This window comes from Paenibacillus apii (genome assembly GCF_011043685.1).
In the GTDB taxonomy this organism is placed as follows: Bacteria; Bacillota; Bacilli; order Paenibacillales; family Paenibacillaceae; genus Paenibacillus_AQ; species Paenibacillus_AQ sabinae.
The window spans coordinates 1-115,343 of sequence record NZ_JAAKGU010000011.1 but is presented as its reverse complement, the minus strand read 5'-3'; the positions used below and the strand labels follow the sequence as shown (position 1 = coordinate 115,343).

The window sequence follows — 115,343 nt, the reverse complement described above, 5'->3', positions numbered from 1 at the left end:
CGCCCCCCGTTCACTTGCCGCACGCCGCCGCTTGGCCGCTCGCCCCACTCCCTCGCCTTACGCGAAGCTCTGGCGGGCCTGGACTTGAAGCGGGCGCCCCCCGGCCGCAGCGCCATCCATTCCCCGTCTGCGAAGCCGCCGCCCCCTCCGCTCCGGTGCGCCCGCCGAAACATGCCGGAGCCGCCGGACTTGAACCCGCCTTTACGCGCGGGCGGCGTGAAGCTGATCCTCGGCAGGCGCAGCCGCCCGAAAGCCGGCAGCTGAAGCCGCCGGTTTCCCCATTTTTTGATTCTGCCCATTGCGATGGTCCCTCCCGCCGCTCTCGGCGGTCAAGCCGCCTTCAATAGTATCGTATTCGCCGCCCGCCCAAAAAAGAAGAACGCTTACCCGGCACGATAGCCGGACAAGCGCTCTATTTTTGCTATGTATAGGTGTCTATGGGCTGCAATCAAACCATCCGCTCCCGCTTATCCTCCTGAAGATGACCCCAATGCTTCCAGATAAATACGGCGACCAGCACGGCAACGAACAGACCGTAACCGGTCAGATAGAAGCTCCACTCCTCTCGCGGGACGATAAGGGAAGAACTGATGGTGCCGAAGAGCCAGATGTAAGACAGGTTGCCAAGCGACGTCCCCCAAATAAAAGCGGGAAAGGGCAGAGGCGACACCGCCGACATAATATTAATGATATTGTTGGGGATGATTGGGATGGTGCGGAGCAGCACCAGCGTCCAGATGCCGTAACGGTTCAAATAACGCTGCCATCTATCGTAACGTTTCAGCTTCCTGCCAAATTTCCGGTCAAACCAGTGAAACAAATACCTCCGGGACAGATAAAATACGAACACCCCTCCCAGGTTACAGACCAGCCAGCTTACCAGCATCCCGCCGATCACATCAAATACCGAGACATGCAGCACGATCAATATAACGAACGGGAAAAATCCGAACAAGCTCTGAAGAAGCGCAAGCGGGATCGTAACCAAGAGTATTGCGGGCCCGCTAAGGCCCAGCGCCTGCAGCAGCCAATCAATCCAGGCGTTTATCATGTCCGTCATGCGTCGGCCTCCTCTCTCTTGCTGTTTGCCCTGCATCCCTGCTTCTGAAGCATATTCAGATATTTCAAAGAAAACACCCCGTATGGGGTGTTTTGTATACGAAAATTTCACTATAATCTATCATTTAAGAACAAAAGAGTATAAAGTGCGACTAAATTTTCAGCCGAGTTCTCTCCATCATAGCATACTTATTAATCTACTGTAAAATAATAGCGTCGCTTGTAAGAAAATCAATCGTTTTCCCGGTCTGCCGCGTCTTACTGTTAAGAACATGAATTTAGATAACTTCTCCAAATACCAACACCAATAAGAGAGAGGGGGAGTGGTGAATGGTGGGAAATACAATGGACGAGGTCCGGTTGGCGGATTTTGCGCGGATGGATGAAGAAGCTTTTTTTGAACGCCTGTACGTCGAACACCGCAAAATGTACGCGATCGCCTTCAGCTACCTGGGAACGGAAACGGACGCGCTGGAGGTAGTGCAGGAAGCGTCTTGCCGGGCTTGGATGAATCGCAAAAAGCTTAAAGACGAGCAGGCTTTCACGCCCTGGCTGATCCGGATTACCATCAACTGCTGCATGGACGAACTCCGGCGCAAAAAGCGCATGTTTCCGGCAGAGAGACTGGCGGAGGAAGCGGCGCAGGAAATGAAAAGCAACGAACGGATCGACCTGGAGCGGGCGATGAACCGGATGAAGCCGAAATACCGGCATGCCGTGATCCTGAAATACTACCAGGACATGACAACCGCCCAAATTGCATTGGTGCTGAACAAACCCGAAGGCACGATCAAAACCTGGCTGCGCGAAGGATTGAAACAGCTTCGGAAGTATCTGTAGATATACGGGAGGCGAATGGTAATGATAGAAAAAGAAGAACGCATTCTGCGCCAGAATGCCCAAGATGTGAACCGGCACGCCGAAACATTCCAGGAAATGAAAATCTACAACGCCATGCGAAAAGGAATTACAGAGGGGAAAAAGCGCGAGAAGCGGCGCATCTATTCCACCGGTATGGGTGTGACCGCTGCCGCAGCGGCTGCCGTTCTGCTTACGTTCTCCTTCTTAAATGGAGCGCCGGTAACAGAAGTTTCTGAACATTCCGTGCAAACGGCCAGCACTAAAAATTGGGACGATTTCAAAGCGTACCGCTTGAGCTCCAGATTAGATCCTGCACTTACAAGCGCCCTGGAACAGAATCTCGTAAAGCCGGTTCGCCAGAGCGCGGAAAGCAAAGGCTACCGTGTCGATGTGGCCGGCGCTGTTACGGATGGCCGAAAAGTGTTTGTCCTGTACAGTGTCCAGAACAATACGGACAAAGAAATCGATCACGCGGATTTCTCGCTTCAATTTGGAGCCTTTAAGGACCCGTATCCTGGTAAAGGCACAGTATTAATGATGCTGGGTCCCGAGAGCCGAATCCCGCCGGGCCAATCCGTAGATTTTATATACTCCACCAACCTTCCCCCATCGGTTCATTCGAAGGAGGCGAACTACCATGTTGCTCTTACCGAGACCTCAGAGGAGGCGCTCGCTTCCAGCGGTTCCCGCAAAAGCAAGTACCGGACTGATCTGGATATTGCGTTCGAGCTTGACCCCGACATGTTAAAAGACCAGCAGCATACGTTAACGGCTGATCGCACCTTGACCGTGGACGGACAGAAAATCAACGTGCGTCAAGTGCTATATACCCCGCTGAGCACCTATGTGGATTTGGAGTATGACAAGAACAACGAGAAACGAATCTTCCAATTGATTAATCCTGTTCTGATCAGTAAAAAGGGGGACACTACCGAAAAATTATATTACCCCGGCATCATTACATCTGACAATTCCGTAGCCTACTCGGACGATTCCAAGGCCACGCTCGTTTTCAAGAACAGCCAGTACAGCCAGCCAGACTCCGTCTCATTGAAAACATTCGGCATTTCAGCTGTCGATAAGGATCAGATGAAAATAGTCGTCGATTTAAACAAGAAACAGATTATTGAAGCGCCGGGGAGTGATCTTGAACTTGTCGAACCCACCCCAGAGAACAATGCGGATACGGGAGAAATTCTGTTACGGCAAAAGATTGACAATGCCCAATATTTTAACACTATTACCTGGCTGGCCGACAGCTTCACCGATGCGCAGGGTAAAGTGCACAAAAAAGCGATTAATCCCACCTCATCAAGCAGCTACGGCGTCTCTAAGTCAATGGATGGTACAGCGGTGCACGAGATTCCTTATAACTTTGGAGAGGAAGCCAAGAATTATCCGCAGCCTCTAACCATACCGATTGAGAAGTTTATAAATCCGATTTGGGACACGCAGGCCGTAGAGCTGTACTCGAAGAATTAGGGGCTAAATCATAATCCGCACAAAAAAGAGAGGTGTCCCAGCAGCCAGTTCACGGCTTTGGGACCCCCTCCTATTTTACATCTTTCCCTCTTGTCATTCGGAATCCCGTCAGACAAGCTTACTCAGGTACCCTTAATCCATTCATTCACTTTGTCCGGGTTGGCTTCCACCCAAGCCTTGGCCGCTTCCTCCGGGCTCTGGCCGCCCTGAATGCCAACCATCACCTTCGCCATATCCTCCGGCGTCCATTGGAACTGGTCCATTACGCGGTAGACATCGGGCTGATCGTCTTTCAGGCCTTTGCTGACCATCGTATGGATCTGCTCGTCACCGCCATAGACGCCTTTGGGATCGTCCAGGTATTTCAGATCCATGTTGGCGAACATCCAGTGCGGCGTCCAGCCGGTCACGACAATCGGCTGATTGGCGTCATAGGCTTTCTGCAGCTCCTGCGCCATCGCCGCCGACGAGCTTTCCACCAGCGTGTAATCCTTCAGATTATAATCGGCGAGCGCTTTTTCCGTGGCCGACATAATACCGGCGCCCGGCTCGATGCCGATAATTTTATGATCCAGCGAATCGCCTGCGGCGCTGTCTTTAAGATCCTCAATGGAGTTAATCTTCATATAGGCCGGAACCGTCAATCCGATCTTCGTTCCGTTCAAATTGGCGCCGAGGTCTTCCATATCGTTGCCGTATTTCTCCATGTAGGAAGCATGGGTGCTCGGCAGCCAGGCGGCCACCATCGCGTCTGCGCTTCCGTCGGCGATGCCCGCGAACATCGGACCGGCGTCGACCTGCAGCATTTCAACCGTCTTGCCCAGCTTCGATTCCAGCACTTCCTTGACCACATAGGTGCTGGCGATTTCTGAATCCCAGGCCACGTAGGCCAGTTTTACCGTTTTGGAGCCGCCCGCCGAAGACGAACAGCCGGTCAGCATAACAGCTGCGGCCATGACGGTTAATAGGGCGATGGACAATAAGCTCTGTTTGTTTCTTTTCTTCATTAAATATAACTCCTCCTACTTATGCTTGATTTTCAGCGCATTTTGCGTCAGACGATCCAGCAGAATCGCCAGTACAACGATGGCGATCCCCGCCTCGAACCCGGCGCCGGTCTTGGCCTGCGATACGGCCCGGTATACATATGCGCCGACTCCCTGCGCGCCGATCATGGATGAGATGACGACCATCGACAGAGACAGCATGATCGTCTGGTTAATGCCGGCCATAATGGTCGGCAGCGCAAGCGGAAGCTGCAGCTTGAACAGCTTCTGCCTTGGGGTCGAGCCGAACGCGTCGGCGGCTTCGACCAGCTCCGGCGAGACCTGGCGGATGCCGAGGCTCGTCAGGCGGATCGTCGGCGGAATCGCGAAGATGATCGATGCGATGACGCCCGGAACGACGCCCAGCGAGAAAAAGGACACCGCCGGAAGCAGATAGACAAACGCCGGCATCGTCTGCATAAAGTCCAGAATCGGCGTCAACACATTCCGCGCGGCGGCGCTCTGCGCGCACAGAATGCCAATCGGCACGCCGATCAGCACCGCCAGCACGGAGGCCGTCAGCACAAGGGCGAGCGACTGCATCGAAGGGGCCCACAGCCCTAGGTTATCGATCAGCAAGAGTCCGATCAGCGCAAACAGCGCAAGACGCCACTTCCCGATCCAGTAGGCCAGCGCCGTAATCAGCAGGATAACAGCAATCGCGGGCAGAAAGGTCAGACCGGCATTGATACCTTCCACCATGCCGCCGATGACGGCATGAATGAAATCAAAGACGGGGCCGAAGTAGAGTGTAAGCCACTCTTCAATCTGCTCGATCAGGCGGCCGAGCGGCAATTTTGGAATATTCATATCAGATATTCCCTCCTTCCGGCACCGCGTTGCCCGCAAGCGCGGACAGCACGGCGCCTTTAATCACGATTCCTTTCAGCCGTTCCCGCTCGTCCACGACCGCCACCGGCAGCGGCGATTCCGCCATCAGCTCGAACAATTCGTTCAGCAGCGCATCCGGACTCACGCTGGGAATCTCGGTTCTCAGTACATCGGAAATCGTCTTTTGCTCTTTCAGCGCCCGCGCAGCGTCATCGGCGGTAATTACGCCCAGAAGCTTCATTTCTTTATCTGCCACGTACAGGCTGGACACGCCGCTGTCGCGCATCAGCTGCAGCGCGACGCGCGGACCGCGTTCGGGCCGGATCATCTCCGGCTGCTTCATGACATGCGCCGCGGTCAGCACCTTCGATAAGTCAACATCCTCCACGAACCGCTCCACGTATTTGTTGGCGGGCTGGATGAGAATTTCTTCCGGCGTGCCGATCTGCACAATGACGCCGTCCTTCATCAGGGCGATCCGGTCCCCGATCCGCAGCGCTTCGTCCAGATCATGCGTGATGAAGATGATTGTCTTCTTCACCCGTGACTGCAGCTCCAGAAGCTCCTGCTGCATATCCTTGCGGATCAGCGGATCAAGCGCGCTGAACGCCTCGTCCATCAGCAGGATGTCCGGGTCGTTCGCCAGGCCGCGCGCAAGTCCGACGCGCTGCTGCATCCCGCCGCTGAGCTGATCGGGGCGATGGTTCTCCCAGCCGCCGAGGCCGACCAGCTCCAGCGCCTGCTGCGCCAGCTCTCTGCGTTTCTTTTTATCAACACCCTGCACCTCAAGTCCGTACTCCGCGTTGCCGAGCACCGTCCGGTGCGGGAACAGGCCGAACTTTTGAAAGACCATACCGATATTTTTGCGGCGGAACTGACGTAGCTCCTCGGCATTCATCTTCACAATATCCTGTCCCCGGAACAGAATCTGTCCCGCCGTAGGATCGATCAGACGGTTAAGCAGCCGGACGAGCGTCGATTTACCGCTCCCCGACAAGCCCATAATGACGAAAATTTCGCCTTCTTTAATATGAAAATCGGCCTGATTCACTCCGACCGTCAGCTTGGCCTCGCGGGCAATCTTCTCTTTGGACCAGCCTTGCTGCAGCAGGGTGAGCCCTTTGCGGGCGTCCTGCCCGAAAATTTTGGTCAGCTGTTTGACCTCCAATATAGGCATATCGTCCTCCTTCTCCCGAATTTTCCGGGTCGACTCACTCGTTACAGTCTACCGGAAGACCGGAAGGAGAGGCAAACACTATATACCGTAATATTTTATCGTACAGTTTTTACTTTACGTACTTTACATAAAGAATACTCCGTTTTACTCCAAATTACGTTTCAAACCGTATCTTTACTTCGAATGGGGGAAGTGATTACAATAAGCTAGGAGAAGTTCTATATATAAGCTTCCTTCAGGAGGGACAGCATGAATGATTTAGAAGGACTCGCGCCCGAGCAAATTGAAAGAATCAGCAAGGTCCGGGAGCGCGTCATTGATTCGATCGGCAAAAATATGGACTTATACGGCATCACCCTGTCCATTGGCCATTTGTACGGAAATATGTATTTCAATCAGGGGCCGGTTACGCTGGACGAGCTGAGCAAGGCGATGGGCATGAGCAAGACGTCCATGAGCACGGGGGTCCGCACGCTGCTTGATCTGAAAATGATCGATAAAGTATGGGGCAAAGGAACGCGGAAGGATCTGTTCGAGGTGTCGTCCGACTGGTACCAGAATTTCAGCGACTATTTCTCGATTAAATGGAGAAAAGCGGTGGAAAGCAACATGAATGTCCTGTCGAAGGCGTTAACCGAGCTTCGGGCGATGAAAGAGGAATATGGCGGGCAAGAGGAGCTTAGCTCCCTGCTATATAAAGACGAGCGCAAAATCGAAGACGCCATCAAATATTACCGCTGGCTGCTGAAGCTGATCGAGGCGATGGAGACCGGCAAAATCTACGATTTGATTCCGAAGGAAGAATAGAATCCTTGTTGGACGAAGGCGATGGAGCTTGGCCGGGAGGCTGCCATCGTCTTTATTTTTGCGCGGGGGCAGCCTAATAACTTCGCTTGTTGCCTTTTTTCACATATTCCCAGTCCTGTTCGACATTCCGCCTCACCCTGTTCAAGAGCTTGTGCAGCGTCTGGATTTCCTCAGCGGACAAGCCCGCCAGGGCCGATTGGTCGGAATAGTCGGATTCTCTTTTTAAAAAAGGATACGCTTCCTCCCCTTTAGCGGTCGGATACAGCTTCTTGATCTTCCGGTTGTCCGGGTCGCTGCGCTTCTCGATAAACCCTTGAAGCTCCAGCTTGGCGATGGCGCGCGCTGCGGTCGTCCGGTCCACCTTGATCATCTCAGCCAGCTTCTCCTGAATCACCCCGGGCTGCTCGCAGATGCGAACCAGGTATAAATACTGCCCCTTCGTCAGCTCCAGCTCTTTGAATTCGATGTTGCTGATGGAGTCGAAGGCTCTGGCAATCATTCCGATCTCACGTAAAATCTCTCTCATGTCAACGCTCCTGTTTCGATAATTATTGTAAATACAACAAAATAAAATTATACTTATAGACATTATGACACCTTGGTTCCATTATGACCCGATCCGAGGCTGAAAGCCAGAAGCGGATGCGGCTATTGGGGAACTTCGGCAAGAAATCCAAGACTTTTATGAGGTGAGTGCTGATGAACTGGCATCTGAAAGCTTTTAACGAGCTGTCCAATCTGGAGCTCTATCATATACTGAAGGCAAGAACCAATATTTTCGTCGTTGAACAGAACTGCCCTTATTCCGAGGTGGACGGCAAGGACCCGGCCTGTCATCATCTGTATCTGGAGGATGAGGGCGAGATCGTCGCCTATCTCCGGATTCTGCCCCCGGGCGTGGCATATCCTGAAGCGTCGGTCGGCCGGTTCATCGTCGATCCAAAGCTCCGGGGAACGGGCCTTGGCCGAGAGCTGTTCGGCAGGGGGCTTGCTTTTGTCCGGGAGCATTTACGGGAAACCCGCGTGAAAATCCATGCGCAGGCTTACCTTCAGGACTTCTACGCTTCCTTCGGCTTCGAGCCGGTGTCGGACATCTTTCTGGAAGACGGGATTCAGCATATCGAAATGCTTCTGTCGCCAGAAGATTAAGCCACTCACGTCTTTCGTCTTTAGCCGGGCAACCGGCCCGAATCCCATTTTATGCATCCATTTCCCCAGGTAAGGAGTGTTGGCATTGGGACGCATTATTGTGCTGTACGGACCGTCCGCTTCCGGCAAAAGCGAGATTCAGCGGCAGCTTACAGGTCCGGGATTTCCCCGGATCATCACGGCGACGACCCGTCCGCCGAGGACGCATGAAATCAGTGGCGTGCATTACCTGTTTCTGGACAAAGAAAGCTTCCGGGAGAAAATGTCGCGCGGCGAGCTGATCGAATGGACCGAGTATAACGGTGAATGGTACGGCACGCTGCGCTCCAGCATCGAGGAAGCGATAGCCGGCCCGGACGATGCCAATATCATCCTGGATTTGGCCGGCGTGCTTGCGCTTAAAGAGCGCTACAAGGAGCATGTTGCCGCCATCTACATCGGTGCCGACCTCCCTTCTCTCGCCAGAAGGCTGGCCGAAAGAGGCGGAGACACTGCCGAAACGGCAAGCAGGCTGCAAAAGGCCCGGGAGCAGGAGCTCACCGAGGCCTATATGCAGCCTGCGGACGCCGTCATTTGGAACAGCGACGGCGCTGATTTCGGGGATACGCTGAAGCGGGTACGGGAAGCTATAGCTTCCTTTGACGGGCGGGGGACGCAATGACGGCCTTGCCTGCCCGCGCCGTTTTAAGCGCTTTGGTGAACATCTTAATCGCGGACAGGATCAGAATGAAGCCTAGCACCAGTTTCAGCAAGCTGGAGGACACGTAACTGATCAAGATGCCGCCGATAAACGAACCGATAATCGAGCCAATCCCCATGGGAACGACGAGTTCCTTCCATTCTTTTTTCTCCGCATAGGCCCCATTGGAACCATGTCTAATCATCCCGATCACCACGGTCGGCAGACTGATCAGTACGCTGGCGGTGCCCGCGATTTTGATATCCACCCCGAATACGAGCAGCAGCGTCGGAATAATCAGTTCCCCTCCGGCAACCCCAAGCAAACTGCTCACGATCCCAATCCCTGTTCCGAAAGCGATTCCAACGAGAACGGCAACTGGTAAAGACATTGGTATTCCGCTAGCAACCAACGGTGAAATGCCTTCCGCAATCAGCAGGATGCCGATGGAGACGAGCAGAATGAGGATGACTTTCTCGAGCGTCCGTTCGGACAACCGCTTGGAGTAGTTCGCCCCTGTGTAGGCACCAACCATCCCGCCGGCGATAAAAGAAACAATGACGGGCAGAATCGCCGTCAGCGCTGGAAGCGAAGCCTGGGGAAGACGCATGATCAGTGAGGAAATAAGGGTGACCAGGCTGACGGCCAAATTGAACGCCACGGCCTGACGCGTCGGATACTTGAACAGACCCACCAGCACAGGAAGACGGAATTCCGCTCCGCCGAGTCCGATCAATCCCCCAAGACAGCCAATGGGCGCTCCTGTGATTACGGCGAGCAACGATTTTTTGCCTTTTTCATTCATAAATCAGGGTCTCCCTCCCACAAAACCGTACAAAACACCACGAAACACAACAAAACCGGATTTAAAAAAAGTGTATCCTAGCCTATAATAATTGACAAGAGCAAGTTATGAACGAATATTGACGAGGTGATCTTCCCCATGCGAGACAGCACTCTTTCTTATTCACCCGAAGAGGTATCCAAAATCCTTAACATATCCAAAGGCACCGTGTACGACCTGATCAAACGGGGTGAGCTTCCGTCCTACCGGATCGGCAAAAAGCTGCGGGTCGCCCCCGCCGACCTCGAAGCCTACACCCGCCCGTCCTATGCAGCCGAGAAGCCTCAGCCTGCAACTCCGCCGGTATCCATGGAGAAGCTGATCATGAACAACCAGGGGCTCATTATCTGCGGCCAGGACATTGTTCTTGATGTACTTGCCACCCATATGGAAAAAAGAACCCCCGCCATCCGCTCCCTTCGTTCCTACGTCGGCAGTCTGGACGGGCTGCTGTCCCTCTACCGGGGCACCGCCAATCTCGCGGCCGCCCATTTATGGGACGCCGAGACCGACGAGTTCAACATTCCCTACGTCCGCCGGCTGCTGCCCGGACACCGGAGCGTCATCGTCAATCTGGTGTACCGCAATCAGGGATTCTATGTCGCTCCCGGCAACCCGAAGAATCTGCGTTCTTGGGAGAGCCTGCTTGCGCCGGGTATCGTCCTGGCCAACCGGGAAAAAGGCTCGGGAACCCGCATCATGCTGGATGAATGGCTGCGTACTGGCAGGATCGATCCCCATTCCATTCAGGGATACGGGCATGAAGAGCCGAGCCATATCGCCGTAGCCAGCGCCGTTGCGCGGGGCATTGCCGACGTGGGGATCGGTACGGAGAAAGCGGCGCAGCAGGTATCCGGCGTCGATTTCATTCCGCTTAAGAAGGAGCGGTACGATCTGGTCTTTTACAAGGAGGATATGGACAAACCGCAATTCCAGGTGCTTCTGGCCACGCTGCGGTCGCCCGAATTCAGGCATGAAGTAAGCGGGCTCGGCGGGTACGATATTTCAAGCTGCGGGGAGATTGTCGGAGAGGTGTGACCGGGAGGATCGGGGAATTTAAAAAGGACAAGCCCGGCGAAATGCCAACGGCTTGTCCTTTTTTATTCATCTATTCGCCAATCATCCTGGCGTAGCTCTTCTCATCAACCACCCGGCGGGCGGTAACATAACGGTCCTGGTAATATGAATCGGACAGCCTGCTTATTCTGACTCCCTTGCTGCTGGAGGAGTGGGCGAACTGGCCGTCGCCTATGTAAATTCCCGCATGGGATATCCCTCGGCCGAACGTATTGAAAAATACCAAATCTCCGGCGCGCAAATCATCTTTGGCCACAGATGTTCCCACCTTGGCTTGGGACTGCGAGGCGCGCGGCAGATCGCCGATGTTAAATTTTTTTAAGACATAGAGGATGAATCCGGAACAATCGAACCCTGAAGTAGTAGTCCCTCCATAAAGGTAAGGTGTCCCCACGACTTGGTTCACGACACTCTCAAGCTTAACTTCGCTTGCATATGTACTGGGAGCGGCGGAAGTAAATATAGCGGCGGCTGCGATTAGCGACAGAATGACTTTCTTCAGAACCTTGTTCTCCCTTCAATGCCTGCGGAGTTAGCTTTGAGCGGCAATTAGTTAATATTTTGTAACTATTGATACTTTATTATATGGAAAACAAGACTGTCAATCCTTGTGTAACCTCGTTTTTTATAAGAAAAACAAGCACGATTCTGCAACCATCCATTTCGTTAATAAGAACAAATTTGTAACTATATCTTCCTATATCCCAGGATGTGGAACTCACCCGCGAAATTGTGACGAAAATATGCTTATTTAAAATAACTATCATAAATTCCGGAAGTAATTGAGGTTAATCTTATTGACATAAAGAAAGCCCAGAAGTTATTATGTGCCTAATTGAGAATAATAATCATTGTCTTAGGGGGATGTTTGAAATGATGAAGCGTAAATTCTTTGCTCCACTGCTTACGGGAGTGCTAGCTGCCGGTCTGCTGGCCGGATGTGGAGCGGACAAGGCGAGTGAAGCCGGTTCGGCGAATACACAAGCGACGGCTAAGCCGAGCGCACAGGCTGCGGAGCAAGTGGTCAATATCTATACCGCCCGGAACTATGATGTGGACGCGCTGCTGTATAAGAAATTTACGGAAGAAACCGGCGTCAAAGTGAACGTGATTGAAGGCAAAGCGGAGGAACTGATTGAGCGCATGAAGCGTGAAGGCGAAAGCACACAGGCCGACCTGTTCCTCACGGTAGACGGCGGCGTGTTGAATAATGCCAAACAGGCCGGACTGCTCCAGCCGGCCACTTCGGAAACGATCGACCAAAACGTGCCGAAAGAACTTCGCGACCCTGAGAATCAATGGATAGGACTCTCCACACGCGCTCGCGTAATCGTCTACTCCAAGGATCGCGTAAAACCGGAGCAGCTCTCCACCTATGAGGATCTGACCAGCCCGGCCTGGAAAGGCAAAGTGCTTGTCCGTCCGTCCTCCAGCTTGTACAACCAGTCCCTGCTATCCTCCTTCATTGAATTGAACGGCGAAGCGAAAGCGGAAGAATGGTCCAAAGGATTGGTAGCCAATCTGGCCCGCACTCCGGAAGGAAATGACCGTGACCAGGCCAAGGCCATTGTCGCCGGTGTAGGCGATGTGGCGCTGATGAATACGTACTACGTGGGCCTGCTGATCAATTCGGATGATCCGGAAGAAGCGAAGGTCGGCAAAAGCATCGGCGTCTTCTTCCCGAACCAGGAAACAACAGGCACCCATGTGAATATCAGCGGCGCGGCTGTAACCAAGTACAGCAAGAACAAGGACAACGCCGTCAAGCTGATCGAATTCCTGACCGGCACCGAAGCGCAGACGATGGTTACCAATGAAAACTTCGAGTTCCCTGTTAATACCAAAGCTGAGCTGCCCGAGCTGCTCAAATCCTGGGGAACGTTCAAAACGCAGCAAATCGATTTCAACAAATTAGGCGTTCATAATGCCAAAGCGATTGAAATCATGAACAAAACAGGCTGGAAATAACATATGCATCTAAACACGGTTAAGGTACAGATACAAAGACGCCTTAGCGGTTGGCGGATCGTAAGCTTGGCGGGGGCGGCAGTTATTTTGCTGCCCATTCTTTTTGTACTGCTCTCGATCTTTAACCCGCCAAGTGACAATTGGGTTCAAATCAGGCAGTACCTCGTAAAGGATTATATCGCCCAGACGGTTCAGCTGACGCTGACGGTTGCCGTACTGACAGCATTGCTCGGGGTAACGCTGGCCTGGCTTACGGCGGTCTTTGATTTTCCAGGAAAACGGTTCTTTAGGTGGGCGCTGATTCTTCCTCTAGCTATTCCTCCATACATCGCCGCCTTTACATACAGCACGATGTTCAGCTACACCGGAATTGTCCAGACCACGCTGCGGAACCGGTTCGGAATTGTTCCCAATCAGGAGCTGATTACCGTCTCCTCCATGCGGGGCGCGGTCCTTGTATTTACTTTGTTTCTTTTTCCTTATGTATATCTGATTACCAAATCGTTTCTGGAAAGACAGAGCGCCTCTTATATCGAGAACGCCCGGCTGCTGGGAAGAAGCGGCCTGTCCATATTCCTGCGGGTCGCGCTTCCTTTATCCCGGCCGGCGATCGCAGGCAGTATAAGCCTGGTCATATTTGAGGTGCTGAGCGATTACGGGGTAACGAGTTATTTTGGCATACAGACCATTTCTACGGCGATCTTCCAGACCTGGTTTGGGATGTATGATGCCGATTCGGCGATGCGCCTTGCCGCCTGGCTCATGATGATTGTCATCGGCTTGTTCCTGGTCGAGATGCTGCTGCGCAAACGGCGCGCTTACAGCTCGACGACGAGTAAATCGAGACCGCTTGTGCCGAGGCGCTTAACGGGAGTTCGCGGGTGGGCGGCTGGCCTGTTCTGTATGATTGTATGGTGCGCAGCTTTTTTGTTCCCGCTTCTGCAATTAATCGTATGGGCGGGCTGGACCTTTGACAGCATGTGGAATGCGGGATTGTTTAAGTTGATCTACCAAACCCTGATTGTGGCTGTCGTCTCAACGTTGATCATCATGATTTTTTCGCTGATTGCCGCCGGGGCGAACCGGACGCGTTCCACCGCTTCCTTTGTGCTCTCCAAGGCGATAACCGCCGGATACTCGATGCCCGGGGCTATTATCGCCATCGGTGTGCTGGTCGTTTTTTTGAAGCTGGATAAAGTCTGGGCGGCCTTTCATCATCAACTCACGCTTGGGGGAATCCCCCTCGTGCTCAGCCTGACTCTCGCGATGCTGATCGCGGGGTATGTGATCCGGTTTATGGCTACGGGGTACAACGCCGTGGAAGTCGGGTTTGAGAAAATCGGCCGGAAATATACGGAAGCGTCCCGCATGCTGGGTCACGGAATGACCGCAACCTTTTTCAAGGTGGATCTGCCCTTAATTAAGGGAGCGGTGATGAGCGGATGCCTCCTGACTTTTGTAGAAATCTGCAAGGAGCTGCCGCTGGCTTTAATCCTCAGGCCTTTCAATTTCGAGACTTTAGCTACAAAAGCTTACCGGTATGCGAGCGATGAACAGATTTTCGAGGCGGCCATTCCCTCTTTGCTTATCATTGGCATCAGCTTGATCTCGGTTTACGTTATGCATTATTTAGACAGGAGGTGGGAGCAATGAGTATCGTAGACATCCGGAATCTATCCTTCTCTTATGAGCGGGGCAAGTCCGCAGTGATCGACCGGTTCTCGTGTTCCATTGAAAAAGGGGATATTGTCGGGATCGTAGGCGCAAGCGGCAACGGAAAAAGCACGCTGCTTCGGCTGATCGCGGGTCTGGAGATTCCTGCGGGCGGGGAGATTCGGATCAACGGGGCTCCCGTTGTGAATGAGGGCTGCTACATCCAGCCGGAGCGGCGGGGCGTCGGGATGGTGTTTCAGGATTACGCCCTGTTCCCTCATATGACCGTCCGCAAAAATATCGAGTTCGCCCTGCACCGTCTCCCCCGCAAAGAACGGGCCAAACGGCTGGAAGAAATGCTTGAGCTTGTCCAACTCGGCGAATTCAAGGATCGGTACCCGCATGAGCTGAGCGGCGGACAGCAGCAGAGAGTGGCGCTCGCCCGGGCGCTCGCCCAGAAGCCGGCGGTTTTGCTGATGGATGAGCCCTTCAGCAACCTCGATGCGGGACTGAAGGACGCGATCCGTTCGGAGCTCCGGACGATTCTGAAGAAAGCGCAGATGACCTGCCTCTTCGTCACCCATGACCATCAGGATGTGGAGGCGATCAGCGACCGGTCGATTCATCTGGGTCCGGGGTCTGCTCCGGGCGTACGGGTGCTGACCTGCAAAGCTTAGGGAATCGGCCTATTCCTTCCTGTCTCTTTAAATGAAAGACAGAAAGGCCCCGCCGCTGTATTGCGGCGGGGCCACGGGGCCTCCATTCATTTCTAATTTCGGAAATATTCATGCGGAAAGTGGGCTAAAAAACAAGTGCTACCTTATTTGTTATAAATCCTATAAAGGAACACTGCAGCTTCAGCTCTTGTTGTATTTCCTGCAGGATTAATTCTACTTTTGGATCCAACAATTAAACCTTCCTTAACCAGAGCCGCAATGCTATTTGCTGCATACCCTGAAATCACTGATTTATCGCTGTATTTGTCCAGATCAGAGGAAGAACCTGTTGCACTTATTTTCTTCACCATTCTTAGGGCTCTTTCTGTAAGTACCATCATATCCTGCCTTGATATTGCAGCTTTAGGGTTAAACAAATTATTCCTTGATCCCGTAGCTATACCAAGCTTTTTAGCAATACCTACTGCATTATAGTAATAGTCTCCCTTATTAACATCCCCAAAGTTGCCGTTCACGTCTGCTGAAAGTCCAAGTGTCTTGACAAGCAGCATCATAAAATCAGCCCTTGTAATGTTAGCTGCCGGTGAGTAGATTTCTGCCCCTGTACCTGAGATGATGCCTTTTGATGCTAGCACTTCGATCTGCTTTTTCGCCCATCTATAATTTCCTATATCGCGGAAGGTGTTATATACCGATACAACTGCATATTTGCTGAAATGGGTGGTGCTGAATACGACCATGCCTGTTGCCGGATCATATTTCGCACTCGGCACAGGGATTAAGCTTCCTGACCCGTCGATGTTGAATACGGTAATATGCTCCGGATCATTCAATTCCTGCGCAGTCGGAGTATACTCCACTGCAATGGTAACCGGGGCGTTATTATTGCTCCAGACAGTTGATTTCCCATCAACTACCAGTTCTAGGTCAATAACAGGCTTATCGCCTATGTATGTTCTGGCTGCTTCTGTAAGCGTTGAAACATCTGCTTTGGAAACACTTAACGTTACGTTCTTTGCATTCGCTCCTTTTACTTTATCTAGCATGTTACCCGGTAAGGTGACTGTCGCAAACTCTGTTTTCAGTTTTACCTTCTTTTCAGAAGTATTTTGTGTTAACACGCTGGCTGGAAGAGTAATCCAATAGGCTTTTATCCCTTCTACCTTTGGAATGACCACAAGGACTGTCTTTGATCCATCTAAGCTGCTCTGAACCTTTGAGAATTCGGCAGTGATTGATTCCAAATCTACTGCTGCAGTCGCTATTCCTGAGTCTTTATCGAGAATCTGTATTTCAGCCGTAATTGTTCCAGCCTTCCCCGAATCGGCACCGACAGTGATCGTATAGGTCATTTTTGTTTTCCGATTCTGGGCAGTCACAACAAGGGTATCCCCTGTGGCAACAGGGTCATGCACATTGCCTGTGTCCCAGGTTTGATGGCTTTCTCCTTTGACAAGATGACTAAGGAATGACTCTTTTGATGTGTTCACAGGTACATTTTTTATGGTTCCGCTTGTCGTACTTGTAGTACTGACGGTATATTTATCCGATGTGATTTTTGCTATTGAACTTAGACCCACTTGTTGGATGATGAAGGAGTATCTCCCATCCATCCCCAATATCGGTTGTCCGTTTTCATTAGTTGACTGTCCGGAACCGCCAAACAACCCGGCAATTAAATTCACATAAACAGGCATGTTGGAAGAAATATCGAAGTCCGGCGTCTTGGGCAGTTCATAATAGATCCACATGGCTGCCGGATCAACAGTATCCATTCTGTTGTCACCGCTGTAGTTGATGACATATTTGTTGGAGCATAGATTATAGGGATTCGCTGAATCGAGCCCTCCGTTCGTGATTTGATTCTCCACCTTCAACCATTCTGGACCATCCGCAGGTGTATATGTGGTAGAGCTTCCGCCGCTGTAGCCGGTAGCATACTTGCTTGTACGGAAGAGATTTGTAAAGAAGGTGCTCATGTTCTTGGCACTGGCCCACTGCGTTGGACCCGTACGGGTATCAACCACGATCTTGATCAGCTTTTTCCCTGTGCCGTTTGGCCCCATTGTTCCGCCATCGCGGATGTCCTCTTCGGTCAGTTCATTTCCTTCTACCTTTTTAACATAATAGGTGGAACTATAGGGATATAACGATGAAGTATTTTTATCATAACTATTTATGCGGCTATTAAAGGAAAATACGCCCGCTTCGTTTGCGCGGCTCGCATCGACATATTCCCAAATCTCCGGATGCAACTTCACCTCCTGAATTGTGAAATAGCTGTCGACTCTAACGACATCATTTACACCTTTGACCACGCCTGCAGGAAGCTCGGCAGACAGCAGGATATCGCAGTTCGCAATCTGGAAGCCCCCATTCACTACAGGTACCGAATTCGTAAAGGTGGAAAAATAGCCGTTTGCCGCATCCTTTGTGCACCGGATTACCAGATTCCCGTTACTGTCGACACTGACGGTTGCTCCAGCTTTCAGAGCGTCTATGATGCCCTTTTTCACGCCGGGATACTGTTTCTTCAATGCGTCGGTGACTGAGGCAATACTGCTTGCTCCCTTGGGATCCAATCCTACAAAGCGGTCATATGCCGTAATGCCATTGGTTTTATCAACATATGGAAAGTATGCGCTGCTGTATGCATTCAATACACTCGTAATAAACGTATCATATGAAACCACATCATATTCGTTTTTCGATTTGTTGAACTTCACACCGTTGAATATCAAACCGTCGATAATAGCATCTTTATATGCTGAGACATTGTCTGCAAAGCTGTATCCACTGCTTAACGTAATAGTGATCGTCAGCCCATCCCCGTTAATATCCCATTCCGTTACCGTGTTTGTTCCTGAAAAACTGGCCGTTACAAGTGATCTGATACTCTGAACTACCGTCACATCCTTATAGTCCTGAGCTTTGACCACAATTGTATAGTCATTGGTACTGGTGAAGAGGCTGCCGTTCACACTGATTTTCCCTTCACTGATTGTATACCTGTCAGCCGTCAGAATGGTTCCGTTCACACTGATGCTTGTAATCGCTGCCCTGTAGGCGGCATCATCGGCAAACGTTAAATCTATTGTCTTTCCGACATAATTGTCAGTATCATCTGCAGTAAAATCAGGCGCTTTCTTCTTTACCGCTATGGTATTAACCGTTATGGTATAATTTGCTTTTGTTGTGCCATCCTGTGCAGTTACAACAAGGGTATCCCCTGTTACGACTGGGTCATGCACATTTGCCGTGTCCCACGTTTGATCGCTTTCCCTCTTGGTCAGATTCCCGAGAAATGTCGCTTTCGAGGTATTATACGGCACATTGGTGATCGTTCCCGCCGCCGTATTGACGGTGTAGTTGCTTGAAGAGATTGTCGTTACCGTGCTGGGTACGGTATTAACCGTTATGGTGTAAGCAGCTTTTGTTGTGCCGTCCTGGGCAGTTACAACCAAGGTATCCCCTGTGGTTACAGGATCATGCAGATTGTCTGTATCCCATGTTTGATGGCTTTCCCCCTTGGTCAGATTCCCAAGAAATGCCGCTTTCGAGGTATTATACGGCACATTGGTGATCGTTCCCGCCGCCGTATTGACGGTGTAGTTGCTTGAAGAAATTGTTGATACCGTTGATTTTGGGCCGTCTGCTTTAATGGTAAAGGAGAATCTTCCATCCATCCCTAATATCGGCTGTCCGTTTTCGTTAGTAGACTGTCCGGAACCTCCGAAAAAACCGGCTATTAAATTCACATAAACAGGCATGTTGGAAGAAATATCAAAGTCTGACGTCTTGGGTAGTTCATAATAGATCCACATGGCTGCCGGATTTATTTGATCGGCTCTGTGGTCACCGCTGTAGTTGATGACGTATTTGTTGGTGCCCACATAATAGGGATTCGCTGGATCCAGCCCTCCGCTTGTGATCTGATCCTCCACCTTCAACCATTCCGGGTCATCCTGAGGCGTATAGGTGGTAGAGCTTCCGCCGCTGTAGCCGGTAGCATCCTTATTGGTGCGGAAAATATTAGTAAAGAAGGTGCTCATATTCTTGGCGCTGGCCCACTGGGTGGGACCCGTACGGGTATCAACCACAATCTTGATCAGCTTGTTCCCTGTACCGTTCGGTCCCATTGTTCCGCCATCGCGGATGTCCTCTTCAGTAAGTTCATTTCCTTCTACTTTTTTTATATAATAGGTGGTACTGTAGGGATAAGGGGATGAAGTATTACTATCATAACCATCTATGCGGCTATTGAATGAGTATACGCCCGCTTCGTTCGCGCGGCTCGCATCAACATATTCCCAAATCTCGGGATGCAATTTCATCTCCTCTATTGTGAAATAGCCATCCACTTTAACAGCATCATTTACACCATTAACCACCCCTGCAGGAAGATCCGCAGACAGCAGAATATCGCAGTTCGCAATCTGGATGCCCCCATTCACTACAGGTACCGAATTCGTAAAGGTGGAGAAATAGCCGTTTGCCGCATCCTTTGTGCACCGGATTACCAGATTCCCGTTGCTGTCGACACTGACAGTTGCTCCAGCCTTTAGAGCGTTAATGATGCCCTTTTTCACACCGGGATATTGTTCCTTCAATTCATCGGTGACTGAGGCAGTACTCCTTGCTCCCTTGGGGTCCAGTCCTACAAAGCGGTCATAGACTGTGACATTGTCTACCGATACACCGTCTTGTACATTAAGAAACGGGAAATAAGAGCTTCCATACGCATTTAAAGCGCTAGTTATAAATGTATCAAAGGGAATTACATCGTATTGGTTCGTCGTTTTGTTAAACAACTCTCCGTAAAATGTCAGCCCGTCAATAATGGCATCCTTATAGTCCGAAACATTGTCTGCAAAGCTGGAGCCACCGCCTAACGCAATAGTGATCGTCAGCCCATCCCCGTTAACATCCCATTCTGTTACCGTTTTTGTTCCTGAAAAACTCGCAGTCGCAGTATAGGTTGCTTCATAAACAGAAGTGTTGACGCTGGCATAGGTTGCGGCCGCTTCGCTGCTTGAACTTGAAGTGTCTGCAAGCACCGGCATTGTACCAAATATGCTTGTCAAGATGAGTAAGAAACTAAGCAGCAACGTGAAGTGGGAATACCCCCTCATTCTTCTTTTCTCTGTAGATCTTTGCATCTACTTCACTCCATTTCATTATTAAAATAAAGGCAGCGGTTTCTGCCCAGTTTTTTTCAAAGTTATATAAAAACAGCGATATCTACTGCTTTAGGCAGCATAGCCTGCCGTCTGGATTTTCAATTTAAAAAAAAGAATATTTTGCAGAAGAGCCCATGGACTCTTCTGCAAAATATTGATTTACCTTATTAGAATTTAATAGAACGCGGTCTCTCAAAAATCTCGATCGAGGTTTTCTTATATAGCCAATTGCTGTTTGTTATAGCCCCAGCTTGTCCATGAATGTTTTGAGCATAACCGTACCTTCAGCACGGGTAGCATGACCCAGCGCTCCAAAGCTTCCATCCGGGTATCCATTGATAATACCCAGGGTGTATACGCTCTGAACTGCATCATTGGCCCACGCGCTAATGCTGCCTTTATCGATGAAGGCCAAATCTGTAAGTGTACCTATCTTGCCTCCTGCATAGCTGTATGCTCTATTGATCATTACTGCCATTTCCTGGCGGGTAATAGAATCACCTGGATGGAAGTTGCCGTCAGAGCCCTGGATGATTCCGGCTTTTGCTGCCTTCCTCACATCGTTTGCGTACCATTCACCGCCCGTTATATCTTTAAATGTACCTTCATCTGCAGCATCAGACAGCTTCAGTACTCTCGACAGCAAAGCAGCAAATTCTGCACGGGTGATATTGTTCTGTGGAGCAAAGGTATCTGCGTCTGTTCCGTTTATGACATGTCTTGCCACCATGACTTCGATATCAGCCTTAGCCCAGTGGGACACAATATCTCCGAAAGTCTTCTGGGATTCAGCCACCATGTATTTTGAGAAGTGGTTTGTATTGAATACCAGTTTACCGTCAACGATTCTTCCTCCCATGTAATCCCATTGCCCGGTTGTTTCATTGAGGTAATAAACCCCTAATTTCCCCAGCTCTGTCACCCCGGCTGGAATTGGAAGGGTTATTGAAATTGATTTAGTAAAGTTATGAACTGCCGTTTCACCAGCCCATGCATCGAATGAGTAGACCGCTTTGCTTTCAACATGTTCAGGAGCTGATGCAACTGTCTGACTTGACACCTGGGTTGTGCTGAAGGTCATATTCTGTCCCTGTATCAATACTTCAGTCGGAATAACTATTTTCAGCCCACTATCCTGAATGACTATTGGTTTATTCGCAGCTATAACAAGGTTTATTACTTCAGCTGGCAGCTGTACTGCTTTACTTTGGCCTGATCCTGCTGTTACTTGTGAAAGGTTGATAACCAATTCACTTTGTGCAGCGTCTTTCAGCTGATCAGCTACTTTTTTTGCATCTACTTGTAAGGTTGCCGTGCTTCCAGACTGGATAACCTGCCCTAAGTCCGTAGTAGATGTCTGCTGAGTGGTGGTAGGTGCCTGCGGGCCGCCGCCGCTTGTTGCCGCAGCATTTACAGTAACCTGACAGGTATCTTTGAAGCTTCCGTCTTCCGTTGTAACCGTTATGGTTGCTGTCCCTGCTCCTACTGCTGTAACAACTCCCTTAGCTACTGTTGCTACAGTTGAGTCACTGGTTGTCCAAATTACATTTTTGTTTGTTGCATCCACTGGAGCTACTGTAGCTGTTAATGTTCCAGATGCTCCTGCGGTCAACGTTATCGCATGCTGGTCAAGTCCTACCCCTGTGACTGCTACTGCTGCTGGACTTACAGTTACTTCACAAGAATCCTTGAAGCTTCCGTCTGCTGTTCTAACCGTTATAGTCGCTTTCCCTGCTCCTACTGCTGTAACAACTCCGTAAGTCACTGTGGCTACTGTTGAATCACTGGTTGTCCAGATTACATTTTTGTTTGTTGCATCCGCTGGAGCTACTGTAGCTGTTAAAGCTCCGATTGCTCCTGGGGTCAATGTTATCGCATGCTGGTCAAGTCCTACTCCTGTGACTGCTAGTGCTGCTGGATTTACAGTTACTTCGCAAGTATCTGTGAAGTTTCCGTCTGCTGTTCTAACCGTTATGGTCGCTTTCCCTGCTCCTACTGCTGTAACAACTCCGTAAGTCACTGTGGCTACAGTTGAGTCACTGGTTGTCCAAATTACATTTTTATTTGTTGCATCCGTTGGAGCTACAGTCGCTGCTAATGTTCCGGTTGCTCCTGGGGTCAATGTTATCGCATGCTGGTCAAGTCCTACTCCTGTGACTGCTAGTGCTGCTGGATTTACAGTTACTTCGCAAGTATCTGTGAAGTTTCCGTCTGCTGTTCTAACCGTTATGGTCGCTTTCCCTGCTCCTACTGCTGTAACAACTCCGTAAGTCACTGTGGCTACAGTTGAGTCACTGGTTGTCCAAATTACATTTTTATTTGTTGCATCCGTTGGAGCTACAGTCGCTGTTAATGTTCCGGTTGCTCCTGGGGTCAATGTTATCGCATGCTGATCAAGCTCTACTCCTGTGGCCGCTACTGCTGCCGGATTTACGGTTACTTCGCAAGTATCTGTGAAGCTTCCGTCTGCTGTTCTAACCGTTATGTTAGCTGTACCTGCTCCTACTGCTGTAACAACTCCGTAAGTCACTGTTGCTACAGTTGAATCGCTGGTTGTCCAGATTACATTTTTGTTTGTTGCATCTGCTGGAGCTACTGTAGCTGCTAATGTTCCGGTTGCTCCTGGGGTCAATGTTATCGCATGCTGATCAAGCTCTACTCCTGTAACTGGTTGTAAACGGATGGTATAGTCAGCCGTCATCACGTCACTATCTTCCCCATTTGCTGAAGCATATGCCTTTATGGTCGTATCAGAGTTAATGACGATGGGGTGATTATATAAACCAAATGTCACTGTTGCCGGATCAATTCCTGCTGGGTAAACAGCATAGTAAACCGATGCTCCAACTGTCGCAGTGCTTAGCGTAACCGTTGTGCCAGGTGCTACCGCTCCTGCTGCAGGATTAGCTGTAGGCATTACCGGATGAAGGATATCAGGGTAGCTGTAACCGTTGAATACATTGACGCCACTTTTATTTTCCCAGGCAGGACCCAGATTTGACGCATCTAGAGTCCCTGCTGTAAAGGAGAAGCAATTGCCAAGATCAATGTCAGGAGGAAGAGTGCCTTCGCCAATGATAGAACCGCTCATGCCGGACAAATACCAGGTGTTGGTAATATTGAGGGTGCTGAGGGTTGGGATGGAGAAGGTATTGTAGTTGATGTTGGCGACCAAGGCACCGGTGATGCCGCCTGCGTTAACCAGAGAAGCAGCCACATAGCTGTTAATAATATTTACGTTAAAACCGGTGTAGATGTGCCCGATTAATCCGCCCACCGGATTGCCGGAGGTGTTGCTGGTGAAAGTCCCCAGTGCAGCGGAGTTAATAATCGTCATTGTATGGCCGGTGGTGTACCACTGGCCGGCGCCCATCTGGCCGACCAGGCCGCCGACGGAATTACTCGCTCCGCCACTTAGGGTCAAGCTCATGTCGGCAATGCAGTTTTGTATGGTCAAGCTGCCCAAAGCCCGTCCGACAATACCGCCTATAAAACGATTGGAGTTCACGCTGCCGGATACTTTAAGATCTTTGATGGTGATATCTGCAACCAGATTAAACAGGCCCCCCTTAGGCCCTACAGGTTGTGCGTTAGTGAGCGAAATTCCAGAGATCGTATGACCATTCCCGTCAAAGGTACCCGTCATGCCAATAAAGTTCTGAGGCTTTCCAATACCTTGCCAGTTGGATACACCAGACATATCAATGTCAGCATCAACTTCGACATAATAATCGCCCATAGACATATTTAAATTGTCGCCTGCGGGTCGTGAGTTGATCGTATTTGCAAGATCCACAAGATCTTGGGCTGTAGAGATATGTACCGTGGTTTGTGCTGCTTGCGCCGGCGCGACACTAATAAGGCTGATCACCATCGCCAGTACAAGGAATAGGCTAAACTTGCGGGTAAAAGCTTTAAACTTTGATTTCATTTTGTTCTCCCCCCATATTCCTACGATAAATCTTGAAAACCGCCTAAAGTGCAGTATTTTAGGCGATTTTCATAGCATTGTTTTCTGGTATTACTGCCAGCTTAAAGCAGGGTAGCTGTAGCTGTTGAACACGTTGACGCCACTTTTTGTCTGCCAGGCCGATCCCCCGTTATTCAGAGCTGACGCAGTCAGAGCCCCTGCACTAAATGATGTGCAACCGCTAGTATTCGTGCTACCTGTGTCTGTGCCAATGATATTACTGCTCATACCGGACAAATAATAGCAATTGGTTAGAGTCAGGCTAGTGGAAGCATTGTTGGCAACCAGGGCACCGGTAGTACCTCCCGAGTTGTTAAGAGAAGCAGCCACATAACTGTTGCTTACTGTTACGTTAAAACCGGAGTAAATGTGGCCGACCAATCCGCCCACCGGATTGCTAGAGGTGTTGCTGGTGAAAGTCCCCAGCGCAGCAGAGTTTGTAATAGAAATTGTGTTGCCGCCGGTCGTCTGGCCGGAGCCGAACTGGCCGACCAGGCCGCCGATGGAATTACTCGCACCATTGCTTAGGGTCAAGGTCATATCGGCAATGCAGTTTTGTATGGTCATGCTGCCTAATGCTCGTCCAACAATACCGCCAATAAAACGATTGGAGGACACGCTGCCGGATACTTTCAGATCCTTGATGGTGATATCCTGGACCAGATTAAACAGGCCACCCTTTGGGCCTACATACTGTGTGTTAGTGAGCGAAATTCCAGAGATCGTATGACCGTTTCCGTCAAAGGTACCTGTAATGCCGATCCAGCTCTGGGGCACTCCGATACCTTGCCAGTTGGTTATACCGGACATATCAATGTCGGCATCAATTTCGACATAATAATCGCCCAAAGACGGTGTGGTGCTTGTGCCGGCGGATTGTGAGTTGATCGTGTTTGCCAGATCGACAAGACCTTGGGCGGTGGTGATATGAACGGTGGTTTGTGCCATTGCCGGCACGACACTTATAAGGCTGATCACCATAGCCAGTGCAAGGAATAGGCTTACTTTGCGCGTAAAAGCTTTAATCTGTGATTTCATTTTTTTCTTCTCCTCTCATTTCTACCCTTTTAGTTTTTGCTCGCTTCTTTCATCTTGTATTTGCCTGCCCCAATCATAGATCATCTCCCCCTAGCAAATACCGTTGTTATGATATATGTTTGCTGAATAACAGCGAAACTCACAATAATAGCTTTTATTGGGTATAGATTCTGTACAGGATGACCGCAGCTTCCGCCCGGGTAGTGCTGCCAAGAGGATTAATAAGGCCATTCGCCCCCGTTACCAAGCCTTCGCCGATCATTACGGACACACTATTTGCCGCATATCCTGACACCTGCGCCTTATCCTTGAATTGTTCCAGAATCTCTGGTGATGCCGACCCTTTGATCTTATTTGCAGCCCTTAATGCGCGTTCGGTCAGAACCATCATGTCCTGTCTGGATATCTCAGCTTTTGGATAAAATCTGTTGTCACCGGAGCCTGTCGCAATTCCTGATTGTTTGGCGATGCCAACCGCCTCATAGTAATAGGCCCCCTGCTTTACATCCTCAAAGTTCTCTTTTATATCCGCCTTCAAGTCCAGTGTTTTTACAAGCAGCATCATGAAGTCGGCTCTGGTAATATTGGCGCCTGGAGAATAGGTTGTTGCCCCTGTACCTGAAATGATTCCTTTGGATACAAGTGCTTCAATCTGCTTTTTGGCCCACCCGTAGTTTGCAAGATCATCAAAGGTTTTGGCACTTGTGTTATCCGCCTTTATGGTAAAGAGGTATCTCCCATCCATCCCCAATATGGGCTGACCGTTTGTTGTGGTTGACTGGCCGGAACCGCCGATAAATCCGGCAATCAAGTTTACGTAAATTGGCATATCGGATGTAATTTGGAAGTCCGGCGTTTGGGGCAGCTCAAAAAATATCCACATCTTTGCCGGATTTACCGTATCCATTCTGCTGTCGCCGCTGTAGTTGACTACATACTTGTTCGTGCTTACATTATATGGACTTGCGCTATCTAAGCCGCCGTTTGTGATTTGATCCTCTACCTTCAGCCATTCCGGATCGTCGGCCGGTGTATAGGTGGTATTGCTCTTGCCTCCATACCCGGTTGCATCCTTATGGGTGCGGAAGAAGTTGGTAAAGAAGGTGCTCATATTCTTGGTGCTTGCCCACTGTGTAGGGCCCACACGGGTATCCACCACAACCTTGACCAGCTTCCTGCCGGTTCCATTCGGTCCCATTGCTCCTCCTTCGCGGATATCTTCCGCGGTCAGGACATTCCCTTCTACCTGCTTCAAGTAATAGGTAGTGTCATAAGGATACTGAGAGGTCGTATTCCGATCATAACTATTAATACGGCTGTTAAAGGGAAATACACCGTCTTCGCCCGCACGGCTCTTATCTACATATTCCCATATTTCGGTATGTACTTTTACCTCCTGGATCGTGAAAAAGCCGTTGACCTTAACAACCTCATTGACATTCTTAACTACACCCTTCGGGAGTTCTGCAGACAGCAGGATATCGCAGTTCGCGATTTGGATACCTCCATTTACTACAGGCACCGAATTGGTAAAGGTTGAGAAATAGCCGATGGCGGCTTCTTTGGTGCATCGGATCACCAAATTCCCGTCCTTGTTGACACTGACAGTTGCGCCTGCTTTCAAAGCATTCAAGATCCCCTTCTTCACACCAGGATAAGCAGCTTTCAATGCATCGGAGACAGCTGACGTACTTCTTGCTCCCGCCGGATCCAGTCCTACAAAACGGTCATAAACCGTAATACAGTTGGAAATATCAATATACGGGAAATACCCTGAATTACCGTATACATCCAATGCATTGGCTACAAACATTTCATAGGGAACCACATTGTATTGGTTCGTCTTTTTGTCGAATAACAAACCGTTAAAGGTCAGTCCGTCGATGATTGCGTTCTTATAGTCCGTAATATTGTCTGAAAAGCGATAGCCATTACGGAGTGCAATGGTTATTGTCAAACCATCAGCGTTTACATCCCATTCCGTCACCGTATTGGTTCCTGTAAAGCTGGCCGTCACCGTATTTTCTGCCGCATCCTCTGCATACACCGCAGGAGTCAGAACGGTAAACAGCATAATCATTAACAACACGAAAGACAGACATGTATTTTTTTTCTCGATCCTAACCATCGCTATTCTCCTATAAAATTCAATTTAAGGCGTTTCAGAAATCATATACATCTTTCCTGTTACAGGATCCTTATACAATATACCCATTTTCTGGTATTTATCATCTTTATTCATCATCTGATCCAGATTTTTCTGCACGGACTCTAGATTATTAACTTCCTTGCCCAGATCAACGTTCACATCCACCAGCCCTGAAGATGTATTACCATTCAGAAATACAGACAGCATAAGGCTGCAGGCTAATACCAACATGGCATCAATGATGTTGACCATTCCTTCCAAAGGACTGCTGTTATCTTTGCTTCTTTTATGCCGCAATCCGCTGCCGCCTCTCAGACTACTCATGACCCTATCATTCCTCCTTCAAAATACATTCCATTAAACTTTCCATAGAAACCAAATAACTGTCATACCATCCCCTTCTGATTTTGCTGATTACCAGGCATACTGCCGCACTAACCAAGCCGCCTATCGTCATGTCAAATGCTACCAACAGAGCATTGGCAAGAGTCATGGTATCTCCCTGTCCTAAGGCAATAATACCGGGACCGAGTGGTATTAATGTACCCATCAATCCAAACATGGGGGCGATTTTAGAGATCGTATCCGTCCATCCCAGAATTCTTTCATACCGTTCTTCCTCAGACACAATCAACCGTTTCGCAATTGCCCTCTTCTCTACTGATGTCAGGCTGCTATATTGGATCAACTCTAACAAAATTGCTTTTTGCCGCTTCAATAATTTACTCTCTTTAATAATTAGTGATAATTCTTCTTTGTCTTTGCCATGAAATGATGACAGCAATAATGGAATATCCTCTTTTAACTCCCTGCGTTCCGTTAATGCTTCCGAAATAATGCTGCCGATCGCCCATACTGCCGCCAGACTTAGGAAAGTCACAATGACAATAGTAGGCAGCATCAGCCCCTGAGTAAATGTGTGAAATATATGTTGAGTCTCATTTTGTATGTTCATATTAACCTCTCTCCCCTTTATATTTTTTATATCTACTTCCGGCCCCCGCCAATACCAACCATCCTATTGCAATGAAAAGTACTGCAGTATTATGATCCTCTTCCATTGGAATTTGAGCCTCCGTCATGCCGTTCACTTCATAAATGTGTACACCCTTCGCATTGGAGGATTCCGGTAAGGATTCCTGTGAAACTTCGGATGGTCCTGCTGCTTCTGTTGCTGCTGTTGATTCTATCGCTTCTGGTTCTTTTGTTTCTTCTGTTTCTTCTGTTTCTTTTGTTGCTTTTGTTGCTTCTGTTGCTTCTGTTGCTTCTGTTGCTTCTGTTGCTTCTGTTGCTTCTGTTGCTTCTGATGATAATTTCTTATCCGGTATTTGTGTTTGCTGTGAAGCTGTTCCCTTACTTTTTGCCCCAATCAATGAAGCATTTTGAACGCCGGTCCCCTTTTCATCAGGCGGGCTTCCCAGCAACTGGATTTCAACCGAGTCAATCCATTTAACATGCCTGGATACCGTTTCAGATCTCGTATTGGTTTGACCGAATATAAGCTTGAACCTGTTATATCCATTCACCTTGTAAAAGTCAGGCGCTGTAGCTCCCTGCTGCTGCAAATCCCGGAAGGCGATGATCGTGTCAACCTGAAGCGCATCTACCGCAGCTCCTGCAGTTGGACCAGAGCCATTCCACCGGAGCGGAAGGTTAGGATAGAAATACCGCGGTGTATCCAGAAGAAACCCCCTTGAAAATGAGAGACGCTTCTTCTCTCTGTTTTCTGTAAAAGTAAAAGTGATCTTTTCTACAGAATTTCTATCGATACCCGCAGCTGCCAAAAGGTCTTTGAGCCTTACACCCACGGCGGTCTCCATCACTACCTTTCCAGACGAATCAACTGCTGTGTATGCTTGCGTAACTCTCGGCAGCGACTTTATTTCCTCGAGTGAAAATAATTTTCTTGGCGCATACTCAAGCCCGAAGTAACCAACGTTGAAAGCTAGAGTCGTAGGAAGCTCATCCAGTTTATCCCCAGTTTCTTCAGAAACAGCCGGTCCAAAAACATCATTATCATCAATGGTCTTTGTCTTTGCCTGCTCTGTTTCATTGATTTTAGGTGCTACAACAATTTCCATCCGGTTGATGCCGTATCCATACATCGGACTAACGACGTCGGAGATTTTCATCTGTCCGTAGCATATCTTTATTCCTTCCTTATTGCCGATCGTATCCCAACCCTGCAAATTCTTATCCGTCCGCTCTGCGTACCTTAAGGCCAGCATCGGCAATACTTCCTGATATTCCTTACTTTTGTCTATCATTCCCCCTTCTCCATCATCCAGATTACCGCTGACCAACTCAGGAAAACTGTAACGTTTACGATCAAAAAGGAATGTTTTGGTAAAACTGCTATCAAGACCGTCGGCGTAGAAAAAACGGAGATTTTTGACATCATTAAAATCCACTCCCGCAGACTCAATCAGCTTTATGATGGGAATTCCCTCAGCCAATGTGGTCTCCGGCTCACCCTTTTCATTTATGGAAGTATAATACTGCCGTTCCTTCTCAAATTGTTCGAGCTGTTGAAAGCTGTATGGAATCTCACGTTTAATGTCATCAGTCCCAACTCTTATGCTGATTTTAAAGTCCGGCTCCTTTTTTTGCCCGTATGTACTGTCCTCTTTCAGTATGACAATGATCTTTTGAATATTCTCTTTCAGCATGGCACTGCTGATTTCGTCCGGATTCTGCTGACCGTAGCATAAACGCAAGCCTGATGTGCTATCCAGCGCATCCCCATTCTCCTTCTGCTCATCCAATACCGTTGACCGCAATGCCAGCATGGGCGGAACTTCGATTCCAGCAGGCGGGTTATATGTTTGCTCCGTCACTGTTCCGGATTCTGCTATCGATGTATCCGGTTCTGTTTTTAATTGATCCGTATAACGATACCGCTTTGTTTCCAGCAGTTCTTTTGCAGTAAATGCAGCAGGAGCCCCTTCTTTCCAATAAAGATATATATCCTGAACTTCCTCTAAGTTAATTCCCAGAGCTTTCAGATAATCTGAAAGTGTAATCCCCTCCCCCAATATCGTTTTGCGTTCCCCATTCTCGGTCATTGTGCTGTACTGGTTGCGGACCTTATTCAAATTCTCATTCTGCTCAGGCAACGCAGCTTTTTCCAGCACTTTGCGCTCTCCAACCTGTACCAGAAGCATCGCCCCTCCTGCCTCCGCGCCGCTAACAATCCCGGGATAAGGGTTCATAGCAAACAGCACCATTACTATTAAAAAAACAGGGATGCATCTATTGCAGCCGATCTTGCGGTAGTGTTTTTTTAAGTTCATACTATTTTTCCTTTTCTCCTGAGCTTTTGTTTCGAATCCCGTTGCCGGAAAGAATAAGTTCGTAAGTATGATCATCGATTTTCAAACCGAGGATATGGTTATAGAAATCCAGCACTTCTTTCTTTAAATCGACATCTTTGTACTGTTCCGGGTAAATCGTAGTTCCTAGCCATAATATGGCAAAAAATGTTTCCAGGCTGCCTCTCTGTCCCCATCTTGTTGCGCCTACGGGAATGTTATAAACCCTATCCTCCCTGACAGCCCTCAGTCCCTGCCATTTTGAATCCTCCATCAAATAGACCACCGTATCTGCCTCATTGCAGATTATGATATCCGGATCCCACTGATAGATCTGTTCCATGCTGGCAAAGTAGTCGTTCTCATAAAACTTAAGCTGACCTCCAGCGGATATGTCGATGGCTCCCACGGACGAAATCCAGTCATTTCCCAGTGTTTTAGCCCCATCCGTACGCACGATCTCATTAATTGCATGGTAAACGCGGAATCTGTCCTTCTCGGGTATTTGCTTTTGAATCTCCTTAGCCTGAGCAATAACTTGCCTATAATATTGATTGATGGCTGCCGCTTTTTCTGCCGCGCTTGACCCAATGGACTCTCCTATCATATGTAAAGCATTAATCTGCTCCTCCATACTGTCATATCCAACGACCAGATAGGGTACGCCAAGCTTATCCAGCTTCGCCCTCTCTCCCTCTGTTAAATACATGGCTTCCTTAATAAAAATCAAATCCGGCTGTAAGGCCATCAGAGTCTCTGCATTGATTGCAGCGCCCGCCATCGGAACTCCAACTTTCTGCATATTGGGGTAAATTCTTTGTAAAAGGAGATCTGTCTTGACTCCGTTAGGAGCTGCTATCATTTTATCGCCAGCCCCTATCATCACCATGGCTTCTCCTGCAAAAGAGTCCAGCGCAGCTATTCGTTGCGGAGAAGCTGGAACTTCTACTTTTCGCCCTATGCAATCCGTGGTTAGTTTGTATCCCTCTCGCGCTGCAACACTTCCATTCGGTTTCTCAGTCAACCTCGAAGTATTACCGTAACAGGCTGTAAGTGAAGAAATGATTGCAATAACAAGCATGATGCAAATCAATCGCCAGATTTTTGATCTTTTGCTAGTATTCATAGGCAAAACTCCTTTTTCATTCACACTTTCACAAGCTGCCACGTGGTATGATCTGACGCATGATTCCTTGTTCATCTTGATACACAGCCCTTTTAGCCTCTATCCGGTATACTTTTCTGATCGTTTCCTCTGTAAGCACTTCGTCGGGTGTTCCTTTTTGAAGAATAGTCTGATTCCCCATAACAGACACTTGAACAGATAGCCCCTTGTTTTCAAAATAAAACGCTTGGTTAGGCGAGTGTGTAGCCATCAAAATACCCACATTTTTTTGTTGCACCAGTTTGGCGACCGTCTCCATAAATAACAGTTCGTTACGGAAGTCCAAGTGTGCTGTAGGTTCGTCCATTATGATAGCTGGAGTTTCCTGCACCAATGCCCGTGCAAGAATAACAAGCTGGAGCTCTCCTCCACTGAGCTTTGTATAAGGCCTCTCGGCCAGATGCAGCATCCCCACAGTCTCTAAAGCCTCAAAAGCTAATTCCCGATCTTTTTTATTCGGACCGGCAATCCCATTCCCATATGTTGTCCGTCCCATCAGTACAATCTGTTCCACTGTATAAGGAAAGGAACGCGTATGCAGCTGTGGAACATATGCGATTTGCCTTGCCAAATCTGCAATTTTGTATAATAAAAACGGTCTGCCCCCTAAAAAGATTTCGCCGCGGCTTAATCTTAAAAATCCCAAGATACAATCAAGCAATGTACTCTTTCCGCATCCATTCGGCCCCATCAGACAACAAATCTCTCCTTTAGAAACCGAAAGATTCACATTATTAAAGATTTCTTTCTCCTCATAAGCAAATGATGCATTTCGAATATCTATAAGAGTCATTACCGCCATCCCCCACCCTTGGTTTTCTTAATAAGGTAGATAAAAAACGGTGCTCCGACCAAAGAGGTTAGAATGCCTAGCGGGATTTCCGATTCTATGATTATCCTGCTGAGCGTATCAATCAGGATCATAAAGGCAGCACCCAGTGAAATGGACAACGGAATCAGTTTGCGGTTGTCGTTTCCGGCTACCATACGGCCAATATGGGGAATTACCAGGCCAACCCAGCCTACTACGCCGGCCATACAGACCGCTCCTGCAGTGGCAAGTGTTGCCCCCACAATAATAATGGCCTTCGTTTGTATAACATCGACGCCCATGGTTTGCGCCTCTTTGTCACCCATGGAAAGCACGTTAACCTTCCAACTGAACCCGATCAGAATCAGAATCCCCATCCCAATAGGGATCAGCGCCCAAAAATCCTTATAAGCTACGGAAGATAAACTTCCCATCAGCCAATACACAATCGCCGGAAGCTGGCGATCAGTATCTGCCACAAATTTCAACAAGGAGATTAGCGCATTGAAAATGCTGGATATGATCGTTCCGCCCAGAACCAGCATAATGGTAGGTACGGTTTTGTAAATACGCGCAACCCAGTAACTTGCAGCTACCGCAATCAATCCAAAAACAAAAGCAAATGGATAGGTCGCCCAACTGGCTTTAAAAAGAATGATTGCAAGTGCTGCTCCAAAACCCGCACCAGAGCTAACTCCCAAGAGACCGGAGTTAACCAGGGGATTATGAAAAACCCCTTGAAATGCAGCTCCACTTACAGCAAGCCCAGCGCCTACAAAGGCAGCAGCAATAATTCTGGGTAACCGCAGCTGCAGAACAACAGTAGCACTCTCTATCCCCACATTCGTTCCGCCCTGGGTAAACAACTGGGCAAACGTCAATAAAACCTCTTTGGGATGAACTTGATACCGCCCCAAGAACAGACTGACCACAGACAGCAGAAATGGTATTATTCCAATAAGAATCAGATGTCTAGTTTTCATAATGACTGTTCCTTGCCATAATGATCCTTTATTTCCGTAAAAGTCAGACCTGGCAGCTTTGGAGAACCGCCCCATTTTATCCTGACAACTGTCGAAAGAATAAACGCCAAGATTAGTATTGCAGCTACTAAAATCCAAGATATTCGGGAAGCAATTCCTGTACCCTTTGCCTGTGTCTGCGTCTGTGTCTGCATCTGTGTCTGTGCCTGCGGTTTTATCTCAGCCTCCTTTTGCACTTCTTCTTCTTCTTCTGCTGCTTCCTCCTTTACACTTTCCTGTGCACTCTGTATCTGCGTCTGAGTCTGCAGTTTTATCTCCGTCTCCTTTTGCGCTTCTTCTTCTGTTTGAGCCGACATTTGAGAAACATCTGTCTGCTGGACTAACGCCTCTGACTCGATCTGCTTATCATCCGGAAAATCTTCAGATTGGATTGAATGATCAGAATTATCCGTGCTATGTGCATTCTCGATAGCCTGCTCCTCTCCAGAAGCCTTATTTTCAATGTCTATCAGCAAAGGCACTGAATAATTTTTACTTCCAGTAACAAAGCTAAATTGTTGTTCCTTTTCTGTGGCCATACCGTTTTTGGCCTGTACTCCTTCTTGTACACTAACGTAATACTTCGTATTTTCTTCAAGCGAATTTATCGGAGATAAATATATGTATTGGCGTTTGTCAAATTCGATTTGAACATCTGCCGCAAATGCTCGGATTGGAACATCCGTCCCATCCTCTTTTCTTAAAGAAAACAATGTTTTATTGCGCTTCTGGACTTCAAAATGTGCCACATTATGGCTGAACTTGCACTGGATTATTGGATTTATACTGATATTGGTCTCACCATCACGGGGATATGACCAATCCATATAAAGCGGAACAGCAGGACCACCTCCCCCTCCACTTCCATCACCAACCTCAGCGAATGTGGTAAGAGGCCAATACATAATCGCAGCCGTCAACAAAATAATAAATATAGCTATTACCCGCCACCAGCTTTTACGTATTACCACAAATTCACTCCTTTCCTCATGGAAGTCCAAGCAAAGTATTGATCATTTTGCATGCTTCTGCTCTGGTTACATTGGCCTGAGGCGCCAACGTTTTATCAGAATAACCATGAATAATCCCATTTTTAATTGCTATTTCCATACTATCCCTTGCCCAGTCTGACACAGCAGCCGCGTCTATGAAGTCATGCAACGTTGTTGCACTGCTGCCCTGATACACTGCTGATGTGACGGTGCTGCCCTGATACACTTCTGTTGTGACGCTGCTGCCGCTGCTTTCCTTACTGTCGTCTTCGGAGGGATTCTTGTCTTTCAAATTCAGCCCCGATGCCCGGATCAGCATTACCACAAGCTGCTCACGTGTGACCTTTTCGTTCGGAGCAAATCTATCTGCATCAAAACCTTTAACAATACCGCTTGCAGCAGCAGTTGATATGTAATTCTCAGCCCAGTGGTTCTTGGTGTCATTAAATGAGATTGTAGTATTACTCTCCAAGTCAAAAACTCTCACTAAGATAGCAGCGATTTCAGCTCTTGAATTATTTTCATTCGGATGAAATGTCCCATCAGCAAATCCATTAATTATCCCCAAATCAGCCAACGCATTTATTTCATCCCTTGCCCATGAGTTAGCAATATCTGTAAAGTAGGTGAAGTTATTTTCAGCAACCTCTTGATCCGCATCATCATCCGATCCCGGCTTTACCGTTTTAAAATATAAGTTGATCGGGCTTGACATTGTGCTTCCGTTTTTCGCTGATAATTCCTTTACAACAACAATCTTGTACTCCGTACCCTCCTTTAGCGGCAGAATAGGCTTAATCACAAAATCATTGACCGTTCCCCCCGCTTTCACCTCAATAGGAATTGATTGTGTGCCCTCTTCAAATAGGAAAAACAACTCGGAATTATACGTCACCATTTCCGGTCCGGAAACATTAAAGGAAAAGGTCAGCGTTATAGATGTGTCCACAGGAACTCCCTTTTGTGAATTCTTTATGGACGACTCTGTCATATACAAAGGAGGAATCGTGACATTATTAATAGGAAGCGGTACTGTCGGACCCCACTTTATTACCTGAGGATCAGTAGATAGATTAAATAAAATCTCATACGGCGATCCAAGGCTGTTGCCCATGTTGGCGTATAAATCCTCATCTATGTACAGAATATAGTCGGTTTTTGGATCCAATCCTTCCGCATATACATAGAAGTATTTTGATTCTTCGGTATGCTTAAGTGCTTGAGGATGAGGCGTCACTTTAACAGGAATTTCCTTACCGCTCTTTGCTTCTTTCATATGAAACTTTGTCAGGTTTTTAGCATTATAACCGGTCATATCATAGCGGTCTTCCTGTGTCTCATCAATAAAGCTTACATTATTTGAAAATTTCAAGTGAATTTCAAAGCTGCTGCTTTGTCCGCTTGCAATCTCAACCTCATCCAATTTTGGATACATCTTCAGCGGCCTTGTATTATAGGCTGCAAAAGCCGGAACAGTTGCCTGGAATATGAAAATAAACATCATCCAAAAGCAAATCACCCACCGCATCAAATGTTTATAGTTGTCATTTTTCATAAAGTCCCCTTTTCCTTCCCGTCATCCATAACCAATCAATCAATTTACTTATATAATAATATATCTATCTATATCAAAATCACTAAATAAACAACCATTTAAGCATGATTCGTTATATTTAACTATATTTCGTTATATTACAACATTATACGTCACTAACTCCGAATAACAATCAGAGTTTAACGTGTAAATTCAACAATTTTATTACAGAGTGACCTTTGATGTAAAAATAATGTATCATTAAGTGACATAACAATCCCATGGGTTAAGACACAGAGCGTGATAAATAAGTTAGGTGGGGGCAATGAGTATCGTAGACATCCGTAATCCATCCTTCTCTTATGAACGGGGCAAGTCCGCAGTGATCGACCGGTTCTCGTGTTCCATTGAAAAAGGGGATATTGTCGGGATCGTAGGCGCAAGCGGCAACGGAAAAAGCACGCTGCTGCGGCTGATTGCGGGTCTGGAGATTCCTTCGGGCGGGGAGATTCGAATCAACGGGGCCCCCGTTGTGAATGAGGGCTGCTACATCCAGCCGGACCGGCGGACAGCAGCAGAGAGTTGAGCTTGCCCGGGCGCTGGCCCAGAAGCCGGCCGTTCTGCTGATGGATGTGCCTTTCAGCAACCTCGATGCGGGGCTGAAAGACGCGATCCGTTCGGAGCTGCGGACGATTCTAAAGAAAGTGCACATGACCTGCCTGTTCGTCACCCACGACTATCAGGATGTGGAGGCGATCAGCGACCGATCGATTCATCTGGGACCGGGGTTTGCTCCAGGCGTACGGGTTCTGACCTGCAAAGCTTAGGGAAGCGGCCAATTCCTATCTGCCTCATTTAACCGTAAGACGAAAAAATAGCTAATGTTTGTCAAGAAACCGGTCTTGGATATTTTTAAATTTGCTGGTACATTGGAGAGAATGGAGTAATGGAGACAGCATTTCCGCCGGATTCCTACTCCGATTACTTGGCCCCGGAAGACGGCTATCAATTATTAGGATCAATCAAGGAGGTGCTCCGATATGTCTAGGCAAAATGATATTGACCATTATGGGATGGATGTGAAAGACTTGGATGCCAGCCCCTTTGAAATGGTCGAGATGCTCCGGCTGCGGAGCAAGATCCATTCGTATTTCCGAGAATTTACCGACGAAGAGAAGCTGGAGGTTAATCGATATGATTTGATCCTCCTGTCTAACGCCAAGGAATTCTACGATAAACTGAAAATCATTCATGACTTTCAGAATAGCAATAAGCCAGAAGACGAGTGGTGGTGGCATTTGCATAACGTGGTAAGGGCCTTCTATAGAAGGAGTTTCTCCATTAGCTTTGCAGACCCCCACGGGGATCTGATGGTCAACATGGTATAAATTAGATAGAAGCCAAATTCCACGTCGGGTGGGGTTGGCTTTTTTTACTTATATGGCTTTCGACCAATCCTTTTAATACGAAATGCCCCTCCGCTACAGCGGAGGGGCAAACTGTTATTATCGTTATCGGTTCCATTCATCCGCTCAATCTGCGGCAATCGATTCGAAAAAGTGCTTGCTCCGGCGTATGACTTCCACTTCCCCCAGCTTGTCCTTTTCGTCCAGCGACGGATAGTGCGGGTCAATGGTCATTACGGCCTGCGGATCATGCTTGGCGATGGCCGACATGACTGGTTTGTGATCGTAATCGTCCTGTCCGGGAATGGCAAAATTCCCGAACTCGCCAAACGGATTTCCCTCTTTTGCCGAATCCGGCTTACGGTATGCCCCTTTGATATGGGTCTGCCATACGTATTCTTTGACATGCTCGTAGGCTTCTACCGTTGGGTACTCTCCGGCGCGCCAGCCGTTAAGTATATCCCAGTTAATTTTCAGCCTGGGATGGTCCGCGTAGCGAATTAACAGGCCCAGCTCCTTGGCGTTGCTCGACATCGTAGGGGGCTCGTTTTCCACCAGCAGCATTTCCCCCCGCCGCTCCGCATGTTCGGCATGCCGGCGCATAATGGACGCATTATAGCGGTACTCCGCTTCTTTTAGTTCATCCGTCCACTCGTCAAACCCTTCCGGGCGATGCAGAGAATAGATGCGGACATGCGGCGCATCAAAGATATCGGCCAAATCAAACAGCCGATCCAGCACCTCTGTCATCTGCTGATGATGTCCTTCATCGTGACTGTCATACTTCGGAGGCCCGGAAAAGGCGCAGGAATTAACCGCCCATGAACTGACACTGCTTACATGCAGACCGTGCTGATCGATCTGTGTTTTCAGCTCTTTCGCCTTCTCCAGCGAGATGGTGTCAATCGTGTCGCCATCCAGCTTCGCACGCAAATCAATGGAGGAAAAGCCGAGCTCCGCCGCGGCCATTAGAGCATGCGAAAAGGAATCGAACCCCAGCATATCGGTAAACACGCTAAATTTCATCAAATGTTCCTCATCCCTTCTTGGTAATAGTCTTAGCCGATGGTGATCCATTTGCCGGAACGCTGCTTGAAAGCGTCGAAAATCTTGGTAAGATGAAGCGAATCTCTCAGCGTGGAGCGTTCTATTTTTTTGCCTTCCAATACGGCATTGGCAAAGTAATTGACGCTTTGAACCATTCCTTGCAGGAAGAGATTTTTGTTATACACTTGGCCGAGCGAAAACTCAGGCTCCCATAGTACAGGCCCGTCAGCCGGATCGTCTCCGATATACACCGGCGCCTTGCCGTATTCGCCGCTTCCTTTTGACCCCTTATAATAAATCAGGCGCATACCGTTATCTATCACCACATTCTGATTGCTGCCGATCACTTCGAAGCGCTCCAGCGGACTGGTTGGCGCCTGCGTCGAGGCCAGCTGAAGATTGCCGATTCCGCCGGATTTGAACTGCAATAAGGCCTGTACGTTTCCGCTTGGCTGATGCTCTATGAAGCACATCTCTTTGACTTCGCCCATGAGGTAGTGAATGCCCGACATCGGATGGCAGATATCCTGGAACCAATGCAAGCCCGTTCGGGTAGCTATATCCTCTTGGTAGGGACTGAGCGTGAGCGGATAACGGCCGTTAATTGAAACCGGTTCGCCAAACCCCTCCAGACCAATGATTTGCTTCGCTTTTTCAAACGTCGGATAGAAGTAGCGCTTGTTGGCTACCAGTACGAATTGTCCGGACCGCTCCTCCACTTCCAGCATCCGTTCCACTTCATCAGCGGTATAAGCTGCAGGCTTTTCCATCCAGACCGGCAATCCGGCCTCTAACAGATCCGGAACAATCCGGGGATACATCGGACGACCCTCTTTATCGAAATTAAGCACGACGAAGACGGCATCCAATTTCTCCTGCTTGATCATTTCCTTGTAATCCGTGTATATGTTCTCCGCCCCGAAACGCTTGCGATAGATTTCGGCACGTTCCGCATTCAAGTCGCAGACGGCTACCAGGTCAACCGGGGCATAGTCAAACGTAGGATACACGTTGCGAAAGGCATGGGCGCCGCAACCGATAAAGCCGGCCTTGATTTCGCGGTCGTACTCATAGTTGAATTTAATTGGGTTCATTACGGTCAGGCCTCCTGTTCAATGTTGTATATGAGGTTGATAAAGTGTAGGGATTATTCGCCGATGGTCTGACGGTCACCCGCCGAGTAAGCAATGATCATACGGCACGGCTCCCAGCTCGTCACTGTCGCGTTATGGGGCACACCTCGCGGAATACGCAGCAGCATGCCCGGCTTCAGGTGAAATACCTCGTCCCCGAGCGAATGGTCGCATTCACCCGAAAGCACGAAGATCACTTCCTCGCAGTTGGGATGGATATGTCTTGGATTGGATTCTCCCGCGTTGATATATACCATGCCGAAGGTCATTTCCGCCTCGGGGTCGATCTCTTGTCCGTACAGCCACTGGATGCCTCCCCAATTCTGCGGAAAAGGAAACTGTTCTTTGTTCAAATCGGTTATCGTTGCCATGTCCATTCGCTCCTTCGGTTGGTTATTTGTTCGACCCGGCCGACATGCCTTCCACAAACTGCCGCTGAAAAATCAGGTAAACCACAATACTCGGGATCATGCTGATCAGCGTGCCGCCGAAAATAAGTCCGTAGTTCGAGCCGTTGTTCCCCTGGAAAGAAAGCAGCCCAAGCGGAATCGTATACTTGTCCTCGGAAATCAGAAGGACCAACGGCAGCAAAAAGTCGTTCCATATATTCATAAAGGTGAATACCATTAATGCCACAATGCCGGGCTTGGCCATCGGCAGCATGATGTACAGGAAAGCTCTCCACTCTCCCGCTCCATCCACATAGGCGGATTCACGCAGCTCTTTCGGCACGTCCTTGAACGTGTTGCGCATCAGAAATACCGAGAAGGGAAGCGCCATTCCGACCGAGACAAGGGTGATGCCCGTCAGTGTATTGACAAGGCCCAAGGATTTCAATTGGAAGAAGACCGGAATGATAATGGCCTGAACCGGCAGCGACCATCCAAAAATGAACAAATATAATAGAAGCTTATTTCCCGGGAATGATATCTGCGCGAACGCATACCCTGCCGGACACGCAGTCAGGAATACAATGAGCATTCCGATGCCGGTGATAAACGCGCTGTTGATAAAATAGGTTTTGAAATTCCCCAGCTCCCACGCTTCTCTCAGGTTGTCAAATTTCCAGGTAGATGGAAGTGAAAACGGATGATTGGCAATTTCGAAAGTGGTCTTGAAGCTTCCCAGAACCACCCAAAGGATCGGCATGATGATAACCATAAGCGAAATCGTCAAGAACATCAGCAATAATACCTGTGATTTCCCTCCGGCAATCAGCTGTCTCATACGCTATTCCCGCCTTTCCCGCCATTGATTGAACAAAATGGTCAGCGTGATGACAATAACGGCCAATAGAACGCCGCCTGCTGTTGCGTAGCTCACTTTGTTCATGCCAAAAGCTGATTTGTAGATGTACGTGGAGACCACTTCACTTTTATAGAACGGTCCGCCTTGGGTCATGATCCAGATGAGGGCAAAACCTTTAAAGGCGTAGATGATAACCATGCTTATAACTACATTCATGGTGTACCGCAGGCTTGGAATGGTAATGCTGAGAAACTTGCGGACCGGTCCTGCCCCGTCGATCTCGGCCGCTTCGTATAAGGAAGGGTCAATGTTCTGCAACCCTGCCAGGTACAAGATCAGGAAAGACCCGTAAAACGCCCAGGTTCCGACGATCACCAAAGCAGGCAGCACCGTCCATTGCTCTCCCAGCCAGTTATGCGCCAGAGCTCCGAGGCCCGCTTTCTGTAACGTGACGTTGATCGGACCCATCAGGGGATCGTAAATCTTGGCCCAGAGCACCCCCACCACCGCCAATGAAATGACGGAAGGAAGGTAGAACCCGGCACGAAAGAACAATCTGCCTTTTTTTACTTTACTGATCAGGACCGCAAGCACGAGTGTAGGAATAACCACCAGGGTAAGGCTGATGACAACCCATACAAGGTTATGGAACAAAGATTGCATGAATACATCGTCTTTCAATAAGTTCATATAGTTGTCCAAGCCGATAAAAGACATGGTCGGGGAAGCACCGTCCCAATCGAATAAGCTAAGCCGGACCGCGTCGATCATCGGATAGAGCATAAATAGTCCGTATAAAAGCAAGGAGGGAGCCAAGAAGGAGAGCACCACCGCAAAACGTTTCGCTTTCCGGCTCCAGTGTCTGACTTGCAAATGGGATCTTATATTAACAGCACTTTGAACAGGCAGCGGATTCATTGTATTCTTCACTTCCTATCTAGTTAATTGGTAACCGGCCTCCTGATCCTTTTTGACGCCTTCAGCGATTTTTCCCATCGCTTCCTGCGGCTTCACCAACCCTCCGACAAGTCCGACCAGGTTTTGATAGTAGGCCTCTTTAGCTTCACTTCCGATAAATACGCTCGGGTTATAGCCTGATCTCGCTTTGATAGACTGAATCGCACCTGCCAGCAGCGCACCCGCCGGCTTGACGTTCAATGCCGCTTGGGAAGTAGGAATCAGATTGTAAGACGGATCACTCAATACGACGTTGGCATAATCTTCGGAGACAATGAAATTCATCCAGTTCTCAGCCTGCTCGGGGTGAACGGCTTTTGTCGGAACGACCCAGGTGTAGCCGAGACCGCCTGTCGGTTCTGTCTTCTCCCCGCTGATAAAGGATGGCATCGAGAAGGTTCCAATGCTGTCTTCCACCTGCTTGTCCACGATCGTGGAAATGAGGTGGGTTGGCGAGATCATCATAGCCACCTTTTTATCCAGGAAGCTTAACTGAAGGTCGGCGAGATTAAGAGACATGGACTCTTTTCCGATGTATCCCTGCTTGGCCCAGTCCGCCAGCATTTCCCCCGCTTTGACAAACTCCGGATCGGTCCATTGTTTCTCTCCATACAGCAGGGCTTCCACGGCATCTCTGCCTGCAACGGACTCCAAAATATTGGAGAACAGGCCGCCAACCGTGAACGAAGTACGGGCTGCCGTATTCAGCGGGGTGACTCCGTTATCCTTCAGCTTCTTCATTGCTGCTACAAACTCGTCGCCCGTTTGGGGAACCGGAATGGCATATTTTTCAAAAATATCTTTATTGTAATAGACCTCAATCGCATCGACGGTATGGGGCAATTCATAGATTGTATCGTTGACTGCCGCCATTTGATAAGCAAACGGCTGAAGCTTGTCTTTCCAGCTGTTCTTCGCATACCAGTCATCGAGCGGCTTAATCAGTCCCACATCCGACAAAATACTGACACGGCCCGGTCCTGCATTCATGAGGATAGCGTCAGGAGGGGTAACACCCGATTGCAGAGTTGTTGTCAATTTTCCTGACTCTGTGTTAACATCACCATTAGACAAAGTCACTTCAACACCAGGGTTTAATTCTTTGAATTTGTTCACTACACTTTCCCATTGATGCTTTTCCGTATCGTTGTAAAAGTTAGGAATCAGCAAGCTTAATTGCTTATTATCCGCGGCTGCAGCTGCGGCCGGCTCTTTATTCTCCGTCGGGGCATTGGAGCTTGAGCCCGTGGGTGAAGAACACCCGGCTACCAAGAGTAACGAAACGGAGGCAGTCGCCAATAATTTTTTAAGATTGCTAATTAGCATGAAATTCACTCCCTGATGTTAGTTTTGTTGACGGCCGTCGTCTTATCTAAATTTTAAAATAATCTGGATGATATACAATGGTTCAAATCGTGGAAAAAGGGGGCGAAAAAGTGGAATCCTTGAAAGGAAGACCGGCAGCAGTGCCCTTCATCCACTCGATTTTCTTTAAACTTTTAATCAGCTTTCTGCTGTTGTCGATCGTTCCTTTGACGTTGGCGGGGCTTCTGACCTACAGCAATGTCTCCGATTTATTGACCCGGAAATTGAATAAGGATGCCTCCTCAGTGTTAGAGCAGCATTCCAAGGTACTGACCTTCTATCTCAACGACTTGATACGAATGGGTGAGATTTCAAATACAAGCCCCGCGGTCTCCGACTTTCTAAAAAACAAGGATTACGATAACTATCTGCGTTCCTTTCTCCCGCTGGATCAAGTGTTTACCGGCATTCATGTCATCCGGCCTGAAAACGCGGGGATTACTCTGGTAAACGAGCAGGGCTATGTCTATACCTATGGTTATTCATTGAATCGGGAGCACAGCGGCTTCTACAACTATCATTGGATTCCGCAGCTGCCTCCGTTATCCATGGAGCACAGGCTGACCCCTCTGCACGATCGGCCATACAGTAACCAAGAACCGCAAGAGCAGGTGTTTTCTTATGTGCAGCAGGTGTTCAGCAGGGATTTGAAAGCCAAAGGCCTGCTGATTATCGATTTTAAGCGTGATGTGCTGGCAAGCTTGTTTCAAAGCTCCTCCCTTTCGGATAGCGTACCTGGAGAAACGGAAATCGGCCTGCTGATCACCAACCGCAGCGGTCAATTGTTATATCCCCAAGATACCGGGCGGTTCCGTCCGGAAGAGCTCAAGAACTTGAATCAGGCGGAACGGATCACCGATCTTAGCGGCAATGTGTATCGGCTGGTTACCCGGACAAACAATGAAACGGGCTTGATATTAACGGGCTACTTTCAGGAAGACAAGCTGTATGAGCCCATCCACCGTATCCGCAATTCGGTCTATTGGATCATTTTGCCGAGCATCGCCTTTTGCCTGCTGGTCTCTTTTTACTTATCCCACCGCATATCCGGCCCGATCCGCTATTTGCAGTACTTGATGGGAAAGGTGGGCCGAGGGGAGTTTTATTCTCTGTTCAAGCTGAAGCGAAAGGACGAGATCGGCCAGCTGGGGCTCGGGTTTAACCATATGGTGGGGAAGATCAAGGAGCTGATTCAGCTCGTTTATGAAGAACAAAGCAAGAAGCGTGACGCCGAGGTGACCGCGCTGCAGTCCCAGATCAACCCGCATTTCCTGTACAACACACTGGAGTCTATCAACAGTCTGGCGCGTAAGCGGAAAGAGCCGCAAATCAGTAAAATGATCGTTCTCTTAGGCAAGCTGCTGAGAGCGTCGATCAGCACGTTCGATACGATGATTCCGATCTGGAGAGAGCTGGAATACGCGGCCTGCTACCTGGAACTGCATCAAATCCGCCTGAAAAAGCCTATTCAGTATTCCATCGATATCGACGAAGAGATCCGAAGCTTATTTACGGTGAAATGGATTATTCAGCCGATCGTGGAGAACGCGGTTCTGCACGGGTTAGACCCCATAGCGAGTGAAGAGGTCAGCGGACGCATTGAGATCAAAGGCTGGCTGGAGCAGGACGCCGTCTACCTGCAAGTAAGAGATTACGGTGTAGGTCTGGACAAAACAGCGCTGAAGGAGCTGCGCCACAACCTGGAGTATCACTCCGAGAAGCTCACCAAGTATGGGAAAAAAGTGGGCATACTTAACGTTCAGTCGCGAATCCGTCTCCACTTTGGAGAGGCGTACGGGCTGTCCGTGGACAGCGCTCCCCAGCAGGGCATGAATGTGACCATTAAACTGCCTAGGAGGTTCGCCAATGAGAACAAGTAAACTGTTGATCGTGGACGATGAGTGGATGATCTCTGACAGCTTGCGCTCGATGGAGGAGTGGAAAGAGCGGAACATAGAGGTGGTCGGCACGGCGGCCAGCGGACGAGAAGCCTTGCAGTGGGTGGAGCAGGAAGACCTGGATATGATCCTGACAGATATCCATATGCCGGACATGAGCGGCCTGGAGCTGCTGCAGCGTCTTTATGAAACCAAGCCGGGAATCAACGTCATTCTCATCAGCGGGTACGAGGAGTTTACCTATGCGTGTACCGCCCTGCGGTATCAGGCAAAAGGATATGTAACCAAGCCGATTGATACCGATGAGCTGTTCTCCATTGTGGACAGCCTTCTGGACGCGGAAACCAAAAATGGAGAAGAATCTGGCGATGCCGAGTCTCCCAAAACGTATCACGAGGCCATTGTGGAACGGGCGATCACCTATATGAAAACAAACCTGGACAAGCCTCTTTCTTTAAAAAGAACGGCAGAGGAGGTTCATCTTACCCCCCATTATTTCGGACAAGTATTTAAAACGGTGACCGGAGAGACGTTTGTCAATTATCTCACAGGGCTCCGTATGGAAAAGGCGTGCCTGCTGCTGAAAAACCCCGAGCTGAAGCAATATGAAATATGCGAAAGCATAGGGTATCCGGACACCAAATATTTTGCAAAAGTGTTTACCAAATGCTTTGGCATGTCTCCGCGCGAATACCGGAGAGATTATATAAACAAGAGCCGTCAGGCCAAAGACTTAACCCAAATTTAAACAAAACCTGCCCGCTGAATTAACCTTGATTCGTTATGATATTGTCAAACCAGATGAATTGAGGAGATTATGCAATGCGTATGTTGGAAATGACCCTGGCAGCGCTGGATTTATTGGTGTTGATCTATTTTTTTGTTATTGGCAAGTCAACCTCTTCCCGCAAAACAACGAATATGCTGATTGGCGCCGGATTGCTCACGTTTCCGGTGCTGCAGCTGCTTCTGGAAGGCTACCGGTGGCAGCTGATCCCCCTTTATTTCGTGACTCTCATCCTGCTGGCAAGCATTCTGCTTAGACTATTCAGACCGGTTCCGATATTTAAAAAAAGGCGCATTCTCCGGTATATAAGCGGCCTCGCGCTAAGCGGACTGGTTATACTCTCTGCCGTTCTGGCCGCAGCCCTGCCGGTTATGGATTTACCCAAACCGGACGGAGCGGACGCGGTCGGAACGGTTACCTTTGATTGGACCGACGGAAACCGCGAAGAGACGCTCACCGCCGATCCGGGAGACAAGCGCGAGCTCATCGTGCAAATATGGTACCCGGCGGAAAAATCATCCGGAGAGCCGCAGTTTCTTTTTCCCCAAGACCCGCAAATTTTTCACAATTACATATCAGCTTTTGCCGAGGGGCTTCATCTGCCTGCATTTGCCCTGGATTACTGGAAGTATGCGCGCAGCCATTCCTTTCAAGATGCACCCGTCCTCCCCTCCCCCAAACCTTATCCCTTGGTCATAATAAGCCATGGCCTGGGCACCAGCCGAATGCTTCATGCCTCGCAAGCCGAAAATCTGGCAAGCCACGGGTACATCGTAGCCGCTATCGACCATACGTACAGCACGGCGGCGACAGCATTTTCGGACGGCCGGATCACAGGGTTCACAACAGAACTCTCTGCCGAGGATATCTATGATAAGGCCCGCGTTATCGGAGAGATTTGGACTCAGGATGTGGAGTTTGTCCTGAATCAATTGGATTCGCTGAATGCGGGACGGATCGAAAGTGATTTTACAGGAAAAATCGATATGAACAACACTGGCATCATGGGCCATTCGTTCGGCGGAGCAACCGCATATAACGCAGCTTATACGATCGGCAAAATCAAAGCCGGGATTAATATGGACGGGACACTGATTGATTTGGACCGGGACCAATTGAACAAGCCGTTTATGTTCTTGCAGTCCGATGATTCCGCAAACATGGCTGAAGCCTTGGACGATCCTGCGGTTCCGGAGGAGATAAGAGGACGGATCTCCAAAGAGTTGAAGATTGCCCGCCATGTTATTGAACGCGGAGGCCAAAGCATCCATATCAAGGGAACGGCCCATTTTAATTTTACGGATCTGCAATTCTATTCGCCTTTGATCAAATATTTGGGTATGACCGGCAGCATCGACGGGTACAGAGGGGCTTATCTTGTGAACCGGTACGTTCTGGATTTCTTCGATAAATATTTAAAGGGAGGCGCGGGCGAGCTCATCAACCGACCTCATGCGGATGATCCGGAGATTGATTTTCAGAAGCTATAAGGTTTCCGCATTTCTAACGCTCTATATCGTGTATGAAAGCTGCTAGCTCTTCAGAGCCGGCGGCTTTTTTCTTTGGATACATTTGCCATACTAATAGACTAGTTTTATAATAAGCAATGTTTTAATATACAAATTTGATATGAAAGGATTTTCACTATGACCTCATTCGTACGATCCATCACCTCACCCAAAAAGTTTATTTGCGGACATGGCTTGCTGGCTCATTTGAATGAGCACATTCAAAGCTTCGGCGACAACGCCTATGTCATTTGCGACGAGTTCATCCTGGAGCGCGCAAAGAACGAAGCCGGCGACTCCATCGCTACGGCCGGAAACAAGGCGACGTTCGAAAAGTTCAACTATGAATGCACCAAGGAAGAAATTGAGCGCCACCGTGATCTGGCCCGTAAAGCCGGAGCCAACATTATCGTAGGCATCGGCGGAGGCAAAACACTCGATACGGCAAAAGCGACCGCCTATTACGAGAAATTGCCGGTTGTCATTTTCCCAACTCTCGCATCGACAGACGCTCCTTGTACAGCCCTGTCCGTCATTTACAAGAAAGACGGCTCCTTTGACGAATATCTCTTCCTGCCGAGCAATCCGGATATTGTGCTTGCCGATACAGGGATTCTGGCGGCCGCACCGGCCCGGTTCTTTGCCGCGGGCATCGGCGATGCGCTCGCAACCTATTTTGAAGCCCGGGCCTGCTATGCGGCCAACGGCGATAACCTGGTGCTGATGAAGCCTTCCACAACAGGCCTTGGCATCGCCAAAATGTGCTATGAAGCGCTGCTTCAGCATGCGGTCAAGGCGCAGCGCGCCGTCGAGCAAAAGGTTTACACCCGCGCAGTAGAAGAAACGATCGAAGCGACGATTTATTTGAGCGGTATCGGCGCCGAATCCGGCGGACTGGCAGCCGCGCATGCCATCCATAACGGGATGACGGCGGTGCCTTCCCTACATAGAGCCCAGCACGGGGAGAAAGTAACCTTTGGTCTGCTGGCCCAGCTCGTGCTCGAAAATGCGCCGCTCGATGAGCTCGAAACGGTGATCAAGCTGGTTAAGGATGTAGGCCTGCCTTTGACGCTCGAAGACCTGGGATGCACGGAATTCATCGAGTCCGAATGGCGTCAGGTAGCGGAAGCCGCCTGCGCAGCGGGGGACACGATGGGCAATATGCCGTTCCCGGTTGAACCGGACGATGTGTATAACGCGATTGTCACAGCGAATGCGATTGCCAAGACATATAAATAAGGACCGGGATAACGACATATTTAAAAAAACAGCAAGCCGGTCAGTCAAGAGTTTATCCTTGACTGACCGGCTTGTATTTTGGTCTACTATATATTTTTGCAGAACTTTCCCCATATTTAAGCGTCTATACACATGTGAATATATTCCATTTTTAGAAGGGGGAGAGATAATGAAAGCTCTTACCATCCCGTGTCTATTGTTGATTAGTATGTTAACTTCTGCTTCTTTGACCGGAGCAAGTCCTGCTGGCAAAGCTTTTGTGGCTACTTCTAAACAGCATTATAGTACAGCTACAAAATCTGTCCTTAACCTTTCCGCGGACGATAAGCTTACTACAACTACATACAACTCTATTTATATCCCTATCAAAGATATATTCGCTAAACAAGTGGATTCGCTGACTTGGGATAACACCAAAAAATTAGCAACGATTACAAACGAGGGAAAGCAATTACTAATTAACCTCTCTGGTAAATCAATTGCTGCAAGTGATAACCAGGTAATACTGCCATCTGAGTGGGTTAGAATCGTAAACGGAAGGGTTAGTCTTAACGCTTATGTACTTGCTTTTATTTTTGATCGATATGCTGATAGATATAATGATACAGAACAGGTTTCCGCTGAAAGAGCACAATGGGAAAGTAAATTATCCTTCCTCAATATTGATTGGACCGACGGACTTGCAGACAAAGAGCACTATATACATGTAAACGTCGTATTTAAGTAACACATCACTCGAATTTTCAAGTAAACACAATATAGAATCAAAATAGCCATACAGGGCTCGTATCGGGAAAGTACCCTAGTACGAGCCTTGCCTTTTAGAGAATGCCTGTTTTGAAGAGATTATACTCTTATAGAAGCGTATCTAATTGACGTGTAACAGTATCAACGAAATGCTTTATCGAAACTCAAATTAATATATCTATCATATTCATTTTTAACAGCATCAAATGCTTCTATTGCTTTAAGCCGATTATCGTAAAACAATTCCAGTTCGTTCAAATCGCGTGTCTCATTATATTTTAATAAATGACTGACAGCAATATTATAATTCTCTGCACATGTAAGTGATTGTAAAAATCCTTCCGGTTTATCACCAATTATCGCCAACTCATCAATATATTTATATGATGCTCTCGTAGAAGTTTGAACCTCGTTTATTAACTCCTTTAATTTTGAATCATCTACTTTTTTATTAAGAAGAACATTACCCAAGATATTTAATGATTCCTTGTCCAATTCATTTATTGAATCCATGAACCCCCTTCTGTATAGGTCCAATAAATATAAATTATTTATGTATTTTTTTCGGTTATCTGACAGGTACCAAGAATTGTCCTGCTTATATACAGAGATATTAGCTTGTTTTAAAAGATAAACAGGAACATATAGTCTATTATTGATAATTAATGGTTTCCCTGATGTTTGATTTAATTCTTCTTTGCCCCAATAAACTTTAAAATTACTGTCCGCCCAAGCAACAGAACCAATCAACAAAAAAGTTATCACAATACAAAACATTGTTTTTCCCTTCAATTTAAAACCTCCAGTTGAAGTATTAGTAATTTGTTATTCCATTCCATATTACCAAGGAATGGTATCTTTTTGTTTATAAAATGAAAAAAGAGCGATCCCCAAGTCATCTAGGATGACTTAGGGATAACCCCTACTGTGACTAATGTCTATTTATGGCATTCGAGCGCGCTTACCGATTACCACGCCGACCGCAGCTTCCAGATATCCAGCGACGCGATATTCGCGCTGCCGCCGTTTGCGAAGACCTCCAGCGCAATGCTGGCGGGCTCCGGATAGATATTATTCGTCATGGCCGTACGGTAGTTATCCGTATACAGCTCTACTACACTGGTGTCGACAAAAATATGCAGTCTAAGCGGCTCTTCGCCCGTTCTTTCCAGAGCTGCCGTTCGGATGCCCTCGCTCCAGCCATCGGAGCGGGTCCGGTCAAAGCGCAGGACTCCGGTCTTCGTATTGTAGACGAGCAGCGTCTGCTGTGAGCCGTCACCTGCGCCCCGCAGCACGAATCCGATTTCTTCGGCGGTGCAGCCGGACATCTCGAACTCCGCCTTGATCTCCAGGCAATCGCTGCCCACATATTTGGGGATGATCGGAGCGCCCGGCGCAACCTCGGTCGGCCCGATATGGAAATGCTCCCGCCGCAGCACCTCCAGTTCCTTGACCGGCTTAAATATCAGCCGGCTGTCGGTGTCCAGCTCCACGGTGCGCGGCGACGACATGGCGCCGCACCAGTGATTAGCGGCGGTCGGCCCGAAGTCCTTGAACCACGGCATCCAGTCCCAGGCATTCAGCCAGGCGATGATAATCCGTCTGCCCTGGCCGTCCAGAAAGGACTGCGGAGCGTAGTATTCAAAGCCGTGATCCACATCGCCCATCGTGTCCCAGGTGAACCGGCCGGTTTCATAGTCCATGTCCCCAACCAGATAGATGGTTTTGCGCTCTCCCATGCCCATCGGCGAGAACAGCAGCACGTAGCGTCCATCCAGAGGGAAGAAATCCGGGCACTCCCACATCGTCCCCATCGTTCCGTCGCTTTCGGCCAGCACGCCGACGTAGTTCCACGCGCGAAGATCCGGCGATTTGTAAAGCAGCGCTTTGCCAATCCCGTCCTTGCTCGAGCCGACGACCATATACCACGTTCCGTTATGCTTCCACACTTTCGGGTCACGGAAATCGGCGGAGCCGTCCTCCGGCGGACCGGGAATGACCGGGTTACCTTCGTACTTCTCGAAGGTGATTCCGTCCTGGCTGGTAGCCAGGCACTGGGACTGGATCAGCGTGCCGTCTTTGATGACCGTCCCCGTATAGAGAACGGACAGAATGCCGTTGTCGTCGACCGCGCTGCCCGAAAAGACGCCGCCTCGATCATGCAGATCATAAGGCTCGCTTGGGGCAAGAGCGATCGGCAGATGCTCCCAGTGCACGAGATCCTTGCTTTTGGCGTGGCCCCAGTGCATGGCGCCCCACTCAGCGGCGTAAGGATAATGCTGATAGAACAGATGATATTCGCCTTTGTAAAAAATCAGGCCGTTCGGATCGTTAATCCAATAGGCCGGCGCCATAAAATGATATTTCAGCCGGCCCGGGTCCTTGCCGACGGTATCCTTGATCCTGGAAATGGACTGTTCCGCCTTTAACAACGTATCCCGGTGCAGCAACGCTCCTTGAGTTGGCAGTTCCACTAGTATCCCTCCACCCTCTCTTATTTGGACAAGAACGAATCGCGTACGCTTTTACTTTGCAGGATATTGCCTTCGGAATGCCAGGACACCCGGTCCGTTTTCATTTGAACCTGCTCTTCGCGCCCTTTGGCATAGCCCTCCATCCGTTCTGCGGCCAATCTGAAGGATTCCGCCATTTCTTCGTTCAGAACGGCTGGCTTAAGCGGCCCGGGGCTCGGGAATTGCGGCATCCGCTGAATCCGCTCCTCCACCGGCAGAATGCCAAATGGCTTGGATGGCAGGGTCTGATACCAGTAAGCGGTCGACGACCAGTCGTCGGACAGGTGATTGGCATGGCCGTGCTCAATCGTCACCTTGAGGCTCTCCGAGAAATGAACCGGGTCGGTGATATGGAACCGGTAGGAGACCTGATAGCCCGGGACATCGCTCTCATGCACAATGGAGCCGTGGAACGGGAACGCATTCTTTTGCATCCCCCAGGCATGGTTGAAATAATCCTCGGCCCCTGTGCCGACGATGCTCGGCAGCTTCTCTCCGTCGATGAAGATCATATCGTCCCCCTCGCCCCACCAGCTGCCCTGGAAATGGGTAACGGAGAGGTTGCAGCCGATATAGTGGCCTTTGCCTTCGGCCTCCAGAATGACGTAGTTGCCCTCGCCATCCAGATTGGCGACCCGGTTGACCTCCGGCGTGTTCACCTGAAGATCCGGCCCCCAGCCGTCGCATGTATTTTCGCGCCGCCACTGTGCATGGAAATAAGCGGTCTCCTCGCCAAGCGGCTGCTTATACAGCTCGTAGTCGATGTGGAAATACAAGCCGAACGGCACATCGTTCTCGTTAATGATCTCGATCTTGGCCCGCTTGTTGAACGGCATCGGCAGATAGCAGTTGACCGAAGCCACGCCGCCGAATTTGAACTGCTCCTCCGGCTTCACCGAGACGGTAAACGGTAGGGACGCGAAGTTGCCGGGCATGGAGTGGCCGATGCAGAAGAAGTCGCCGTACGGCACAAGCACGCTGGGATGAGACTCATCGTCCCAGGTCATTCGAATCAGCACCTTGCGGTACCAGGCCGGATCGGCCGATTCCCAGGTCACGCCGAGCGCGTTGTGAATTTCGTTGACCGGCGCGATTTTTCCGCCCCACTCGGGGTTCATTACACTCGGTCCGTGCACGCGGCGGCAGAACGAGGTCATCCAGATATGATTGATGCTGCCCGGTCCTTCCATATCGCCAAGCACGACGGTGCCGCCGGCCGGAATCATCCAGTAGTCCTGATTTCGCCCGTCCTGATCCCAGCTGGATACGCGCGCCGTGCGGACCTCTTTCACCTGGGTCAAGTTTCCAAGCAGGTTCAACGATTGAGTATGCATGGTCAGATCTCCTTTGCGTGAAATAATTTTTTCTATATAAAATAGTTGTTGCCGCTTAAGTCTTACACTCTTAACCCTTTACAGCCCCGGCCGTCATGCCTTCGATAATGAATCTTTGAAAGACGGCGAAGAACACCAGCTGCGGAATAATAAGTAGCGTGCTTGCCGCGATAATGCCGCCGTAATCAATGTTGAAGCGGCCTTTGAACTGGGAAATGCCAAGCGAGATCGTGGTCATCGTTTCATCACTGATCAAGGTTACCGCGAACGGGAACTCATTCCAGATATACAGCATGTTGAAAATAAACACTGTGGCGACCACCGGCATAATAATCGGGAATACGACCGATCTGCCCAGCGTGAGGAGACCGCAGCCGTCGATAATTGCCGCTTCCTCCACCTCCCTCGGAAATCCGCGGAGAAAGCCGGTAAAGAGCAGCGTATTGAAGGAAATCGAGGTCGCGATATAGGGAATGACCAGCGAAGCGTACGTGTTGAGCAGCCCGAAGGACAAGGTCAGCCGGTATACCGGGAACAGCAGGATGAACGCCGGTATGGCTAATCCGGCCAGTAGGAACGCGGTCAAGGAATTCCTCAAGCGTTCGGAGCGGAATACCATCCGCGTCAAGGCATAGGAGCTCATGAACGTAATCAGCACTTCAATCACGATCGTGATGACGGCGATGATGAACGTATTTTTATACAGCAGCCCCATATTCAGCGTCGTAAACGCCCGCTCGTAATTGTCAAAGCTCAGCGTCTTGGGCAGACTGAACGGATTGTTCAGAATGTCGCTGTTTGTTTTGAATGACAACAGAAGCATCCATAGAAAAGGCAGCAGAACGATAAGGGTGACGAGATAGGCGAGCAGGTTCATGCCGGCACTTCCGTTCATGCGGCCCTTCTTCATGACTTTCGCCTCTTTCACAGCGGAGCCTGTTGCGGTACCCGATACATAACTCATTGAACTCTCCCCCTATTCCTCAATGCTCTTTCTGCTCAGGGTCATATAGATCAGGGAAAAGATCAGAGTCAGCAGAAAGGTAACCGTAGCGATGGCCATGCCGTAACCGTATTCGCCCGAGGTAAAAGTGATATTGTACATGTAGGTAACCATGACCTCGGATAAATGATTGGGGCCTCCATTCGTCAGCAGCAGCACGGTTTCAAAAATTTTGAACACACCCGTAATAATAAGAACGACATTAATCTTGACCGTCTCGTTCATCATCGGAATGGTGATCCGGAACATCTGCTGAATCTTGTTCGCCCCGTCCATGGAGCTCGATTCGTAGACGTCCCTTGGAATCATCTTGAGTCCGGCCAGAAAGATCGTCGCCAGAAAGCCGATCATCTGCCAGGTAAACACAATGCCGATCGAATACGGAGTCAAGGTCTTCCCGCCAATCCAGGACAGAGCGAATTGCCCGAGACCCAGCTTGGTCAAAATAACGTTGATCAACCCCATTTGCGGGTCGAGAATGAACACCCAGATCAGGCCCACCAGAATCGGAGCGACAATGCTTGGCGCAAAATTCAGCGCTTTGACGGCGTTGCCCGCTTTCACCTTGACATTGAGCATCAGGGCGAGCAGGAAAGCTCCGGGTAGAAGGAGTAGCAGCGAGACGACCAGAACAATCAGTGTGTTCTTTAGCGATATCCAGAACAGGGAATCGTGCCAGAGCCTGCTGAAATTATCCAGACCGATAAATTTCGCCGTGCCGATACCCGTATATTCGGTCAAGCTGTAGTAGAAGGAAATGAGCACGGGCATGATGATGTAGCCCAAATAGATAATCATTGTGGGAATCAGCATGAAAAAAATGGTTCTTCGTTTACTAAGCCAGATCATTTCTTTCTCCCCCATCCGACAGAGGTTGCTCCGCTTCTTGTAGCCGGCTTGCCGTTATACTCTGAAATGGCTTCGGACCTTACGGAACTTGCCGAGACAATCAGCAGAAGAATCAGCGCGCCCAGAGCAAAGCTTCCAATCATGACATCAACCGCCTTTCCGAAGGTTTGGTATCGGCTGCCGCTTAGACGCCGGAGCGCTTGGCGGCAGCCTGTGCCTCCCTGTTACTTCGTAACTTTCTGGTCAATCAGATCGAGCGCTTGTTCCGGCTTGTAAATGCCGTTGATGACGCCGTAAATGCTGTCGTTAAGCTGGTTGGCCACCGCCTCGCTCACGACCAGATCGGGCTGCGCCTTCGCCCGCTCCCAGCCCGGCTCATTCAGCTTGCTGATTACTTCCGCGTATACCGGATATTTCGCCTTGTCCACGGTTCCCGTATACTTCACGACCGGCGGCGCCTCGTTCTCGGCCATTACCGCCGCTCCTTCCTGGCTGTAGAAAAAGGCGAAGAACTTCTGAACCGCGTCATACTTGGCCGGGTCGTCCTTGACTTTCGTGCTTGCGACCAGCGGAGCCGCGGCGACAGCCATGGCAATCTTCTGGTTGCCGACTCCGTCGGAGAAGGTCGGACCCCAGGAGAAGCCGGCCGTTTTGCCGATTGGGCTGCTTTCAATCTTCTTCGTCTCCCACACGCCGGCATCCAGCATGGCGGCCTTGCCGCCGGTGAACATTTCGACCGCCTGGAAGTAAGACAGCGTCGAGACATTTTCCGGGAAAGCCCCGTTCACCCGAAGCTCGTCAATCTTGTTGAACAGCTTCAAAAAGTCGGGATTGTTGAACTTCTCTTTGCCGCTCTCAATGTCGCCAATTTTGTCAAAGAATCCATACCGGGTCAGCATGCCGAGGAAAGCCCATGTGCTGAACGTATCCTTCGAGCCCTTCGCAATGGTAACGACGTTGTTCGCTTTGAATACTTTTGTTGCCGCCAGCAGCTCCTCATATGTTTCTGGTACTTTGACTTTGTATTGATCGAATAACGCCTTGTTGTACCATAACCCGGTCACAAGCGCCTGATACGGCAGCCCGAACTGCTTGCCCCCATCCTGGTAATCGCTTACCATTTGAGAATCAATGCTTGATGCAATATCAGGATTGCCCTTCAGGAAATCGGTCAAATCCAGCAGCAGTCCCGCCTGATTCATTTCCTTAGCCGGGGCCGGCAGCATCCAGAATATATCCGGAAGGTTGCCCGACTGGGACATCATTTTCATTTTCTTGACATGCTCCTGGGTTTCCGCACCCGTAAGGTCGATCTTGATATCGGGGTATTTCTCCTGGAACTTTTGAATAATGCCGTACATATAAGGCTCTTGTTCCTTAACGTTGGCTACGTGCATGGCGATCGATATCGTGACCGGACCCGCCTCGGATGAAGCGTTTTCATTTTTGGGAGTGCTATTGCTTCCGCAGGCTGCCAAACCGAGAATCAACAAACATGCCATCAGAACAATCAGAAATCTTTTCTTCATAGCTCGTATGTCCCCCTCTGTATCGAATTCTTCAAGATGGCAAATATTGCTTCTGCCTTTGAAGTACATCTTTATCGTAACCCCTTTTTTATGCCGCGTATTTAGCATAGCTTATTTTTTATTTATCATTTCTTGCTTTTGTGATACGCTTTCATTTAAAGAGGGGGAGGGCTTGATTATCATGATCCTGCATCAGATTTCGCCTTACATCCGCGTCGCCATGGACAATATCGTGGAAGGTCGTTCCTGGGTGATTAAAGAGAGACAGTTGTTTGATTATGAGCTGCTGTACATTATGGAAGGCAAGGTGAATGTGACGATCGAGGATACGGTGTATGAAGGCGTTCGCGGCGATATTTTTCTGTTCCGTCCAAAGCAGCGGCATAAAATCACCAAGGTCGGCAAGCAGCGCCTGCGCCAGCCTCATATCCATTTTGACTTCTTCTATACGGAGGATAGCGAGAAGGTAAAGGTGTCGTTTCGGCCGATCGAAGAGATTGAACCCGAGGAATTGGCCTATTTCCGGCCGGATATTATCGATGAGATGCCCGTCCCCCTATCCAGCCACCTGCGGCTCAAGAACCCGGTGCTGATTGAAAAAATGCTGCTGGACATCATCTACGAATACGAAACAAAAATGCCCTACTACGAGTTCAAGGTCAAAGGGTTGTTCATTCAGCTCTGGATTCAGCTGCTCCGTGAAAATTATTGGAGCCTCAACTCCCATGTCGAGACCAATATGCATTCCCTGATGCACATTAAACAATATTTGATGCATAATACGAACCGCAAAGTCAGTCTCGATGAAATCGCCAAAATGTCCGGAATCAGCAAGCACTATCTGGTCCGCCTGTTTCAGCAGGCCTTCGGCATGAGTCCCATCCAGTACCACCAGCTCATGCGCGCCCACGCCGCGAGGCATATGATTCAGTTCACCGCCGACCCGCTGACCGTCATCGCCGAGAACATGGGTTTTTCCAGCATTCACGCGTTCAGCCGCTTTTTCAAAACCGTCGAAGGCAAGAGTCCGTCGTATTACCGGCCCAAAGGTTGAGGCGCGCGGGGCAGGTCTACCTCCTGCTTTGGCCAATCAATGAGGATTGCCGCAAAAAAAAGGGACCGGCTAAAGTATCCAGCCAATCCCCTGCCTGTTAAAAGCCGGCCTATCGCTCTCATTTGAACAGGCTATGTCCATTCGTTGCTATAACTTCCTTGTACCAGTGAAACGACTTCTTGCGGTATCTCTCAAGCGTTCCCGAGCCGTCGTCATGACGGTCCACATAGATGAAGCCGTAGCGTTTCTTCAGTTCCGCGCTTGACGCACTGACGAGATCGATGCAGCCCCAGCTCGTATACCCTAGGACCTCCACGCCGTCGGCAATGGCTTCAGCGACCTGAACGAGATGATCCCGCAAATATTGAATACGGTAGCCGTCCTCCACCGTCTTGCCGCCATTCTCGTCCGTCACGAGCCGGTCGACGGCGCCAAGCCCGTTCTCGACGACAAACAGCGGCTTCTGGTACCGGTCGTTGAACGCGTTCATGATGTAGCGCAGACCCTTGGGGTCAATCTGCCAGCCCCAATCGCTGGCTTCCAGATAAGGATTCGGGACCCCGCCCAGCAGGTTGCCTTCCCCCCGGATCTGTTTGTCCGGGTCGGCCGTTTCGCAGATGCTCATATAATAGCTGAACGAAATGAAATCCACGGTATGCTTCAGAATCGCTTCGTCTCCCGGCTCGAAATGAATATGGATGCCGTTCTCTTTGAAGAAACGCTTCATATAACCCGGGTAATAGCCTCTGGCGTGGACGTCGGCAAAGAACGTGTTTTTGTGATCGCTCTCCATGGTCTTGATCACATCGTCCGGATGGGGAGTGAGCGGATAGATCGGCATGCTGAGCACCATGCACCCGATTTGGAAGTCCGGATTGATCTCGTGTCCGATCTTAACGGCCAGGGCGCTGGCCACGAATTCATGGTGAATTGCCTGGTACAGCTCCTGCTTGCCCAGCTTCTCTTTCGGGGTGTTGATTCCGCCGCTCATAAACGGGAATTCCAGAATGGAATTGATCTCATTAAAGGTCAGCCAATATTTCACCTTGTCCTTGTAACGGGTAAAAATCGTTCTCGCATAACGCGCATAAAAATCAACCAGCTTGCGGTTCACCCATCCGTCGTATGCTCTTGCGAGGTGCAGCGGGGTCTCATAATGGGAGATGGTGACCAGCGGCTCGATGCCGTATTTATGACACTCGTCGAACAGGTCGTCGTAGAACTGCAGGCCTTGTTCGTTCGGCTCCAGCTCGTCCCCTTTCGGGAAAATCCGGGACCAGGCGATGGACGTCCGGAACACCTTGAAGCCCATTTCGGCAAACAGTTTGATATCCTCTTTATACCGGTGATAAAAATCGATCCCGATCAGCTTCATATTATCTTCGGTAGGGACTTCCGTGGGAGGCGTCTTGACTCCATGCGGCATGACGTCCTGAGTGGACCACCCTTTGCCGTCTTCCTGATATGCCCCCTCCAGTTGGTTCGCGGCAACCGCGCCGCCCCATAAAAAGCCTTCCGGAAATTGCAAGCTCATGTTTTTTCCCGCCTTTTCTGTTGTGATAAGATAGAAATACTGCTCTATTTCCGCATCCTAAACCTTGGAACGCGTTACATGTCAAGCACTTTCTTGCGAAGGAGAACAAGTCCTATGTCCACACTTGACGAGATTGCCAAGCTGTCAGGTTATTCCAAAGCCACAGTGTCCCGGGTCCTGAACCACTCCCCCCACGTCAGCCCGGAAACCCGGGAGAAAATTCTCGCCATCATGAAGGAGAAGGACTATGTGCCCAACCGGAACGCCGTTTCTTTATCCAAGGGCCAAACCCAGCAAATCGGCATGATCACCATGGATCTCAGCGAGCTTATCCTGCAATTTATGAAAGGCTTCGTCGAAACTTCCGTCCGGTACGGGTTTCAAACCATTATTTATACCACCGGAGGAGATCGGCACAAAGAGCTTCAGGCCTTCGATGATCTCAAAAGAAAAAGAGTCGACGCCCTGCTCATTCTGACCTCCGTGAACGATACGAACGTCATTGCTTCGTACTGCAAATACGGGCCGATCGTCTCGTGGCAGCGCATGGACCATCCGGAAATACCGTCGGTCGCCATGAATCAATATGACGGTTATGCCCTCGCCCTGGAGCATTTGATCGAGCGGGGCTATTCGCGTATCGCCAATGCTTTCGGCCGCCCAGGCAGCATCAATACCAGGAGCCGACGGCTGGCCTATGAACATATCATGTCTAAGCACAGTCTCCCCGCTGCCGAGAAATGGTATTACTCCTCCATTTACAGCATTCGCGACGGCGAGCGGGTGGTGCAGTCCCTGATGGAGGGAACGGATCGGCCCGATGCGATTCTGTGCGCCAATGATTTGGTCGCGGCGGGCGTTCTTAGCCAGGCGCGCAGGCAGCAGCTGGACGTGCCCCGGGATCTGGCCATCGTCGGTTTCGATGATTCGGAGCTGTCACGGACTCTCGGAATAACCACCGTCCGAAATCCGATCGCGGGCCAGGCGGAGAACGCTTTTCTGCTGCTGGCTCCGGCGCTGCTCGGGCGAAATCCGCAGCTCCAGCCGCTCTCGTTCAGCCTGGTGGAACGGGAGACTACATAGTCATTTGTACCTATCCATTACATTCTTAACAGGTTAAAAAGAACCATTCCTTGTTTGATGACTAACAATTTCTCTGCACTGGTCCGATACTACTATTGAACTGCTGGAAGGTTTATATAGGCTGTATCGGCTATCATTTTCCACATATTTCAGACCTTTTTTCCCACTATTCTCTTCCCTCCCGCCTATGCAGCCGCAGCCGCAGCTGTTTTCCACAATGATCTGCCGCCTGACGCGCAGGTCCTGAGTTTCACATCTTTTGCATCATTCCAGCTTCACCCATTGTGACAAAGGCAAACTTGTCGAAAGGCAAGGACGCAAAGCCATAGGGCCTTCTTCGTTCCCCGTCATGCGGAGGACGAAGGTGGCAGCCGTGCTGCCGGAAAAAGAATGTCCTTGGTTCGCTATGCCCATTATGGAGCGCGGCAGCCTGGCATTCCGGGGGAAGAGCTTTTTGAACGATTGCTGCCGTTTGAACGAATTGCCGCGTTTGTTAAAAGTTATTCCTCCTCCGCCCAATCCGGGCACTGGTCTGCTTACCCGAGCAAACCGGCGGCGTAAAGGGATATTTTGAACCGGAGGAGAATTCACCATGATGAACCAATGCCAATCAAAGTGTCAACCTGTCCCCGAATTACCCGAAAAAACCCCAAGAAAGGCTTCACGTTTCCGCTCCCGCATCCTCGCCAAAGGCATCACTGCGCTGCTTGCGCTGGGGCTTGCCATCGGCAGCCCGTCCAATCCCGCCGGCATCGTCTTCGCCGATCAGCAGACGGGCGGCTCCAATCCTGTGTCTGTTTCACAAGACGTGTACGGTGATTCCGCAGCCGCCACAGAGCCGGAGTCGGTGCCTGCCGGAACGCTCTGGACCATCGGCGTCCATAACGGAAGCTCCGCCGAATTCTCCGATTTCAAAGCCATGACCGCTTCTTACTCCGTCTATTCGCCGGATGCCGAGTCCGGCAATTGGAAGTCGTTCCCGAAAGGGATGAAGGCCAGCGTCAACAAAACGCTCAGCCTCAATTACTCACTTCCAACTCTGCCTGCATACGGCCTGGAATTCGACGTTCATATTCTGAACGCCTATATTTCCGTTCCTCAAATGGCCGTCTATTCAAACGGCAGGCTGGCGGGACTCATGCAGATTGCCGGTACGGCCGGCAGCGGCGGCGCCTTCGCTTACCGCGACCTCTACCGTCTGTATATACCGAATGAGCTGCTGAAGGCCGGAGACAACACGCTGAAGCTAGAGGTATACGCAGGGTCCTATTCCAGCACTTCGGGAGACGGGTACCTGTGGTACGAGTGGGACGAGCTGTCGATGACCGCGCTCTCCGCCCCGGCCTCCGAGCCAATCCACGGCCGGTATGTTCATCTGGGCACCGCCATCACCAATACATTCGTGTTCAACGATGATGTAACCCGGCTTCTGCCTGATTTAACAGAATGGCTCGGCGTTGCCTACAGCGGAAATATGATGCGGACTGGCTTCTGGTCCGACACAAGGAAACTGTGGCAAAGCGGCATCGTCTCTTACCTTCAGACCCTGAAGGATCTGAACCTCCAGCCAGTGACAGGGATCTTCGGCACGGACTTTATGAACAGCGCCGACATGACCGCCGGTCACGTACCGGACAGCATGAAGGCGTATTACCGCCAGTTCATGGCCGATTACGGCTCGTATTTCTCTTATATTGAAATGGACAATGAGCCCGGCGTGTTCAATCATAACCAAGCCTCGCTTGTAGAGCTGGCCCAGTTCCTGAAGTCGGAGCAGGCCAACACCCCTTGGGTCAAGATGGTTGCCCCCGGCTGGGCCTACTGGCCGACCAAGGGTACACCGTACGGCTGGGAAAGGGACCCCGCGCAGCGGCGGCCGATCGAAGCGCTGTCGGACCTGACGAACGGCCACAGCTACGGGCTGTCCGGACTTGCGCAGGGACGCGGCGGCGCCTTGAACGAGAACCTGCTTACCTATGGCGGCGGCACGGAAGAAGGGCTGCCGAAGGAAATGGTCATGACCGAATCGGGAGCGAACGATCTTCATGCCGACCAGAGCAAATTCGGCGCATCGGCGTATAAATTCGCCGCCGCCTTCGACCGGGAAATGCGGGGGAACATCGGCTATGCGGACCATATCATGCAGCATACCGCATTCGATTCGTCGTCCCCGAACTATGCGCTGTTCGCCCGTCCGGCGAATTGGAGCACACAACGGGCGGCGGACACGGCGGCCTGGGCGGCCAACTCGGCGGAGGGCGGCGAGACACGGCTGCGCACCTTCCGCCGCCTGGCGGCGGCGTATGCGACTCACGGCGCGCCGCTGCCCTACACCTTCCTGAGCGGCGACGAATCCGCCGGCCGCAAGATCTATGTCCGCGCCGTCGATACGCGCGCGCTCGGAGCATCCCCGATCGGCGCTTCATCCGACAAGCGGATCATCAGCGTCGTGAACTTCGAGCCGGCCGGCACCCCGGCGCGCCATGTGAGCGTCCGGGTCACCCTGCCGGAGAGCGGCGCGTACCGGGTGGAGCAGTACCGGGACAGCAGCACGCTCGGCGCCGCCTATTCGGTGGACGACCGAAGCGTGTCGCCCTACCTGGACCTTGACCTTACCGTAGCCGCCGGTGAAGCGGTCCAGCTCTATTTGACGCCGAAGGAAGACCAGGCGCCGGAGAAACCGGTCATGGCCGGCGCGGCAATGACGTCATGGAATTCCGCTTCGATCGACTGGAACGAAGCGGCCGACAACCGGGCGACGACCGGCTACCGCCTGTACCGCGACGAAGAGGAAATCGCGGCGCTGCCGTCCTCGGTGACGCGGTTCACGGATACGTCGATCGGCTACGACCGCACCTACGCGTATACGGTTCGGGCGGTCGACGATTCCGGCAACGTCTCCGCTCCGAGCGACCCGGTGCAGCTCATCGTGCCGGATATGCCGGTTACCCCCGGCGGTCCGCTGTATGAGGCCGAGAAGGCGCAGCTTGGCGGCATCGCCAAAACGGCGCTGGACCCCGCCGCCTCCGCCGGCAGCTATGTCCGCGACATGCACGGCAACGGATCGAGCATCAGCATCATCAATATCATGCCGGGAGCCGGCAGCTATTCGCTCCACGTCGGTTACGCCACCTCGGCGGATGCCACGCTCAATCTGTATGTCAACGGCAAGATGATCAAGAAGCTGACCTTCGTTTCAACCGGCAAGAACTCGGGCGCCGGAGCCTACAAGAGCATCATGGCCGATGTCACGCTGGAGGACGGGCCGAACACGATCATGCTGCGGCATGACGGCAGCAATACGGGAGGCGTAAATATCGACCTCGCAGAGCTCACTCCCAAGCAGTCGTTAACGGTGGATTCCGGCTGGCATGATTACGCCTTTAACGATGCGGGCGTCTATTATTCTCCGGGCATTGTGACCAATGACAACGGAAGCTGGAACGAAACCGAAACGACGGCGGAGGTCGCATCCTTCAGCTTCACGGGAACCGGCGTCCGCTGGCTCGCGAATGTGCAGAGCAATTTAGGCAGAGCCGATGTCTATATCGACAACGTGCTGCAGGATACGATTGATCTGACCTCCGCCGATCTCGAAGGGTATAATAAAGTCGTATTTGAGAAAAACAACCTTCCGGACGGCGACCATACCTTGCGGATCGTCACCCTGGAAGGCAAAGTAACCTTTAACCGCTACAGCGTCAACGGCCTGCAGCAGACCCTGCGGCTGGCGAACTAAACGCTCCAAGACAAGCGTTAAGCACCCTAAACCGCAATCTCTTTTTCTGCAGGTAGCCAAGCACTTATCTCGTCAGTTGATCGTCAACCAGCCCCGGTCCGATATTTTATCGGCCGGGGCTTTTCATGGGGGGATCAGGAATGATGAGAACTGAAGTCATTGCAAAAATGCCCCCGTCTAACTTACAATTTTCAGCAGGTGTTAGCGGTGCCTGGAGAAGACCATAAATTCTGTTCAGAAAAAACAGACAAGGAGTTCAAACATGAGAAAAAAGCTTTTGATTACCGGGGCTTTAATTGCTGTCTTTGTAGGAGCGTATGCCATCGGGGGCGGGGGCAAAACAAAAGAGACCGCCAACCAGACGGTCCCGAACATCAAACAATTGGTTAACGATTACAGCGCGGGGAAGCTGGAAGCCAAATCCGCATCGATTACTTCGAGCAAGCTTACCGTAACTGCCGAGAACAATAACAAAACGACCTACAGCCTGCCTGATGACGAGTTTTTCGTGTCCATTGCTCCCTATGTGAACAAGACGCATCCCTGCGCCACGCATAGCCTGACCGGCTGCCAGGGAGAAATGGAGAAGGAGAAATTCAATGTAACGATAACGGATGCGGACGGCAAAGTCGTCATTAAAGATGTATTTGAAACGTTTGACAATGGATTTATCGATTTTTGGCTCCCGCGGGACCAAAAGTTCCATGTTCAAATTGAGCAAGGCGGCAAAAGCAGCGAATCCGAAATCTCTACTTTTGAAGGCGATAACACCTGTATTTCCACCATGAAATTGACTTGATGATAGGAACGTTCATGTATTGAAAAAGGCCGTGTCCCTGCAGGTTACTGCATGGAACACGGCCTTTGCCGTTTATCGCTTATTATTTCGTGGCTCTGTCGTAGCCGTCCTGTTTGATCTTCAGCCATTCATCCAGGCCGAGGCGTTTCAGCTCTTTCTGATAATCGCCCCACTGCTCATTCACTTTGCCGTTCTGGTACCATTCGGTACGCATTCTGAGGACATAGGCGAACAGGTCGGCTTCAATCGTAGTCAGGCGGTCCAGCTCTTCAATCGAGTTGAATACGCTTGGCATTACGTTTTCCTCTTTCATGTGCGGAGCCATGATGTTCTTGATGATATCCATTCTGCCTTTGGCGTCATCCGGTACGGTCGTGTACTTGCCATAGTAGGAGTTAAGGACAGCCAGCGGTCCGCCGACGCTCGTTTTCTCACGAAGCTCAACCGGAGCCGCGCCTTCGAGCGGCAGATGCTTCAGCATGCCTTTAGCTTCATCAAATTCAAAGATATTCTGCTGCGTGGTGTCTCCATAAGTTCCCCAGTTGTCCTGTACGGACTGAACCGGCTCATACATCTGATCGACCCATTTTGCAGTCGCCTCCAGATTTTTATTCGCGCTTGTAACAACCATTTTACCGCGGGCAAGGCCAATACCGTTTGTACGGGTTACGTTAATTTGACCATCGGGTCCTGCGAGCGGCGGCAATACTTGGTAAGATTCGTTTGCGCCGGAAATGTTGGCTTTATCCCAGGAGAAGTAGAGACCGTATCTTTGGGCCTTCCCTTTGGCCAGGTAAGTGCTCCAGTCCTGTGTATACGCTTCCACATCAATCAGGCCTTCTTTATACAGCTCATTGATATAGGAAACCGCGTTCTTGTAGCCTTCCTCTGCCGGCGAAAAGATTACTTTACCGTCATTGCTTACAACCGCATGGTCAGGGTTCTCGCCTTCACCGAATGCGGCAAAGAGGTATGTCAGATCTTCCGCACCCGGCTTGTTAATAAAGGACAAAGGAATTTCATCCGCTTGACCGTTGCCGTTCGGGTCTTGGGTCTTGAACGCGATCAGCACTTTCTTCAGTTCTTCCGTTGTTGTCGGCATTTTCAGCCCAAGCTTCTTGAGCCAATCGACATTGATCCAAGGCATGCTGTCTACAGCCTGAATACGTTCTTTTCCTTCACCCAGCTCTTCAATCCATGGAAATCCATAAATCTTTCCGTCCGGAGCCGTAATCATGGCCTTGTATTCAGGGGCTTCTTCCAGCACCTTTTTTAAGTTCGGCATATTTTTGTCAATCAGATCATTCAGCGGAATGATGGTGCCGTCTTTGGCAAGCTTCAGCAGCTCATAATCGCTGTAGTCCGCATTGAAAATCGCATCAGGAAGATCGCCGCTTGCTACCGCCAGGTTTCTTTTTTCCACGAAGACGTCTTTGGTGAAGTTCTTCCAGTTAATATGAACATTCGTTTTTTCTTCGAGACGTTTATTGATCAGCTTTTCATTGGGATCGGCCGGTGCCAGCGGAGAGCTTTGTGTAATGACATTCAAGGTTACTTTACCGTTTGGATCCTGTTCTTTGCTTGCCGAATTTCCTCCCCCTCCACTGCTGCATGCCGTAAGGAGAACGAGGGAAGCGATTACAGAAGCGGAAGCTGCTTTTGCTAATACTCTTGATCTTTTCAGCCTTTTCATAGGATATGACCTCCAGATTAGTATGGATATAAATATTTCATCTATGTGCAGCTCGTTTCCTATTTAAGGGAACCGACCATGACACCTTTTTCAAAATACTTTTGGAAGAACGGATACATCACAAGGAGCGGCAAACTCGACACAACAATCGCGGCATACTTGATGATTTCAGACAATTTTTTCATTTCCGCCATGGCGAGCTGATCACTGATCATGCTTGGATCGACCTGATTCTGAATCAGGATGGAACGCAGCACGAGCTGCAGCGGATGAAGGCTCGGATTATCTAAATAGATCATGGCATCAAAGTAGGAATTCCACTGGCCGACAAAGGCATAAAGCGCAAGTACGAAAATAATCGGTTTGGAGAGCGGCAGTACAATGCTCATGAATATCTTCATCTCGGACGCCCCGTCCACATTGGCAGCTTCCCTCAGTTCTTTGGGCACTCCTTTAAAGAAGGTTCTGGACAAAATAATGTTCCATACGTTGACCGCTCCGGGAATGATCACGGCCCAAACGGTGTTAAGCAGGCCCAGATTCTTGACCAGCAGGTAAGTTGGAACAAGTCCGCCGCCAAAGAACATCGTAATGAGGAACAAGGTCATAAAGAAGCCTCTTCCCTTTAGCCTCTCATCCGACAAGGCGTATCCTGCACAAATCGAAACCATAACAGTGAGTATAGCAAATGCGGAAGCGTAAAATATAGCGTTGCCAAATCCTCGAATCATGGCTGGATTCGTAAGAATCTTCTTGTATCCCTCTATTGTCCAGTCGGAGATGTGGAATGATAATCCTTGGTTGAGCAGCACCGACGGGTCCATGAATGATGCGATCACCACATAAATCAGCGGCAGAAGCACCATCAATACGGCAAGAATCAAAAAGGTGGTGTTCAGCATGAGAATAAATCGGTCCAGCCGGGAATGTTTGATGAACATGACTTGCGACTCCTTTCTTAGTAAAGACCTTCATCCTCATTCAGTTTCTTCACAACGAAGTTAACCGTAACGAGCAGGACAACGTTGATGACCGAGTTAAACAATCCAACCGCGGACGAGTAAGCATAGTCGCCTTTTTGCAAACCGATTTTGTAAACGTAAGTCGGAATGATCTCGGCTGTCGGCAAGTTCGTCGCCGTCTGCATCAGGTAAGCCTTCTCAAAACCAATCGACATAATGTTGCCCGCCGCAAGGATAAAGACAATGGCCATAATCGGGCGGATGGTTGGAAGATCGATATGGCGGATTCGTTGAAGAAGATTGGCGCCATCCAGGTTGGCCGCATTATGCAGCTCGGGATCGACGTTGGCAAGAGCGGCCACATAGATAATCGATGCCCAGCCGGCCCCTGTCCAAATATCCGAAAGAATATAGATCCAGCGGAAGTACTCCGGTTTGGACATGAACATAATCGGCTCATTGGTAATTAAGCTGAACAGCTGGTTGATCGGTCCTGTAGGGGACAGGAAGATAAACAGCATCCCAACCACGACAACAACGGAAATGAAGTTAGGGGCGTACAGCATTAATTGGATGTTCTTCTTAACGCCGGCCCTGCGCACCTGATTCAGCATCAAGGCAAGCAGGATAGGAACGGGGAAGCCCAAAAGCAAGCCGAAAAGACTCAATTTAAGCGTATTCATAAGTATATCTGTGAAATTGGGAGAAGACAGGAACTTCTCAAAGTTATAAAAACCTACCCAATCACTTCCCAAAATCCCTCTGATCGGACTGAAATCCTTAAAGGCGATAATTGCACCATACATAGGGCCGTATTTAAAAATTAGGGTCAGGATCAAAGCCGGAGCGAGCAATAAATAAAGAAAGTAGTGCTTCTTCACATTTTCAAATACGGAGCTCTTTTGTCTAATTACCGGTTTTCTGTAATCCACTTCGACTGAGTTTTGCAACGCCTTTACCTCCATTCTTGTAAAGTTTTATATTTGATGCAGCAAGAGTAATTAAAGGGCTTTCATATCCACTTATTTCTTTCTGCATTTACAATTTACCAAATTACACACCTAACGTCAATACGTTTTGTAAAAATAAATTGTTCATTTGACAATTAAAATGTTTATAAAAAAGCATAATCATATCAGTCTAATTACAAAGTATGCAATATTAATAAGGATTAATTCATCGATTCACCTAATTAAATCCAATATGAATAACAACAATGACAAATTTATGCACACTAAATGTAAATCAAATTGTGCATTAATATAACAATAAAAATACCTGCCGCACTCCACATGGCTTAGCCTTCTTACGGCTTTTACGCTTGCGGTTTGCAGCAGGTTATTGTTAATCCGGATTCTTTGGTTCCGAGCCATTGTTATATTCATTATTCAAATACGGACGGATCGCCGATTCCAATTCGTTTTCATTGTCCAATGACAAGCTTGCATTTCTAATCAATTTCCAAGTTTCCGTATGCGATACCGTCTCCAACGGCGCTACGGTCTTTAATTCACCCAGCGTCTCCAATTCCAGAAAAAGATGATTCGTATAGCATTCAAACGAAACTCCATAATCCGGATAAACCGCATGAATGTTGTGCAGGTAGGTTTTGATAAATAAATGGCCCTTGTTGAAATAGGCGGCCCAGCCCTCTTCATTATTGGTTCCGAATTTAAAAGGCTTCGCTGTTTCATCCTGCTGCAGCAGGATATAACGCTCCCCCCAATAGACACGGTGGTCGTTCATTTGACTTTCGGGCCATAAAGCGAGCACACGATTTGGAAGTACGAGCGTCTCTCGTTTCGCCTGGGGAATAATCGCTTTACCGCCCTCAGCCATGACCGACAAGGCCCAGGGAGCAAAGGTGACCGGCCAGGCCCCGGTATTGGTAATACGATGATGAATCGTAACCTCGCCGCTTTCGGGATTCATCTGCACCTCAATCTCTTTTTGCACATGGGTCCAGGTTTCCGTATCAGGGGTCAGCACAATGCCATTTCCGGCCGTCCGCCACCGCACGGGTCCATTATCCGGGTATATCGTTCGGGGGACAGACTCCGGGCTCGTCCACAGCCGGTGTCCTCCGTAAATATGCCATTCGCCTCCGCCGACAACCGAGAAATCCCCGCCTGTTTCTTTAAACTGCCGCTCGGTATCTTCAAAGAATACATTATCGCCGCCAGTAAAGCCAAAGCGGATAATTCTCGGTCCGAACTCTACCGTTGCGACGAGGCTTATCGTGCCGTTTGTAACTTCCACACATTTTCCATAGTTCCCATAAATAATGGGCCGCACGTATAGCTCTGCCATTATGAACCCCTCGCAAGTTATTCCTCAGTAATAGCCTTCGAATTCCGCTGTGCAAACAGTCTGCTGCCCGCGATCGCGATCAAGCCTAACGAAAATAAGACGATCAACGTATAGACCGCATTAATCTGCGGCGAATAGCCGTGACGGATCATGGACCAGATGAGCATAGGCAGGGTATTGTCCGTTCCGATCAGAAAGAAGGAAACAATAACTTCGTCGAACGAAATCGTCAGCCCGAGCAGCGCTCCGGCCAGCACCGCGCTTCTGATATTCGGGAGTGTAATGAGCAGAAAGGTCCGCATCGGCGAGGCGCCCAGATCCATAGATGCAAACTCCAGATTCCGATCAAATCTTTTCAAACGGTCCATAACCAGAAACATTACAACTGGTGTAATAAACGTGATATGCCCGATAATGACAGTCATCAGAGAAGCATCCACCTGCAGAAACTTGAACAGCAGGTTGAGCGATGTCCCAATAATAATTCCCGGCAAAATGTAAGGAAGAAGAATCAAAAATTGCAGGAATGTTCCCCCGCGTATCCGGTACCGCTGAAACAAGTAGGCCGCCAGTGTACCAAATACAATTGCGCACAACGTGGCAGGCAGGCTAACCAATAAACTGTTTTTCGCGGCAACCCAGAGCTCCGTATTCGAGAACAACCCCCTGTACCAATCAAATGTCAGCTTCTTGATCGGGAGCACCTGGACTTTCGATTCATTGAAGGAGAACAGGATCGTCACCAGAATCGGAAGATACAAGAAGGTGTATACGATGAACGCAAATAGCAGCGCCCCCACATATTTCAAATACTTCATGAACAGCCTCCTTACTCCTCAAAGATAGCCTGTACGTTCCCGATTTTGCGCGCTGCCGCAATGACCGCCAATAGGAACAGCAGCATAATCATCGAAAGCGCAGCGCCGAGAGGCCAGTTATAACTGTTGCCGAATTGCGTTTGAATCATGTTTCCATACATAATACCCGATGTGCCTCCGACCAGCGAGGGTGTCATGTAGTCTCCGAACGAGGTGATGAAGGCGAACATAAACCCCGTCACGACACCCGGCATACTGAGTGGAAAGACAACTGTCCAGAACGCCCTTGATCCGCCTGCTCCCAAATCTGCCGCAGCCTGCAGCAGATTACCGGGAATTTTCTCGATGGCACTATAGATCGGGATAAAAGTGAACGGTATCGCGATGCACAGCATCGTGATGACGACCGCGGAGCTGTTGAATAACAACGACGAGGAAGGCTGTTTTAAAATCCCCGTCAATACCAAGAGCGAGTTAATGAACCCGGATTCTCCCAAAATCGACCTCCAGGAATAGATCCGCACTAAATAACCTACCCACAAAGGAGCCAACACCCCAAGAAACAGGATCGTCTTCAAGGTTCCTCTCTGGTGATTGACGAACAATGCCAACGGATAGCTTATAAGCGCCGACAGCACCGCGACAATCAAAGCCAGCTTGATCGTTTTCCAAAGCAATGACAAGTATATTGGGTCTTGGAAAATTTTCGAGTAATTTTGAATACTAAAGCTGTGAACAATCTGGAAATTATCAATACTCCAGAAGCTGAACAGCAGCATCGCAGAAACAGGCAGGACGATGAACAAGAGTACCCACATGGAAATCATAATCAGCATCAGGTTTTTCCCGTACATCTTAGCTCCCCCACTCTTTGACGATAACCGCATCCTCCGGACGGAAGAACAGATCCACGCTCTCTCCCTCAGAGAATTTCACGTTCCCGTCATCCTTCTGCTGCTTCAATAGAATATGTGTTCCTCCGGCCTCTCTGAACGTCAGCTCTCTATCTGCGCCATAATAGGTTTCTTCCACGAAGACCGCGCTGAGACGGTTAACATACCGTTCATCGTCTTTGGAGGTCCGGAGCTTCTCCGGACGGACCGAAATGTAAACATGCGGCTCTCCCGAGAGATTCGAAGCCTCATTTGTCATCGCTTGAAGCCCGGCGTCACTCACAAAGCGGGTTGGCCCTTCCATTCTTCCTTTAATCAGATTGGATTTTCCGATAAAACCGGCAACGAAGCTCGTTTGGGGCATTTCGTAAATCTCCTCTGGCGAACCCACTTGATGCAGCACGCCGTTCTTCATAACGGCAATACGGTCCGACAGGCTCAGTGCTTCCCCCTGATCGTGCGTGATGTACACGAAAGTGATGTCCACTTCCCTTTGCAGATGCTTCAGCACCCGCTGCATTTCTTGCCTTAGATGAAAATCGAGCGCGGAAAGCGGCTCATCCAGCAGCAGAACTTCCGGTTTGGAAATGAGTGCCCGGGCTAACGCGACACGCTGCTTCTGTCCGCCGCTGAGCTGATTCGGAGAACGATCAAGAAATGGGTCCATGCTTACCATCTTCAAGCTTTCGATCACTCTGGAACGAATCTCATTCTTCGGCACCTTCCTGAGTTTTAGAGGATAGGCCACGTTATCATAGACTGTCATATGGGGAAAAAGGGCATAGTTTTGAAACACGGTGTTCACATTTCGCTTGTAGGGAGGAATATGGTTAGCCGAGGTTCCGGATAGATATACCGCCCCCTCGGTCGCATGATCAAATCCCGCTATCATTTTCAGCGTTGTCGTTTTACCGCAACCACTCGGTCCCACAACGGAAAAAAATTCCCCTCTTCTGATCGACAAGTTTAAATCTTTGATTGCCTCGTAATTGCCAAATCGTTTCGATACCTGGCGCAGCTCCACTACAGCCTGTTCTTGATTGATCATGAGGTCTCTCCTTTCCAAAGCAAGGCTGCGGCCGCTAAGCCGCACCCTTTCATGCAGATGAATCGGTTATTGGGCCGCTTTGACTTCATTCCACAGCTTCACGCGCTTTTCAAAGCTTTCGGGGAAAGCTACGTACACAAGATTGTTGAAGTAATTCGGATCATCCATATGCGAAACCTTTTTCTCCTCGTCGGTCAGCTTGTTTGCCGAATCGGCATTCACCCCGCCGTAGCTCGTCTTCTTGATCAGCTGCGCCTGAACTTCCGACGAAATCAGATAATCGATATATACGTGGACCAGTTCGGGATCTTTGGCATCCTTGCCGATGACCGCATTGTCAATCCACACCAAAGCCCCTTCTTTCGGAATCACTTCTACGACATTCTTTCCTTCTTTTTGAAGATCCGTGATCATTGTTGGTCCCATAGAGAAGCCGATCCAGCCTTCGTCGCTTGCCATCAGATTTTTTCCGTCTTCAAAGCCGGCGTAATAGGTACGAACCAGCGGTTTCTGTTCGAGCAATTTGCTCTTCACTTGTTCCATCTGCTCGTCCGTCAGGTTATACGGATCTTCGAAGCCAAGAAGCATCGCTGTCATTGCCGTTTGATTAGCCGCATCGTCCAGGGTAACGATCTTTCCGCTGTACTTCGGATCCCACAATGCGTTCCAAGAGTCAATCGGTTCTTTGATTTTATCCGTGTTGACCATCATAGGCAGCGAACCCCAGGCAAACGGAACCGCATAGGTCTTTCCGTCCTTTACTACGTGCTTATCATTGAGCGACTTCATATTTGCGATTAGCTGATTTGTATTCGTGAGCTTCGCCAAGTCAATCGGTTGAATCAAATTCATTTTGTAGTAACGGTTTACGGACCCGCCATCCATGAAAATCAGGTCGTATTTTACAGAACCGGACGCTGCTTTGGCGAACATTTCATCAACGCTGCCGGCATAAGTGACTTTAACGGTTACGCCGTATTTTTGTTCAAAAGGCTTCACCCATTCATCTTCCTGATATCCTTCCCAGGACAGCACATTAATCGTTTCACCTTTGAACTTCGCCAGATCCTCGCCGCCATTTGCGGGAGCAGCAGAGCTTGCCGTTCGGGCGCCTGAATTTGTGGAGCTTGCGTTGCCGCCACATCCGCTGAGCCCAACCAGAATGACTACAGACATCAGAACAATCAGTACATGTTTCAGTTTCATGTTCTTCCTCCCTTAATTAATCTGCCCAAGAAATGATTGTCTTTAGACCGGTAAGGTTGCCGGCAAGCAGAATCTCTTTCGCCTCTTCCGGAGATACCACCCGTTCGACCAATGGATTCAACTCGATTTGATTACGTGCCACGCATTCGATCGCTCTGGACCAGACAGCAGGGGAATTGGTCCGACCGAAAATACGGATGCCTTTAAAAATGATTTCTCTGTGCGGAAAATGATCGGTATGACTATCATTAAAACCGTACAAGATAATCCTTCCGCCTGTGCTGGCATATCGAACCGCATCTTTCACGGTATCCGACAAACCAACGGCGTCGATGACCAATTGAAAGCCGCCTCTGTCACGTATGCTCGGATGCTCTTTGAGCGCGGCGGCCTGTCCATCGAATGGGATCAGGTCGTCTGCTCCGAATCTTTGAAGTAATTCCGCGCGCTCCGGAAGTTTGTAAACGACGCAGATGCGTCCGGCTCCCATCATTTTGGCGATTTGCGTATAATACAAGGCGGCGGGACCGTCTCCGTAAATGAGCACATGCTCCCCGGGCAGGAGGCCTGCATTATCCACAGCTCCAAAGGGACAAGCCATAGGTTCGAAAATCGCAGCCGAAACATCGCTCATTTCAGCCGGAATTTTGTGTGCGCTTTTTGCCGGAACCCTGACATAATCGGCCCATCCGCCGTTTTCGTTGATCCCAAGCTCACAATAATTCGCGCAAAATTCCGGCTGTGAAGCTTTGCAGAAAAAACATTCGCCGCAGGGCACTCCCGGATCAATTACGACCCTGTCTCCCTCTTTCAATTCTTTGACATTACCGCCCGTCTCAATTACTTTCCCGGTTATTTCATGGCCTAATATATAAGGCGGGGAATAGGGGAACTTGCCCTTTATGATTTCAACATCCGTGGCGCAGACACCGGTATAGCTTACACGAACCAGTACCTCGGTGGGATGAATCTCGGGAATCGGGACCTCTCTTAGAGCCAGAATCCCGTCCCCTTCCCATATAAGTGCTCTCATCATGCCCGCCATTATATCTCCTCCATTGGCATTCTGGCTTTCAATTGACGCTTTTACGGAAATAAGCCCCTGGTTCTATCGGTCACAGCGGTATTTCTCCAGCGCCTCTTCATTCAACTCAACGCCCAAACCGGGCTTGTCGGAAATTTCGGCATACCCGTCCTTGACGGTAACGTCGCTGAGCAGCATTTCCTGACGGATTGGCGTCTCGGCTACACAGTATTCCAGCAATGCGCCGTTCGGTATGGCCGTGACCAAATGCAGGGAGGCGGCCACAACGATTCCGCTGCTCCAGGCATGGGGCACACAGGTAATATGATGCGCTTGGGCAAGCTGGGCAATTCTCTTCGCTTCGCTGAGTCCTCCGCAGCGGGTCACATCCGGCTGGACAATGTCGACTCCGCCTTGCTCGATCAGTTCTTTGAAGCCGTAGCGCGTCGTTTCATTCTCTCCTCCGGCAATGCGGATGGAGGTTGATTCCGCCAATTTGCGGTATCCTTCGTAATCGTCGGCAAAGAGCGGTTCTTCGATCCAGTAAGGAGTGAAAGGCTCAAGCTCTTTGGCGAGCGCCATACGCGAGGCGGCGTCGATCGGGTGGTCGTCGGAGGGAATAAAGCCGAGGTCGAACAGCAAATCAATGTTCGGGCCCGCTGCTTCACGGCAAGCTTTCACCAACTCTACAATCTCCCGGTTACCCTGTTCAAATCCGCCCCAACCCAATTTGATCGCCGTATAGCCGTGCTCGACCCACTTCTTCGTTTCGTCATAGGCCTCCTGAGGGGTATAGGGCATCAAAGTGCTTGCATACGCCCGAACCTTGCCGCGCTGCGCGCCGCCAAGCAGCTTGTACACCGGCAGATTGAGTGCCTTGCCCATAATATCCCACAGCGCAATATCAATCCCGCTGATGGCATGGATGACAACTCCCCTTCTTCCATAGAAGGTGCTTCCCACATACAGCTTCTCCCAGATACGTTCGATTTCGAAAGGATTCTCTCCAATGAGCATTTCCCCAAGCCCTCGGCAAATGCGGTGGGAGGAAGGAGTATCAATAATCGACTTGACGACCCACGGAGCCGAATCCACTTCGCCAATCCCGGTAATTCCTTCATCCGTATGCACCTTAATAATGATTCCATCCTGGGCGCTGTCATTGATTAATTCAATCGTGCTGCTTTGTCTTACTGGGATTGCTTCAACCTTCGTGATCTTCACGTCATATCTCCTCCTGCTGGGTGTGATGTTTCATGACAATAATATAAAATGTCGATTGTAGATTGTCAACAATTTGTTTTGGTGTATAATATGCTTATCAACGTTCACAGGGTAATGAATCTCGTTGACAATATTTTATTGAAGCAAGTACATTGTTTATTGTAAACAATAACCAGATCGGAGATTCTTTATGACAAGTCCAAACGATTTTGAGAACTTTCAATTTAAAAAAAATGATACCGTTTCTTTGCGTCAGTTTGTTTACCAGGAAATTCGCGAAGCCATCATCAAGGGGCATCTCGAGCCGGGGGCCCGATTGCGCGAGGTGGAGATCTCCAAGCAGATGAACGTCAGCCGTGGTCCGATTCGCGAGGCAATCCGAATTTTGGAGCAAGAAGGCTTGGTCATTTCCCATCCTTACCGGGAAACGGTCGTTGTTGACCTTTCCGAAGAGGAAGTCATTCATTTGCTCGTGCCTACCCGGCGCAATTTTGAATTGTTCGCTGCTCAGAAGGCTGTCAGCGTGCTGACAGACGACGATTTTGCCTATTTGGACAACATTATTCTGAATATGCAGGAAGCGAGCGACCAGGATGATCTGGACCGTCTCTCGGATCTGGATCTGAAATTTCACGAACGGATTGTAGAACAATGTGTTTCACCCGCCATGTTCCGCATCTGGAACAGCATCTCGGGCAAGCTCCACGCACGTTTTCTCATTCAGGGCTACAGCCATTCCTCCTTACAGACCGTAGTGGAAGAACACCGCGAAATGCTTCAACTGATTCGCAGTGGAGATAAAGAACGCATCGAACAGCATTTGCAGACACACATCAAGTAGCATAAGGAGGCATGAATTAAGATGCAGGATGGCAAAAAAATATGGGTTGGTTCCGAAATCTTACATGTTCGGGCGGTAGCTTTCGACAAAGACGGCACCTTGTTCGATTCCGTGAAATTCTGGTCCTACATTGATGAATTGAGAAAGAGCGAATTTACACGTCTTGCAGGTCCCGAAGACGGGGATGAGTGGAGTGCCATGATGGGGTTTACGCAGCCGGATCACGTTGACTACACTGGGGTGCTGGCAGTAGCCACGACGCTGGAGGAAATCATTCTGACTGCGGGGCTCCTTTATCGTCTGAAGGGATGGTCCTGGTTCGAATGCAAGCAAAAGGCGCAGCAAATTTTCGCGAACGCCGACCGGCAGCTTCAATTGGAGCATGCTTTCCACTCGACGGATAACGTGCCTGATATATTTCATAATTTGCATTCCCAAGGGATATCCGTCGGGATCATGACATCGGATGCTTACGAACGCACATCACGGCTCATGCAGATGCTGAAAGTCGATCATGTGCTGGATTTTGTGATAACCCCTGAGCAAGTAAGCAAAGGAAAACCGGACCCGGAAATGGTGCATAAAGCTTGTGCGATGCTGAAGATTTCACCCGGGGAGCTGGCCATTGTCGGTGATTCCGTGGCGGATGTCCAAATGGCGAAAGCTGCCGGCAGTATCGGAATCGGGCTCATTACGTACGAAGGCTCGGAAAAGGATTTGTCTCCGCATGCGGATTTTTTAATCCATTCTCTATCGGAGATCCAAGTAAAATAAAAAATAAGCGCCTGAACCTGTATAAGGTAGAGGGCGCTTATTTGTTCTTTAAGAATACCGATGTCCCCGAAGACTTCCTTCCAGTCGTATGCAGAAATACCGGACTTTATTGTACCTTAAAATCATCGACGTTCAGATGGCCCCAACCGCCGGTAGCGGTATCGACCAGCTTGATATATACGACTTCGCCCAGATAGCCGGAAGCGTCCAGCGTCATTCTCCGGTAGGTCTCGTCATCCTCAAAACCGACGTTCGTCGTTTTCAGCAGGACTTGATCATCCGACGCTCTTACAAGAGCGACATATAGGTTCTCATAGTCATTTCCACCTCCCATAAGGAAGCTGATCTCTCCGCTTCCCGACAGCTTGAAATTGCCCGATTTCAGGACGCCGGTCGCGGCGTCGCCGCCCGCTTCCCCATTGTATCCCCAAAGATGATAAGTGCCGCTGTGGTTGAAAGGAAGAACGCCAAAGAAGTTTTTCTCCTGCGAGACATTCTTGTCGCTGAACGCATTGCCGCTCACTACCGTCCATCCGGTCAGATCGCCGGTTTCAAAATCCGGATTGATCAAATCTGTGGCGGTCGTATCAACCGGCTTCGGAGGAGCGGGCTCAAAATCCGTTTTGTTCTTATAAATGATGTTATCAAAGGCGGTTGTGGAGCCCGATACACCCAAACCGAAGTATCCGCCCGTGAACGAAGAATCGCTGACCGTGATAATCCTTGCTTTATCTAGGTAAACCTGGATCGAATCTTTCTCCGTTACTACTTTCAGATTGTAAGTCTTGTTGGCTGTCAGGTTGAGCCCGTCTTCCGCACCATAAACGGCAAGGGACACCGATTGGCCTCCGGTCGATTTGATTAATTTTACCGTGTTCGTCCGGACATCCAATCTTGCCATATACGCGTTCTCGCCCAACCGGTCGGAACGGAATATCAAATCTCCGGAGCCGACCGGATTCGGGACATAATCCTGATTCGGGTCATTCGGGTGAGAGTCGGTATCGAGAATCCGGATATCGGCTTCATACGAAGAGTCGCCGCCCGTGTTGACCGAAATGGTAATGGCGTCCATACCGGCCGTTTCCCCCTGTTTGCCATAGAGGGTATCCGCCCACATGCCGTTTATCGTGGTCCATCCGCTCAGGTTCGTTTTGACCGGGGATTTGCCCCAAATCGATTTCAGCGGGAAAATCTCCAGCGATTTCAGCTTCACGTCCCCGCCGACACTGTACATTTCAAGCCCCGTGCTGCGCGGGTCGGGGAAGACCTGATCGGTAATGGCAGCGGTACCGTTATTGCCGAATACTTCAATCGCGGAACGATCCACGAAGAGATGCATCTTGACCGTATCGTTCTCCGGCCGCAGCGGCGCCTCATGTTTGCCTTTTACATGGATGCCGTAATTGAAGTTGCCGGATTTCGAGCGGTCTACGAACAGGTTTTGCTTGGCAGTATCATACCCGACCACGACCTGTTCAGGAGTGCCTCCGTGCTTGATCGTGCCCTTGTGCACTTTAAAGCCGAATTCGGAAGCGGTCGAATGAGATATATCAAACTCGGCCAGGATTTCATATACATCCGAGGTCTTGGTAATGGCATTCGCGCTTCCGGCCGAAATCACCTGGTTTTCCATCGTAATTTTGCCGCTGTGGTCGCGGATTTTTTCCAGGCTGACCGGTGTTTGCTTGAGCCGAAGACCGTCTTCGGTCCGGGTCAGCTCCATCTCTCTCGGAAGCGTCAAAGAGCTTCTCCACGTCGTGGTCGGCGTTTTTTTGGCGTACTGCCAATTGCTCATCCAAGCGAGCCAGTACCGCTCCCCGTTCTTCCCTTCTATGTTGTTGTACGGGATACCGGCATAGAAGTCTGCGCCATAGTCCACCCACAGCACCTGATCCGCCGGATTGTCGTTTACAAACCGCTTGCCGTCGAAATCCCCGATGAAATACTGCATGCCGGCCCCGCCGCCGATCGAGCCGTTTTGCAGACTGACCAGCAGCACCCACTTTTTGTTATTGGGATTGCCATCTACCGGGAGGGTAAACAATGCCGGACACTCCCAAACGCCTGCCACCCTGCCGTTCGTCGAAGGAACCCACTCTCCGACAATTCCTTTCCACTCGGTAATCTTACCGCTCTCGTACTGCTCCGGTTCCTTCGGTTCACGGGCTTTATTATCGACTGCCTCGGGAATTGTTCCCGTGTTGTAGACATTGACGTCGTCAACATTGATATGCCCCCAGCCGCCGGTTGCATTATCGACGACCTTGATGTACAGAACCTCGCCCAAATAGTCCGAAGCGTCCCAGACGAATCGGCGATATTTTTCATCGTCCGCCCAGTATTTGTTCTCTTGCCGGATCAGCTCCTTATCGTCGGAAGCTCTCACCAAAGCAACATACCGGGTAGCAATATCATTACCCCCTCCGATCATCAGGTTGATTTCACCCGAACCGCCCAGCTTGAAATAGCTGGAATGGAGCTCGCCCGTCAAAGCGTCATAAGGAGGAACCGCCGCTCCCCATAAATGGCTGTTGCCCTGCTGCCCGAAAGGTCCGCCCAATATTCAGTCGCTTCGGAGACATGCGCGTCCGTAAAAGCATCTCCTCTTACACTTTTCCAGCCCGTCAAATCGCCAGTCTCAAAATCATGGTTCTCAATCTCGGAAGCCTCCGTGACAATATACTTTGTCTTCAGCACGCCCTGGAATTGGACTGAAGCCTTCGAAGCGTGCAGACCGAGCAAGCCTGTGGAGTAGGCCGCATCCTCCGCGTCAATAACCGGCGTACCATTCAGAAATACTTTAATCGCGCTGCCGGCTGCGCTTGTTTTCAGATGGTATGTTTTTCCTGATTCGACGACCGCCTCTTTCTCCGCGATAACCTTGCTTGCGCCGTTTACCGTTTTGATCAGCCGGACCTTGTCGTTCGCATCATCAAGCACGGCTTCATAGCCGTTTTTCCCGTCCGCGTCCGCCCGGAATACAAGCGAGCCAAAGCCGGAGGCGCCGTCATATTGGGAAATGCTCAAGTCGGTCTCATAGCTGAAATCGGAAGCGGTCTCTCCGCTCAGGGTATAGGCATCGTCCGTGGAGCTTCCGAGCTTTCCGGAATTGTTGTTCGCCCATGTCCCCGAAACGGGTGTCCAACCGGAAATATTGGTCACAAAATTTGCGGTGTTGGTAAACTTTACGTTCCGGAAGACCGCGGACGAGTTCCAGGACGACAGTCCGAAGTAGCCGCTTCCGAAAGATGAATCCTGCTGATCGATAACCAGCTTATCGTCCACATAGATTTTCACCCGATCGTCAATCGTCTCGACTTTTACATGATACGTCGTGGAAGCACGGAGATCGGCTGGCTTGGAGACAATTTCCGTAATTGAATCGTTTCCAATTTTTCCGAGCGTTAATTCATCGGTTTCCGTATTCAGCATAGCGACATAGCCGCTCTTCATCTCCGGGTCCGCACGGAATACCAGTCCTCCCTCGCCGATCAGCGTGTTGTTCTCAATGGGCATCACGTCGGCTTCGTACACAAACGACTGCCCACGCTGGGTCGATACGGCAAAGGAGTAGCCCCCTGCTTGCCCGGTTCCCTGGATGCCCCCGTCCGGGCCGAATTCGCTCTGGTAGGTCCAGTCTTTCAAGTTGGGCGACGTATAGAACATAATTCTGTCTTTGGCTGCGAGAGTCATTACCCACTGGTTAGATTCTTCATGCCAGAAGACGTTCGGATCGCGCCAGTCGGCAACGGGAGGATTCGGCATGACTGGGTTACCTTCATATTTTATCCATGTCCGGCCTCTGTCCGTGCTGTAGGCTAGACTTTGAACCTGCCTTGGTCCATTAGCGTGAGTGAAGATGGCGACCATCGCATTTTTGCCGAACCCGGCGGTATTGTTATAATCGATGACTGCACTTCCCGAGAAAATGACACCGTTTTCATCAGGCGCCAGGGCAAACGGAAGCTGCTCCCAATGAATGAGGTCCTTGCTGACAGCGTGTCCCCAATGCATGGGCCCTTGGGTCTTCTGGTAAGGGTCATATTGGAAAAACTGATGATACTCTCCCTCGAAATAAATCATTCCGTTCGGGTCATTCATCCAGTTCGCTTGAGGTGAGAAGTGAAACTGATTTCGGTGAACTTCGTTGTAATAGTTTGAGTCGGCGGCCTGGCCGGAAGCGTTACCGGTCAAGCCAGCCGGAAATGCCAAGGCGAGCGCCAGTGTTAAAGTGGCTAGCGTTTTTCCCTTTTTACTCAAAATGGAACCAACACCTTTCCCTGCGAAAGTGGACTTTTACTTTGACACGTTAATCATCCTATTCACTGCCGAAATCTTTCATTCGTTGTTTGTCTGTTGGGCTATGCCCCCTCCCCCATATATGTATTCGCTTGCAAAATAGTGGGTTAAAGTCCCATAACATGGACTCCCCAACCTATTTTAAAAAAGAATGGAAGCACTTTCAATATGCTATTTGTACTTTATTTTTCACATTGGAGGGGCTGAACGCAACAAGGAACGGCTGCCTTGTTCTTACAAAATAAGCCATAGAATATATTGACAGAATATAAACGTAAAATATATACTTTGATCATTGTATATAAAACCTAGCTATTTAGTATGAAATATTTCTGTGACTACTGCCATTACAGATCACCGGGCGTCAAATGGGATAAGAGAGGATGGATAGCGAATGGGCAAGATCAATTTGAGGATGGCTGAAGTTCAGAATCGCGAGCGGCGGCTCGGCACTATCATCGCCTGGAACGGAACAGCGTCGGATCTGCACACACAATCAGGCTATCAGCAAAGAGGAAGCGGATGTAAAAGCAATAAGGATGGATGCCGGCTGTGCGAAGCCAAAGGACCTTTCACTCAAGGCTCGGTGTGCAGTGAGCAAATGGTTGAATGTCAGGCGGGTAATGTCAGAGATGCGGTGCTGATCCAGCATTCACCGATCGGCTGCGGCGCCGGACAAGTTCCCTATAATTCAATCTACCGCAATGGATTGGCCATGAGAGGCCATAAAGTCGAGAATATTAGAATTATCAATACAAATCTGCAGGAGACGGATATGGTGTTTGGCGCGCTTGGCAAACTCAAGCAATCCATTGACGATGCTTGGGAAAGGTATTCACCCAAAGCCATTTTCATAGGAACCTCTTGCCCTACCGGGATCATTGGCGAAGATATTGAAAGTGTTGCAAAGAAGAAAGAAGAGGAGCTGGGGATTCCCGTCATTCCTCTTTTCTGTGAAGGATTCAGATCGAAGCATTGGAGTACCGGCTTTGACGCGACCCAGCATGGCATTTTGCGGCAGATTGTGAAAAAAAGCACGAAAAAGCAAGAGGATCTCGTCAATGTCATCAGTCTTTGGGGTTCGGATATCTTTACCCCTATGTTCAAAGAGTTTAATCTAAGAGTCAATTATGTTGTCGATATGGCATCCGTCTCCGATCTCGAGCAATTGTCTGAAGCGGCGGCAACCGTAGGCTTCTGCTATACGCTCTCTTCGTATATGGCGGCGGCGCTGGAGCAGGAATTTGGCGTGCCCGAAGTTAAAGCTCCGATGCCCTACGGCTTCGCCGGAACCGATGCATGGCTTCGCGAGCTCGGCAAAGTCACCCATCGGGAAGAGCTTATAGAGCAGTACATCGCGAAGGAACACGCCAGAGTGAAGCCGAAGATCGCCGAGCTCAAGAAGAAGCTTCAGGGCTTAAAAGGATACGTAGCTACAGGCTCCGCTTACGCCCACGGACTGATTCAAGTACTGAGAGAGCTGGATATTCAGGTAGACGGCTCGCTGGTGTTCCACCATGATCCCGTTTATGACAGCGGCGATGCCAGGGAGGATTCATTGGGGCACCTGATTGAACATTACGGCGAGGTCCCGTCGTTTAATGTGAGCAACAGGCAGCAGTATCAATTTTACGGTTTGCTGCAGGAGGTCAAGCCGGATTTTATCCTGATCAGACATAACGGTCTCGCGCCGCTGGCTTCCAAGCTCGGTATTCCCGCAGCCCCGCTGGGCGATGAACATATCGCGATCGGCTACGAAGGCATCGTTAATCTGGGTGAAGCGATTCTGAACATTCTCGCCCATAAAAAATTTCACGATGATCTGAAAAAGCACGCAAAACTCCCCTACAAGCAGTGGTGGCTTGAACAAAAAGACCCCTACATTCTCGCCAAGCACCCGGAATTGATCGATGCGTAAACAATGATTTTCATAGAAAAGGAGAACTACCATGGCTGTTACCAAAAATGAGCACGGGCAGACCAATTCAATCAATCAAGTGCGCTACGGCTGTGCCGTCGGAGCCCTGTACAGCGTCGTATCCATTCCGGGCGCCGTTCCCATCGGCCACTGCGGACCGGGCTGCATGGACAAGCAATACACCAGCCTGGCTTTTTACAACGGCTTTCAGGGCAGCGGGTATTCGGGAGGCTCAGTCTCTCCAAGCGTCAATGCCGGTGAGAAAGAAGTGGTATTCGGCGGCGAGAAGCGCTTGGACGAATTAATTAAATCCACTCTTAAGATCATAGAGGGCGACTTGTTTGTTGTGCTGAACGGGTGCATCGGAGAATTGGTCGGAGATGATGTCGGAGCGGTCGTCAGTAAATATCAGAAACAGGGAGTCCCCATTGTGTATGCCGAAACCGGCGGCTTTAAGGGCAATAACTTCGTCGGCCATGAGATCATAACGACAGCCATCATTGATCAATACGTTGATAAATATGCGGTTGACAAGGACCACAGGGAAAAAGGTTTGATTAATGTCTGGTCAGAGCTTCCGTACCAGAATACATTCTGGCGCGGGGACTTGACCGAGCTGAAGCGGATTCTGGAGGGCGCCGGATTCAGGGTCAATATTCTGTTCGGCGGCAAATCGGGCGGAGTCGAGGAATGGAAGACGATTCCCCATGCCCAGTTTAATCTGGTCGTCTCGCCATGGCTCGGGCTGAAAACGGCCAAGCATCTGGAACAAAAGTACAATCAGCCGTATTTGCACATCCCTGTGTTACCGATCGGTGCGCAGCAGACAGCGGCATTTATTAGACAGGTCGTTGAGTACGCGGGCATTGACCCTGCACCAGCCGAGTCTTTTATCGAGCAGGAAGAAAAAGAATACTATTATTATCTGGAGCATTTCAATGATTTCTACTCCGAATATTGGTGGGGACTGCCGGCAACCTATGCCGTAGTCGGGGACAGCACGTACAATCTGGCCTTAAACAAGTTTCTGGTAAATCAGCTTGGCTTAATTCCAAAGAGACAAATCATCACCGATAATGCGCCGGAAAAATATAGAGAAGCCATCGCTCAAGAATATCAAAAGCTCGCTCATGATGTCGCCACCACGGTCGATTTTGTTGAAGACGGCTATATCGTCGGCAAAATACTGAGAGAGACTGATTTTGGGCATAAGCCCCCGATTATCTTTGGAACAACATGGGAAAGAGACACGGCCAAGGCGCTGAAGGGCAACATCGTCGAAGTCGGATTTCCGGCGTCCTATGAAGTGGTTCTGAACAAAAGCTACATCGGATACAGAGGCGCATTGCAGCTTATTGAAAAAATATTCACTGTTGCTATAAGCGCCAGCGCATAGCTCTCGGCATGGCGCTGCTGATGGAACGGCCGGGCAATGCTCGCGGAGGGTTCGGTTCTCCCGAAGCCAGGGGGCTCTTCGCTCTATTGCCTTGTTTAATCCCCCCGCTGCCGCATCGCCTCAAACAATAAAATCGTTGCCGCCATCGCCGCGTTCAGCGATTCGGCCCGGCCCTTCATCGGGATGATGATGCTCTTATTCACTTGGGCCGCCGTTTCCGGCGAGATGCCTCGGCCTTCGCTGCCGATCACCAGCCACTGGCTGCCGCTGCGGAAATCGTGGCTGTAACAGGAGTCCACGCCCTGCAGCGAGGTGCTGACCAGCAGCACGCCGCGCTGCCGCGCCTGCGGCAGGATCTCCGCCAGATCGGCCTCGACAATCGGCAGATGGAACATCGAGCCCATCGTGGAACGGATGGTCTTCGGATTGTACAGATCGGCGCTGCCGCGGCCTAAGATGACGCCGTCCGCCCCCGCCGCGTCGGCGCTGCGGATGATGGTGCCGACATTGCCGGGGTCCTGCACGCCGTCCAGCACGACGACGAGGCTGCCTGGCTTGTCCAGCGCCGCTTCGTCGTTCTCCCGCGGCTTGCGCACCACCGCGAACACGGGCTGAGGCGTATTGGTGCTGCTGCATTTGGCAATGACCGCGGGTGAGACCGCGATCGTCTCCATGCCCGGAACGGACTGCAGCAGACCGTTCAGCTCCGCGGGCATGCCTTTGTCGATATCATAAGCCAGAATATCGACGTCCGCTTCCGCCAGAAGCGCCTCCTGCACCAGATGGACCCCTTCAATGATGTATTTTCCACTCTTGTCGCGGTGTTTTTTCTCGAGCAGTCCGGCCCATTCTTTAACCCGCGCATTTTGCGGGGACATGATTTCCATCCTAATTCAACCTTTCCGGTCAATTCCTTCGTAATTAATCCGTTATTGATAGGCTATCTCCAGCCGGTTCAGGTTATCCTTGTGTCCTACAATGACCAGCACATCTCCGCTCGTCAGCCGGTCGTCCGCGTTCGGAGTAATGTTCATATGGTCGCCCCGGCGGATCGCCATGACGTTGCAGCCGTACTTGGCGCGGATATCGAGTTCCTTGAGATTTTTGCCGAGCATCGCTTCGGGCACCTTCATATCCAGAATACTGTAATCCGGGGATAGCTCGATATAGTCGAGAATATTCGGCGAGGCCAGATGATGCGCCACCCGCATCCCCATATCCCTCTCCGGATAAATCACCTTGTCCGCACCGATCTTGCCTAGAACCTTCCCGTGCAGTTCGCTCTTGGCCTTGACGAGAATAACCGGCACCCCGAGATCCTTCAGAATTAGCGTGGTCAAAATGCTGGATTGAATATCCTCGCCGATCGCCACCACCACCACGTCAAAATTGCGGATGCCCAGCGCCCTCAGCGCCTCCTCGTCCGTCGAATCCGCAGATACGGCATGCGTCACGATTTCGGAAATTTCCTGTATGCGCTGTTCGTCCGAGTCGATGGCCAGCACTTCGTACCCCATGCCGCTCAGCGCCTTGGCCACACTGGAACCGAACCGGCCCATTCCGATGATGGCGAATTGCTTCTTGGGCATTTCTTCTCCCCCCCGTAAGCTGTCGATTGTCTCAAAACAGTATAGCATATGGAGAATTAAACTTGAATTTTAGATTCTGTAACAGGGCATATTATACCCAGCCTACTGGAGAAGAACCGGCTGCGCCCGCGTCCTGCAAGCATTGGTTTCGGATGCGGCGGTGCTTCAACAATATTCCGTCATTTTGAAAAAGGAGGTGTTGTCATGTCCATCACACTCGATTTGCGCCAGGCGATCATCCATAAAGTCCATGGTCAATCCAAAGAGGACCTGCGGGAAATGATCGACGGTTCGATTGACGGCCCGGAGGCCGCTCTGCCGGGACTCGGCGCCGTATTCGAAATGATCTGGAAAGACCTCGATCCCGCCAAAAAAGATGAAATCGTCTCGCTGCTGCACGAACACCTGAAGTCTGAAACTCCCGGCTCTCTAACGACCGGCAAATGATGGTGTAAAAAAGCCTCCGTCTCTCTAGCGCAAAAGCGCGCGAAAGACGAAGGCTTTTTGTTGGTTAGCCGACATCCCCTGCCGGCCTGATCACATTAAGGCGCCGTTTCCAGAAACTTCGCCGACGGATTTTTCTCAATAGACGTCCGCATGGCATACTCGTTCTCGAACAGCACAACGAAATTCCCCTTCTTATCCGTAACAAGCGTGGAATTGATCCGGAACTTGCCCGGGTCCGGCTTGTTCTCGTCCACAATCCAGCGCGCGAACTGATACGGCATCCGCTGAAGCTGTACATCCACGCCGTACTCGCCCTTCATCCGGTATTCGAACACTTCAAATTGCAGCTGTCCGACGACACCCAGAATAATATCGTCAAAGCTGACCGTGCGGAACACCTGAATCATGCCTTCCTCCGTTAGCTGGTCGATGCCCTTCTGGAACTGTTTCGATTTCAGCGCGTTCTTGATGCTGACCTTGGCGAAAATTTCCGGCGAGAAGGTAGGCAGCTCATCGAATACAACATCGCCCGCCTGACTGAGCGAATCGCCGATCCGGAAGATGCCCGGGTCGAACAGACCGATAATATCGCCCGGATACGCCTCCTCGACGATATCGCGGTCCTGGGCAAGGAACTGCTGCGGCTGGGACAGCTTGATGTCTTTGCCGGCCCGCACATGCTTTACGCTCATCCCCCGCTGGAACTTGCCGGAGACAATGCGCAGAAAGGCAATCCGGTCGCGGTGAGCCGGGTTCATATTGGCTTGAATCTTGAAGACGTAGCCGGTAAACTTCTCGTTCGTCGGCTCCACAATCCCCGCCGTGCTGCGGCGTGGCTCCGGCTTTGGAGCAAGCTGCAGGAAGTTCTCCAGGAACGTCTGCACACCGAAATTGTTGATCGCGCTGCCGAAGAAGACCGGCGTCAGCTCGCCGCGCAGCACCTTCTCGTAATCGAAAGGATCGCCCGCAACATCCAGCAGCTCCAGGTCCTGGCACAACTGGTCATGCAGATAATCGCCCGCCATCTCACGAATGACAGGATCATTGTAATCCTCGACCTTCTGCACTTTGATAACCGAATGGTCGTCGCCCTGGAACAGCTCCACCTGATTCATCATGCGGTCATAGACGCCGCACAGGTCGCGGCCGGAGCCGATCGGCCAGTTCATCGGCACCGAGCGGATGCCCAGCACCTGCTCCAGCTCCTCCATCAGGTCAAACGGGCTGCGGCCCTCGCGGTCGAGCTTGTTGATGAACGTGAAAATCGGAATGCCCCGCTTGGCGCACACCTGAAACAGCTTAATCGTCTGGGCCTCGACGCCTTTGGCGACGTCAATCAGCATGACCGCGCTGTCGGCGGCCGTCAGTGTACGGTAGGTGTCCTCACTGAAGTCTTGGTGACCCGGAGTATCCAGGATGTTTATCCGGTGGCCCGAATAATCAAATTGCATCACCGAGGAAGTAACGGAGATTCCGCGCTGCTTCTCGATTTCCATCCAGTCGCTTGTTGCGTGCTTGCTTGCTTTGCGGGCCTTGACCGTTCCCGCCAGCCGGATCGCGCCGCCGAACAGCAGCAGCTTCTCCGTTAGTGTCGTTTTGCCTGCATCAGGGTGGGAAATAATCGCGAATGTTCTGCGTTTGTCCACTTCCTGCTGCAAGTTCTGATCCATCGTTTGACTCATTGCACATATCCCTTCATATCTGAATTCATCACGTTTAAATATTCACGGCTAAAATTAAGCCTGTATCAAATCGGCATAATGGCCATTGTTCATTGCTCCTGTCAGTTGATTAACGGTACTTTCCCGCAGGCATCCAAGCCTTCAAAGCCGAAGGACATCGGGGCGCGGGCATCCTTTAAAGTATAACAAAATCGGGCCGGTATTATCTACCTAAAACGAGCCGGTGTGAAAAAAATCTCCCCGCTTCAAAGCAGGGAGATTTTCGAATATCTATTGGGCTAACAATCTTAATCGTTGTTCACTGACCATACAACATTGCTTTCTTTCTGCCCGTTGACCGGCCACCATTGGAAGCCGTCCTGTTCGAGCAGCTCGGCCGCTTCAACCGGACCCCAGGTGCCTGCCGGATAGGAAGCCAGATCGCTGGAATCCTCTCTCCAGGCTTTGGCGATATGATCCACGAACGACCACGCCGAGGATACCTCGTCCCAGCGGGTAAAGTAGGTGGAGTCGCCCCGCGCGGCATCATGCAGCAGACGCTCGTAGGCTTCCGGCGAGTTGATGCCGATCAGACAGCTCTGGCAGAAGTCCATGGCCAGCGGCTGAATATCCGATTCCGAGCCCGGCTTCTTGGCATTGATCTTCACGTAAATGCCTTCCATCGGGTTAACGCGGATAACGAGCAGGTTCGGCTCCAGGTTATGCTTCTGCCCCAGATAGACATTAGTAGGCATGCGCTTGAACTCCACAACCACCTCGGTCGTCTTGGCCGGCAGGCGCTTGCCTGTACGGATGTAGAACGGTACGCCCGCCCAGCGGAAGTTATCTACGAATACCCGGGCGGCAAAATACGTTTCCGTCATCGATTCCGGATTCACCTTGTCTTCCTGGCGGTAAGCCGGCAGGGTCTTGCCGTTGAACAGGCCCTGCGTATACTGCCCGCGAACCACGTTCTTGCGCACTTCTTCCCCGGTCAAATACGGACGGAGCGAGCGCAGCACCTTGACCTTCTCATCGCGGATATCCTCCGCAAGCAGACGGCTTGGCGGCTCCATCGCGATCATGGTCAGCAGCTGAAGCATATGGTTCTGGGCCATATCCCGCAGCGCACCGGCATGATCGTAATAGCCGCCGCGCTCTTCGACGCCGACCGTTTCACCCAGCGTAATCTGGATGTTGGCGATGTGCTGCTTGTTCCAGAGCGGCTCAAAAAAGGCGTTGGCGAAGCGGATCACTTCAATGTTCTGCACCATTTCCTTGCCGAGATAATGGTCGATCCGGAAAATTTCTTCTTCCTGGAAGACTTGGCGGATCTGCTCGTTCAGCTTCTCGGCCGATTCCAGATCGTAGCCGAACGGCTTTTCGATAACGAGACGACTCCAGCCCTCTCCATCCAGCATGCCTCCAGCTTTCAGGTTGAACGATACGCTTCCGAACAGCTCGGGAGCGAGCGCCAGGTAGAACAGGCGGTTGCCCGGAATGCGGAACCGCTCTTCCAGCCCTTCGGTCTGCTCTCTCAACTCGCGGAAACCATCAATATTGTTAATATCAAGCGATTTATACTCAAAATGATTGACGAATCCTGTCCATTCATTGTCATCGATGGCCTGATAACGGCTGAACTCGCGGATCGAGGCCTTAACATCTTCCCTGAACTCCTCGGGACTCCGTGGACGGCGTGCCACGCCGATTACCGCAAAATCCTCGGCAAGCTTCCCTTCACGGTACAGGCTGTAAATGGCCGGAAAAAGCTTGCGCCGGGCCAAGTCGCCGGTTGCACCAAAAATAAAAAATACAGCGCCGGGTGTTTTCAATTCATCAAAGGTTTGATTTTCAGCCATGGCTCCTCATCTTTCTCTATGCAATCATAGTAATAGTTTATTGAAATCGGTTCTCATCGTCAAATGTCAAATCGAAAGTTACAACGACGTGATGTCATTTTATCATATTCCGGATGAGGATGCTATTAGATTACCTGACAGTTTCTCTCGGAATTCGTCAAAGTTCTATTACTGTTTTTTATCATATTTAATATCTGGACTTATATAAACTGAAAATCAGTACTCAATCGTAATCAGCGGGAGTCCAAGGGTCACCCGGTTGCCGCCGAGGACATCATCCTGATGTACCGCCGCCTGTAATGCAAGATGGTGTTTCCCGCTCTGCGCGGTATGCGCAAGGGAAGGGACCGTATAGGAGGTGCTTGCGGTTGCCGCATCCGTGTAGGTTTCGGCCGCGCTCATGCCCGGCAGCTTGCCTTCAAGCGTCCGCTCCGTCAGCTTCAGCGCCCGGCTGGCCTCCCCATGCTCTCTGGACATGCCTTGCAGAGAAACGTTCCAGTCGGCGGCAATGCCTGCAGATGCCAAAATGCTGCCGGCCTCATCGGCGGCCTCGGCCATTCCCTCAGTGCGGGACAGATCATTCGTCTCCAGTGTAACGATCACATAGCTTGCGCCCTCACCCATCTCACTCCAAAACAAAGAGGTCTTCATGCCTCCGGTCTTGGCGGAGGAGCGGTAAGCGGCATGGCCTTCCTCGGACGATTGGACAGCGTCCGGCAGTCCAAGCGACTTCGCGAGCGAGTTCGCACTTTCAGGTAAGAAACCGGCCTCTCCCGTATACGAGCCCTGCCATTTAAAAACAAGCCGCAGCGGAGAACCCGGCTCCGTCACGCTCCGTCCGAGCTCCGTGAGCAGCGCGACGGAGTCCGACGGCTCTTCGGGGCCGGCAGAGCCTTGGACAACTGCTCCGCCAGGGCGCACAGCCTTCACGCCGCCCGATTCCGCCGGGCTGGCCTCCGCTCCGCTGCGGAATTCAGCCAGCATCAGCGCTGCGAAGCACAGGACGAACATCAGCAGAATCCCCTTGTTCCCTACTCTTCCCCGATTACCCATAGCTTCTCTCTCCCTTTCGGTTCCGTTCTAGCAATCTACTAGACAGGATAACCGGTCCTGAGAGATTTTATACCGCGCGCCGCAAAAAGCAGAAGCTTCGGCAATACGCAAAGAAGCCGGCTTGTTCGCCGACTGCTGTCGTTAAGGCTTGTACTACGGGCTGGATTGTCTAAAACTACAGCGGCCGATGCCACTGCTAACGGGGCGTTTATCCCTTAACTGTCACGAACCCACATCGGAGCTTATCGCTCTTTGCCGTTCCATTTATCGCCTGTCCGGAATCGCTACTCAGCCAGCCCGTTCTTATAGGCGTAAATGGCCGCCTGCGTACGGTCTTCCACGCCCAGCTTGGCGAGAATATTGGTGACGTGGAACTTCACCGTCTTGATGCCGATGATCAGCTGGTCGGCAATATCCTGATTCGATTTGCCCTGCGCCAGCAGCTTCAGCACCTCCATCTCCCGGTCCGTCAGCTCCGAGTGGGCTGGCGCCTCGATCCGGGCGTCGCTCCGGAACCGGTTCATCATTTTGGAGGCGACCTGCGAGACGAGGACGGACTGTCCCCGGGCCGCCGCCCGGATCGCATCAGCCACCTCGGTAGCGCGGGAGGTCTTGAGCAGATAGCTGAATGCGCCGGCCTCGATTACGGGGTACATTTTTTCGTCGTCCAAATAGCTCGTCAGCACAATCACCTTACACTCCGGGTAGAGCTTCATGATCTGCCTTGTCGTCTCGATACCGTCCATCCCTTCCATAACGAGGTCCATGAGCACGACATCCGGCTTGTATTCCTGCGCCAGACGAACGCCTTCCTCGCCGCCCCCGGCTTCGCCGACGACCTCGATTCCATCCTCGGTTCCAAGCACCGCGGCCAGCCCGATTCGGACCATCTCATGGTCGTCCACAAGCAGCACTTTAATCGGTTCCCCATTCTCCATGGTCGTTCCCTCCCTGATTAAATCCCCTTATCCTCGCTAAGCAGCGGCACTGTAATCTCGATGCGCGTGCCTTTGCCCAGCGCCGTTATGAACTGGATTGATCCGCCCGTTTCAGTAATGCGCTCCTGCATATTGGACAGGCCGTAGGATGTCTGCTTGCCGGCATCCATATCGAAGCCGACGCCGTCGTCGCGGATGGTCATGCGAACCGTATCGCCCCGCCGGTGGATGCGAATCTCCATTTTGTCCGCCTTGGCATGCCTCAGCGTATTGGAGATGGCCTCCTGCACGATGCGGAACAGGTGGTTCTCGATCCCCTTCACCAGCTGTACGCCGGTGTCCATTTCAAAATGGATATCGATCGGCACCTTCACCTGCAGCTCCTTGATCAATTCCCGGATGCCCTGCTCGAGCCGCTTCCCGTCCAGATAGACCGGACGCAGATGCAGCAGCAGCGCCCTCATCTCCGACTGGGCCACCGCAGCCATCTCCTCGATCAGCGCGATCTGGCGCTGGGCCTTGTCGAAATCCTTCTCGAGCGTCCGGCCGACGGCCGTCGCCGTCATGGAAATGGCGAACAACTGCTGGGAGACCGCATCATGCAGCTCCCGGGCCAGACGCTGCCGCTCTTCCACAATCGCCGACACCCTCGCCTGCTCGGCAAGCTGGGCGTTATTCGTCGACAGGCGCTGAAGCGTCGTCACCTGGTCCTCCCATTTGCTCCCGATCACATTCAGCTGCTCCGCCAGCCGCCCAAGCTCGTCCTCTCCGAGTGAGGGCATGGACAGCGTCAGGTTGCCTTTTTCCCACAGCAGCAGCGTCTCCCGCATCCGCTCAAGCCTGCGCTTGACACGGAAGCTCTGATAGAAGCCGAAGCCCACGCCGAGGCCAATCGGTAGAAGCAGCAGCGATATCGTCCGTAGCCCGAAGTCCAGGCTTTCATAAGGACGCAAAAAACCGTATGTATACATCATGTACAATATAACGAGCAGCAGGACAAAGGAGAACAGAGCTCCTTCGCCCATGCTGCGCGACACGATATTGGCATTCTTTTTATGATCCATCCGGAGCTCTCCCTCCTTATCCGCCTATGGCAGTCTTACATCCAAATCACCCATCAAATAAGAGACGCTGACCTTCACCCGATGCTCGCTGCTCTCGAAGCCCGGAGACTTCCAGTTCAGCCGGTTCATCATCCCCGCATCGCGCTGGCTGCCAAACTCGATGGAGCCGAACAGCACGAACGCGTCGATCTCTACGCCGTAACCGTCCGCCAGATGCAGATCCACATCGCCAAAAATCCCCTGAAACAGCATGACCGTCTCCTTGTCTTCCGCCATCGCCAGCGACAGATCCAGATCCGTCTCGCCGAGCACATGCCAGGCGCTCAGACTGTGCATTACCCAGGGCGACCGGTCCCAGTTAAAGCTTGAGGAGAAATTCTGCTTCTGAAGATGGTTTCTCCCCTGCTGCAAGCCTTTGGACTTGACGAAGAACATGCCCAGCGAGATCAGGCAAATGCCCAGCACCAGCACCAGATGATCCAGCAGCAGCAGCACCGCGCCGATACCCAGCAGCGTATATCCCTGCTTGATCTTCCCCGACTTTGTCCGGAAGATGCCCAGCAGCAGAAGTAAAAGGGCGACAATGGAAAGGAAACCGATCCATCTGCCAAAAATCATCAAGCATCCGACAGCGATCAGTCCTATGGCTATCAAACGGTTTCGCTTTTCCATTTCGCACCTCCTTTATTGTTAGATTAGCCGGCCGTACCTTTGGGCGGCCCGGCACCAAACGGCCGGAAAAGCCATGCCGGTATGGTAATCCATCCGTATGGCTTTCCCCTCGTTACAGCATATCATATCGGCCTGTATTTATGGAACAGGCATTATCCCGCTCCCGGCCTATGCCCGGTTATTATTCTTCCGTGCCTTTCGAAGCTTCGGCCGAACCGTTCAGCTTGCTCTTCAGCGCGTTCAGCTGCTCTTCTACTTTGAGCTGCTTCTCGGCGTCGATCGGGCTGAAAGCGGCAGGGGACGAAGGCCGGTACGGAGCCCGGAGCACATCGGCCTCGGCTTCAAGCTGCATGATCTTCTCTTCCATACGGTGGAATCCAAGCGACGCGCTGCCGCTCTCGATGCTGTGCACGCTGCTGATTTGCGACATCTGCTTCTTCGCCTTGGCCATTTGGGCCCGGGACACCAGCTCGTTGCGTTTGTTGCGCAGCTTGTAGAATTCATCCTTCATGTCATGCAGCTGCTGCACCAGTTCCTTGGCATGGACTTCCGCCTGCGCATGCAGCTCGGTGTATTCGCCGAATTTTTGGTCAAAGTAAATTTTCTCTTCCAGAAGCTTGCGAGCCACTTCCTCCTGGCCGTTCTTCAAGGCAAGCTCGGCTTGGGCGCCGCGCTGTCCGGACAACTTCGCCGCTTCGTCCACACGCTGCTTCATCCGGCGTTCATTGGCCATTTGCTTGGCAACTGTAACTTCCGCCTCGTGAATTTCGGCCTCCATATCGCGCAAATACTGGTTCAGCATAACAATCGGGTCTTCCACCTTATCCAGCAGATCGTTGACGGATGCTTTGGTCATATCTTTGATTCTTTTGAAAACTCCCATGTTTTACACTTCTCCCTTCTTGTCTTCGTATTTGGACAGCTTGCGTTTAAGCTCTTCGATTTCTTTCTGCATCGCTTTCTTCTCAATGTCCTTCATCATGTCGTCCAGAGCAGATTCCTGCGCGGCATGGCCTCCGGATTGGCCGTACCGCGGATCATAATGGCCGTCCCGGCCATAGGGCCGCGGCCCGGACGGGCCGAATGGACCGCGATGCCCGCAGCCCCGGCGGCTGTAACCGCCGTCGCCTCTGTAATGCGGACCATAGCCGCCGTCCGCCATTTCGGGCCCGAAGCCGTAAGGGGGATAAGGCCCCGGCTCCTTCGGAAAGATCAGCGCGGCGATGAAATACACCGGTATAACAGCGCCGCCCGTAAAGGGAATGCTGATGAGCAGCACAATCCGCAGCAGCGTGGAGTCGATGCCGATCGCTTCCGCCAATCCGCCGGTAAGACCTGTAAGTACTTTATCGCGGGTAGATCGATACAATCTCGTCATAACGCTACTCCTTTCCTTCCTTGTTCAGCTTATCCTTCAGCTTGGCCAGCTCCCGTTCCAGAACGCCGGCGACCGTCTCGCCCGCCTGGACCGCGTATTCCTGGCCCATCCGCCGCAGGTCGCGCAGGCTTTTGGCCTCCAGCTCCCAGTCGGCAAGCCGGTCATCCAGACGTCCGAACATTTTTGGAATGTCGCCGCCGCCGTAAGCGGCGGCCCGCTCATTCATCCGCTGCTGCAGCCGGAGCGTCTCCATCCGGGCCGCATAATACTGGCGCTTGCTGTACACCGACTGATACTCCAGCTTCAGTTCGCCGAGCTGCTGCTCCAGCTCCAGCAGAGACTGCCGGCTCTGCTCCAGCAGACCACCGTACTGCTCCAGCTTTTCCTCAAAAATAATTTTCTCCTGCAGAGCCAGCTTGGCGAGATTATCCTCGCCCGCCTTGAGCGCCAGCAGCGCCTGTTCCTCCCGCTTGTTCCTCATGGAAGCCGCCTGGTCAACCTGATTTTGAAGCTGCTTCGTATGATTCGCGTACTGCTGATACAATCTTTCGGCTTCGCTTATTTCCTCGCGGGTCGTATACAGAAATTGATCGATCAGCTTCACGGGGTCCTGGCTTTGTTCCAGCTTTTCATTTAAATTGGCTACGGTAATGTCCCGCATTCGTCGAAAAACGCTCATTTTCTACCGCTCCCTCCTTGCCGCTTAAGTTGAATTCTCATTTATTAATAATGCGTGCTTCTCTTGCCTTTAAGTACCGATATTCCCCACACGACCAGCGCTACGCCAAGCAGCGGTCCAATCAGCCAGGCCAGCTTGCTGATCAGGGACATGATGCCGATAAACATCACGATCCAGCCGATCACCTTGCGTCCGCTCTTGATTCCGTAGTAGCCGAGAACCACCAGCAGCACCGGGAAGAGAAGTCTGAAAATTCCGTGGATCAGCGGAAGCGCCAACCCCAGCAGCATAATCGCGCCGATGGTAATCAGTATGAACGCGAGGCCGTTTCCTCTGTTTCTGTGCATTCTTTCTCACCGCCTTTCGATGTCCTGTTCCTTATGCTCTTATTTTAGGAAAAATCGGGGCCGTTCAAAACGGACCGGGGACGGTTTTTGAAACTGGACCTAAGGCGGGGCGGCATTAAGACTTCCGTTCCTCAATCAGCGATAGGCGCCCCGGAACACAGCTCAGGACGCGAAAAAGACCCTTCGCAGGGTCTTTCTTCAGTAGTCCTTATCAATCAAAAGGCCGTCGATCTCGGCGGCCGCAAGGTCCAGGCCTTGCTGTACGGGCAATTCGCCCAGGAATATTTTGTTCAGGTATAACGTATACATCATTTCGATTTTACCCCAGTTCTTGACCGTCGGACGCAAAAAGCCGTTGTCCACAGCTTCAACATAGGGATAAAGATAGGAATCCGGACTGACCTTCATCTCATTAAGCGCTTCCCTATTCGCCGGGATTAGCCCCGACCGGGACATAATAAGCTGCGCTTCCTTGCCGGTCATCCATTGAATAAATGCCCAAGCCTCGGCAGGATGTCGGCTGCCCTTCATAATGACCAGATTCTCACCGCCGATAATCGTGGAAGGGACAATGGAGCGCGGGAAGGGTACGGGCAAGGTCTGCTCAAGAGCAAGCTTAAGCTCCGAATACTTCAATAAACTGTAGAACCACGGCGCGTCGTCGGTTATAAGCATGTTGCCGTTCCGCACCTTCTCCCAGTTATCGCTGTTCAGTGTCACCGCCGAGAGATGAATAAGCTTTTCCTTATATAAGCCTGTCAGCTTCTCCACCGCCCGGACGGTGCCCGGACTGTTCAAATAACCCGTTGCCCGGGTAAACCCCGGGTCCACGAACGAACCTCCCAGGCTGTAGATATAGGGAAGCGTGTCCCAAGGGTCCAATCCCCCCAGGCCAATCATAAAGCGGTGCTTGCGGGCCACCTCCAAAATTTCGTCCATCGTGCCGGGAGGCTCGGAATATCCCGCTTGTTTCAGCAGCTTCCGGTTAAAGATTGCCGTCTTAGTGTACAGGTTAAGCGGCAACGAATAGTATTCATCCTGATAGAAGCCTATGCTGAGCCCTTTGTTGTAGAACGCAAATTCAAGCTGGTCAAAGCCTGGAAATCCGTCCAGCGGCTCAAGGAGGTTTTTATGCGCAAATTCCGGCACCCAGGCAATATCCATCCGCACCACATCCGGACCTCGGTTGGAGGAGGCGCGTGCAATCAAGCTGTACTTCAGTTCGTTGGAATTAGCCAGATTGATGCATTTCACCCGTATATCGGGATTGTTCTCCTCGAAAGCCGGGATGAGCTTCTTCATCAGCAGACGGGTTTCCCTATCATTGTACGTATGCCAGAAGGTAATGACCGTTTTGTCATTCCCGTGAAGCGTCTGGACCTTGTCCGGTTCCGAGATTACAGACGCGCCGGCGCAACCGGCCGTTAACACAATCACTATCAAAAAGATAAACCACCGGATTACAAAGACGGAAATCCCCCCTCTCTTTACTGTTCAGCGCTGCACTTCAAGCTTTCCCTGTATTCCACCGGAGTGAGTCCCGTTCCTTTTTTGAACACCTTGCTGAAGTATTTAACGTCCTTAAATCCGGCGCCTTGGGCCACATCATAGATCCGGCTGTCATCCTGGGCAAGCAGCCGCTTGGCTTCCCGAATCCGCAGCTCAATCACATAATCGATAAAGTTTCGTCCGGTTTGTTTTTTGAATAGCAGACTGAAGTAGCTTTTGCTTAGATGTACGGTATCCGCCACGCTCTGAAGCGTCAAGTTTTCGGTGAAATGGGCGGCAATGTACTCCAGTGCTCTTGTGATAAGCTGTCCCCCGTAACCGTTATCAGACAATTGGGGAATCATGGACATCCCGTTCTGCTCCAGCTCGCTAACCATGAAGGCGGCCAGCTGCTCCAAGGTTTCCGTCTTGCGGATCAGTTCCTGCTCTTCGGGAGGAAGTGATTCGGCGCCCGCCTGCAGCCGGTAAGTACCAGCAAGCAGCATACAGGCCTCCTGCTGAACCTGCTCCGGGCTCAAAGCCCTGCTCTTCCAGCGTTCAAGCGCGAAATCAATCGCATGGGAAGCCGGTTCTCCGCCTCGGATCATTTCATAAAATGGCTCCCAATCCTCGGCCTCTACAAGGTCCGGCGGCGACAGCTCGTGCTTGCTCTCCTGTCCCCCGCTCTCGAACCATCTGCCCAGCCCCTTGAGAAAACGCTGCTGACAGGCCAAGCGGCTCTCTGCATATCCCTGAAGAAGCCAGCCTGCTCCCAGGCCTGCAGCCAGCCCTGCCGAAGCGGTAATGCTCCATTCCGCTTCGACGCCCTGCTTCCATGCTTGAAGCTGCCGTACCGATTCTCCCTCGCGCTCCGGAAAGATCAGGAACAGGCTGTTCTCCGCGACCAGCAGCGCGCTTCCCTTCTCCATCCGCTCATAGAACGCTTCCTGCAGGTCCTCAAGCAAGAGCTGAACATATAAATAGCCGTTATTCTCTTTCCAGTCCTCAGCTCCGTCCAGCATAAGATAGACACAGGCATAGGGTTCTTCCAACCACTCCGGGGCGCCCGCTGCGGCGGACGGCGTGACTTGCTCCTGTACGATCCACCGCTTGATTTCCTGCTCCTCGCGCTTCCTTTCCAGATAAAGGGCGCTCTGCCGATACAGGATCAGCTCAGAATCCTGCTTCCTCTCGTCCTCCAGCATCGCAATGCTCCGGTGCAGAACGGCCAGAAGATCGTCCTTTTTCAAAGTCAGCTTTAGCAGATAATCGACGGCGCCCAGCTTCAGTCCCTCTTTGACATATTCAAAGTCACTGTAATTGCTGATCAGAATCACCTTGATCCAAGGGCAAAGCGCCTGTGCCTGCTTCATCAGCTCAATGCCATTCATCAAGGGCATTTTGATATCCGTAATCAGTATATCGAAGGACTCGCGTTCCAGCGCAGCCAATGCCTCCGCACCGTTCGCATAGTGGTCCTCCGCAGACATCCCTTCTTGTTCCCAGTCGATAAACGCGCTGATTCCATGGCGGATTACCGGTTCGTCATCTACGATCAGTACTCTATACATGGTGCTCCTCCCGCTTTTTGCCGGTTCTAAGAGGTCGTTTCTATCGGCTTTTTTAATAAAATGCGTACGGTCGTCCCTTGTTCGGGGGCGCTGACCATCGAACATTCCCAATTTTGACCGTAATACAGCCGCAGCGTGTCATAAATATGGCGCAGACCGATGCCGGTTTCACCTTTGTCCACCGCAGCCCTCGCTTCATTTAACTGCCTTAGCTTCTCCTCGCCAATCCCTCTCCCATCGTCCTCCACCCGGAATTCGAGTCCCTCGGCGCCCTTTCGGATCGTTATCGAGATTCTGCCATCCGTATTTTTCGGCACGATTCCATGGAATATAGCATTCTCCACCAGCGGCTGCAGCAGCATGCGGGGAATCATGATCTTCTCCGTCCCCGGCTGGACGTCCAGCTCCAGATGAAAGTTCTTTTCATAGCGCAGCTCCAGAATGATCAGGTATTTTCGAATAATATCGAGCTCCTCATCCACTGTAATCATGACGCCGTTCTTGCCCATGTTCGCTTCAAGCAGATGATTTAATGCCGACAATACCTCGGATGCGCGGCCGTTCTGGCCGGAATCAATAAGCCACCGCAGCGTGCTGAGTGTGTTAAACAGAAAATGCGGGTGAATCCGGTGCATGACCGCCCGAAGCTCCGCGTGATGCTTCTCGTTCTGTTCATTCTCCACCTGCCGCATCAAATTCCCGATTTCATGCACCATTTTGTTAAATTGTATGCTTAAAAACCCGATTTCATCGGCCGTGCGGATGTCCGTCCTCGTATCCAAATCGCCTTGCTGCACGCGGAGCATGCTTTGGGTAAGCTGCTTTACAGGTTTGGTCACCATCCCGGCCACAAAAAGGCCGATGCCGACGGCGATCATGGAGAATAAGGCTGAGGTCAGCAGAATTCGGGTCTGTAGCTGCTCGAGCTGCCCGCTGATCTCATTCACGGGTACGGTTCCGACAAGCATCCAGCCACTGGCGAGCAGCTGCTTGACCCCGTAATAAGGAATGCCTCCCATTTGGAACTCAAACTCCACTCCGTCGTTGTCCACAATACTTCTGTACAAATCGGGATTCTGCACCCGCTTGTTAATCATTCGGAGGTTGGAATCAATCATGATCCTCCCTTCGGAATCGACGACGAAGAACTTGCCGGTATTCCCGAGCTTGAGCTTCCGGATCGTTCCCAGGATCGACTGCCCGTCCAAATGAACCTGCACCAGTCCGATATTGTTCATCGTGTCAAAGTCCTTCAGCACTCTCCCGACGGGCAGAACCAGATCCGTATTCTCCCCGCCGCCGCTGAAGTGGTCATACTGGAGGCCCTGCCACACCAGCTCTCCGTCCTTGCGCTTCACTTCCTTCACCCAATCCTCGTCGGACAGGCGTATCTGCTTAAGCTCGGTGTCCGAAAAGGTTCCGCTGCCCCATCCCTTTCCTTCCTCCTTCAATAAATACACGATTTTGACAAAAGAGTTCGAATACACGTAATTGTTCAGCAGCGTATTGATATACTGATAATTCCAGTTATCCTCGTAGGTCGGATCGCCGTTCACCTGTAAGGCGGCGCGCTGGATGTTTGGATCGCTGGAAATAAAATCGGAGGTGTCAATCCCCACATTTAATATAAAAGAGAGCGAATCCGCCGTCTGTTCCGCAATCTGGAGCGTGGATTCTCTAACGTTCTTTTTGAGAATGGCATCCGATACCCAGTAGAAGGACAAGCTTGTGAAGACGGTCGGAATCAAAATAACGAGCAGGAGGACCACAATGATTTTGGCGGTGAAGCTTTTGGATATTGTCAGTGTTCGCAGCATAGAGCCTCTCCTATTTGTTTCTATCTAAAAGTGTACTAGATGTAAAGCCCAATACCAATGTTATATATAGGAAAATTAAGAAATTCTTCTATTTCTTATATTCAATAACGGCCATATCCCAATACTTCAGCGCGGGCAGCTTCCATTTCACAACGCCGTTCCGCTGCGAGAATGGCACCGCCTGAGGCGAGCCTCCGTTAAAATCGGGTGAAGCGAACCATACTTTGGACACCGGACGGTCCGTCTTGACGGAGACGGCAATGTTCCGTTTTTCCGCCGGTTCCGTCTGGGTTCCGCGATCATCGTTCCAATCCATGGTTGAAGCATTACTGAAATTGATAAAATGCATAATGTCTTTTCCATCCTTGCGCTTGGAGAAGGACCACACCTTGCCCTGCTCCGCTTGATCCGATATCGCGACTTCTTTCGTCCCCTCGGCTTTCAGGCCGGATTCTTCCAGGTGATCCCGCAGCAGATTCTGATACGCCACCAGAAAATCGTAATATGAAATGAGCTGCTCTTCCAGTTCCGAAGATACACTAAGATTTTTATGAGGAAAATATTCTTTGGACAGCATATTCTCCCCCAGCTCCAGATGGGACCCGCCCGAAGCAAAAATTACCGCATCCGTCAGCAGAATCCCCGGCGTGTTGAACGTTCCCGGCGCATCAGATAAATGATAATTCATATAAGCGGCGAGTACCGTGTTCAGCCGGTTTCCGCTGTACCTCGAATTCTCGTCAATGATTTCTTTTAAATTCCGGTACTGCGGATGGTTGCCCCATACTTCAGTGTACAGAAACTTGACGGGCGCTTCCTTCGCGATGAATTCCTGGCCGAACTGGCCGACGGCGTTCATCACATAATCCACATCAAGCTTCTCCTTGGCCGCATTCAGAAACGACGGATATTTCGCGGAGAGATTGACGCTTCTGCCGTCATGAGTCCACAATGCGCCCCTGTCTCCCAACTGATCCACATGCCAGCCGTCAAAGGGAAGCGTGTCGAACGTTTTCTTTTCTTTTTCGATCAAGTAATTCTGCCAATCCGGGTTAGAGGGATCGTACAGATAAAGATCGCTCGCCCATTCGTCCGGAAGCGGGTGATGATCCTGATCGGTGCCGCCGGGATCTTTAAACAGGCCCCAATCTCGGTTCACACCGTCCTGCTCCGCGTCCGCATAAGCGCCAAACAGCAGGTTGTAGTTCATGGCCTTCATGCCGTGATTATGAGCCAGATCGATGTAGTCTTTTACCGTAGTGAACGATACCGAGCGGTTGGCAATATCCTTCCATTCCACCGCCGGTCTGCCATCTTCTAATCGAATCGGTTCCTGATGCTTGTACTGCCAATCGTAGAACTGGATGCCGTTAATGTGAAAACGGTTCAAGCGTTCGATGACCCGCGACATCTCGCCTGGGTTCAAGTTCGGAAAATCGGCCAGATACCCGTACCGGGGAAATTTCCCCCAATCGGACGATACGTCCACACCAATGTTCATCTGATCCGCCTCACCGTTCCGCTCATAGACGACTTCAGCCATATAGCCTTGGCCCTCCTGCCGGGGCGGCTCCCAGCTCCAGACCAGCTTATCCCCTTCGGCCTGCAGCTTCTCTTCCTTTATAACCCGATTCAAATGCAGATAGCGGATATGGACGGTTCCTCCCGGTTCGGTCCCCTTGAATTTCAGCTCAAACCGGACATCCTCTCCCGGCCAATAAGCCGCTTTATCCGTGGATAGCCCTTTCAGCAGAGAGCCTTTATGAATTTTCGCATACTTTGGCGGGGTCTCGGCGTTATTCGAAGTTTTTTGGCAGGCCAAAGTTAACGTTATAGCTGCGCAGACCACAACAACTCCGGACATCCGCATCCACCTGGCGCGTTTCATTCTCCCACTTCCTGTCTTCTGGTTTTTGTTCATTATCCGGGAAACCCTCCTTCAGATCAAATGGCGATTTTTAACGAGAAAATCGTATTTTTGTTGTCATATCAACCTTGTATGCGATTACAATTTTATGCGGTGTCTTATTTTTACGAATTCACAAAAGATATTGCACCCCCTCTTGATTTTTTAAAAATTGAACTTTTTTATTGGAAATTGTGTATTCCTTGCAAGATCGGTTCGTTTTAGTGTCCAATTTCACCATATCCAATAATTAAAGAGGTTGACTCTTTCGCAGGCAGAGCTTCCAAGCTGCAGTCCCTTAGACCTGCGGAACTATAAATATGCATATTCTTCCATATTAGTGGTAATAAATTGAATCATCCTTCGGAGGGAAAAAGAAAAGCAAAAAAAACTTGAACTCCTTGTCCGGCAAGGTTTTCGCAGTTTCGTCCCCCATTTATGCAATCGATTTCAAAAATGCCGTTTCCGTTTTTTCGACAATCCTGTAGGAGGTTCTCCCCATTGTTCACGCGGTTGTTCCTTGCTAACTTGAAAAAGGGCAGCCGGAAAGCGGGAAGCGTAACGCTCCACGGAGGGCCTGCTGCCCAAAAACTACTTCAGAGTGGGAGAGAAAAATGTATGCGTAAAAGGTTGAAAGCTTCAAGAGTGTCAAAAAAACTGGCGCAAGCAGCTGTGTGCCTCAGTCTATTGACGGGAACGGTATCTGCGGTGCTGCCGGCCAATGTGGCATTTGCGGAAACCCAGCCAGAACCGGATACTCCGCTGGACAAACAGAATCTTAAGCCATTATCCGTACAATCGCTGGAAGCTCTGGACAATGGGGTTAAACTGAACCTGGGGGACTACCAGGGATTTATCCGCCTCTTCTCGGAGGACATGGCCAAGATCTCGGTCGTTAAAAACGGCGAAGATGAGTTCATCTCCCCGGGAATCGCCAAGAAGGATTGGAAGACGCCTAAATTCAGCACCAAGGAAACGGATAAAGAATACATCCTTTCCACCTCTGAGTTGACTGTAAAAATTAACAAACAACCTTTCGGCGTCAAATTCCTGGACAAGCAAGGAAACGTGATCAACGAAGATGCGGAGCAAGGGGTTGGCTATGAAAACGGCAAGCCGTATGCGTTTAAAAAGACGGATGCCACTGAAAACTTCTACGGTTTCGGCGAGCAGTCCGGCGGGCTGAACAAGCGCGGCAAAAGTCTCGGCATGTGGAACACGGACGCTTATTCCTACAACAAGAACACCAAATATCTGTACACGTCCATTCCATTCTTCATCGGCCTGAAGGATAAAAAAGCCTACGGCATTTTCTTCGACAATACGTTCCGCTCTTATTATGAAATGGCCAGTGAGAAAGACGATTACTACTACTTCTACGCCAACGGCGGAACTCTGACTTACTACTTCATCAACGGTCCGGAAATCGGCGACGTTATCGACCGGTACACCGAGCTGACGGGTAAATCCGAAACGCCTCCAATGTGGTCACTGGGCTTCCATCAAAGTAAATGGGGCTATACACCGGAAGAACTCGTAAATGTGGCCAAAACCTACCGCGAGAAAAAAATCCCGCTCGACACGATGCATTTTGATATCGACTACATGGACGGATACCGCGTGTTTACCTGGAACGACCAGTACAAACAAGCGCTGAAGACGCTGAAGAATGAAGGCTTCCGCGCCATCACGATCAACGATCCGGCCGTCAAGGAGGACGAGAACTATAGTGTGTATCAAGAAGGAACGGCAAAGGATTACTGGGCGAAAAATCCGGACGGCACTACCTTCTTCGGCGATGTATGGCCGGGCAGATCGGCCTTCCCGAACTTCCTGAAGTCGGATGTCCGCAATTGGTGGGCTGACAATCTCGGAACACTATTAAATGAGGGCGTCGACGGGATCTGGAATGACATGAACGAGCCTGCCGTATTTGACGGCCCTTTCCATACGATGCCGCTGGATGTCGTGTTTGAAGGCGACAACGGGGAGAAGAAGCTTCATACGGAATACCACAATCTTTACGGGCACGACGAGGCCGAAGCGACATATAACGGCTTCCTCAAACATAAACCGAACACCCGTCCATTCGTATTAACCCGCGACATGTACGCAGGAACGCAGCGCTACGCGGCGCTCTGGACCGGCGACAACGTAAGTAACTGGGAGCATTTGCAAATGTCGATTCCGATGAACGCCAACGTTGGTTTGTCCGGTGTTCCGTTTGTCGGCAATGATATCGGCGGCTTCGCGAAATCGCCGGGCAATGTTCCGACGCCTGAGCTGTTCGCAAGATGGATCGAGGTCGGCGCCTTCCTGCCGTTTGCCCGCGATCATTATGACAATAGCGCGAAATCGGGTCTCGGAAGCGGACAAGAGCCTTGGGAATTCGGCAAAGAAGTTGAAGATATCAGCCGCAAATACATCTCCATGCGTTATGAGCTGCTGCCTTACCTGTACAACCAGTTCAAGGAATCCGCGGAGAACGGTCAACCGGTTCAACAACCGCTTGTCTACCAGTTCCAGGACGACGCTAAGACGTATAACATCGAAGATCAGTTTATGTTCGGCGATTCGATGATGCTTGCGCCTGTAGTTAAAGAAGGCCAAACGAGCCGCGAAGTGTATCTGCCGTCCGGCGAGACATGGGTCGATTACTGGACAGGCAAAAAGTATGAAGGCAACCAGTCGATCACGGTTAAAGCCGATCTTGGAACACTGCCTATTTTCGTGAAAAACAATTCGATCATCCCTCGTCAGGAATTGGAGCAATCCACCGATGAGAAGAAGCTGGAAAATCTGATTCTTGATACGTATCTGAACGATAAAGCCAGCTACAGCTTCTACGAAGACGATGCGGAGACCCTGGACTACAAGCAAGGTGAATTCAATATCACGGAATTTAAGGTGGAAAAGAAAGGAAACCACATTGAGTTCCAGCAGGACAAAAAAGCTCAAAACTACGCTTCCGACATCAAGTCCTACACACTTAAGCTGCATGATGCCGAGCAGCCTCAGAAAGTTCAGGCAGCCGGCAGCAAGTACGATCAAGCTGGCAGCTTGGAGCAATTGAACGGACAGGAAAGTGGTTACTTCTTCGATTCGGCCGAACGCGTTCTGTATGTCAAGATCCCGGCCAATGAGAACCACAGCGTAAAAATTCAATAATAACGATTTCTCGGTTATTGCCGTAAGAAAAGGAAAACGGGTAAGCATCTTCGGCTTCACCCGTTTTCCTATCCTTTAGGCGATGCCGCATCTACTCAACCAGACTTCGAAGAAATGAGCATACCTAATATGAAGCATACCAAAACCATCACCGCCGCAGTCTTTTCCCTGTCGTTATTTACCCTTCCGCTTGTCCAACCTGTACATACCGCATCTGCTGAAAAAGTCAACAACGGACAAACGAAAAGCCAGATCAGCAGCAAGACCCAGCCAGCTAGAGCGGCATGGGATAAAAGCTCTTTATACTTTACTGTCCAAGAAGTAACCTATGCCGGAATTTCGGCGACCGTTATAAACGGCGGCTCCGGGATGCAGGGCGAAACCGTCTATGAAGTATTCCGCAGCGACACCGGCAATCCAAAGAACGGCGAAGTCGTTGCCACAGGCGTAATCGGGACACTCGCTCCCGGCGAATCTCAGGAGCTGATCTTCACGCCGGCAGTGCTGGAACAGGGCAACTATATGTTTAAGGCCTATCAGCGGCCGGGCCATCCGGGAACCGGCGTATTGTGGAGCGATTCCATTACCGTAGAGGAAACCCGAGTGACCACTGAATCAAACCAGCCTACACGTCCGTTCGACCAGTATTTCAACTCCGATGTTCAAGGCGGAACGGCGACGTTTACGGTCCCTGAAGGCATCAGGGAAGTCGAAATCAGTTTCTCCAGCTATATCTATCCGGAAGGCGTCATTCCTCAGGAAGACGGCAAGCCTTACGAGAATCAGCATGTGTACGATAATGTGACCGAAACCTATGGACCGGGAACGCATACCGTACACGTTGACCTGCCGGAATCCGGCTACTGGCAGACTGATCTGTACTTGGGTCCGGTGGTTGAAACGCTAACGGAAAGCGGACACTCCCTGGATTCGATCATTGATGCCGATTTTGGCGCTGCAAATTAACAATTATAACCCCATTATTTTTAAGGAAGAGAGGTTTCAAAGATGAAAAAAGTTACATCCATGGCCTTAACCCTGCCCCTGCTGTTCAGCTTCGCCAGCGGTGCTCTTGCAAAACCGCAAATTCAGAGCGACTCAAACCTTGGCGTCTATTACGAGATTTATGTCAATTCCTTCTCTGATTCCAACAACGACGGTAAAGGCGACCTGAACGGCATCCTGCAAAAGCTGGACTATCTCAATGACGGAAATCCGCATACGAAGAAAGATTTGGGCGTCGATTCGCTGTGGCTGATGCCGATCAGTCCTTCCCCCAGCTATCATAAGTACGATACAACCGATTTCTACAGTGTAGATCCGGCGTACGGCACCACGGAAGACTTCCGCCGCCTGACGCAGGAAGCGCATAAACGGGGAATGAAGGTTACGATCGACCTTGCGCTCAACCACACGAGCAACAAGCACCCGTGGTTCAAGGAAGCCGCCAAGGACAAGAACAGCCCGTACCGGGATTATTATATCTGGGCTGACGAGAACACCGACCTGAATGAAAAAGGACCGTGGGGACAGCAGCTCTGGCACGAGTCGTATCCGGGTTCGGGAGACTACTACTACGCCCTGTTCATAGATTTCATGCCGGATTTGAACTTTGATAATCCCAAAGTACGTGAAGAAATGATCAATGTCGGCAAGCATTGGCTGAACCAGGGAGCCGACGGTTTCCGTCTCGACGCGGCTATGCACATCTACAGCAAGCCTGATGAAGCGGATAAGAATGTCGCATGGTGGGATGAATTCAAGCGGGGGTTGGCAGAGGTCAAACCGGACGTTTATTTGGTCGGCGAGGTGTGGGACCGCCCGAACAATATAGCTCCATACTACAAGGCGCTGGATTCTTCCTTCGACTTCGACCTGTCCTCGAAGATTCTGGACGCCGTGCAAAGCGGCTCGGATAACGGACTTGCTGCCTTTGCTTCGAATACGCTGGACTTGTACAGCAAATATGCCGATAACCCTATCGACGCTCCGTTCCTTACCAATCACGATCAGGTACGTACAATGTCCTTGCTGGACGGTGACGTGAATAAAGCCAAAACCGCCGCTTCCATCCTGCTCACCCTGCCGGGCAACCCGTTCATTTATTATGGAGAGGAAATCGGCATGCTTGGGGAGAAGCCGGACGAGAATATCCGCGAGCCGTTCCGGTGGTACCCGGGAAGCGGAGAAGGACAGACGGATTGGGAGCCCTCCCGCGATAATACAGGCCCGGACGCCGTCTCCGTAGAGTCGCAGGAGAAGGATAAGGACTCCCTGCTCTCCCATTACAAGGAGCTGATCCGCTTCCGTCATGAAAGCCCTGCTCTAATGAAAGGCGACATTCGGGAGATGACGACTGGAGACAGCCGCATTCTGGGATACACCCGTACCTTTGAAGATGATTCCGTACTCGTCCTGCATAATCTGAGCGGCGACACCGTAACCATTCAAGTGTCCAACGAAGAATGGCAAGGGCGAAAGCTCGAATTCTCCACTTCAAATGAAGTGAAAATCAAGAAAGCCGGCGACCAGCTAAACATCACTATCCCGGCCTACACCACCTGCGGGCTGAAATAACGTTAACCGAATAAAACAAACAGGCTTGTACCTACGGCTGATTCGCCGTTGTACAAGCCTGTTTCATTATATTATGATTCCATACTCAGCCTAGGGCTTCTCTTCGCTTAGGCGTTGGCTGCTGCTTCTTTCTCTTCCAGCTTCTTGATAGCTGTTTCTTCGTCTTCTACCACACCGAAATCGATCAGCAGTTGTTCCAGTTCGTCCATTTCGATTGGAGTCGGGATGTTCAGCATTTTGTTGTTCAGAATTTTGTCAGCCAGTTGTTTGTATTCGTTGGCTTGGTTGTGCTCAGGGTTGTATTGAGTAACTGTCATTCTTCTCAGCTCGGCATGTTGTACGACGTTGTCGCGAGGTACGAAGTGGATCATTTGAGTGTTCAGACGACGCGCAAGTTCCATGATCAGCTCGTCTTCACGGTCGGTGTTACGGGAGTTACAGATCAGGCCGCCCAGACGAACGCCGCCGCTTTGAGCGTATTTCAGGATACCGCGTGCGATGTTGTTGGCAGCGTACATAGCCATCATTTCACCGGAGCAGACGATGTAGATCTCTTGCGCTTTGTTCTCACGGATTGGCATTGCGAAACCGCCGCATACAACGTCACCCAGTACGTCGTAGGAGATGAAGTCCATGCCTTCATAAGCGCCTTGCTCTTCCAGGAAGTTGATGGAAGTGATGATACCGCGGCCTGCGCAGCCTACGCCTGGTTCCGGACCGCCGGACTCCACGCAGAGGATGTCGCCAAAGCCGGTTGATACTACGTCTTCGAGTTCGAGGTCTTCAACCGAACCCATTTCAGCAGCCAGATGAAGCACAGTTTGTTGAGCTTTCGTGTTCAGGATCAGACGAGTGGAGTCCGCTTTAGGGTCACAGCCTACGATCATGATTTTTTGACCGAAAGTCGTTGCCAGCTGAGCCAGCGTGTTCTGGGAAGTTGTGGATTTACCGATACCGCCTTTACCATAGAATGCGATTTGTCTTGGTTTCTTACTCATGAATAATCATCCTCCATTATATAGAATACTTAAGTCATTTTATTGAACCCGATTTCCTGAACGACCGCCGTTATCAAATCCCTAAATCCTTGTAGAACTCGACGCTCTCCAGCAGAAGCTCTTCAATGCCGCCTTTACCGGAAAGTGCCACAATCCCTTTTTGCAAAAGCTTGCGCCTCGGCGAATCGCCGATTCCCGAGCACAATAGCACTTGGCAATCCCCGAGCATAGCCGCCGTATTGTCAAAAGTCTTCTTTTTGTCATCCGGACTGCTGCACTCGATCCTTCCGGTGCAATACGCTTCAACCTGGCGCACTTCCAATTGCTTCGTCTCTTGTCCTAAAACGTCATAGATCCAAAACTCGCTCGCGTGACCAAAGTGCACATTAACTTTTCCGCCGCCCCGTGTTGCAACAGCTATTCGGATCGCCGCAGGTTCGGATGCCGGAAGCTCAGCCGATTTAGGCGTCTGCCCTTCGTCCGCCTGTTGCTTCTCAGCCGTTTGACGGCTCGATTCATCGGCGGCGTCAATTGTTTCCACTGAAACGCCTCCTTTAGAAAGGTTAATGACAAGCATTGCAGAAGTCCCGTGTAATATTACATAACATTTTGCGAGAGTTGGTTTAACTCGTTAGAGCCATATTAGACTTTGAAGACAAAAGCTGTCAATGACGCTAAAGCGCATACATTGCTCTTTGACAAATCGTTCAAACACTGCGTCATATTAACTCACACAAAGCTGCGATGATGCGCTTTCATTTCTCCGATTAATCGCTTACATTGTTAAAAAGAAAAGCGCAAAGGCTGCGCTTATCGAAAGATTTCTCTTCCATTCATCAGAACATTTCCGAAATAATTCAACAATTCCGCCGTCCCCCTATAGCCGACACTGACCTGAAATGACGAACCGAAGCGATTAAACACGGGAAATCCGAAGGGGATAAAAGGAATCCCCCTTTCTTCCGCCATCGATTCGCTGTACGAACTTCCGACCCATAAATCGGCAGCCTGCGCCGGTTCTTGTTCCAATATCCGCCGGTCGTGGATTTGCGCGGACAATGGCGAAGAAACCACCGGCTCAAACGACTTAACACCTACTTCCGAAAGCCACTGGGACAGCGAGCGCAAATGGTCGGCCTCTAGCGCCGCGACTATTCTCTTGCCTCTAAACGTTGAGCAGGTATCCAGCATACAATCCAGCAGGAACTGCCGCTGCCAGCGGTATTTAACCTGAACTTCGTTTCCGCTCAGCTCTAGCAGGAATTGAAAAAAATCATCCGTCTCCTGCAGACCGGTTATTCCTTGGAATACACGATAAGGGATGTTCAGCTCTTTGCGGAGCAGCTTGGCGCTGGGCTCCATGCATCGTCCAACCGCTACGGTGAAGCCGGAACCGAGCATTTCCTTCAGATAGTCCAAAGGGACTCCGCCTCGGGATAAGGCCGTATGGCCTGTCAGCAGATGGCCTGTCAGCGATGAGGACAGGTCGGGCAGCACGATCACCTCCATGCCGAATGAGGCGATGATTTCTTTTAATTCCATCACGTCTCCCGGTGTCAGATGAGGACCAGGCAGAAGATTGATCCGGTTGCGGTGTTTTTTGGGCAGTGCTTTCGGACGGGAACGGAGGATTTCTTCGATAACGGCTTGGACAACCTGAGCGTAGCCCGATTCCATCGAGCCCTCATCATCCGGCAGCGACAAGGTTAACAGCAGCTTGTCTTCAAAAGCCTGCAAGTTTTCATCCAAATAACGCCTCGTAATTCCCTCCAAATCCTCTCTGGCCGCAACCGTTAACGAAGTGCCGATAATCGCAATCACATCCGGGTTATCCCCGGAGATCGCATGCCGAAGCGCTTCACAGACCGCATTATTAACGCCCAGGATGACATCGGCATCCTGAATCGATATATTTTGTATGGAGACCGGTTCCCTGAAGTGGCGTGACATAACGGTCCGGATGGCTTCAGCACATCCCGAGCCCCCGTGCAGAAGAGGCAGGGAGCGATAAATCCCCTGAAGGGCAAGTACGCCGCCGGTCGTCTGGTTACCCAGCAGGAGATTGCCTGGCAGCGATTCGTCACCCGACCTGAATGGAATAGACATGCTTACACCTCCCATGGCGGACGGCGGCAGACCGTTTGCCAAACTGGCTGTTCCAAAATATCCATAAGGTCTTCGGCCATTCTCCGCAAGCCGGCGTAGCCCGAATACGTCTTCCGGCGATCTTCATCAATATCCAGAAACGGTATTTTCTCTTTCAAAGGCACATAGGCGCTGCGTCCGCTGACGATCATCAGATCAGCCTGCCGCGACTCGTACAGCTTAAGCATGCTTTTTTCATCAATTTCCGTTAGGATCAGCGTATCCTCTTTGATTCTCTCCTTGATTCGCGACACATCTTCCCTCGCATTCGAATGGGTGCCGATAGCCGTAATCCGCAGACCGAGCTCATGTAGCGCAGAGATATACAACCAGCTCTCCGCCCCTTCCGTAAAGAGCATGACTTTTTTTCCCTTCAGTGGTTTGCAGGTCAAAGATATTTCCTTGCGAAGGCGTGCCTCCTCCTTGCGCATATACCGTTGAAGCCTGTCATCCAGCTCCGCATTCTGAAAATAATACGCCAGCTGACGCAGAGAGAACCGGATTTCATTGGACCCGCAGAAAGATCCCTCACAAAAAGGAATATCGAACGTATCCCTCATGTGCCGGGCCAAATTAAGCATCGACCTTCCGCCTACAAGCATATTCACTTTCGCCAGATGGGATGTACGCAGCTCATCAAAGGAACAATCTCCCGCAATTCGCGTCATTACACGGATTCCCGCCTCGGACAGCAAGCCTTCAATTTCCTTCATCTCTTGCGCAAAAGGATACCCGCCGATTAAATTGATTTCAAACGGAGTACATTCTTGGACTTCAACGTCTGCCGTACCGATCACCTTCTTAAATAAGGCTTCCCCCGCATATCGGTTCCCTATGTTCGGCCCCCCGGATAATCCCGGATTACCAACGGCGATGACTGGAATCCCCCATGTCTTCTCCGCCTCTTCACACACAGCATTCAAATTCTCCATAGCAAAAACAGTAGAGCAGGTTGCATATACAAAAACACAGGGAGGATGGTGCCTCCTGATGATTTGGCCAATCACTTGCAGAAGTTTCTTCTCACTACCGAGCGTGATATTTTCCTCCGTCATTCCCATGGAAAACACAAGCTTGGACAAAGATGCGCCAGGTGACTGGGCCTTCAGCATTCCCCAACCGTTCTGGAGGCAGCTTGCCGTGCCATGAACCAGATGCGCCGTGTCCAAGATCGGCATCAATACCGACTGGGAGCCCTGAAAAGCGCAGGGTTGTGTCCGCTCCCCGGGTTTTGGACTGGAGCAGCCCATTTTATCCGGGCAATGATTGTGCTCGCAAGCAGGTTCAACAAATAAGCCGGAATGATGCATCGGATAACCTCCAATCACACATTTTATATCTATTTATATTTAAACATAATTAATTATCATTATTTATAACATTTTTCATTTATTTAGCATTCATCAGTTTCAAAAAAAAGAAAAAAATAAATAGGCTCATAAGATCGCTAAAGCAATCTTATGAGCCTATTTGAATGATGCCGGTGAGAGGACTCGAACCTCCACGGTTTCCCTCACGATTTTGAGTCGCGCGCGTCTGCCAGTTCCGCCACACCGGCGTAAATCATGGAAATGATCTCATTTCCTCTTAATAAAGCAATGGAGGCGCCACCCAGATTCGAACTGGGGGTAGAGCTTTTGCAGAGCTGTGCCTTACCACTTGGCTATGGCGCCGTATGAAGATGGAGCGGACGACGGGAATCGAACCCGCGACCCTCGCCTTGGCAAGGCGATGCTCTACCGCTGAGCCACGTCCGCGAAATGGCTGGGGATATAGGATTCGAACCTATGCATGACGGAGTCAAAGTCCGTTGCCTTACCGCTTGGCTAATCCCCAATGCATTCCATTTAATAATATGGGGCGATCGATGGGACTTGAACCCACGAATGCCGGAGCCACAATCCGGTGCGTTAACCCCTTCGCCACGACCGCCATAGGATATGGAATGCTGAAATATATTGGCAGGGGCAGCAGGAATTGAACCCACACTAACGGTTTTGGAGACCGCTGTTCTACCTTTAAACTATGCCCCTAAACTGGTGGAGGATGATGGATTCGAACCACCGAACTCGTAAGAGAACAGATTTACAGTCTGCTGCGTTTGGCCACTTCGCTAATCCTCCAGGAAAATGGTGCCGGCGAGAGGACTTGAACCCCCAACCTACTGATTACAAGTCAGTTGCTCTACCAATTGAGCTACACCGGCTTATTCAATTATTAAATTCATGGTGGCTCGGGACGGAATCGAACCGCCGACACGAGGATTTTCAGTCCTCTGCTCTACCGACTGAGCTACCGAGCCAAACCCATATTGAAAATA

Annotated in this window: 95 protein-coding genes, 9 tRNA genes and 1 riboswitch (1 of these 105 running past the window's edge); of the genes, 29 read left to right on the top strand and 75 right to left on the bottom strand. The window is 50.5% G+C overall.

Annotated elements, in window-relative coordinates:
- On the bottom strand, window positions 1-299 hold the 5' portion of the coding sequence (gene yunB, locus G5B47_RS20310) for a sporulation protein YunB (protein WP_407945237.1). It extends 853 nt beyond the left edge of the window; the window shows 299 of its 1,152 coding nt (coding positions 1-299); its start codon is at window positions 297-299; its stop codon lies off the left edge, out of view.
- Between the two features lie 149 nt (window positions 300-448).
- Complete coding sequence (locus tag G5B47_RS20305; protein WP_165102029.1) at window positions 449-1,060, bottom strand: TVP38/TMEM64 family protein; 612 nt, start codon at window positions 1,058-1,060, stop codon at window positions 449-451.
- 329 nt (window positions 1,061-1,389) lie between these two features.
- Between G5B47_RS20305 and G5B47_RS20300 the strand changes: the two genes are divergently transcribed.
- Window positions 1,390-1,899, top strand: a complete 510-nt coding sequence (locus tag G5B47_RS20300; RefSeq protein ID WP_165102027.1) for an RNA polymerase sigma factor — start codon at window positions 1,390-1,392, stop codon at window positions 1,897-1,899.
- A gap of 21 nt (window positions 1,900-1,920) precedes the next feature.
- Window positions 1,921-3,402, top strand: a complete 1,482-nt coding sequence (locus G5B47_RS20295) for a DUF4179 domain-containing protein (RefSeq protein ID WP_165102026.1) — start codon at window positions 1,921-1,923, stop codon at window positions 3,400-3,402.
- 122 nt (window positions 3,403-3,524) lie between these two features.
- On the opposite strand, the gene G5B47_RS20290 is transcribed toward G5B47_RS20295, so the two are convergent.
- Genes G5B47_RS20290 through G5B47_RS20280 form a run of 3 tightly spaced genes read right to left on the bottom strand, consistent with a single transcriptional unit; the run spans window position 3,525 to window position 6,456 of the window.
- Entirely contained in the window at window positions 3,525-4,409 is an 885-nt protein-coding gene (locus G5B47_RS20290) for a glycine betaine ABC transporter substrate-binding protein (protein ID WP_165102024.1), read from the bottom strand.
- A gap of 15 nt (window positions 4,410-4,424) precedes the next feature.
- Complete coding sequence (locus tag G5B47_RS20285; RefSeq protein ID WP_165102022.1) at window positions 4,425-5,258, bottom strand: ABC transporter permease; 834 nt, start codon at window positions 5,256-5,258, stop codon at window positions 4,425-4,427.
- A gap of 1 nt (window position 5,259) precedes the next feature.
- The gene (locus G5B47_RS20280) at window positions 5,260-6,456 is read right to left on the bottom strand and encodes a quaternary amine ABC transporter ATP-binding protein (protein WP_165102021.1); all 1,197 of its coding nucleotides are present in this window, start codon (window positions 6,454-6,456) and stop codon (window positions 5,260-5,262) included.
- A 249-nt stretch (window positions 6,457-6,705) separates the two neighbouring features.
- On the opposite strand from G5B47_RS20280, the gene G5B47_RS20275 reads away from it, so the two are divergent.
- On the top strand, window positions 6,706-7,263 hold the full coding sequence (locus tag G5B47_RS20275) for a GbsR/MarR family transcriptional regulator (RefSeq protein WP_165102019.1): 558 nt from the start codon (window positions 6,706-6,708) through the stop codon (window positions 7,261-7,263).
- Window positions 7,264-7,336: 73 nt separating this feature from the next.
- Here the strand turns inward: G5B47_RS20275 and G5B47_RS20270 are convergent, their stop codons facing one another.
- Window positions 7,337-7,789: a MarR family winged helix-turn-helix transcriptional regulator gene (locus G5B47_RS20270; RefSeq protein WP_165102017.1), complete on the bottom strand. Its 453-nt coding sequence runs from the start codon at window positions 7,787-7,789 to the stop codon at window positions 7,337-7,339.
- 173 nt (window positions 7,790-7,962) lie between these two features.
- Between G5B47_RS20270 and G5B47_RS20265 the strand changes: the two genes are divergently transcribed.
- Together G5B47_RS20265 and G5B47_RS20260 are read left to right on the top strand one after the other, a co-directional pair.
- Window positions 7,963-8,412 (top strand): GNAT family N-acetyltransferase, encoded by a 450-nt coding sequence (locus G5B47_RS20265; RefSeq protein ID WP_165102015.1) that lies wholly within the window; start codon window positions 7,963-7,965, stop codon window positions 8,410-8,412.
- Window positions 8,413-8,497: 85 nt separating this feature from the next.
- Window positions 8,498-9,073, top strand: coding sequence for a guanylate kinase (locus G5B47_RS20260; RefSeq protein WP_165102013.1), 576 nt, complete (start codon window positions 8,498-8,500; stop codon window positions 9,071-9,073).
- Here G5B47_RS20260 and G5B47_RS20255 read toward each other — a convergent pair.
- Window positions 9,039-9,896 (bottom strand): sulfite exporter TauE/SafE family protein, encoded by an 858-nt coding sequence (locus G5B47_RS20255; RefSeq protein ID WP_165102011.1) that lies wholly within the window; start codon window positions 9,894-9,896, stop codon window positions 9,039-9,041. The two genes, G5B47_RS20260 and G5B47_RS20255, sit on opposite strands and share 35 nt — an antisense overlap.
- A 138-nt stretch (window positions 9,897-10,034) precedes the next feature.
- Here G5B47_RS20255 and G5B47_RS20250 point away from each other — a divergent pair, with 138 nt between their 5' ends.
- Complete coding sequence (locus tag G5B47_RS20250) at window positions 10,035-10,973, top strand: helix-turn-helix transcriptional regulator (protein ID WP_165102008.1); 939 nt, start codon at window positions 10,035-10,037, stop codon at window positions 10,971-10,973.
- 70 nt (window positions 10,974-11,043) lie between these two features.
- Here G5B47_RS20250 and G5B47_RS20245 read toward each other — a convergent pair whose 3' ends face one another.
- Window positions 11,044-11,514: a C40 family peptidase gene (locus G5B47_RS20245; protein ID WP_165102196.1), complete on the bottom strand. Its 471-nt coding sequence runs from the start codon at window positions 11,512-11,514 to the stop codon at window positions 11,044-11,046.
- A 371-nt stretch (window positions 11,515-11,885) separates the two neighbouring features.
- Here G5B47_RS20245 and G5B47_RS20240 point away from each other — a divergent pair, with 371 nt between their 5' ends.
- The 3 genes from G5B47_RS20240 to G5B47_RS20230 all read left to right on the top strand — a co-directional run bounded on the left by G5B47_RS20240 (window position 11,886) and on the right by G5B47_RS20230 (window position 15,310).
- Window positions 11,886-12,980: a Fe(3+) ABC transporter substrate-binding protein gene (locus G5B47_RS20240; RefSeq protein ID WP_165102005.1), complete on the top strand. Its 1,095-nt coding sequence runs from the start codon at window positions 11,886-11,888 to the stop codon at window positions 12,978-12,980.
- Window positions 12,981-13,067: 87 nt separating this feature from the next.
- Complete coding sequence (locus tag G5B47_RS20235; protein WP_328804598.1) at window positions 13,068-14,633, top strand: ABC transporter permease; 1,566 nt, start codon at window positions 13,068-13,070, stop codon at window positions 14,631-14,633.
- Entirely contained in the window at window positions 14,630-15,310 is a 681-nt protein-coding gene (locus G5B47_RS20230; RefSeq protein ID WP_165102000.1) for an ABC transporter ATP-binding protein, read from the top strand. The genes G5B47_RS20235 and G5B47_RS20230 overlap by 4 nt, the downstream gene beginning before the upstream one ends.
- 143 nt (window positions 15,311-15,453) lie before the next feature.
- Here the strand turns inward: G5B47_RS20230 and G5B47_RS20225 are convergent, their stop codons facing one another.
- From G5B47_RS20225 to G5B47_RS20170, 12 genes are all read right to left on the bottom strand, one after another.
- Window positions 15,454-20,469, bottom strand: a complete 5,016-nt coding sequence (locus tag G5B47_RS20225; protein ID WP_165101997.1) for a hemoblobin-interacting domain-containing protein — start codon at window positions 20,467-20,469, stop codon at window positions 15,454-15,456.
- A 259-nt stretch (window positions 20,470-20,728) separates the two neighbouring features.
- On the bottom strand, window positions 20,729-24,421 hold the full coding sequence (locus G5B47_RS20220; RefSeq protein ID WP_165101995.1) for an Ig-like domain-containing protein: 3,693 nt from the start codon (window positions 24,419-24,421) through the stop codon (window positions 20,729-20,731).
- A 90-nt stretch (window positions 24,422-24,511) separates the two neighbouring features.
- On the bottom strand, window positions 24,512-25,498 hold the full coding sequence (locus G5B47_RS20215) for a hypothetical protein (RefSeq protein ID WP_165101992.1): 987 nt from the start codon (window positions 25,496-25,498) through the stop codon (window positions 24,512-24,514).
- Window positions 25,499-25,652: 154 nt separating this feature from the next.
- Complete coding sequence (locus tag G5B47_RS20210; RefSeq protein WP_165101989.1) at window positions 25,653-27,626, bottom strand: S-layer homology domain-containing protein; 1,974 nt, start codon at window positions 27,624-27,626, stop codon at window positions 25,653-25,655.
- 24 nt (window positions 27,627-27,650) lie between these two features.
- A complete protein-coding gene (locus G5B47_RS20205; RefSeq protein ID WP_165101987.1) occupies window positions 27,651-27,971 on the bottom strand; it encodes a hypothetical protein in 321 nt (106 codons plus the stop codon).
- Window positions 27,972-27,978: 7 nt separating this feature from the next.
- Complete coding sequence (locus tag G5B47_RS20200) at window positions 27,979-28,602, bottom strand: MotA/TolQ/ExbB proton channel family protein (RefSeq protein ID WP_165101984.1); 624 nt, start codon at window positions 28,600-28,602, stop codon at window positions 27,979-27,981.
- 1 nt (window position 28,603) lies between these two features.
- Window positions 28,604-30,940 (bottom strand): molybdopterin-binding protein, encoded by a 2,337-nt coding sequence (locus G5B47_RS20195; RefSeq protein WP_165101981.1) that lies wholly within the window; start codon window positions 30,938-30,940, stop codon window positions 28,604-28,606.
- 1 nt (window position 30,941) lies between these two features.
- A complete protein-coding gene (locus G5B47_RS20190) occupies window positions 30,942-32,084 on the bottom strand; it encodes an ABC transporter substrate-binding protein (protein ID WP_165101978.1) in 1,143 nt (380 codons plus the stop codon).
- Window positions 32,085-32,112: 28 nt separating this feature from the next.
- On the bottom strand, window positions 32,113-32,916 hold the full coding sequence (locus G5B47_RS20185; protein ID WP_165101975.1) for an ABC transporter ATP-binding protein: 804 nt from the start codon (window positions 32,914-32,916) through the stop codon (window positions 32,113-32,115).
- Window positions 32,916-33,917, bottom strand: coding sequence for a FecCD family ABC transporter permease (locus tag G5B47_RS20180; RefSeq protein WP_165101972.1), 1,002 nt, complete (start codon window positions 33,915-33,917; stop codon window positions 32,916-32,918). The genes G5B47_RS20185 and G5B47_RS20180 overlap by 1 nt, the downstream gene beginning before the upstream one ends.
- Window positions 33,914-34,927, bottom strand: coding sequence for an Ig-like domain-containing protein (locus G5B47_RS20175; protein ID WP_165101969.1), 1,014 nt, complete (start codon window positions 34,925-34,927; stop codon window positions 33,914-33,916). The genes G5B47_RS20180 and G5B47_RS20175 overlap by 4 nt, the downstream gene beginning before the upstream one ends.
- Window positions 34,928-34,943: 16 nt before the next feature.
- A complete protein-coding gene (locus G5B47_RS20170; RefSeq protein WP_165101966.1) occupies window positions 34,944-36,503 on the bottom strand; it encodes an S-layer homology domain-containing protein in 1,560 nt (519 codons plus the stop codon).
- Between the two features lie 304 nt (window positions 36,504-36,807).
- Between G5B47_RS20170 and G5B47_RS26070 the strand changes: the two genes are divergently transcribed.
- From G5B47_RS26070 to G5B47_RS20160, 3 genes are all read left to right on the top strand, one after another.
- Window positions 36,808-37,068, top strand: a complete 261-nt coding sequence (locus G5B47_RS26070) for an ATP-binding cassette domain-containing protein (RefSeq protein ID WP_206107461.1) — start codon at window positions 36,808-36,810, stop codon at window positions 37,066-37,068.
- Entirely contained in the window at window positions 37,019-37,309 is a 291-nt protein-coding gene (locus tag G5B47_RS25400; RefSeq protein ID WP_206107460.1) for an ATP-binding cassette domain-containing protein, read from the top strand. The genes G5B47_RS26070 and G5B47_RS25400 overlap by 50 nt, the downstream gene beginning before the upstream one ends.
- A 213-nt stretch (window positions 37,310-37,522) precedes the next feature.
- A complete protein-coding gene (locus G5B47_RS20160; protein ID WP_165101963.1) occupies window positions 37,523-37,870 on the top strand; it encodes a hypothetical protein in 348 nt (115 codons plus the stop codon).
- A 144-nt stretch (window positions 37,871-38,014) separates the two neighbouring features.
- Here the strand turns inward: G5B47_RS20160 and G5B47_RS20155 are convergent, their stop codons facing one another.
- The 6 genes from G5B47_RS20155 to G5B47_RS20130 are packed head-to-tail and all read right to left on the bottom strand — an operon-like array spanning window position 38,015 to window position 43,599.
- A complete protein-coding gene (locus G5B47_RS20155; protein ID WP_165101960.1) occupies window positions 38,015-38,914 on the bottom strand; it encodes a sugar phosphate isomerase/epimerase family protein in 900 nt (299 codons plus the stop codon).
- Between the two features lie 32 nt (window positions 38,915-38,946).
- Window positions 38,947-40,029, bottom strand: coding sequence for a Gfo/Idh/MocA family protein (locus G5B47_RS20150; protein ID WP_165101957.1), 1,083 nt, complete (start codon window positions 40,027-40,029; stop codon window positions 38,947-38,949).
- A gap of 53 nt (window positions 40,030-40,082) precedes the next feature.
- Entirely contained in the window at window positions 40,083-40,439 is a 357-nt protein-coding gene (locus G5B47_RS20145; RefSeq protein ID WP_165101954.1) for a cupin domain-containing protein, read from the bottom strand.
- A 22-nt stretch (window positions 40,440-40,461) separates the two neighbouring features.
- Window positions 40,462-41,295, bottom strand: coding sequence for a carbohydrate ABC transporter permease (locus G5B47_RS20140; protein ID WP_165101951.1), 834 nt, complete (start codon window positions 41,293-41,295; stop codon window positions 40,462-40,464).
- Between the two features lie 3 nt (window positions 41,296-41,298).
- On the bottom strand, window positions 41,299-42,234 hold the full coding sequence (locus G5B47_RS20135) for a carbohydrate ABC transporter permease (RefSeq protein ID WP_165101948.1): 936 nt from the start codon (window positions 42,232-42,234) through the stop codon (window positions 41,299-41,301).
- Between the two features lie 15 nt (window positions 42,235-42,249).
- Window positions 42,250-43,599, bottom strand: coding sequence for an ABC transporter substrate-binding protein (locus tag G5B47_RS20130; protein WP_165101945.1), 1,350 nt, complete (start codon window positions 43,597-43,599; stop codon window positions 42,250-42,252).
- Between the two features lie 77 nt (window positions 43,600-43,676).
- Here G5B47_RS20130 and G5B47_RS20125 point away from each other — a divergent pair, with 77 nt between their 5' ends.
- The 5 genes from G5B47_RS20125 (at window position 43,677) to G5B47_RS20105 (ending at window position 49,797) form a co-directional block, all read left to right on the top strand.
- A complete protein-coding gene (locus G5B47_RS20125) occupies window positions 43,677-45,518 on the top strand; it encodes a cache domain-containing sensor histidine kinase (RefSeq protein WP_165101942.1) in 1,842 nt (613 codons plus the stop codon).
- Window positions 45,505-46,284 (top strand): response regulator transcription factor, encoded by a 780-nt coding sequence (locus tag G5B47_RS20120; protein ID WP_165101939.1) that lies wholly within the window; start codon window positions 45,505-45,507, stop codon window positions 46,282-46,284. The genes G5B47_RS20125 and G5B47_RS20120 overlap by 14 nt, the downstream gene beginning before the upstream one ends.
- A gap of 74 nt (window positions 46,285-46,358) precedes the next feature.
- Complete coding sequence (locus G5B47_RS20115; protein WP_165101936.1) at window positions 46,359-47,813, top strand: alpha/beta hydrolase family protein; 1,455 nt, start codon at window positions 46,359-46,361, stop codon at window positions 47,811-47,813.
- A 156-nt stretch (window positions 47,814-47,969) separates the two neighbouring features.
- Window positions 47,970-49,070: a glycerol dehydrogenase gene (locus tag G5B47_RS20110; protein ID WP_165101933.1), complete on the top strand. Its 1,101-nt coding sequence runs from the start codon at window positions 47,970-47,972 to the stop codon at window positions 49,068-49,070.
- A gap of 169 nt (window positions 49,071-49,239) precedes the next feature.
- Window positions 49,240-49,797, top strand: coding sequence for a stalk domain-containing protein (locus tag G5B47_RS20105; protein WP_165101930.1), 558 nt, complete (start codon window positions 49,240-49,242; stop codon window positions 49,795-49,797).
- A 161-nt stretch (window positions 49,798-49,958) separates the two neighbouring features.
- Here G5B47_RS20105 and G5B47_RS20100 read toward each other — a convergent pair whose 3' ends face one another.
- The 7 genes from G5B47_RS20100 to G5B47_RS20070 form a co-directional block, all read right to left on the bottom strand.
- Window positions 49,959-50,609, bottom strand: coding sequence for a hypothetical protein (locus G5B47_RS20100; protein ID WP_165101928.1), 651 nt, complete (start codon window positions 50,607-50,609; stop codon window positions 49,959-49,961).
- Window positions 50,610-50,785: 176 nt separating this feature from the next.
- Entirely contained in the window at window positions 50,786-52,291 is a 1,506-nt protein-coding gene (locus tag G5B47_RS20095) for a glycoside hydrolase family 32 protein (RefSeq protein ID WP_165101925.1), read from the bottom strand.
- A 20-nt stretch (window positions 52,292-52,311) separates the two neighbouring features.
- Complete coding sequence (locus tag G5B47_RS20090) at window positions 52,312-53,664, bottom strand: glycoside hydrolase family 172 protein (RefSeq protein ID WP_165101923.1); 1,353 nt, start codon at window positions 53,662-53,664, stop codon at window positions 52,312-52,314.
- A gap of 70 nt (window positions 53,665-53,734) precedes the next feature.
- Window positions 53,735-54,628, bottom strand: coding sequence for a carbohydrate ABC transporter permease (locus tag G5B47_RS20085; RefSeq protein ID WP_235957238.1), 894 nt, complete (start codon window positions 54,626-54,628; stop codon window positions 53,735-53,737).
- A 12-nt stretch (window positions 54,629-54,640) separates the two neighbouring features.
- Window positions 54,641-55,516 carry a carbohydrate ABC transporter permease gene (locus G5B47_RS20080; protein WP_165101920.1) on the bottom strand — a complete coding sequence of 292 codons (876 nt, stop codon included), beginning with the start codon at window positions 55,514-55,516 and terminating at the stop codon, window positions 54,641-54,643.
- A complete protein-coding gene (locus G5B47_RS20075) occupies window positions 55,513-55,659 on the bottom strand; it encodes a hypothetical protein (protein ID WP_165101917.1) in 147 nt (48 codons plus the stop codon). The genes G5B47_RS20080 and G5B47_RS20075 overlap by 4 nt, the downstream gene beginning before the upstream one ends.
- Window positions 55,660-55,740: 81 nt before the next feature.
- Window positions 55,741-57,045 (bottom strand): ABC transporter substrate-binding protein, encoded by a 1,305-nt coding sequence (locus tag G5B47_RS20070; RefSeq protein ID WP_165101914.1) that lies wholly within the window; start codon window positions 57,043-57,045, stop codon window positions 55,741-55,743.
- A 181-nt stretch (window positions 57,046-57,226) separates the two neighbouring features.
- On the opposite strand from G5B47_RS20070, the gene G5B47_RS20065 reads away from it, so the two are divergent.
- Complete coding sequence (locus tag G5B47_RS20065; RefSeq protein WP_165101911.1) at window positions 57,227-58,099, top strand: AraC family transcriptional regulator; 873 nt, start codon at window positions 57,227-57,229, stop codon at window positions 58,097-58,099.
- Between the two features lie 118 nt (window positions 58,100-58,217).
- Here the strand turns inward: G5B47_RS20065 and G5B47_RS20060 are convergent, their stop codons facing one another.
- On the bottom strand, window positions 58,218-59,633 hold the full coding sequence (locus G5B47_RS20060) for a glycoside hydrolase family 1 protein (RefSeq protein WP_165101908.1): 1,416 nt from the start codon (window positions 59,631-59,633) through the stop codon (window positions 58,218-58,220).
- Window positions 59,634-59,747: 114 nt separating this feature from the next.
- Between G5B47_RS20060 and G5B47_RS20055 the strand changes: the two genes are divergently transcribed.
- The 3 genes from G5B47_RS20055 to G5B47_RS20045 all read left to right on the top strand — a co-directional run bounded on the left by G5B47_RS20055 (window position 59,748) and on the right by G5B47_RS20045 (window position 65,254).
- Window positions 59,748-60,716, top strand: a complete 969-nt coding sequence (locus G5B47_RS20055) for a LacI family DNA-binding transcriptional regulator (protein ID WP_165101905.1) — start codon at window positions 59,748-59,750, stop codon at window positions 60,714-60,716.
- 282 nt (window positions 60,717-60,998) lie between these two features.
- Window positions 60,999-61,100, top strand: a riboswitch (cyclic di-GMP riboswitch).
- Window positions 61,101-61,308: 208 nt separating this feature from the next.
- Window positions 61,309-64,455, top strand: a complete 3,147-nt coding sequence (locus tag G5B47_RS20050) for a CBM35 domain-containing protein (protein ID WP_165101902.1) — start codon at window positions 61,309-61,311, stop codon at window positions 64,453-64,455.
- Between the two features lie 262 nt (window positions 64,456-64,717).
- A complete protein-coding gene (locus tag G5B47_RS20045) occupies window positions 64,718-65,254 on the top strand; it encodes a CueP family metal-binding protein (RefSeq protein ID WP_165101900.1) in 537 nt (178 codons plus the stop codon).
- Between the two features lie 82 nt (window positions 65,255-65,336).
- Here G5B47_RS20045 and G5B47_RS20040 read toward each other — a convergent pair whose 3' ends face one another.
- From G5B47_RS20040 to G5B47_RS26065, 10 genes are all read right to left on the bottom strand, one after another.
- On the bottom strand, window positions 65,337-66,947 hold the full coding sequence (locus G5B47_RS20040; RefSeq protein ID WP_165101897.1) for an ABC transporter substrate-binding protein: 1,611 nt from the start codon (window positions 66,945-66,947) through the stop codon (window positions 65,337-65,339).
- Window positions 66,948-67,006: 59 nt separating this feature from the next.
- Entirely contained in the window at window positions 67,007-67,888 is an 882-nt protein-coding gene (locus tag G5B47_RS20035; RefSeq protein ID WP_165101894.1) for a carbohydrate ABC transporter permease, read from the bottom strand.
- Between the two features lie 17 nt (window positions 67,889-67,905).
- The gene (locus G5B47_RS20030; RefSeq protein ID WP_235950137.1) at window positions 67,906-68,859 is read right to left on the bottom strand and encodes an ABC transporter permease; all 954 of its coding nucleotides are present in this window, start codon (window positions 68,857-68,859) and stop codon (window positions 67,906-67,908) included.
- A 394-nt stretch (window positions 68,860-69,253) separates the two neighbouring features.
- Window positions 69,254-70,219 (bottom strand): hypothetical protein, encoded by a 966-nt coding sequence (locus G5B47_RS20025; RefSeq protein WP_165101888.1) that lies wholly within the window; start codon window positions 70,217-70,219, stop codon window positions 69,254-69,256.
- Between the two features lie 17 nt (window positions 70,220-70,236).
- Window positions 70,237-71,037 (bottom strand): ABC transporter permease, encoded by an 801-nt coding sequence (locus G5B47_RS20020; protein ID WP_165101885.1) that lies wholly within the window; start codon window positions 71,035-71,037, stop codon window positions 70,237-70,239.
- Window positions 71,038-71,048: 11 nt separating this feature from the next.
- Window positions 71,049-71,891: an ABC transporter permease gene (locus G5B47_RS20015; protein WP_165101882.1), complete on the bottom strand. Its 843-nt coding sequence runs from the start codon at window positions 71,889-71,891 to the stop codon at window positions 71,049-71,051.
- 1 nt (window position 71,892) lies between these two features.
- Window positions 71,893-72,978, bottom strand: a complete 1,086-nt coding sequence (locus G5B47_RS20010; RefSeq protein WP_165101879.1) for an ABC transporter ATP-binding protein — start codon at window positions 72,976-72,978, stop codon at window positions 71,893-71,895.
- 66 nt (window positions 72,979-73,044) lie between these two features.
- Complete coding sequence (locus G5B47_RS20005) at window positions 73,045-74,184, bottom strand: ABC transporter substrate-binding protein (protein ID WP_165101876.1); 1,140 nt, start codon at window positions 74,182-74,184, stop codon at window positions 73,045-73,047.
- 16 nt (window positions 74,185-74,200) lie between these two features.
- A complete protein-coding gene (locus G5B47_RS20000; protein WP_165101874.1) occupies window positions 74,201-75,229 on the bottom strand; it encodes a zinc-dependent alcohol dehydrogenase in 1,029 nt (342 codons plus the stop codon).
- Between the two features lie 63 nt (window positions 75,230-75,292).
- A complete protein-coding gene (locus G5B47_RS26065) occupies window positions 75,293-76,432 on the bottom strand; it encodes a mandelate racemase/muconate lactonizing enzyme family protein (RefSeq protein ID WP_165101872.1) in 1,140 nt (379 codons plus the stop codon).
- Window positions 76,433-76,622: 190 nt separating this feature from the next.
- Here G5B47_RS26065 and G5B47_RS19990 point away from each other — a divergent pair, with 190 nt between their 5' ends.
- Both G5B47_RS19990 and G5B47_RS19985 read left to right on the top strand, forming a co-directional pair.
- Window positions 76,623-77,273, top strand: a complete 651-nt coding sequence (locus G5B47_RS19990) for a GntR family transcriptional regulator (protein ID WP_165101870.1) — start codon at window positions 76,623-76,625, stop codon at window positions 77,271-77,273.
- A gap of 21 nt (window positions 77,274-77,294) precedes the next feature.
- Window positions 77,295-78,047: an HAD family hydrolase gene (locus G5B47_RS19985; protein WP_165101868.1), complete on the top strand. Its 753-nt coding sequence runs from the start codon at window positions 77,295-77,297 to the stop codon at window positions 78,045-78,047.
- Window positions 78,048-78,153: 106 nt separating this feature from the next.
- Here G5B47_RS19985 and G5B47_RS19980 read toward each other — a convergent pair whose 3' ends face one another.
- Both G5B47_RS19980 and G5B47_RS19975 read right to left on the bottom strand, forming a co-directional pair.
- Entirely contained in the window at window positions 78,154-80,610 is a 2,457-nt protein-coding gene (locus G5B47_RS19980) for a glycoside hydrolase family 32 protein (RefSeq protein WP_165101866.1), read from the bottom strand.
- Window positions 80,538-82,310 carry a family 16 glycoside hydrolase gene (locus tag G5B47_RS19975; protein ID WP_235957236.1) on the bottom strand — a complete coding sequence of 591 codons (1,773 nt, stop codon included), beginning with the start codon at window positions 82,308-82,310 and terminating at the stop codon, window positions 80,538-80,540. Before G5B47_RS19975 ends, G5B47_RS19980 begins: the two co-directional genes overlap by 73 nt.
- Window positions 82,311-82,743: 433 nt before the next feature.
- On the opposite strand from G5B47_RS19975, the gene G5B47_RS19970 reads away from it, so the two are divergent.
- Both G5B47_RS19970 and G5B47_RS19965 read left to right on the top strand, forming a co-directional pair.
- Window positions 82,744-84,267, top strand: coding sequence for a nitrogenase component 1 (locus G5B47_RS19970; protein ID WP_165101863.1), 1,524 nt, complete (start codon window positions 82,744-82,746; stop codon window positions 84,265-84,267).
- Between the two features lie 31 nt (window positions 84,268-84,298).
- Window positions 84,299-85,663 (top strand): nitrogenase component 1, encoded by a 1,365-nt coding sequence (locus tag G5B47_RS19965; RefSeq protein WP_165101860.1) that lies wholly within the window; start codon window positions 84,299-84,301, stop codon window positions 85,661-85,663.
- Between the two features lie 95 nt (window positions 85,664-85,758).
- On the opposite strand, the gene G5B47_RS19960 is transcribed toward G5B47_RS19965, so the two are convergent.
- Together G5B47_RS19960 and G5B47_RS19955 are read right to left on the bottom strand one after the other, a co-directional pair.
- The gene (locus tag G5B47_RS19960; protein WP_165101857.1) at window positions 85,759-86,550 is read right to left on the bottom strand and encodes a TrmH family RNA methyltransferase; all 792 of its coding nucleotides are present in this window, start codon (window positions 86,548-86,550) and stop codon (window positions 85,759-85,761) included.
- Window positions 86,551-86,592: 42 nt separating this feature from the next.
- Window positions 86,593-87,252, bottom strand: a complete 660-nt coding sequence (locus tag G5B47_RS19955; protein ID WP_165101855.1) for a potassium channel family protein — start codon at window positions 87,250-87,252, stop codon at window positions 86,593-86,595.
- A gap of 204 nt (window positions 87,253-87,456) precedes the next feature.
- Here G5B47_RS19955 and G5B47_RS19950 point away from each other — a divergent pair, with 204 nt between their 5' ends.
- Window positions 87,457-87,699, top strand: coding sequence for a small acid-soluble spore protein SspI (locus G5B47_RS19950; RefSeq protein WP_165101852.1), 243 nt, complete (start codon window positions 87,457-87,459; stop codon window positions 87,697-87,699).
- A 95-nt stretch (window positions 87,700-87,794) separates the two neighbouring features.
- On the opposite strand, the gene G5B47_RS19945 is transcribed toward G5B47_RS19950, so the two are convergent.
- From G5B47_RS19945 to G5B47_RS19880, 14 genes are all read right to left on the bottom strand, one after another.
- Window positions 87,795-89,381: a peptide chain release factor 3 gene (locus tag G5B47_RS19945; RefSeq protein WP_025336410.1), complete on the bottom strand. Its 1,587-nt coding sequence runs from the start codon at window positions 89,379-89,381 to the stop codon at window positions 87,795-87,797.
- A 287-nt stretch (window positions 89,382-89,668) separates the two neighbouring features.
- Window positions 89,669-91,222, bottom strand: coding sequence for a glucose-6-phosphate dehydrogenase (gene zwf, locus G5B47_RS19940; RefSeq protein ID WP_165101849.1), 1,554 nt, complete (start codon window positions 91,220-91,222; stop codon window positions 89,669-89,671).
- Between the two features lie 216 nt (window positions 91,223-91,438).
- Entirely contained in the window at window positions 91,439-92,275 is an 837-nt protein-coding gene (locus tag G5B47_RS19935) for a YwmB family TATA-box binding protein (RefSeq protein ID WP_165101846.1), read from the bottom strand.
- Between the two features lie 284 nt (window positions 92,276-92,559).
- Entirely contained in the window at window positions 92,560-93,213 is a 654-nt protein-coding gene (locus tag G5B47_RS19930) for a response regulator (protein WP_025336413.1), read from the bottom strand.
- Window positions 93,214-93,230: 17 nt separating this feature from the next.
- Window positions 93,231-94,277 carry a sensor histidine kinase gene (locus tag G5B47_RS19925; RefSeq protein WP_165101843.1) on the bottom strand — a complete coding sequence of 349 codons (1,047 nt, stop codon included), beginning with the start codon at window positions 94,275-94,277 and terminating at the stop codon, window positions 93,231-93,233.
- Window positions 94,278-94,301: 24 nt separating this feature from the next.
- Entirely contained in the window at window positions 94,302-94,949 is a 648-nt protein-coding gene (liaF, locus tag G5B47_RS19920; protein WP_165101841.1) for a cell wall-active antibiotics response protein LiaF, read from the bottom strand.
- Between the two features lie 181 nt (window positions 94,950-95,130).
- Window positions 95,131-95,832 (bottom strand): PspA/IM30 family protein, encoded by a 702-nt coding sequence (locus G5B47_RS19915; protein ID WP_165101838.1) that lies wholly within the window; start codon window positions 95,830-95,832, stop codon window positions 95,131-95,133.
- A gap of 3 nt (window positions 95,833-95,835) precedes the next feature.
- Window positions 95,836-96,327, bottom strand: coding sequence for a PspC domain-containing protein (locus G5B47_RS19910; protein ID WP_165101835.1), 492 nt, complete (start codon window positions 96,325-96,327; stop codon window positions 95,836-95,838).
- Window positions 96,328-96,331: 4 nt separating this feature from the next.
- The gene (locus G5B47_RS19905) at window positions 96,332-97,006 is read right to left on the bottom strand and encodes a PspA/IM30 family protein (protein WP_025336418.1); all 675 of its coding nucleotides are present in this window, start codon (window positions 97,004-97,006) and stop codon (window positions 96,332-96,334) included.
- Between the two features lie 44 nt (window positions 97,007-97,050).
- Window positions 97,051-97,353 carry a hypothetical protein gene (locus G5B47_RS19900; RefSeq protein ID WP_165101832.1) on the bottom strand — a complete coding sequence of 101 codons (303 nt, stop codon included), beginning with the start codon at window positions 97,351-97,353 and terminating at the stop codon, window positions 97,051-97,053.
- 198 nt (window positions 97,354-97,551) lie between these two features.
- On the bottom strand, window positions 97,552-98,790 hold the full coding sequence (locus G5B47_RS19895) for an extracellular solute-binding protein (protein WP_328804599.1): 1,239 nt from the start codon (window positions 98,788-98,790) through the stop codon (window positions 97,552-97,554).
- A 50-nt stretch (window positions 98,791-98,840) separates the two neighbouring features.
- Window positions 98,841-100,412, bottom strand: a complete 1,572-nt coding sequence (locus G5B47_RS19890) for a response regulator (RefSeq protein ID WP_165101826.1) — start codon at window positions 100,410-100,412, stop codon at window positions 98,841-98,843.
- Window positions 100,413-100,438: 26 nt separating this feature from the next.
- Window positions 100,439-102,229: a cache domain-containing sensor histidine kinase gene (locus G5B47_RS19885; protein WP_165101823.1), complete on the bottom strand. Its 1,791-nt coding sequence runs from the start codon at window positions 102,227-102,229 to the stop codon at window positions 100,439-100,441.
- A gap of 88 nt (window positions 102,230-102,317) precedes the next feature.
- Window positions 102,318-104,150, bottom strand: a complete 1,833-nt coding sequence (locus G5B47_RS19880; protein WP_165101820.1) for a glycoside hydrolase family 66 protein — start codon at window positions 104,148-104,150, stop codon at window positions 102,318-102,320.
- Between the two features lie 603 nt (window positions 104,151-104,753).
- Here G5B47_RS19880 and G5B47_RS19875 point away from each other — a divergent pair.
- The 3 genes from G5B47_RS19875 (at window position 104,754) to G5B47_RS19865 (ending at window position 109,880) form a co-directional block, all read left to right on the top strand.
- Window positions 104,754-107,303, top strand: coding sequence for a glycoside hydrolase family 31 protein (locus G5B47_RS19875; protein ID WP_165101817.1), 2,550 nt, complete (start codon window positions 104,754-104,756; stop codon window positions 107,301-107,303).
- 129 nt (window positions 107,304-107,432) lie between these two features.
- Window positions 107,433-108,269: a hypothetical protein gene (locus tag G5B47_RS19870; RefSeq protein ID WP_165101814.1), complete on the top strand. Its 837-nt coding sequence runs from the start codon at window positions 107,433-107,435 to the stop codon at window positions 108,267-108,269.
- Window positions 108,270-108,311: 42 nt separating this feature from the next.
- Complete coding sequence (locus G5B47_RS19865) at window positions 108,312-109,880, top strand: alpha-amylase family glycosyl hydrolase (protein ID WP_165101811.1); 1,569 nt, start codon at window positions 108,312-108,314, stop codon at window positions 109,878-109,880.
- A 107-nt stretch (window positions 109,881-109,987) separates the two neighbouring features.
- Here G5B47_RS19865 and nifH read toward each other — a convergent pair whose 3' ends face one another.
- The 13 genes from nifH to G5B47_RS19800 all read right to left on the bottom strand — a co-directional run bounded on the left by nifH (window position 109,988) and on the right by G5B47_RS19800 (window position 115,325).
- Window positions 109,988-110,878: a nitrogenase iron protein gene (gene nifH / locus G5B47_RS19860; protein WP_165101808.1), complete on the bottom strand. Its 891-nt coding sequence runs from the start codon at window positions 110,876-110,878 to the stop codon at window positions 109,988-109,990.
- A 73-nt stretch (window positions 110,879-110,951) separates the two neighbouring features.
- Window positions 110,952-111,419 carry a NifB/NifX family molybdenum-iron cluster-binding protein gene (locus G5B47_RS19855; RefSeq protein WP_165101806.1) on the bottom strand — a complete coding sequence of 156 codons (468 nt, stop codon included), beginning with the start codon at window positions 111,417-111,419 and terminating at the stop codon, window positions 110,952-110,954.
- A gap of 269 nt (window positions 111,420-111,688) precedes the next feature.
- Complete coding sequence (locus G5B47_RS19850) at window positions 111,689-112,984, bottom strand: nitrogenase component 1 (protein WP_165101804.1); 1,296 nt, start codon at window positions 112,982-112,984, stop codon at window positions 111,689-111,691.
- A gap of 2 nt (window positions 112,985-112,986) precedes the next feature.
- Window positions 112,987-114,333, bottom strand: a complete 1,347-nt coding sequence (locus G5B47_RS19845) for a nitrogenase component 1 (protein ID WP_165101801.1) — start codon at window positions 114,331-114,333, stop codon at window positions 112,987-112,989.
- Window positions 114,334-114,501: 168 nt separating this feature from the next.
- Window positions 114,502-114,581, bottom strand: a tRNA-Leu gene (locus tag G5B47_RS19840).
- Window positions 114,582-114,622: 41 nt separating this feature from the next.
- Window positions 114,623-114,696 (bottom strand) — tRNA-Cys (locus G5B47_RS19835).
- Window positions 114,697-114,705: 9 nt separating this feature from the next.
- Window positions 114,706-114,780 (bottom strand) — tRNA-Gly (locus G5B47_RS19830).
- A gap of 4 nt (window positions 114,781-114,784) precedes the next feature.
- Window positions 114,785-114,859, bottom strand: a tRNA-Gln gene (locus G5B47_RS19825).
- Window positions 114,860-114,879: 20 nt separating this feature from the next.
- A tRNA-His gene (locus G5B47_RS19820) sits at window positions 114,880-114,955 on the bottom strand.
- 27 nt (window positions 114,956-114,982) lie between these two features.
- Window positions 114,983-115,056 (bottom strand) — tRNA-Trp (locus tag G5B47_RS19815).
- 4 nt (window positions 115,057-115,060) lie between these two features.
- Window positions 115,061-115,146, bottom strand: a tRNA-Tyr gene (locus tag G5B47_RS19810).
- Between the two features lie 7 nt (window positions 115,147-115,153).
- A tRNA-Thr gene (locus G5B47_RS19805) sits at window positions 115,154-115,229 on the bottom strand.
- A 20-nt stretch (window positions 115,230-115,249) separates the two neighbouring features.
- A tRNA-Phe gene (locus tag G5B47_RS19800) sits at window positions 115,250-115,325 on the bottom strand.
- Between the last annotated feature and the right edge of the window lie 18 nt (window positions 115,326-115,343).

Bases quoted from the DNA above. Each gene is read 5' to 3' on its own strand.
- G5B47_RS20305 (WP_165102029.1), bottom strand. From the start codon at position 1,060: ATGACGGACATGATAAACGCCTGGATTGATTGGCTGCTGCAGGCGCTG.
- G5B47_RS20300 (WP_165102027.1), top strand. From the start codon at position 1,390: ATGGTGGGAAATACAATGGACGAGGTCCGGTTGGCGGATTTTGCGCGG.
- G5B47_RS20295 (WP_165102026.1), top strand. From the start codon at position 1,921: ATGATAGAAAAAGAAGAACGCATTCTGCGCCAGAATGCCCAAGATGTG.
- G5B47_RS20290 (WP_165102024.1), bottom strand. From the start codon at position 4,409: ATGAAGAAAAGAAACAAACAGAGCTTATTGTCCATCGCCCTATTAACC.
- G5B47_RS20285 (WP_165102022.1), bottom strand. From the start codon at position 5,258: ATGAATATTCCAAAATTGCCGCTCGGCCGCCTGATCGAGCAGATTGAA.
- G5B47_RS20280 (WP_165102021.1), bottom strand. From the start codon at position 6,456: ATGCCTATATTGGAGGTCAAACAGCTGACCAAAATTTTCGGGCAGGAC.
- G5B47_RS20275 (WP_165102019.1), top strand. From the start codon at position 6,706: ATGAATGATTTAGAAGGACTCGCGCCCGAGCAAATTGAAAGAATCAGC.
- G5B47_RS20270 (WP_165102017.1), bottom strand. From the start codon at position 7,789: ATGAGAGAGATTTTACGTGAGATCGGAATGATTGCCAGAGCCTTCGAC.
- G5B47_RS20265 (WP_165102015.1), top strand. From the start codon at position 7,963: ATGAACTGGCATCTGAAAGCTTTTAACGAGCTGTCCAATCTGGAGCTC.
- G5B47_RS20255 (WP_165102011.1), bottom strand. From the start codon at position 9,896: ATGAATGAAAAAGGCAAAAAATCGTTGCTCGCCGTAATCACAGGAGCG.
- G5B47_RS20250 (WP_165102008.1), top strand. From the start codon at position 10,035: ATGCGAGACAGCACTCTTTCTTATTCACCCGAAGAGGTATCCAAAATC.
- G5B47_RS20240 (WP_165102005.1), top strand. From the start codon at position 11,886: ATGATGAAGCGTAAATTCTTTGCTCCACTGCTTACGGGAGTGCTAGCT.
- G5B47_RS20230 (WP_165102000.1), top strand. From the start codon at position 14,630: ATGAGTATCGTAGACATCCGGAATCTATCCTTCTCTTATGAGCGGGGC.
- G5B47_RS20225 (WP_165101997.1), bottom strand. From the start codon at position 20,469: ATGCAAAGATCTACAGAGAAAAGAAGAATGAGGGGGTATTCCCACTTC.
- G5B47_RS20220 (WP_165101995.1), bottom strand. From the start codon at position 24,421: ATGAAATCAAAGTTTAAAGCTTTTACCCGCAAGTTTAGCCTATTCCTT.
- G5B47_RS20215 (WP_165101992.1), bottom strand. From the start codon at position 25,498: ATGAAATCACAGATTAAAGCTTTTACGCGCAAAGTAAGCCTATTCCTT.
- G5B47_RS20210 (WP_165101989.1), bottom strand. From the start codon at position 27,626: ATGGTTAGGATCGAGAAAAAAAATACATGTCTGTCTTTCGTGTTGTTA.
- G5B47_RS20205 (WP_165101987.1), bottom strand. From the start codon at position 27,971: ATGAGTAGTCTGAGAGGCGGCAGCGGATTGCGGCATAAAAGAAGCAAA.
- G5B47_RS20200 (WP_165101984.1), bottom strand. From the start codon at position 28,602: ATGAACATACAAAATGAGACTCAACATATATTTCACACATTTACTCAG.
- G5B47_RS20195 (WP_165101981.1), bottom strand. From the start codon at position 30,940: ATGAACTTAAAAAAACACTACCGCAAGATCGGCTGCAATAGATGCATC.
- G5B47_RS20190 (WP_165101978.1), bottom strand. From the start codon at position 32,084: ATGAATACTAGCAAAAGATCAAAAATCTGGCGATTGATTTGCATCATG.
- G5B47_RS20185 (WP_165101975.1), bottom strand. From the start codon at position 32,916: ATGACTCTTATAGATATTCGAAATGCATCATTTGCTTATGAGGAGAAA.
- G5B47_RS20180 (WP_165101972.1), bottom strand. From the start codon at position 33,917: ATGAAAACTAGACATCTGATTCTTATTGGAATAATACCATTTCTGCTG.
- G5B47_RS20170 (WP_165101966.1), bottom strand. From the start codon at position 36,503: ATGAAAAATGACAACTATAAACATTTGATGCGGTGGGTGATTTGCTTT.
- G5B47_RS26070 (WP_206107461.1), top strand. From the start codon at position 36,808: ATGAGTATCGTAGACATCCGTAATCCATCCTTCTCTTATGAACGGGGC.
- G5B47_RS25400 (WP_206107460.1), top strand. From the start codon at position 37,019: ATGAGGGCTGCTACATCCAGCCGGACCGGCGGACAGCAGCAGAGAGTT.
- G5B47_RS20160 (WP_165101963.1), top strand. From the start codon at position 37,523: ATGTCTAGGCAAAATGATATTGACCATTATGGGATGGATGTGAAAGAC.
- G5B47_RS20155 (WP_165101960.1), bottom strand. From the start codon at position 38,914: ATGAAATTTAGCGTGTTTACCGATATGCTGGGGTTCGATTCCTTTTCG.
- G5B47_RS20150 (WP_165101957.1), bottom strand. From the start codon at position 40,029: ATGAACCCAATTAAATTCAACTATGAGTACGACCGCGAAATCAAGGCC.
- G5B47_RS20145 (WP_165101954.1), bottom strand. From the start codon at position 40,439: ATGGCAACGATAACCGATTTGAACAAAGAACAGTTTCCTTTTCCGCAG.
- G5B47_RS20140 (WP_165101951.1), bottom strand. From the start codon at position 41,295: ATGAGACAGCTGATTGCCGGAGGGAAATCACAGGTATTATTGCTGATG.
- G5B47_RS20135 (WP_165101948.1), bottom strand. From the start codon at position 42,234: ATGAATCCGCTGCCTGTTCAAAGTGCTGTTAATATAAGATCCCATTTG.
- G5B47_RS20130 (WP_165101945.1), bottom strand. From the start codon at position 43,599: ATGCTAATTAGCAATCTTAAAAAATTATTGGCGACTGCCTCCGTTTCG.
- G5B47_RS20125 (WP_165101942.1), top strand. From the start codon at position 43,677: ATGGTTCAAATCGTGGAAAAAGGGGGCGAAAAAGTGGAATCCTTGAAA.
- G5B47_RS20120 (WP_165101939.1), top strand. From the start codon at position 45,505: ATGAGAACAAGTAAACTGTTGATCGTGGACGATGAGTGGATGATCTCT.
- G5B47_RS20115 (WP_165101936.1), top strand. From the start codon at position 46,359: ATGCGTATGTTGGAAATGACCCTGGCAGCGCTGGATTTATTGGTGTTG.
- G5B47_RS20110 (WP_165101933.1), top strand. From the start codon at position 47,970: ATGACCTCATTCGTACGATCCATCACCTCACCCAAAAAGTTTATTTGC.
- G5B47_RS20105 (WP_165101930.1), top strand. From the start codon at position 49,240: ATGAAAGCTCTTACCATCCCGTGTCTATTGTTGATTAGTATGTTAACT.
- G5B47_RS20090 (WP_165101923.1), bottom strand. From the start codon at position 53,664: ATGCATACTCAATCGTTGAACCTGCTTGGAAACTTGACCCAGGTGAAA.
- G5B47_RS20085 (WP_235957238.1), bottom strand. From the start codon at position 54,628: ATGAGTTATGTATCGGGTACCGCAACAGGCTCCGCTGTGAAAGAGGCG.
- G5B47_RS20080 (WP_165101920.1), bottom strand. From the start codon at position 55,516: ATGATCTGGCTTAGTAAACGAAGAACCATTTTTTTCATGCTGATTCCC.
- G5B47_RS20075 (WP_165101917.1), bottom strand. From the start codon at position 55,659: ATGATTGGAAGCTTTGCTCTGGGCGCGCTGATTCTTCTGCTGATTGTC.
- G5B47_RS20070 (WP_165101914.1), bottom strand. From the start codon at position 57,045: ATGAAGAAAAGATTTCTGATTGTTCTGATGGCATGTTTGTTGATTCTC.
- G5B47_RS20065 (WP_165101911.1), top strand. From the start codon at position 57,227: ATGATCCTGCATCAGATTTCGCCTTACATCCGCGTCGCCATGGACAAT.
- G5B47_RS20060 (WP_165101908.1), bottom strand. From the start codon at position 59,633: ATGAGCTTGCAATTTCCGGAAGGCTTTTTATGGGGCGGCGCGGTTGCC.
- G5B47_RS20055 (WP_165101905.1), top strand. From the start codon at position 59,748: ATGTCCACACTTGACGAGATTGCCAAGCTGTCAGGTTATTCCAAAGCC.
- G5B47_RS20050 (WP_165101902.1), top strand. From the start codon at position 61,309: ATGATGAACCAATGCCAATCAAAGTGTCAACCTGTCCCCGAATTACCC.
- G5B47_RS20045 (WP_165101900.1), top strand. From the start codon at position 64,718: ATGAGAAAAAAGCTTTTGATTACCGGGGCTTTAATTGCTGTCTTTGTA.
- G5B47_RS20040 (WP_165101897.1), bottom strand. From the start codon at position 66,947: ATGAAAAGGCTGAAAAGATCAAGAGTATTAGCAAAAGCAGCTTCCGCT.
- G5B47_RS20035 (WP_165101894.1), bottom strand. From the start codon at position 67,888: ATGTTCATCAAACATTCCCGGCTGGACCGATTTATTCTCATGCTGAAC.
- G5B47_RS20025 (WP_165101888.1), bottom strand. From the start codon at position 70,219: ATGGCAGAGCTATACGTGCGGCCCATTATTTATGGGAACTATGGAAAA.
- G5B47_RS20020 (WP_165101885.1), bottom strand. From the start codon at position 71,037: ATGAAGTATTTGAAATATGTGGGGGCGCTGCTATTTGCGTTCATCGTA.
- G5B47_RS20015 (WP_165101882.1), bottom strand. From the start codon at position 71,891: ATGTACGGGAAAAACCTGATGCTGATTATGATTTCCATGTGGGTACTC.
- G5B47_RS20010 (WP_165101879.1), bottom strand. From the start codon at position 72,978: ATGATCAATCAAGAACAGGCTGTAGTGGAGCTGCGCCAGGTATCGAAA.
- G5B47_RS20005 (WP_165101876.1), bottom strand. From the start codon at position 74,184: ATGAAACTGAAACATGTACTGATTGTTCTGATGTCTGTAGTCATTCTG.
- G5B47_RS20000 (WP_165101874.1), bottom strand. From the start codon at position 75,229: ATGGCGGGCATGATGAGAGCACTTATATGGGAAGGGGACGGGATTCTG.
- G5B47_RS19990 (WP_165101870.1), top strand. From the start codon at position 76,623: ATGACAAGTCCAAACGATTTTGAGAACTTTCAATTTAAAAAAAATGAT.
- G5B47_RS19985 (WP_165101868.1), top strand. From the start codon at position 77,295: ATGCAGGATGGCAAAAAAATATGGGTTGGTTCCGAAATCTTACATGTT.
- G5B47_RS19970 (WP_165101863.1), top strand. From the start codon at position 82,744: ATGGGCAAGATCAATTTGAGGATGGCTGAAGTTCAGAATCGCGAGCGG.
- G5B47_RS19965 (WP_165101860.1), top strand. From the start codon at position 84,299: ATGGCTGTTACCAAAAATGAGCACGGGCAGACCAATTCAATCAATCAA.
- G5B47_RS19960 (WP_165101857.1), bottom strand. From the start codon at position 86,550: ATGGAAATCATGTCCCCGCAAAATGCGCGGGTTAAAGAATGGGCCGGA.
- G5B47_RS19955 (WP_165101855.1), bottom strand. From the start codon at position 87,252: ATGCCCAAGAAGCAATTCGCCATCATCGGAATGGGCCGGTTCGGTTCC.
- G5B47_RS19950 (WP_165101852.1), top strand. From the start codon at position 87,457: ATGTCCATCACACTCGATTTGCGCCAGGCGATCATCCATAAAGTCCAT.
- G5B47_RS19945 (WP_025336410.1), bottom strand. From the start codon at position 89,381: ATGAGTCAAACGATGGATCAGAACTTGCAGCAGGAAGTGGACAAACGC.
- zwf (WP_165101849.1), bottom strand. From the start codon at position 91,222: ATGGCTGAAAATCAAACCTTTGATGAATTGAAAACACCCGGCGCTGTA.
- G5B47_RS19935 (WP_165101846.1), bottom strand. From the start codon at position 92,275: ATGGGTAATCGGGGAAGAGTAGGGAACAAGGGGATTCTGCTGATGTTC.
- G5B47_RS19930 (WP_025336413.1), bottom strand. From the start codon at position 93,213: ATGGAGAATGGGGAACCGATTAAAGTGCTGCTTGTGGACGACCATGAG.
- G5B47_RS19925 (WP_165101843.1), bottom strand. From the start codon at position 94,277: ATGGATCATAAAAAGAATGCCAATATCGTGTCGCGCAGCATGGGCGAA.
- liaF (WP_165101841.1), bottom strand. From the start codon at position 94,949: ATGGAAAAGCGAAACCGTTTGATAGCCATAGGACTGATCGCTGTCGGA.
- G5B47_RS19915 (WP_165101838.1), bottom strand. From the start codon at position 95,832: ATGGGAGTTTTCAAAAGAATCAAAGATATGACCAAAGCATCCGTCAAC.
- G5B47_RS19910 (WP_165101835.1), bottom strand. From the start codon at position 96,327: ATGACGAGATTGTATCGATCTACCCGCGATAAAGTACTTACAGGTCTT.
- G5B47_RS19905 (WP_025336418.1), bottom strand. From the start codon at position 97,006: ATGAGCGTTTTTCGACGAATGCGGGACATTACCGTAGCCAATTTAAAT.
- G5B47_RS19900 (WP_165101832.1), bottom strand. From the start codon at position 97,353: ATGCACAGAAACAGAGGAAACGGCCTCGCGTTCATACTGATTACCATC.
- G5B47_RS19890 (WP_165101826.1), bottom strand. From the start codon at position 100,412: ATGTATAGAGTACTGATCGTAGATGACGAACCGGTAATCCGCCATGGA.
- G5B47_RS19885 (WP_165101823.1), bottom strand. From the start codon at position 102,229: ATGCTGCGAACACTGACAATATCCAAAAGCTTCACCGCCAAAATCATT.
- G5B47_RS19880 (WP_165101820.1), bottom strand. From the start codon at position 104,150: ATGAACAAAAACCAGAAGACAGGAAGTGGGAGAATGAAACGCGCCAGG.
- G5B47_RS19875 (WP_165101817.1), top strand. From the start codon at position 104,754: ATGCGTAAAAGGTTGAAAGCTTCAAGAGTGTCAAAAAAACTGGCGCAA.
- G5B47_RS19870 (WP_165101814.1), top strand. From the start codon at position 107,433: ATGAAGCATACCAAAACCATCACCGCCGCAGTCTTTTCCCTGTCGTTA.
- G5B47_RS19865 (WP_165101811.1), top strand. From the start codon at position 108,312: ATGAAAAAAGTTACATCCATGGCCTTAACCCTGCCCCTGCTGTTCAGC.
- nifH (WP_165101808.1), bottom strand. From the start codon at position 110,878: ATGAGTAAGAAACCAAGACAAATCGCATTCTATGGTAAAGGCGGTATC.
- G5B47_RS19850 (WP_165101804.1), bottom strand. From the start codon at position 112,984: ATGTCTATTCCATTCAGGTCGGGTGACGAATCGCTGCCAGGCAATCTC.
- G5B47_RS19845 (WP_165101801.1), bottom strand. From the start codon at position 114,333: ATGCATCATTCCGGCTTATTTGTTGAACCTGCTTGCGAGCACAATCAT.